Source organism: Marinifilum caeruleilacunae (genome assembly GCF_013141825.1).
GTDB lineage: Bacteria > Bacteroidota > Bacteroidia > Bacteroidales > Marinifilaceae > Marinifilum > Marinifilum caeruleilacunae.
In genome coordinates, this window is sequence record NZ_RZNH01000011.1 from 1 (window position 1) to 115,343 (window position 115,343).

The 115,343-nt window shown below is 38.0% G+C and carries 99 protein-coding genes (1 of these 99 running past the window's edge); 75 read left to right on the forward strand and 24 right to left on the reverse strand.

Annotation, left to right across the window (positions count from 1 at the left end):
- Nucleotides 1-410: 410 nt before the first annotated feature.
- The 16 genes from ELS83_RS08325 (at nt 411) to uvrC (ending at nt 21,255) form a co-directional block, all read left to right on the forward strand.
- A complete protein-coding gene (locus ELS83_RS08325; RefSeq protein WP_171595086.1) occupies nt 411-1,709 on the forward strand; it encodes an HlyD family secretion protein in 1,299 nt (432 codons plus the stop codon).
- Nucleotides 1,710-1,739: 30 nt separating this feature from the next.
- On the forward strand, nt 1,740-2,690 hold the full coding sequence (locus ELS83_RS08330) for an ROK family protein (RefSeq protein ID WP_171595087.1): 951 nt from the start codon (nt 1,740-1,742) through the stop codon (nt 2,688-2,690).
- 49 nt (nt 2,691-2,739) lie between these two features.
- The gene (locus ELS83_RS08335; RefSeq protein WP_171595088.1) at nt 2,740-3,726 is read left to right on the forward strand and encodes a DUF3187 family protein; all 987 of its coding nucleotides are present in this window, start codon (nt 2,740-2,742) and stop codon (nt 3,724-3,726) included.
- Between the two features lie 10 nt (nt 3,727-3,736).
- The gene (locus ELS83_RS08340; protein WP_171595089.1) at nt 3,737-4,105 is read left to right on the forward strand and encodes a YccF domain-containing protein; all 369 of its coding nucleotides are present in this window, start codon (nt 3,737-3,739) and stop codon (nt 4,103-4,105) included.
- Between the two features lie 380 nt (nt 4,106-4,485).
- Nucleotides 4,486-5,967: an oligosaccharide flippase family protein gene (locus ELS83_RS08345; RefSeq protein ID WP_171595090.1), complete on the forward strand. Its 1,482-nt coding sequence runs from the start codon at nt 4,486-4,488 to the stop codon at nt 5,965-5,967.
- 102 nt (nt 5,968-6,069) lie between these two features.
- Nucleotides 6,070-6,504 carry a dUTP diphosphatase gene (gene dut / locus ELS83_RS08350; RefSeq protein ID WP_171595091.1) on the forward strand — a complete coding sequence of 145 codons (435 nt, stop codon included), beginning with the start codon at nt 6,070-6,072 and terminating at the stop codon, nt 6,502-6,504.
- 99 nt (nt 6,505-6,603) lie between these two features.
- A complete protein-coding gene (locus ELS83_RS08355) occupies nt 6,604-7,608 on the forward strand; it encodes a sugar phosphate nucleotidyltransferase (protein WP_171595092.1) in 1,005 nt (334 codons plus the stop codon).
- Nucleotides 7,609-7,616: 8 nt separating this feature from the next.
- Nucleotides 7,617-9,389: a tetratricopeptide repeat protein gene (locus ELS83_RS08360; RefSeq protein ID WP_171595093.1), complete on the forward strand. Its 1,773-nt coding sequence runs from the start codon at nt 7,617-7,619 to the stop codon at nt 9,387-9,389.
- Nucleotides 9,379-10,245 (forward strand): lipoprotein insertase outer membrane protein LolB1, encoded by an 867-nt coding sequence (gene lolB1, locus ELS83_RS08365; protein WP_171595094.1) that lies wholly within the window; start codon nt 9,379-9,381, stop codon nt 10,243-10,245. The genes ELS83_RS08360 and lolB1 overlap by 11 nt, the downstream gene beginning before the upstream one ends.
- Before the next feature lie 5 nt (nt 10,246-10,250).
- Entirely contained in the window at nt 10,251-11,480 is a 1,230-nt protein-coding gene (locus tag ELS83_RS08370) for a murein hydrolase activator EnvC family protein (protein WP_171595095.1), read from the forward strand.
- Between the two features lie 22 nt (nt 11,481-11,502).
- Nucleotides 11,503-14,799 carry a coiled-coil domain-containing protein gene (locus tag ELS83_RS08375; protein WP_171595096.1) on the forward strand — a complete coding sequence of 1,099 codons (3,297 nt, stop codon included), beginning with the start codon at nt 11,503-11,505 and terminating at the stop codon, nt 14,797-14,799.
- A complete protein-coding gene (locus ELS83_RS08380) occupies nt 14,792-15,199 on the forward strand; it encodes an ATP-binding protein (protein WP_171595097.1) in 408 nt (135 codons plus the stop codon). The genes ELS83_RS08375 and ELS83_RS08380 overlap by 8 nt, the downstream gene beginning before the upstream one ends.
- Nucleotides 15,200-15,625: an rRNA maturation RNase YbeY gene (gene ybeY / locus ELS83_RS08385; protein WP_171595098.1), complete on the forward strand. Its 426-nt coding sequence runs from the start codon at nt 15,200-15,202 to the stop codon at nt 15,623-15,625. It begins immediately after the preceding gene.
- A 150-nt stretch (nt 15,626-15,775) separates the two neighbouring features.
- Nucleotides 15,776-17,653, forward strand: coding sequence for a tRNA uridine-5-carboxymethylaminomethyl(34) synthesis enzyme MnmG (gene mnmG, locus ELS83_RS08390; RefSeq protein ID WP_171595099.1), 1,878 nt, complete (start codon nt 15,776-15,778; stop codon nt 17,651-17,653).
- A 134-nt stretch (nt 17,654-17,787) separates the two neighbouring features.
- The gene (gene ade / locus ELS83_RS08395; RefSeq protein WP_171595100.1) at nt 17,788-19,431 is read left to right on the forward strand and encodes an adenine deaminase; all 1,644 of its coding nucleotides are present in this window, start codon (nt 17,788-17,790) and stop codon (nt 19,429-19,431) included.
- A gap of 21 nt (nt 19,432-19,452) precedes the next feature.
- Complete coding sequence (gene uvrC / locus ELS83_RS08400; protein WP_171595101.1) at nt 19,453-21,255, forward strand: excinuclease ABC subunit UvrC; 1,803 nt, start codon at nt 19,453-19,455, stop codon at nt 21,253-21,255.
- A 70-nt stretch (nt 21,256-21,325) separates the two neighbouring features.
- Here the strand turns inward: uvrC and lplA are convergent, their stop codons facing one another.
- Nucleotides 21,326-22,309 (reverse strand): lipoate--protein ligase, encoded by a 984-nt coding sequence (gene lplA / locus ELS83_RS08405; protein ID WP_171595102.1) that lies wholly within the window; start codon nt 22,307-22,309, stop codon nt 21,326-21,328.
- A gap of 195 nt (nt 22,310-22,504) precedes the next feature.
- On the opposite strand from lplA, the gene dtd reads away from it, so the two are divergent.
- The 4 genes from dtd (at nt 22,505) to ELS83_RS08425 (ending at nt 26,387) form a co-directional block, all read left to right on the forward strand.
- Nucleotides 22,505-22,957, forward strand: a complete 453-nt coding sequence (dtd, locus tag ELS83_RS08410) for a D-aminoacyl-tRNA deacylase (RefSeq protein ID WP_171595103.1) — start codon at nt 22,505-22,507, stop codon at nt 22,955-22,957.
- On the forward strand, nt 22,958-23,299 hold the full coding sequence (locus ELS83_RS08415) for a nucleotide pyrophosphohydrolase (RefSeq protein WP_171595104.1): 342 nt from the start codon (nt 22,958-22,960) through the stop codon (nt 23,297-23,299). It begins immediately after the preceding gene.
- A gap of 152 nt (nt 23,300-23,451) precedes the next feature.
- Nucleotides 23,452-24,351: a deoxyribose-phosphate aldolase gene (gene deoC / locus ELS83_RS08420; RefSeq protein ID WP_171595105.1), complete on the forward strand. Its 900-nt coding sequence runs from the start codon at nt 23,452-23,454 to the stop codon at nt 24,349-24,351.
- Nucleotides 24,352-24,476: 125 nt separating this feature from the next.
- Nucleotides 24,477-26,387 (forward strand): PAS domain-containing protein, encoded by a 1,911-nt coding sequence (locus tag ELS83_RS08425; RefSeq protein WP_171595106.1) that lies wholly within the window; start codon nt 24,477-24,479, stop codon nt 26,385-26,387.
- On the opposite strand, the gene ELS83_RS08430 is transcribed toward ELS83_RS08425, so the two are convergent.
- Complete coding sequence (locus ELS83_RS08430; protein WP_171595107.1) at nt 26,388-27,374, reverse strand: polyprenyl synthetase family protein; 987 nt, start codon at nt 27,372-27,374, stop codon at nt 26,388-26,390. It lies immediately after the preceding gene.
- Nucleotides 27,375-27,577: 203 nt separating this feature from the next.
- On the opposite strand from ELS83_RS08430, the gene ELS83_RS08435 reads away from it, so the two are divergent.
- The 6 genes from ELS83_RS08435 to ELS83_RS08460 all read left to right on the forward strand — a co-directional run bounded on the left by ELS83_RS08435 (nt 27,578) and on the right by ELS83_RS08460 (nt 33,467).
- The gene (locus ELS83_RS08435) at nt 27,578-27,877 is read left to right on the forward strand and encodes an ArsR/SmtB family transcription factor (protein WP_120238039.1); all 300 of its coding nucleotides are present in this window, start codon (nt 27,578-27,580) and stop codon (nt 27,875-27,877) included.
- 43 nt (nt 27,878-27,920) lie between these two features.
- Nucleotides 27,921-28,370 carry a 6-pyruvoyl trahydropterin synthase family protein gene (locus ELS83_RS08440; RefSeq protein ID WP_171595108.1) on the forward strand — a complete coding sequence of 150 codons (450 nt, stop codon included), beginning with the start codon at nt 27,921-27,923 and terminating at the stop codon, nt 28,368-28,370.
- A gap of 150 nt (nt 28,371-28,520) precedes the next feature.
- On the forward strand, nt 28,521-31,295 hold the full coding sequence (polA, locus tag ELS83_RS08445; RefSeq protein ID WP_171595109.1) for a DNA polymerase I: 2,775 nt from the start codon (nt 28,521-28,523) through the stop codon (nt 31,293-31,295).
- Nucleotides 31,296-31,304: 9 nt separating this feature from the next.
- On the forward strand, nt 31,305-31,745 hold the full coding sequence (locus ELS83_RS08450; protein WP_171595110.1) for a GNAT family N-acetyltransferase: 441 nt from the start codon (nt 31,305-31,307) through the stop codon (nt 31,743-31,745).
- Between the two features lie 266 nt (nt 31,746-32,011).
- Nucleotides 32,012-32,794, forward strand: a complete 783-nt coding sequence (locus tag ELS83_RS08455; protein ID WP_171595111.1) for a GNAT family N-acetyltransferase — start codon at nt 32,012-32,014, stop codon at nt 32,792-32,794.
- 10 nt (nt 32,795-32,804) lie between these two features.
- Nucleotides 32,805-33,467, forward strand: a complete 663-nt coding sequence (locus ELS83_RS08460) for a 3-keto-alpha-glucoside-1,2-lyase-like domain-containing protein (RefSeq protein WP_171595112.1) — start codon at nt 32,805-32,807, stop codon at nt 33,465-33,467.
- A 108-nt stretch (nt 33,468-33,575) separates the two neighbouring features.
- Here ELS83_RS08460 and ELS83_RS08465 read toward each other — a convergent pair whose 3' ends face one another.
- The 6 genes from ELS83_RS08465 to ELS83_RS08490 form a co-directional block, all read right to left on the reverse strand.
- Nucleotides 33,576-35,264, reverse strand: a complete 1,689-nt coding sequence (locus ELS83_RS08465) for a S41 family peptidase (protein ID WP_171595113.1) — start codon at nt 35,262-35,264, stop codon at nt 33,576-33,578.
- Between the two features lie 246 nt (nt 35,265-35,510).
- Nucleotides 35,511-35,753 (reverse strand): membrane protein insertion efficiency factor YidD, encoded by a 243-nt coding sequence (gene yidD / locus ELS83_RS08470; RefSeq protein ID WP_171595114.1) that lies wholly within the window; start codon nt 35,751-35,753, stop codon nt 35,511-35,513.
- A complete protein-coding gene (rnpA, locus tag ELS83_RS08475; RefSeq protein ID WP_171595115.1) occupies nt 35,692-36,138 on the reverse strand; it encodes a ribonuclease P protein component in 447 nt (148 codons plus the stop codon). The genes yidD and rnpA overlap by 62 nt, the downstream gene beginning before the upstream one ends.
- 81 nt (nt 36,139-36,219) lie before the next feature.
- Complete coding sequence (locus ELS83_RS08480; protein ID WP_171595116.1) at nt 36,220-36,978, reverse strand: uroporphyrinogen-III synthase; 759 nt, start codon at nt 36,976-36,978, stop codon at nt 36,220-36,222.
- Nucleotides 36,979-37,015: 37 nt separating this feature from the next.
- Nucleotides 37,016-38,014 (reverse strand): DUF4271 domain-containing protein, encoded by a 999-nt coding sequence (locus tag ELS83_RS08485; RefSeq protein ID WP_171595117.1) that lies wholly within the window; start codon nt 38,012-38,014, stop codon nt 37,016-37,018.
- Between the two features lie 121 nt (nt 38,015-38,135).
- Nucleotides 38,136-38,942: a 5'-nucleotidase, lipoprotein e(P4) family gene (locus ELS83_RS08490; RefSeq protein WP_171595118.1), complete on the reverse strand. Its 807-nt coding sequence runs from the start codon at nt 38,940-38,942 to the stop codon at nt 38,136-38,138.
- 228 nt (nt 38,943-39,170) lie between these two features.
- Between ELS83_RS08490 and ELS83_RS08495 the strand changes: the two genes are divergently transcribed.
- From ELS83_RS08495 to ELS83_RS08520, 6 genes are all read left to right on the forward strand, one after another.
- Nucleotides 39,171-39,656 carry an RNA polymerase sigma factor gene (locus tag ELS83_RS08495; RefSeq protein WP_171595119.1) on the forward strand — a complete coding sequence of 162 codons (486 nt, stop codon included), beginning with the start codon at nt 39,171-39,173 and terminating at the stop codon, nt 39,654-39,656.
- Nucleotides 39,657-39,667: 11 nt separating this feature from the next.
- Nucleotides 39,668-40,774 carry an anti-sigma factor gene (locus ELS83_RS08500; protein WP_171595120.1) on the forward strand — a complete coding sequence of 369 codons (1,107 nt, stop codon included), beginning with the start codon at nt 39,668-39,670 and terminating at the stop codon, nt 40,772-40,774.
- Between the two features lie 64 nt (nt 40,775-40,838).
- Nucleotides 40,839-41,900, forward strand: coding sequence for an outer membrane beta-barrel protein (locus ELS83_RS08505; protein WP_171595121.1), 1,062 nt, complete (start codon nt 40,839-40,841; stop codon nt 41,898-41,900).
- Nucleotides 41,901-42,019: 119 nt separating this feature from the next.
- Nucleotides 42,020-44,023 carry a tetratricopeptide repeat-containing sensor histidine kinase gene (locus tag ELS83_RS08510; RefSeq protein WP_171595122.1) on the forward strand — a complete coding sequence of 668 codons (2,004 nt, stop codon included), beginning with the start codon at nt 42,020-42,022 and terminating at the stop codon, nt 44,021-44,023.
- Between the two features lie 45 nt (nt 44,024-44,068).
- Nucleotides 44,069-44,779 carry a dipeptidase PepE gene (pepE, locus tag ELS83_RS08515; RefSeq protein ID WP_171595123.1) on the forward strand — a complete coding sequence of 237 codons (711 nt, stop codon included), beginning with the start codon at nt 44,069-44,071 and terminating at the stop codon, nt 44,777-44,779.
- Between the two features lie 168 nt (nt 44,780-44,947).
- Nucleotides 44,948-46,534: an aspartate:alanine exchanger family transporter gene (locus ELS83_RS08520; protein WP_171595124.1), complete on the forward strand. Its 1,587-nt coding sequence runs from the start codon at nt 44,948-44,950 to the stop codon at nt 46,532-46,534.
- A 35-nt stretch (nt 46,535-46,569) separates the two neighbouring features.
- On the opposite strand, the gene ELS83_RS08525 is transcribed toward ELS83_RS08520, so the two are convergent.
- A complete protein-coding gene (locus tag ELS83_RS08525) occupies nt 46,570-47,337 on the reverse strand; it encodes an exodeoxyribonuclease III (RefSeq protein WP_171595125.1) in 768 nt (255 codons plus the stop codon).
- Between the two features lie 202 nt (nt 47,338-47,539).
- On the opposite strand from ELS83_RS08525, the gene rsgA reads away from it, so the two are divergent.
- Together rsgA and mnmH are read left to right on the forward strand one after the other, a co-directional pair.
- Entirely contained in the window at nt 47,540-48,487 is a 948-nt protein-coding gene (rsgA, locus tag ELS83_RS08530; protein ID WP_249414427.1) for a ribosome small subunit-dependent GTPase A, read from the forward strand.
- A gap of 88 nt (nt 48,488-48,575) precedes the next feature.
- Entirely contained in the window at nt 48,576-49,607 is a 1,032-nt protein-coding gene (mnmH, locus tag ELS83_RS08535; protein WP_171595126.1) for a tRNA 2-selenouridine(34) synthase MnmH, read from the forward strand.
- A 1-nt stretch (nt 49,608) separates the two neighbouring features.
- Here mnmH and ELS83_RS08540 read toward each other — a convergent pair whose 3' ends face one another.
- Nucleotides 49,609-50,133: a YceI family protein gene (locus tag ELS83_RS08540; RefSeq protein WP_171595127.1), complete on the reverse strand. Its 525-nt coding sequence runs from the start codon at nt 50,131-50,133 to the stop codon at nt 49,609-49,611.
- A 217-nt stretch (nt 50,134-50,350) separates the two neighbouring features.
- Here ELS83_RS08540 and ELS83_RS08545 point away from each other — a divergent pair, with 217 nt between their 5' ends.
- The 21 genes from ELS83_RS08545 to ELS83_RS08645 all read left to right on the forward strand — a co-directional run bounded on the left by ELS83_RS08545 (nt 50,351) and on the right by ELS83_RS08645 (nt 75,952).
- Complete coding sequence (locus tag ELS83_RS08545; RefSeq protein WP_171595128.1) at nt 50,351-51,496, forward strand: sensor histidine kinase; 1,146 nt, start codon at nt 50,351-50,353, stop codon at nt 51,494-51,496.
- 199 nt (nt 51,497-51,695) lie between these two features.
- Nucleotides 51,696-52,223 carry a YceD family protein gene (locus ELS83_RS08550; RefSeq protein ID WP_171595129.1) on the forward strand — a complete coding sequence of 176 codons (528 nt, stop codon included), beginning with the start codon at nt 51,696-51,698 and terminating at the stop codon, nt 52,221-52,223.
- A gap of 16 nt (nt 52,224-52,239) precedes the next feature.
- A complete protein-coding gene (gene rpmF / locus ELS83_RS08555; protein WP_083464500.1) occupies nt 52,240-52,425 on the forward strand; it encodes a 50S ribosomal protein L32 in 186 nt (61 codons plus the stop codon).
- 216 nt (nt 52,426-52,641) lie between these two features.
- Entirely contained in the window at nt 52,642-53,640 is a 999-nt protein-coding gene (locus ELS83_RS08560) for a beta-ketoacyl-ACP synthase III (RefSeq protein ID WP_171595130.1), read from the forward strand.
- A gap of 394 nt (nt 53,641-54,034) precedes the next feature.
- Nucleotides 54,035-54,406 (forward strand): bactofilin family protein, encoded by a 372-nt coding sequence (locus ELS83_RS08565; RefSeq protein ID WP_171595131.1) that lies wholly within the window; start codon nt 54,035-54,037, stop codon nt 54,404-54,406.
- A complete protein-coding gene (locus ELS83_RS08570; RefSeq protein WP_171595132.1) occupies nt 54,390-54,626 on the forward strand; it encodes an AtpZ/AtpI family protein in 237 nt (78 codons plus the stop codon). The genes ELS83_RS08565 and ELS83_RS08570 overlap by 17 nt, the downstream gene beginning before the upstream one ends.
- 9 nt (nt 54,627-54,635) lie before the next feature.
- Complete coding sequence (locus ELS83_RS08575; protein WP_171595133.1) at nt 54,636-55,028, forward strand: hypothetical protein; 393 nt, start codon at nt 54,636-54,638, stop codon at nt 55,026-55,028.
- Nucleotides 55,029-55,198: 170 nt separating this feature from the next.
- On the forward strand, nt 55,199-56,281 hold the full coding sequence (atpB, locus tag ELS83_RS08580) for a F0F1 ATP synthase subunit A (protein ID WP_171595134.1): 1,083 nt from the start codon (nt 55,199-55,201) through the stop codon (nt 56,279-56,281).
- Between the two features lie 60 nt (nt 56,282-56,341).
- Nucleotides 56,342-56,596: an ATP synthase F0 subunit C gene (gene atpE, locus ELS83_RS08585; RefSeq protein ID WP_249414428.1), complete on the forward strand. Its 255-nt coding sequence runs from the start codon at nt 56,342-56,344 to the stop codon at nt 56,594-56,596.
- A 108-nt stretch (nt 56,597-56,704) separates the two neighbouring features.
- Entirely contained in the window at nt 56,705-57,199 is a 495-nt protein-coding gene (locus ELS83_RS08590; protein WP_171595135.1) for a F0F1 ATP synthase subunit B, read from the forward strand.
- A gap of 81 nt (nt 57,200-57,280) precedes the next feature.
- Entirely contained in the window at nt 57,281-57,829 is a 549-nt protein-coding gene (gene atpH, locus ELS83_RS08595; protein ID WP_171595136.1) for an ATP synthase F1 subunit delta, read from the forward strand.
- A 61-nt stretch (nt 57,830-57,890) separates the two neighbouring features.
- The gene (gene atpA, locus ELS83_RS08600; RefSeq protein WP_171595137.1) at nt 57,891-59,492 is read left to right on the forward strand and encodes a F0F1 ATP synthase subunit alpha; all 1,602 of its coding nucleotides are present in this window, start codon (nt 57,891-57,893) and stop codon (nt 59,490-59,492) included.
- A gap of 79 nt (nt 59,493-59,571) precedes the next feature.
- Nucleotides 59,572-60,441 (forward strand): ATP synthase F1 subunit gamma, encoded by an 870-nt coding sequence (atpG, locus tag ELS83_RS08605; protein WP_171595138.1) that lies wholly within the window; start codon nt 59,572-59,574, stop codon nt 60,439-60,441.
- Nucleotides 60,442-60,637: 196 nt separating this feature from the next.
- Nucleotides 60,638-61,366 carry a GntR family transcriptional regulator gene (locus ELS83_RS08610; RefSeq protein ID WP_171595139.1) on the forward strand — a complete coding sequence of 243 codons (729 nt, stop codon included), beginning with the start codon at nt 60,638-60,640 and terminating at the stop codon, nt 61,364-61,366.
- Nucleotides 61,367-61,376: 10 nt separating this feature from the next.
- On the forward strand, nt 61,377-62,315 hold the full coding sequence (locus tag ELS83_RS08615; protein WP_171595140.1) for an ROK family protein: 939 nt from the start codon (nt 61,377-61,379) through the stop codon (nt 62,313-62,315).
- 31 nt (nt 62,316-62,346) lie between these two features.
- Nucleotides 62,347-64,704 carry a GH92 family glycosyl hydrolase gene (locus ELS83_RS08620; RefSeq protein ID WP_171595141.1) on the forward strand — a complete coding sequence of 786 codons (2,358 nt, stop codon included), beginning with the start codon at nt 62,347-62,349 and terminating at the stop codon, nt 64,702-64,704.
- Nucleotides 64,705-64,715: 11 nt separating this feature from the next.
- Entirely contained in the window at nt 64,716-66,008 is a 1,293-nt protein-coding gene (locus ELS83_RS08625; protein WP_171595142.1) for a glucosidase family protein, read from the forward strand.
- Nucleotides 65,992-67,776: a class I mannose-6-phosphate isomerase gene (locus tag ELS83_RS08630; RefSeq protein ID WP_171595143.1), complete on the forward strand. Its 1,785-nt coding sequence runs from the start codon at nt 65,992-65,994 to the stop codon at nt 67,774-67,776. The genes ELS83_RS08625 and ELS83_RS08630 overlap by 17 nt, the downstream gene beginning before the upstream one ends.
- Nucleotides 67,777-67,800: 24 nt before the next feature.
- Nucleotides 67,801-70,932: a GH92 family glycosyl hydrolase gene (locus tag ELS83_RS08635; RefSeq protein ID WP_171595144.1), complete on the forward strand. Its 3,132-nt coding sequence runs from the start codon at nt 67,801-67,803 to the stop codon at nt 70,930-70,932.
- A gap of 15 nt (nt 70,933-70,947) precedes the next feature.
- Nucleotides 70,948-73,116: an MGH1-like glycoside hydrolase domain-containing protein gene (locus ELS83_RS08640; protein WP_171595145.1), complete on the forward strand. Its 2,169-nt coding sequence runs from the start codon at nt 70,948-70,950 to the stop codon at nt 73,114-73,116.
- Nucleotides 73,117-73,294: 178 nt separating this feature from the next.
- On the forward strand, nt 73,295-75,952 hold the full coding sequence (locus ELS83_RS08645; RefSeq protein ID WP_171595146.1) for a glycoside hydrolase family 3 N-terminal domain-containing protein: 2,658 nt from the start codon (nt 73,295-73,297) through the stop codon (nt 75,950-75,952).
- Nucleotides 75,953-76,016: 64 nt separating this feature from the next.
- On the opposite strand, the gene ELS83_RS08650 is transcribed toward ELS83_RS08645, so the two are convergent.
- Both ELS83_RS08650 and ELS83_RS08655 read right to left on the reverse strand, forming a co-directional pair.
- Nucleotides 76,017-76,859 (reverse strand): class I SAM-dependent methyltransferase, encoded by an 843-nt coding sequence (locus ELS83_RS08650; protein ID WP_171595147.1) that lies wholly within the window; start codon nt 76,857-76,859, stop codon nt 76,017-76,019.
- 299 nt (nt 76,860-77,158) lie between these two features.
- Complete coding sequence (locus tag ELS83_RS08655) at nt 77,159-78,853, reverse strand: Na/Pi cotransporter family protein (protein ID WP_171595148.1); 1,695 nt, start codon at nt 78,851-78,853, stop codon at nt 77,159-77,161.
- A gap of 438 nt (nt 78,854-79,291) precedes the next feature.
- On the opposite strand from ELS83_RS08655, the gene ELS83_RS08660 reads away from it, so the two are divergent.
- From ELS83_RS08660 to ELS83_RS08685, 6 genes are all read left to right on the forward strand, one after another.
- Nucleotides 79,292-81,715 (forward strand): efflux RND transporter permease subunit, encoded by a 2,424-nt coding sequence (locus ELS83_RS08660; protein WP_171595149.1) that lies wholly within the window; start codon nt 79,292-79,294, stop codon nt 81,713-81,715.
- 52 nt (nt 81,716-81,767) lie between these two features.
- The gene (locus tag ELS83_RS08665; protein ID WP_171595150.1) at nt 81,768-82,742 is read left to right on the forward strand and encodes a polyprenyl synthetase family protein; all 975 of its coding nucleotides are present in this window, start codon (nt 81,768-81,770) and stop codon (nt 82,740-82,742) included.
- Nucleotides 82,743-82,836: 94 nt separating this feature from the next.
- The gene (atpD, locus tag ELS83_RS08670; protein ID WP_171595151.1) at nt 82,837-84,348 is read left to right on the forward strand and encodes a F0F1 ATP synthase subunit beta; all 1,512 of its coding nucleotides are present in this window, start codon (nt 82,837-82,839) and stop codon (nt 84,346-84,348) included.
- Between the two features lie 60 nt (nt 84,349-84,408).
- A complete protein-coding gene (atpC, locus tag ELS83_RS08675) occupies nt 84,409-84,648 on the forward strand; it encodes an ATP synthase F1 subunit epsilon (protein WP_171595152.1) in 240 nt (79 codons plus the stop codon).
- 190 nt (nt 84,649-84,838) lie between these two features.
- The gene (locus ELS83_RS08680; RefSeq protein WP_171595153.1) at nt 84,839-85,876 is read left to right on the forward strand and encodes a glycosyltransferase family 9 protein; all 1,038 of its coding nucleotides are present in this window, start codon (nt 84,839-84,841) and stop codon (nt 85,874-85,876) included.
- Nucleotides 85,877-85,956: 80 nt separating this feature from the next.
- Nucleotides 85,957-86,622: a glutathione peroxidase gene (locus ELS83_RS08685; protein WP_171595154.1), complete on the forward strand. Its 666-nt coding sequence runs from the start codon at nt 85,957-85,959 to the stop codon at nt 86,620-86,622.
- 144 nt (nt 86,623-86,766) lie between these two features.
- Here the strand turns inward: ELS83_RS08685 and ELS83_RS08690 are convergent, their stop codons facing one another.
- The 7 genes from ELS83_RS08690 to ELS83_RS08720 all read right to left on the reverse strand — a co-directional run bounded on the left by ELS83_RS08690 (nt 86,767) and on the right by ELS83_RS08720 (nt 94,025).
- Nucleotides 86,767-87,762 carry a GDP-mannose 4,6-dehydratase gene (locus tag ELS83_RS08690; RefSeq protein ID WP_171595155.1) on the reverse strand — a complete coding sequence of 332 codons (996 nt, stop codon included), beginning with the start codon at nt 87,760-87,762 and terminating at the stop codon, nt 86,767-86,769.
- Complete coding sequence (locus tag ELS83_RS08695; protein WP_171595156.1) at nt 87,746-89,485, reverse strand: ArnT family glycosyltransferase; 1,740 nt, start codon at nt 89,483-89,485, stop codon at nt 87,746-87,748. The genes ELS83_RS08690 and ELS83_RS08695 overlap by 17 nt, the downstream gene beginning before the upstream one ends.
- Before the next feature lie 5 nt (nt 89,486-89,490).
- Entirely contained in the window at nt 89,491-90,132 is a 642-nt protein-coding gene (locus ELS83_RS08700; RefSeq protein ID WP_171595157.1) for a lipid-A-disaccharide synthase N-terminal domain-containing protein, read from the reverse strand.
- Complete coding sequence (locus tag ELS83_RS08705) at nt 90,132-90,917, reverse strand: glycosyltransferase (RefSeq protein ID WP_346728152.1); 786 nt, start codon at nt 90,915-90,917, stop codon at nt 90,132-90,134. The genes ELS83_RS08700 and ELS83_RS08705 overlap by 1 nt, the downstream gene beginning before the upstream one ends.
- 15 nt (nt 90,918-90,932) lie before the next feature.
- Entirely contained in the window at nt 90,933-92,189 is a 1,257-nt protein-coding gene (locus ELS83_RS08710; RefSeq protein ID WP_171595158.1) for a sensor histidine kinase, read from the reverse strand.
- A gap of 3 nt (nt 92,190-92,192) precedes the next feature.
- Entirely contained in the window at nt 92,193-92,876 is a 684-nt protein-coding gene (locus ELS83_RS08715; RefSeq protein WP_171595159.1) for a response regulator transcription factor, read from the reverse strand.
- A gap of 66 nt (nt 92,877-92,942) precedes the next feature.
- A complete protein-coding gene (locus tag ELS83_RS08720) occupies nt 92,943-94,025 on the reverse strand; it encodes a serine hydrolase domain-containing protein (RefSeq protein WP_171595160.1) in 1,083 nt (360 codons plus the stop codon).
- 144 nt (nt 94,026-94,169) lie between these two features.
- Between ELS83_RS08720 and ELS83_RS08725 the strand changes: the two genes are divergently transcribed.
- The 7 genes from ELS83_RS08725 to ELS83_RS08755 all read left to right on the forward strand — a co-directional run bounded on the left by ELS83_RS08725 (nt 94,170) and on the right by ELS83_RS08755 (nt 100,993).
- Nucleotides 94,170-95,507, forward strand: coding sequence for a YihY/virulence factor BrkB family protein (locus ELS83_RS08725; RefSeq protein WP_171595161.1), 1,338 nt, complete (start codon nt 94,170-94,172; stop codon nt 95,505-95,507).
- 50 nt (nt 95,508-95,557) lie between these two features.
- Complete coding sequence (locus ELS83_RS08730) at nt 95,558-95,791, forward strand: zinc-ribbon domain-containing protein (protein WP_171595162.1); 234 nt, start codon at nt 95,558-95,560, stop codon at nt 95,789-95,791.
- A gap of 229 nt (nt 95,792-96,020) precedes the next feature.
- A complete protein-coding gene (locus tag ELS83_RS08735) occupies nt 96,021-97,580 on the forward strand; it encodes a M81 family metallopeptidase (RefSeq protein ID WP_171595163.1) in 1,560 nt (519 codons plus the stop codon).
- Between the two features lie 166 nt (nt 97,581-97,746).
- Nucleotides 97,747-98,940 carry an outer membrane protein assembly factor BamB family protein gene (locus tag ELS83_RS08740; protein WP_171595164.1) on the forward strand — a complete coding sequence of 398 codons (1,194 nt, stop codon included), beginning with the start codon at nt 97,747-97,749 and terminating at the stop codon, nt 98,938-98,940.
- 65 nt (nt 98,941-99,005) lie between these two features.
- On the forward strand, nt 99,006-99,800 hold the full coding sequence (locus ELS83_RS08745) for an alpha/beta fold hydrolase domain-containing protein (RefSeq protein ID WP_171595165.1): 795 nt from the start codon (nt 99,006-99,008) through the stop codon (nt 99,798-99,800).
- A gap of 163 nt (nt 99,801-99,963) precedes the next feature.
- Nucleotides 99,964-100,425 carry an RDD family protein gene (locus tag ELS83_RS08750; protein WP_249414431.1) on the forward strand — a complete coding sequence of 154 codons (462 nt, stop codon included), beginning with the start codon at nt 99,964-99,966 and terminating at the stop codon, nt 100,423-100,425.
- A 70-nt stretch (nt 100,426-100,495) separates the two neighbouring features.
- Nucleotides 100,496-100,993: a TlpA family protein disulfide reductase gene (locus ELS83_RS08755; RefSeq protein WP_171595167.1), complete on the forward strand. Its 498-nt coding sequence runs from the start codon at nt 100,496-100,498 to the stop codon at nt 100,991-100,993.
- 126 nt (nt 100,994-101,119) lie between these two features.
- On the opposite strand, the gene ELS83_RS08760 is transcribed toward ELS83_RS08755, so the two are convergent.
- Nucleotides 101,120-102,397 carry a KamA family radical SAM protein gene (locus ELS83_RS08760; protein ID WP_171595168.1) on the reverse strand — a complete coding sequence of 426 codons (1,278 nt, stop codon included), beginning with the start codon at nt 102,395-102,397 and terminating at the stop codon, nt 101,120-101,122.
- Nucleotides 102,398-102,880: 483 nt separating this feature from the next.
- Between ELS83_RS08760 and ELS83_RS08765 the strand changes: the two genes are divergently transcribed.
- The 4 genes from ELS83_RS08765 to ELS83_RS08780 all read left to right on the forward strand — a co-directional run bounded on the left by ELS83_RS08765 (nt 102,881) and on the right by ELS83_RS08780 (nt 106,612).
- Nucleotides 102,881-104,137 (forward strand): peptidase U32 family protein, encoded by a 1,257-nt coding sequence (locus ELS83_RS08765; protein ID WP_171595169.1) that lies wholly within the window; start codon nt 102,881-102,883, stop codon nt 104,135-104,137.
- Nucleotides 104,138-104,183: 46 nt separating this feature from the next.
- Entirely contained in the window at nt 104,184-104,687 is a 504-nt protein-coding gene (locus ELS83_RS08770) for a TlpA family protein disulfide reductase (RefSeq protein ID WP_171595170.1), read from the forward strand.
- Between the two features lie 3 nt (nt 104,688-104,690).
- Nucleotides 104,691-105,485 carry a DUF2797 domain-containing protein gene (locus tag ELS83_RS08775; RefSeq protein ID WP_171595171.1) on the forward strand — a complete coding sequence of 265 codons (795 nt, stop codon included), beginning with the start codon at nt 104,691-104,693 and terminating at the stop codon, nt 105,483-105,485.
- An 89-nt stretch (nt 105,486-105,574) separates the two neighbouring features.
- Nucleotides 105,575-106,612: a branched-chain amino acid aminotransferase gene (locus tag ELS83_RS08780; protein WP_346728153.1), complete on the forward strand. Its 1,038-nt coding sequence runs from the start codon at nt 105,575-105,577 to the stop codon at nt 106,610-106,612.
- Between the two features lie 225 nt (nt 106,613-106,837).
- On the opposite strand, the gene ahpF is transcribed toward ELS83_RS08780, so the two are convergent.
- From ahpF to ELS83_RS08800, 4 genes are all read right to left on the reverse strand, one after another.
- Nucleotides 106,838-108,397, reverse strand: a complete 1,560-nt coding sequence (ahpF, locus tag ELS83_RS08785; protein WP_171595173.1) for an alkyl hydroperoxide reductase subunit F — start codon at nt 108,395-108,397, stop codon at nt 106,838-106,840.
- Between the two features lie 101 nt (nt 108,398-108,498).
- Nucleotides 108,499-109,062, reverse strand: coding sequence for an alkyl hydroperoxide reductase subunit C (gene ahpC, locus ELS83_RS08790; RefSeq protein WP_171595174.1), 564 nt, complete (start codon nt 109,060-109,062; stop codon nt 108,499-108,501).
- A 289-nt stretch (nt 109,063-109,351) separates the two neighbouring features.
- A complete protein-coding gene (locus ELS83_RS08795; protein WP_171595175.1) occupies nt 109,352-110,575 on the reverse strand; it encodes an aminotransferase-like domain-containing protein in 1,224 nt (407 codons plus the stop codon).
- Between the two features lie 166 nt (nt 110,576-110,741).
- Nucleotides 110,742-112,247, reverse strand: a complete 1,506-nt coding sequence (locus ELS83_RS08800) for an adenylate/guanylate cyclase domain-containing protein (protein WP_171595176.1) — start codon at nt 112,245-112,247, stop codon at nt 110,742-110,744.
- A 344-nt stretch (nt 112,248-112,591) separates the two neighbouring features.
- On the opposite strand from ELS83_RS08800, the gene ELS83_RS08805 reads away from it, so the two are divergent.
- From ELS83_RS08805 to porZ, 3 genes are all read left to right on the forward strand, one after another.
- A complete protein-coding gene (locus ELS83_RS08805) occupies nt 112,592-113,419 on the forward strand; it encodes a universal stress protein (protein WP_171595177.1) in 828 nt (275 codons plus the stop codon).
- A gap of 139 nt (nt 113,420-113,558) precedes the next feature.
- Nucleotides 113,559-114,137 carry a non-canonical purine NTP diphosphatase gene (locus ELS83_RS08810; protein WP_171595178.1) on the forward strand — a complete coding sequence of 193 codons (579 nt, stop codon included), beginning with the start codon at nt 113,559-113,561 and terminating at the stop codon, nt 114,135-114,137.
- Between the two features lie 12 nt (nt 114,138-114,149).
- Nucleotides 114,150-115,343, forward strand: the 5' portion of a protein-coding gene (porZ, locus tag ELS83_RS08815) for a type IX secretion system anionic LPS delivery protein PorZ (protein WP_171595179.1). It continues 1,062 nt past the right edge of the window; only the first 1,194 of its 2,256 coding nucleotides appear in the window; its start codon is at nt 114,150-114,152; its stop codon lies beyond the right edge, outside the window.

Consider the following 115,343-nt stretch of genomic DNA (forward strand, 5'->3'; position numbering starts at 1 on the left):
GGGAGCTTACTTAAAGATTAATTGAAGCTTTCTTAATTTAAAATATATAGGTTTATTACGATGATTGTATTGTAGGAGATTTCTAAGARWGGTCATTCGAATRACAACGTAGAAATCATATTTAATCATTAAAAATCCTAAAAATCAGTGTCTAAAAKATGGAAATTGATCAGGRCACAGATTGTATATGATGTGTTTGATTGTTTATGATTTTGAAGTAGAGGTATYAGGTATAATTATAAACATTGKGAGCTTACTTAAAGATTAATTGAAGCTTTCTTAATTTAAAATATATAGGTTTATTACGATGATTGTATTGTAGGAGATTTCTAAGAAAGGTCATTCGAATRACAACGTAGAAATCATATTTAATCATTAAAAATCCTAAAAATCAGAATCAGCGTCTAAAAATGGAAAAAGATAAAAATATAGAATTGCGATCGGACGAAGTTAAAGAGATATTGGGAAGAGTTCCAAACTGGATTATTCGCAGTGGAACCACCCTGTTTTTTGTAATTATTATCGCAATTATTTTTGGGTCCTACTTTTTCAGGTATCCTGATATTATCAATTCACGATTGGTTTTAACTACACTAAATCCTCCGGCAGAATTGGTTGCACGCTCGAACGGAAAAATACAAGAACTCTACATCAAGGATAACCAGGAAGTAAAAGAAGGTAGTTTGTTGGCTATTATTGAAAATCCGGCCTTTAACGAGGATATATTTGAACTAAAAGACAAATTGGAGTCCTTTCAAGGGCATATTACCGGTGCTCAAAATGTCGATGCTCAAGTTATCGAAGGAACTTTCCGATTGGGTGAGGTGCAATCTTACTACAATATTTTCCTAAAATCATGTGTCGACTATCAACGATTTTTTGAGCTGGAGTACTATGACAAAAAGATAGAATCCTATCGAAAACAGATCAGGCAGTACAACATGTTTTACGATCGTCAGTACCAGCAAAAGAAAATTCTGGAAAGTGAATTGGCCATTTCAAAAACACAATACAATCGTGACTCTTCACTTTATCAGAGAGGTGTAATTGCCCAGCAAAACTTTCAGAACTCCAAGAAAAAGTACCTGGAGAGTTCCTACGCTTTTCATGGGGCTCGATCGGCTTTGGCTAATACGCAAATCAACATTTCAAATGTAGAACAACAAATTATCGATCTTGAATTGAAGAAGGAGAGCGAAAGAAAAGACCTGCAAAATTTAATGATTCAATCTTTCGATCAGCTCAAAGCACAAATTGATATCTGGGAACAGAAATACCTGATAAAGACTCCGATTGACGGCAAAGTAACCTTCAATAAATTTTGGAGCTCAAATCAGAATGTAAAAAGTGGTGAAAGGGTTTTTACGGTTCTTCCGATGGATTCTACAAAAATCATCGCAAGAGTAGAGCTGGGAATGAGAGATGCCGGTAAAGTTAAAGTCGGTCAACGAGTGAATATAAAACTCGATAATTATTCTTATCTTGAATATGGGATGCTGGAAGGAAGAGTACAATCGATCTCTAAAGTACCGGAAAATCAGAAGTATGCTCTGGATGTTGACCTATCTAACGGACTGGTAACCAACATCGGAACCGAGTTAAATTTCGCACAGGATAGTGAAGGTGATGCCGAAATTATTACCGAAGATCTAAGATTACTACAAAGAATTTTTAATCCAATTCGTGCTCTGCTAAAAGAAAGATTGTAAGTTCCACGCCCGAAATAAAAAATTCGGAAGATGAAAGAACTTGCAGTAGGTATTGATATAGGTGGCACGCACACGGTTTTCGGACTGGTAGATCAGTCGGGAAATTGCTTGGTGCAGGATAAAATCTACACCAAAGAATTCGATACCTTTTCGGATTTTTTAATCACCCTATCGGATCAGATTAAAAAACTTCAACTTCCCAATAAAGAGAGTTTTAAACTTAGTGGAATAGGTGTTGGTGCACCCAACGCCAACTACATGAATGGAACCATAGAAAATGCTTCCAATTTAATTTGGGAGGGTGTTCTTCCTCTTGGCAATCTTCTTCAAAGAAATTTTAATCTTCCTGTTAAAATAACCAACGATGCCAATGCCTCGGCAATGGCCGAAATGCTTTATGGAGGAGCCAAAGGGATGAAAAATTTTATTGTTTTAACCCTCGGAACCGGTTTAGGCAGTGGCATTGTTGTGGATAGTAAAGTGGTGTATGGACACTCTGGTTTTGCCGGAGAATTGGGACATATTATTGCCAGGCCGGAAGGCCGACAATGCGGATGTGGCCGCTACGGTTGTTTAGAGACCTATGTATCGGCTACGGGAATTAAAAGAACTGTGAGCAAGCTGTTGGCCAAATACTCTTTTAAAAGTGATCTTAGAGGCATTCCTTTTAATCGAATGAGTGCAAAAAAATTGGCAGATGCCGCTTATCGAGGTGATGAAATTGCTATTGAATCTTTCGAATATACCGGCAAAATTTTAGGCATAGCATTGGCCAATGTTGTTGCCATAAATAATCCCCAGGCAATTTTCCTTGCAGGTGGATTATCAAAGGCAGGCGATCTCATTCTAAAACCCACACAACACCACATGGAAGAAAACCTTCTGTCGGTTTACAAAGGCAAAACAATTTTATCGATTAGTAAGGTGAAGGGAAATTCGGGAATTTTAGGTTCTGCTGCCATGATATGGAATCTTATCTAATAATTTGTAGCTTTGGCCTTTACATATGAACCAAGCTATTGTGTATTAAATGCGTATAAGATTAGTAGTTATTTTTTTATTTGTTGGAATATCAGTGGGTTACGCACAAAATCATATTGAGCCTTTTCATACTCGTAACCTCAGTCCATTGATTCATTTTTTTGGTATCCCTAATCAAAATGGGGGAGAAGTCTTACAAAAGAAAGACTTTGTTTTTGGCAATTATTTGAACATTGCGAACAATGCAACGCTTTCCCGTTTACAGGAAGAAACAGTGTATCTCGATGGAGAAATGTACCGTAACGATATTATTTTGCGTTATGGATTGTTCGATAAATTGGAAGTCGAATTAAGTGTACCATTGGTGAGACATTCGAGTGGCTTAATGGATCCATTTATTACGGGCTGGCACAATACTTTTGGTTTGCCTGCAAAGGGTAGAGATGAGATGGAAAACTATAAGCTTACCTATCTTTACCAGGAGAACGAGACTACCTATGTGCTCATGAATGAAGGAAAGTTAGACATTGGTGATATTGCCCTTCGACTGACCACACCTCTGCTTCAAAACGACAAGCATCTGCTTTCGCTCTCGACATTTGTAAAGTTTTCGACAGGTGAGAAGAGTCAGCTTATTGGCAGTGGAACCAACGACCTAGGATTCAATCTTTCGGGAAGACTTTTAAATGATAGAGCCGATAGAGGTTTTACCTGGTTTTATTCAGGTGGATATATGCGCATTGGATCGGGAGCGGTTTTAGACGATTTCCTAAGTCGTGATATTTTATTTGGAAGCCTGGGTTCAGCCTATCGCATCAATCAGAAATGGATTCCGAAAGTACAACTCGATTTTCATTCAGGCTTTTACAAAGAATCTGCCACAAGGCAATTGGGAAAAGAGTCGATACAGTTGATTATTGGAACCGACTACTATATCTCAAAGAAATTGAATTTGTCTGCTTCCTTTTCGGAAGACCTCATTGTAAACACAGCGCCCGATTTCGTTTTGCAATTCGGCGTTTCATATAAACTTTAACTACCTAAACATGAGCATTATTGGAAATATTATTTGGATTATTTTTGGGGGAATATTCATTTTCTTCGAATACCTTATTGCCGGATTATTAATGTGTTTCACCATTGTAGGCATTCCTTTTGGAATTAAAATTATGCAACTTTCGGTATTGGGATTGGCTCCTTTCGGACAAAAAGTAGAATACAACGAACATGCAGGTGGCTGCCTGAGTATCATTTTAAATGTAATTTGGATATTTATTGGTGGAATTTGGATTGCCTTAACTCATGTTCTGTTTGCCCTGCTATTTGCCATTACAATTATTGGAATTCCTTTTGCAACTCAGCATATCAAACTGGCAGGATTTGCATTAACACCATTCGGAAAAAGTATTCGATAGCATAAAAACCAAACTGCTATAAAAAGAAATATCCCGGCCGGAGAGGCACGGGATTTTCACAAAATACTTAAACAACAAACACTAACATAAACGTTCCTTAACGCGTATGGAGAGCAAATGTGAGAAAAATATTTTGGAAATGAAAATCCTTCAAGACTTATAATGTCAAAAATATCAAATACTTACACCGAAAACGTTTGAATAGACCTTATTTATTTTCAATTTAAATACCAAAGAGTCTTTTTTTGATTCGAAAAAGCAAATTGCTCCACGTGGAACATTCGTTTTTTCATTTTTATTTCATTTTCAGATAGTTTGCAAAAACAACACCTTTGCCTTTTTCTCATATCTTTGCATTTTGAACACAAAACTGCACAAATTTGAATCCTCTTAAGAAACTTGCTGGTGAAACAGCTATTTACGGCGTAAGCTCCATTGTGGGTCGATTTTTAAATTGGTTACTGGTACCTTTGTACACTTATATTTTTCACCCGGCAGAGTTTGGAATTGTTGCCTATTTGCTGTCATATGTGGCCTTGTTCCTGGTCTTACTCACCTTTGGAATGGAAACTGGCTACTTCCGTTTTGCCAACAAAGAAGGCAAAGCCGATATCACCTTTACAACAGGATTCCTAAGCTTAATTGCATCAAGCCTTATTTTTTGGATTCTTGTCTTGATCTTTCTGAATCCTTTGTCGGCCCATATGAACATATCGGATCACAAGGAATATATACTACTATTGGCAGCAACACTTGGTCTGGATGCCATAACAGCCTTGCCTTTTGCCAAACTACGATTGCAAAACAGGGCATTTCGTTATGCAGGCTTAAAGCTGATTAATATCTTCACCAATCTGGGAATCAACCTATTTTTCCTGGTGTTGTGTCCTTGGATTCATAAAAACTTTCCAGGAGTACCTATTGAAAAAATCTGGAATCCTAATATTGGAGTTGGATACATTTTTATCGCTTTTTGCGCAGCATCTGTTGTAAATTTTGTATTGTTACTGCCCGATTTTAAATCGGTAAAATTCAGGATGGATTGGTCTCTGCTTAAAGAAATTTTATCCTATTCATGGCCAATACTCATTGTAAGCATCTGTGGTCAAATCAATTTGAATTTAGATAAAATGCTGATGCCTGATTTAATTCCCGCATCGAAAGATCCTATGTATCAGACCGGGATATATGCAGCCAATTACAAGTTGGCCGTGATCATGACACTTTTTATCCAGGCATTCAGGTATGCATTCGAGCCCTTCTTTTTCTCACAGGCCAAGCAGGAAAATTCAAAACAGGTTTATGCCGATGTGCTCAAGTACTTCACCCTTTTTTGTTTGTTGATTTTCCTTGGCGTGATGTTTTATATAGACATTGTTAAGCTCCTGATCAAATCGAACTATCACGAAGGTTTAAGTATTGTTCCTTATGTACTGCTTGCCAACCTGTTCTTTGGGGTATTCTTTTCACTTTCTTTGTGGTATAAGTTAAGCGATAAAACAAGATACGGAGCTATAATGGCAATCATTGGCTCAGTCATCACAATCATTCTCAACATTATTTTGGTTCCACGAATTGGATACCAGGGAGCAGCATATGCGGTTTTCATCTGCTTTGCTATCATGATGATTGTATCCTATCTATTGGGGCAAAAGTACTACCCTGTGCCTTACGACATCAAGCGCATCCTGTTCTATTTTGTTTTCGCAATGTTTCTTTTTGCAATTGCCACACAAATTAAAATCGAAAACCAATGGTTAAAAATGCTTGCAAAAACTCCTTTATTGCTTGCTTTTATTGGTCTTGTAATTCAGCAGGAGAAATTATGGGAACCCATTAAAAGAACACTTAAACTGAAATAATTTCGAGCAGGCTTAATCCCGAAATTACCTTTCATAAGAGAGATGAAAAATGTATCTTAGCGAATCGTTAAAATAGTGCATAAAACCTCTAAATATTAACAAATGAAAGTTAAGATCGTTAATAAATCGAATCACGATTTACCAAAATACAGCACCGAGTTATCGGCAGGAATGGACCTAAGAGCCAACCTAAAAGAGCCTGTTTTTCTAAAATCATTGGAAAGAAAATTAATTCCAACGGGTTTGTTTATTGAATTGCCAGCAGGTTATGAAGCCCAAATTCGTCCACGTAGTGGTATGGCTCTAAAGGAAGGAATCTCAGTATTGAATACGCCGGGAACAATCGATGCAGACTACCGTGGAGAAATAGGTGTAATTTTGGTTAACCTTTCGAACCAGGTGGTTGAAATTAAGAATGGTGACAGAATTTGCCAAATGGTGATTGCCGCTCATGAAACTGTGCAGTGGGATGCTGTTGAAGAGTTGGAAGTTTCGGAAAGAGGAGCAGGTGGTTTTGGTCACACAGGCAAAGCCTAATCGTTAAAAAACATTAATTCGGATTGATTATCAAGCCTAAATCTTAATTTTGATCCGAATTTTATTTAATTTAAACATTACTACTACAGATTATCAGCAATGAAAATTATTGTACCTATGGCAGGTATGGGGAAGCGTATGCGCCCTCACACCTTAACGGTGCCTAAACCGTTAATTCCTATTGCAGGAAAACCTATTGTTCAACGTTTGGTTGAAGAAATTGCGAAAGTATCGAATGAAAGCATTGAAGAAATAGCTTTTATTATTGGTGATTTTGGCAAGGAAGTTGAGAACCAGTTGTGCGAAATTGCTACCAATATTGGTGCAAAATCGAGCATTTATTATCAGGATGAAGCATTGGGAACTGCGCATGCAATTCACTGTGCAGCAGAATCACTTTCTGGTCGTGTAGTTGTTGCTTTCGCAGATACTTTATTTAAAGCCGATTTTGTGCTGGATGCCGAAGCTGATAGTGTAATTTGGGTACAGAAAGTAGAAGATCCATCGGCATTTGGTGTGGTAAAGCTGGATGCAGAGAATAGAATTACCGATTTTGTTGAAAAGCCTCAGGAATTTGTTTCTGATTTGGCCATTATCGGAATTTATTACTTTAAAGATGGTGAAAACTTAAGAAGTGAATTAGAGTATTTGTTAGACAATAAAATCGTTGTTAACGGAGAATACCAGTTAACCGATGCATTGGAAAACATGAAAAATAAAGGCTTGGTATTTAAACCAGGTCAGGTAATTGAATGGATGGATTGTGGTAACAAAGACGCAACAGTTCACACCAATCAAAGAATTTTGGAATATCACAAAGAAGATGAGTTGGTTTGCGATTCATCAATTATCGAAAATTCCATTGTAATTCCTCCATGTTATATCGGAGAGAATGTAAAAATTGAAAACTCTATTGTTGGTCCTCACGTATCAGTAGGATCGGGTACAATAGTTAGTAATACATTGGTTCGCAACACCATTGTTCAGCGAAATTCAAACCTGGAACACCTAAACCTTGAAAACTCAATGATTGGAAATCATGTTGACATTCAGGGAGATGTTTCGGAACTAAACGTTGGCGATTTTGCGAGCTTTTCAAAATAGTTAAAAGGATGAAGGCGGGAAGAAAATTATTATTGGCAATGATGCTTGGAACTTCCATTATGTGTGGAATTCCTTCTCATGCAAAGAATTTAAAATCAACGAAGAAAGACAAACTTCAGAAAGAAGTAAAGCTTACTGAAGAACAAAAACTAAAATTCGATTTTGCTTTTGCGGAGGCAACCAAAGCCATTTTGCTTGGCGAAATTGAGAAGGGGATTTCTTTGTATCATTCCTGCCTTAAACTTGATCCTACAAGTGCTGTTGTAAGGTACGAATTGGCAAATATTTATTTGAGCAAGGAGAACTACAACAGCGCACTTGAATTGTCTCGTGGTGCTGTAGCCCAGCAACCTCGTAACCTTTGGTATCAGATTCAATTGGCCAACATTTACCAGAAAAAAGGCATGATCGATCATGCCTGCAAGGTATATGAAGAGTTGATAGAAATGTACCCTGACAGAAACGATTTCTTTTACCTGCAAGCAGCTTTGTACGCTTCGGTTGAAAAGTTTGAAGAAGCCGTAGAGGTGTATGATCGTTTAGAGAAAAAGGAAGGAATACAAGAAGGTGTTTCTCTCGAAAAAGAGAGACTTTTTATTCAAATGGGAGATAAAAAATCGGCTTATGCCGAAATTCAGAAGTTGATTAAAAAATTCCCATACCGTGCCGATTTTTACGGAATGTTGGCCGATTTGTACCTGGCCGATAACGAAGAAGAAAAAGCCTTTAAACAGTACCAGGAAATATTAAAAATAGACCCTGACAATGGATTGGTTCATTTTTACCTGGCCGATTTTTACAGGAAAAAAGGCGAGACTGAAAAGGCAAATGAATCATTGGCAAAAGCTTTTGCACAAGAAGAAATACAAGCCGATCAGAAAATCCAATACCTGATTGCCATGCTTATGGCTCCGGATCAACCCGAATTATCCGACGACTATTTAAAATCTTTATTGGACACTTTGGTAGATATTCATCCTGGACATGTTCGTGTTCATGCGTTGTATGCCGATTTCTTAAGAAAGAGAAAAGACAACGAAGGTGCAAAATACCATTTGGAAAGAGTACTCGAAGATGATAAATCGAACTACGTAGTTTGGGAAGAACTCTTACTGATTCATAATGAATTGTTGGATTTTGAAGGGATGCTAAAAGTAAGTTCTGAAGCCTTAACTTACTTTCCAAGTCAACCTTTGCTGTACATTTTTAAGGGTGTTGCAGCAGCTCAAAAGAACGATTTTAAAACAGCGATCAATGCTTTCGAAAACGGAATGATCTATGTTGGCGATAATATTCGATTAAAAATTCAGTTCAGAACCTATATGGGCGATGCTTATTATCAGAAAGGCGATGCCGAAAAAGCATTCAAATCATATGATGAAGTTTTGTTGTATGAACCGAATAATGTGATTGTTCTTAACAACTACAGTTACTACCTTTCGGTGAGAGGAGAGCAACTTGAAAAAGCCAAAGAAATGAGCTCGAAATGCATCGAATTAGAAGCTGAAAATCCGACCTACCTTGATACGCATGCATGGGTGCTTTATCGTTTAGGCGAGTACAAAGAGGCCCGAACTACAATGGAAAAAGCACTTCAGTTTGGAGGCGACGACTCAGCAGTTCAGGTAGAACATTACGGTGATATCTTGTACAGATTGGGCGAAGGAGAGAAGGCTTTAGAAGAATGGAAAAAAGCATTGGAATTGGGTGAAGGCTCAGAATACCTTGCCGAAAAGGTTAAAACAGGAACAATTCCTGAAGAAAAGAAAGATGAAGAGTAAATTAAATTCAAAATTATACCTGGGAGCCATGGTTTTAATCATGGCTTTTATTCAGTTTTCGTGTAAAACAAGCTACGAACTTGGCGTGATAAAGGCCAAACCAATGTCTGATGCAAAACTCTATCGACATATGATAGACAGTAGCCTGCATTATAATACATTGTTCGTAAAAAAATTCTCTGCCAACTATTCGGTTGAAGGGGTAAAAAAGAGTTTCAAAGGTGCAATCAAGATTCAAAAAGATAGCCTGATTTGGATTTCTATTACCGCTCCGGTTGGGGGTTTAGAAGTTGCTAGATTAATGATTAGTCAGGATTCGGTAAAGATGATTGACCGAATGAAAAAGACCTACTTTGTTGATGATTACGACTTTTTTAGGGAAAAATTGAATGTAGATCTTAATTTTGAATCACTGCAGGCCATCCTTACCAACTCAGTTTTCCAGGCCACAAATGGTGAAAAGGAAAAATCATTTATTCGTGGATTTAATGGGAGAATCGTTGATAACATGTATGTATTTACCTCCGAAAAATCGCGAAAAGTAGATCGTAAACTTAGAAAAGACAAACTTAAAAAGCTTACGCGATTTGGTTATCAGAGAGTTGAAATTGATCCTTCATTAATGCGAATTACCGATGTTTTAGTAAGAGATTTCGACGACGCCCGGGATGTGAGTGTAAAGTATCGCGATTTTAAAATGTTCGAAGATAGAAAGTTTCCACAGCGATTGAGTTTCGAGGTGGTTGATCCGAAACATTTATTATCTTGTAGTGTTAAATTTAATAAGATTGCTTTCGACGAAAAACTGAAATTTTCCTTTAAAATTTCCAGCAAGTACGAAAGAATATATCCGTAAACGAAATGATAGGCGTTTCCAAAAAAAGATTTTCTGTTATCACTCTGTATGTATTGGTTTTACTGATCAGTTTATCGGTAGATGCTTTTTCGCAGACCAGTATGTCAACACTTAAAAAAAGAAAAGAGCAGAACGAAAAAGACATCGCCTACACCAATACGCTCATTAATAACACGGTAAAAAATAAGAAAGTGAGTTTGGGACGATTGAATTTGTTGAATCAAAGAATTCGATCGAGGCAAGCTCTCATTAATTCCATTGAAGCAGAAATCTCCCATATCGGAAGTCAAATTCGACAAAAACAAAACGATATTTCAAAGCTCGAAGATGAGCTGGATAAATTAAAGAAGCAGTATGCCAAGGTGATTGTTTATGCGCATAAGCAAAAAAATTCCTACGAAAAATTAATGTTTTTGCTATCGTCAAAAGATTTTAACCAGGCATATAAACGATACAAATACCTACAGCAATTTTCAGAATACAGCCGAAAACAAGGCAAAACCATTGGTGAAAAGAAAGATTCACTAGCAGCTAAAATTGTAGAACTAAACAAAGTTAAAGGCGAGAAGGAAGAACTGTTGGCCCAAAAAACCGACGAAAACAAAAAATTATCGGCAGAAAAGTCACAACAGTCGGCATTGGTTCAAAACCTTAAGAAGCGTGAAAAACAATTGCGCGATGATTTAAGAAAACAGAAAAGGTACGCTCAAAAGCTGCAAAAAGAAATTCAAAAAATTATTGAACGCCAGGCTCGATTGGCTAAAAAATCAAGCAAATCTGCAGGCAAATATGCGATAACCCCAGAGGATAAAACACTCTCTTTATCATTCGATAAAAACAAAGGAAAATTACCTTGGCCTACTAAAACAGGATTTATTTCGGAAAAATTTGGAGAACATCCACATCCGGTTTTGAAACATGTTACCGTTCGTAACGATGGAGTAAATATCACAACAGACTCAAAATCGGATTGCCGATCGGTTTTTAAAGGAGAGGTAACACACATTCTTTCCATGCCTGGATTAAACAATGTTGTGATTATTCGCCATGGAGAGTTTTTCTCAGTATATTCTAACCTGGCTACAGTAAATGTAAAGAAAGGCGATCTAGTTCAATCGAAAGAAAAGATTGGAGTAGTATATACTGATAGTTCTCAAGATCAGACAGTTCTTAAGTTTCAATTGTGGAAAGGTAGCACCAAATTGAATCCTGCTCAGTGGTTGTATCGTAACTAATTTAATTACGTACAGGTAAGAAATGGAAAATAATCGGGATATTTTTATTGCGAAACTCGATCGTTTTATTCGCAAATATTATCAGAATTTACTCTTGCGTGGAGTTCTGTTGTGTCTCGTATTGTTCTTGTCTTACTTTTTTCTCATTTCTTTTTCCGAATACAATTTATACCTTTCGGTTAAGGTTCGAACAATCCTTGTTATCTTTTCGATAATTTTTATTCTATTCCTGGGATATCAATTTTTAATACGCCCAATAGTTGGCTTGTTAAAAATTGGCCAGCGAATTTCTTACCGACAAGCCATTCAAATTATATCTGAACATTTTCCGGAACTTCAGGATAAATTAATTAATACGCTTGAATTAACCGAGCAGGCTTCGGAATTAAAAGACAAAGAAAATTCATTGCTTCTTGCAAGCATCAATCAAAGAATCGATTCGGTAAAATTAGTTCCTTTTCGAAGAGCAGTTTCTTTTAAGACCAATTACAAGTATTTGAAATACCTGGTCGCGGTTTTTGGTTTACTGATTTTGGTTCACTTTTTAATTCCCGATATGTACTCCAACAGTACGGAAAGACTCGTGAATTTTAATACCAAATATGCTCCTCCTGCCGATTTTTCATTCCATTTGGACGATTGGTCGGGCAGAGCGGTTAAAGGCTCTGATTTCTCCTTAAAAGTGCATACCGAAGGAAAATACATTCCGAAGGAAGTTTACCTGATAACTGATAATTCAAGGTTTTTACTGAAGAAGGAAAAATCTGGAAAATTCAGCTACTTGTTTAGAAATATCAATTCGAACATTTCATTTCGACTGCAATCGGGAAAGGTAATTTCAGAAAATTTTCAAATAAAGGTAATTTCCAAGCCAGGCATTAAAAATTTTTCTATTTCGATCAAATCGCCACCTTATACGAAATTGCCCTTACAGGTCGAAAAAAACATCGGAGATGTCAGTGTGCCAGCGGGTTCCGATTTAGAGTGGAAGTTTGAAACAGAGCTCTCAAGTGCAGGAGAATTGATTTTTTCTGATTCTCTGAATCCTACACCAGTAATTTTAGAAGGAAATGTGCTGAAATTTTCGCGGAAAATCAGTGAAAAGAATTCTTATAGAGTATTTCTAACAAACGACGAATTTGATAGAGAATCTTATGCCCAATATCATATTGATGTGATTCCTGATTTGTACCCTCAAATTAAAATTGCAAGCATTCAGGATTCAATTATTGAATCGGGATATTATTTTCGAGGACAAATAAAAGATGATTACGGATTCTCAAAATTGAGATTTGTGTACCAGGCCGAAAATTTATCACCAACCTATATTCCGATTTCGGTAAATCAAAATTTAAGTTCACAGGAGTTTTTCTTTTCATTTGATTTTTCTTCAGAAAATTTTCAGGAGGGAAGCAATGTCAAATATCATTTCGAAGTTTTCGATAACGATGCAATTAATGGCGCCAAAAAAGCAAGCTCGCAACAATTCAATTATTACATTCCCGATTCAAAACAACTTTACGATTTAAACGCAGCTGTACAGGATAGCATCGGAAGTAAAATCAGTAAAGGAATTCAGTTGAGTGAATCCATACAAGAGGATATTTTGCGGATGCAAAAAAATGCGTTGGACGGATCGGCCGAAAAATGGCAACAAGAGCAGCTTCTAAATCAAATAGGAGATAAGAAGAAGCAACTGGACGAATTGTTGCAAGAAGTAATGCAGGAGAACCAACGAAAGAATCGGTTGATGAACTCTTCGGGAATGGATGATCCTGTGCTGATGGACAAGCAAAAGCAGATTGAAGAATTGCTTGAAAAAGTAATGGATCCTGAACTTCAGAAATTGTTTGAAGAGTTCAATAAACTGGCTGATGATATGAAATCTGAGGACATCAACAAGCTTGGAAATCAATTAAAAATGTCGATGAATGATTTTCAAAAACAGTTGGATAGAAACTTACAACTTCTGGAAAGGTATGAAATAGAAGTTCGCGTACAACAGCTAAGCGACAGAATACAGAAACTGGCCGATGAACAGGAAAATGCTGCAGATAACAAACGCAGAGATAGTGAAAAATTAAAAGAAATTCAGCAGAGCGGAAAGGAAAAATGGGATGAGCTTACACAAGATTTAAAAGATGTTTTAGATCAAAACTCAGCCATTCAAAAACCTTATGATTTCGATGAAGATATCAGTGATCAGCAAAAGGAAATTAATGATCTGATTAAAGAATCGACAGACTTAATTCAAAACAGCAAGACAGGAAAAGGCGCAAAGAATATGAAAAAAACCTCTGCGAAACAGCGGAAGTTGGCGCAAAAATTAAATGATAACATCTCTAATAGCACTGCGGCTCAAATTACCGAAGACATTGGTAATTTGATCCGACTGATGAACAATTTGATCGAATTCTCATTCCAGCAGGAAGATGTGTTAAATGCTTTTAAAAGAATTGGATATTTGAACCCAATTTATGCCGAAATGATAGAAGAACAGGGCGAGTTGAAAGAAGAGTATAAGCTCATTCAGGATTCATTGCTTGCCTTATCATCCAGATCGCCGCAAGTGGCATCGTTGGTGGGAAATAGAATATTTAACATCGAAAATGAACTGGAAAATGTGATTACGGAAGCCAGTGAAAGAAGAAAAGTTCAGGCCGCAACAGGGCAACAAAAAGTATTGACCGACGTTAATGAATTAAGCGTATTTCTATCAGAAGCCTTAAATCAGATGATGGAGCAAATGGCAAATGCAATGCCAGGCGATCAGTTGGGAGACAAGAAAAATGGCCAAGCTTCCTTTCCCGGACTAAAATCTCAGCAACAATCTCTAAAAAAGATGTTGGAAGAATTAATTTCTGATATGAAAAATGGAAATGTAGAAAATGGTTCAAAAGAGAAGTTAGGAAAGTTTTTGCAAAGACAGGAAATGTATCGTCAAAATTTGAACGAAATGCTTCAAAAAGGTGGTTTGGGGAACGAAAGTGAAAAAATCTTACGTGAAGTAACCAAAATGCTTGACCAAATGGAGTCGGACATTTCTAATTTTTCGATAAATTCGTCAATGATATTTCGCCAAAATCGTATTTTTTCAAAATTATTAGAGGCCGAAAATGCCCATAGAGAAAAAGATTTTGATAAGAAACGTGAAAGTAAATCAGGAAATATTATAAAATTGAGTAACCCTAGAGAAATATTTGAGTATAAAAGAGTACGAAGCGATTTTGAAGGAGTATTTTATGACTCAAATGTCAAAATGTTCGACTATTATAATAAGTTGTACTTAGATTATATGATAAAACTAAATAATGACTAAATCTGATAACTTGTTGGTATTTCCATCTGAACTAGAAAACATAAGTAGGGTTGAAAGATTGATAGACGATATTTCATCTTCCTACAATTTAAGCTCTGAAATTTATGGTAAAATTTCGGTAGCAATCATTGAGGCTGTAAACAATGCTATTCTGCATGGTAATCGATTAGATGTTTCTAAAAATGTCAAAGTCGAGTTCAATATCGATGAAGAAGCTATTCAGTTTATTATTGAAGATGAAGGATCTGGCTTTGATTACGAAAATATTCCTGATCCAACCTTACCTGAGAACATCGAAAAAACTCATGGTAGAGGAATTTTCTTAATGAATCACCTTGCTGATGATATTGAATTTTGCGAAAATGGCGCCTTGGTTGATATGAAATTTAGATTTGCTTAAATGTTGATTACATATAATTCGTGTGAAACAGAAATTCCCGCGATTGATCAAAAACGCATAAGCGATTGGGTCAATCGCGTTGTCGTAAATAATGGTGGAGAAATAGGGGAGATTAACTACTATTTCTGTTCCGATGATTACTTACTGGAAATGAATCGTGAACACCTAAACCACGATTATTACACAGATATTATCACCTTCGATTACACAGTTGCCAATATCATTTCCGGTGACCTTTTTATTAGTGTTGATACGGTTCGTGACAACGCTACCGAATACAAATGCGAATATTTAGAAGAACTTCATCGTGTCATTATACATGGTGTACTTCATTTGTTGGGAATCGACGATAAAACAGATGAAGATCAGGCCATCATGACACAAAAGGAGGATGAATCATTAGCATTACTTTCCAAGATTGATTAAATTTGTGAAATTTTTTAATTTATTTTGCTGAATAACAAGCAATTAGAAATGTTTTTAGTTTTCTAGTGTTTTGATATTCAGTAGATTAGTGTAAAATATTTATCTTTGTAGATAAATAAGGAATAAAGAATACAAATATCTGATTATAGTATGTTGCCTAAGTATGATGTAATAGTAGTAGGAGCCGGTCACGCAGGATGTGAAGCAGCTACAGCCGCTGCAAATCTTGGTTCATCTGTTCTTTTAATCACAATGGACATGAACAAGATTGCTCAAATGTCGTGTAACCCGGCAATTGGGGGAATTGCGAAAGGTCAAATTGTTCGTGAATTGGATGCATTAGGCGGATATACCGGGATCGTTACCGATCGATCTTCCATTCAATTTCGAATGTTGAATCGTTCAAAAGGTCCGGCAATGTGGAGCCCGAGAGCCCAATGCGATAGAATGATTTTCTCTGCAGAATGGAGAAAAATTGTTGAAAATACCGATAACCTGGACATGTGGCAGGATGCTGTAGTTGCAATTATTGTAGAAGATGGCATTGTAAAAGGGGTAAAAACCAAACTTGGAATTGATATATTAGCTGAAACCGTAGTTCTAACCAATGGAACTTTCCTTAACGGATTAATGCACATTGGTAGAAAACAGGAAACCGGTGGCCGATCGGCCGAACCAGCATCTTTTGGTATCAGCGAACAATTAAAATCATTTGGCTTCGAAGTAGGACGAATGAAAACCGGTACACCTGCTCGATTAGATGGAAGAACCATCGATTTTTCTGTAATGAGAGAACAGGGTGGTGAAGAAGGTTTCTACCAGTTTTCATACTTAAAAGATCATGTAGACAAAACACTTCGCCAGCGACCATGTTATATTACCTATACCAATCCGGAAGTACACGATAATTTGCGTGAAGGATTTGAAGATTCGCCAATGTACAATGGAACCATTCAGAGTACAGGTCCAAGATATTGTCCGAGTATTGAATCCAAACTTTCAACATTTGCAGAAAAGAACGAACATTTATTATTCCTGGAACCCGAAGGGGAACATACCCACGAATATTACATCAATGGATTCTCATCAAGTTTGCCTTGGGATGTTCAGTTAAAAGCTTTGCAAAAAGTTCCTGGTTTGGAAAATGTGAAAATGTACCGACCTGGATATGCAATCGAGTATGATTATTTTGATCCAACTCAATTGTATCACACACTGGAAACCAAAATTATTTCCAAACTGTATTTTGCAGGTCAGATTAACGGAACAACAGGTTACGAAGAAGCTGGCGCTCAAGGAATGATTGCCGGAATAAATGCAGCTTTATCGGTACAGGGAAAATCAGAATTTACCCTTAAACGAGATGAAGCATATATTGGTGTATTAATCGACGACCTTGTAACAAAAGGAGTAGATGAACCATATCGTATGTTTACCTCTCGAGCCGAATATAGAATTTTGCTACGCCAGGATGATGCAGATGTGAGATTAACACCTAAAGCATTTGAGTTGGGATTGGCTGAACAGGAGAGAATGGATCTTCTCGAAGAGAAGATTTTCTACAGAGATAAACTATACAATTTCTGTAAAGAGTTTAGTTGTAAACCAAAATTCTTAAATCCTGTTTTGGAAAAATTGGGAACAAGTCCACTTAAACAAGGTGTAAAATTATATGATATTATTTTACGTCCTCAAGTAGGCATTCACGATTTGATCGAGGATGTTACTCCTTTAAAAGAGGTGATCGAAGAGATCCCAAACAGAAGAGATGAAATTATAGAAGCAGCTGAGGTCCTAATTAAATACAGCGGTTATATCGATCGTGAAAAATTGATAGCCGATAAGCTAACGCGTTTGGAAAATATCGATATAAAAGGTAGATTTGATTATATGACTTTACAGTCCTTATCGACCGAAGCCAGACAGAAGTTGGATAAGATTCAACCCCAGACAATAGGGCAGGCATCACGAATTTCTGGTGTGTCGCCAAGTGATATAAACGTTCTTTTGGTACTTATGGGACGATAATGTTCCACGTGGAACCAAGGAGTATTTTTCAAAAGTTTACTCCTTAAAACGCCCGAAATCGATCTCCTTGTTTCAAACAAAGCGATAGTTTCGGGCCTTTTTGTAAGTGTATTTGTACTCTTAAATTCTCTAACATGAAAGATCAAAATTTTAAAATATCGGGTAAAATTGTAGATGTTATTTCACGAGAAATCGTTTCGGGTGAAATTAAAGTGGTTGACGGAAGAATAGATTCCATACTGCCAAAAGAAGATGTTCCCAACCGATATATTTTGCCTGGACTGGTCGATTCACATATGCATATCGAAAGTTCATTGTTAATTCCAAGTCGATTTGCGGCCGAAGCGGTAAAGTGTGGAACTCTGGGTTTGGTGACCGATCCTCATGAAATTGCAAATGTGCTGGGCGAAATTGGCGTGGACTTCATGATTAATGATGCAAAGAAGGTTCCATTGGAAATCAAGTTTGGAGTGCCTTCTTGTGTGCCAGCAACAGAACATGAAACTTCCGGTTTTGTTTTGGATAGTAATATTGTTGAAAGTTTGCTCAAGAGAGAAGAGGTAGTTTGCCTGGCAGAGGTAATGGATTTTGTGGGCGTGGTAGAGGAAGATTTAGAAGTGCTCAAAAAAATTGTTGCCTGTAAAAAATTAGGAAAAAAGATAGATGGTCATGCACCAGGATTAAAGGGTGCAGATTTGAAAAAATATGTTGCAGCTGGCATTTCTGCCGATCATGAGTGTTCAACTTTAGAAGAGGCCTTAGATAAGATTGCTTTGGGCATGATGATCCAAATTAGAGAAGGAAGCGCTGCTCGGGATTTTGATGCACTGAGTTCCTTACTCGAAACACATCCTGAAAAAGTGATGCTGTGTACCGACGATTTGCATCCTGATGATATGGCCGAGGATGGTCATATCGATTACCTAATTAAAAAAGGATTGGCAAAAGGATATGATCTATTTAATTTATTACGAGCTGCCAGTTACAATCCAATTCATCATTACGGATTGGATTTGGGTTTGCTTCAAAAAGGGGATTCTGCGGATTTTATTCTTGTAGACAATTTGGATTCATTTGATGTTATCGAGTCGTATCGAAAAGGAGAGTGTATCTATAAAAATGGCAAAGCATCATTCGAAGTTCACAACGAAATTTTATTGAATAATTTTAGTCGTAAGGCAATCTGCTTGTCAGACTTAAAAGTCCAACCAAAGAATGGTAAGATTAAAGTTATGGTGGCAAAGGATGGTGATCTGATTACCGACTCCATTTTATGCGATCCAAAAATTGAAGATTCAAATTTGGTTGCTGACGTTGACAATGATCTATTAAAAATGGTTGTGATGAGTCGTTACGATAATGGCAAACCGGTGGTAGGTTTTGTAAAAGGCTTTGGATTTAAGAAAGGAGCCATTGCAGAAAGTATTGCCCACGACAGTCATAATATTATTGCCATTGGTACGAGCGATGAAGAATTGATTCATGCAATAAATACCCTGATTGATTTAAAAGGTGGAATTGTTGCTGTGAATAATGGAGATTCAAAATTTGTAAAACTCGAAGTAGCCGGATTGATGTCTAATAAAACAGGAGAGGAGTTGATTCAGGATTATTCAGAGCTTAGGGATTTTGCTTCGGCACTTGGATCCGATTTTGAATCGCCATTCATGACACTTGCATTTATGTCTCTCCTGGTGATTCCAAAATTAAAATTATCTGATAAGGGATTGTTCGATGTAGACCAATTTAAAGTAGTAGATTTATTCGCCAACGATTAGTAATTCTCTGTACAAGTATCGATGATTAAAAACAAAAACATTGACCATTTAAAATCTCTGATTTCAGCCTTGCCTGAAGAACCTGGTGTATACCAATTTTTCGACGAGAACAATACCATTATTTATGTGGGTAAGGCGAAAAGATTAAAGCGTAGGGTAGCTTCATATTTTAACAAGGTGCATGATAATGCAAAGACCAATATCATGGTTCGGAAAATATCTGAAATCAGGCATATTGTTGTAAATACAGAAGAAGATGCATTGCTTTTGGAAAATAATCTGATAAAAAAGCATCAACCACGGTACAATGTTTTATTAAAAGATGATAAATCTTTTCCATGGATTTGCATCAAGAAAGAAAATTTTCCACGTGTCTTTGTTACCCGTAACCTTGTAAAAGATGGTTCTGAATATTTTGGTCCGTACACAAGTGTTAAAATGGTAAAGACACTAATGGATATGATTCGTTCCTTATATAAATTGAGAACTTGTAATCTAAACTTAAACCAGGAGGCAATATTGAATGGTAAATTTAAAGTGTGCCTGGAATATCATATTGGAAATTGTAAGGCACCTTGTGTTGGAAAAATCAGTCAGGAGGAGTACAATGAAACCATACAGGCAATTCGAAATATCCTGAAAGGGAATATTCGTATGGTGACTTCTCATCTTAAAAGTAAAATGACAGATTTGGCTGAAGAATTTAAGTTTGAAGAGGCGCATATCATTAAAGAGAAGCTTGAACTACTGGATAAATATCAAAGCAAATCTACCATTGTAAATCCATCGATTAACAATATAGATGTATACTCAATTCTTGAAGATGAAGAGTCAGCATATGTCAATTTTTTAAAGGTTGTAAATGGCGCCATTATACAGGCGCATACAATTGAGCTAAAAAAGAAAATAGAAGAGAGCAAGGAAGATTTACTACTTCTCGCAATAACAGAAATCAGACAGAAAATTTTTAGTACTGCAAAAGAAATCCTGGTTCCTTTCGATATCGATTTGCCATATAGTGGTGTAAAATGCTTGGTTCCTCAACGTGGCGACAAGCGAAAATTACTGGACCTGTCGCTTCGTAATGTCAAATATTACCGTCTCGAGAAGTTAAAGCAGGGGGAAAAATCGAGAAAGCAATCTCATTCTGATAGAATTCTGGAACGAATGAAAAATGATTTGCGATTGAAAGACCTACCGGTTCATATTGAATGTTTCGATAATTCGAATATACAAGGAACAAATCCTGTTGCGTCTTGTGTTGTATTTAGAAATGCCCGACCTTATAAAAAAGATTATCGACATTTTAATATAAAAACAGTAGTTGGGGCAAACGACTTTGCCTCTATGGAAGAAATTATATATCGTAGGTACAAAAGATTATTGGAGGAAAATCAAACACTGCCGCAATTAATTGTAATTGATGGAGGGAAAGGACAGTTAGGTGCTGCTTTAAATAGTTTGGGGAAATTAGATTTACGCGGGAAAATATCAGTAATTGGTATTGCAAAGAAATTAGAGGAGATTTATTTTCCTGGTGATCCTTATCCTTTGTATCTGGATAAGAATTCGGAGACATTGAAAACCATACAGCATTTAAGAAATGAATCGCATAGATTTGCCATTACATTTCATCGACAAAAGCGTTCGAAAGCTTTTGTTGGTTCTGAATTGGATCGGATCGAAGGAATTGGTCCTAAATCCGTTCAAAAGTTAATTCAAAGGTTTAAGTCGGTTGATAATGTGAAGAAGGCCACAATAAATGAAATTTCTGCTGAAATTGGAAATTCTAAAGCATTAAGTGTCTGGAAATATTTTCATTAAGAATGTTTATCTAAATAGAATTACAGCCTGTAATTTACTCCTTATCAAACAGTTATCAGCATAAATAATTTTAAAAAAATAACTGATATAGCTCTTTAGAGCTTATATTATTAAAGTATAAGTCTAAATTAATTGAGTTAATATTGTTGTAGATCAATGTGTTAATGTGGTTTGTACCTTTTATTGTATTTAGGAAGTCTTCAAATTGGTCATTTTTAATGCAATTGCCTGTTATGTCCAGCTCTGTAATCAAGCCTTTCTCTACTCTCATTTCAATTTCAAGAATTTTACCGGAAGGGTAAGTACAAAGTTTTTCAAAATTGTAATTGGGCGAATACCCATAGTTCCATTCCCAGGTGAGAAATTTCTCTGACCTTATTTTTTCAATAGCATTTATATCTTCTTGCGAAAAAGTGAATGGTTTTGAGTTTGGATAAGTGTTTTCAAATTCCTTGATCACCAGCTCGGCGAAATTTGAAATTGTAATGGAGGAGGACAGGTAATCTGTAATATTGGTTACGCGGCTTCTAATGGATCTTACGCCTCTGTCTTTAAACTTTAAAGGATTCACCTTTAAAAGTTGATTTAAGCGCTTTAAATCGCTCGAAAATAGCATTGTGCCATGCTGCATTACTTTGTTCTTGTATACATGGGATGCATTGCCCGAAAACTTTTTTCCATCAATGGTCAAATCGCTTTTTCCCTCGAATTTTGCGTTTACATTAAGTTTTTGCAGGGCATTAATTATGGGCTGACTATAAGCTTTAAAATCAACCAATTTTCCCTTTTCGCCTTTTTTAATCAGGCAGTAGTTCAGGTTTCCAAAATCATGATAAACTGTTCCGCCACCCGATAGCCTGCGAACCACCGGAATATTTTCAGCATTTACCCGATCAAGATTAATTTCGGCCAGGGTGTTTTGATGTTTTCCCACCACCAGAGAATCCTGATTGATGTACAGAAAAAAGAAATCTTCATCGTAATTTTTCAGAAGGTATTCTTCGCAGGCTAAATTAAAATAAGGATCGTTGGAATTGCTGATGAAATAATTCATGATTTTGATTTTGTTTTCTAATCACAAATATCATTATTATTTATGAAAGATATTAATTTAGACTTAATTTTGACAAGCTGATTTTATTGAACATGTCATCGATTTCATCAATGAATCTCAAGCAGACTGGCTTATCTTTAAAATCTGATAGAAGGAACTCACCTTAAATATAAACATCTTAATAAATATTTAGTTATGCGAGTTGTAATACAACGAGTAAGTAAAGCCTCTGTAACAGTTGAAAATGAAATTGTTGGACAAATTGGCGAAGGCCTGATGATTCTGGTAGGAATTGAAAATGAAGATACGAAGGAAGACGCAAACTGGTTGAGCAAGAAGATCTGTAATCTTAGAATTTTTGATGATGAAGATGGAGTCATGAACAAATCCTTGCTTGATGTAAAGGGAAATATACTAACTGTTAGTCAGTTTACCTTACATGCCAAAACCAAAAAGGGCAACCGACCATCCTATATTGCCGCGGCAAAGCCTGATATTTCGGTTCCTTTGTACGAATATTTTGTGAAAGAATTAGAACGCGAATCGGGTACAAAAGTGCAAACCGGAAAATTTGGTGCTCATATGGAAGTAGCCCTTGTGAACGATGGACCGGTAACCATTATTATCGATACCAAAAACAAAGAATAAATGGAAGACTTAACGATAAAACAAGCCCAAAAAAAGGTAGACGATTGGATTAAAAAATATGGAGTTCGATATTTCAACGAACTTACCAATATGGCAATTCTAACCGAAGAGGTGGGAGAGGTTGCCCGTATCATCTCCAGAAAGTATGGCGAACAATCCTTCAAAGAAAAGGATAAGGATGTTGATTTAGCCGATGAAATGGCAGATGTACTTTGGGTTTTGATTTGCCTGGCCAATCAGACTGGGGTCGATTTAAATGAGGCCCTGGTCAAAAATCTCGAAAAGAAAACAAATCGCGACTCGAATCGCCACAAACAAAACACGAAACTTTCTACTGATTAATGAAATAAGATCAAAAACGGGCACAAAAAACTGTTTTTTTATATAGTTTTGTGACTTTACGAAGAGTACTGAAAAGTACGAAATGGAAAAATCAGCGAAGAAATTCGCAACCGGTTAAAAATTAATTAATTACATTTTTGAAACTTCAAAAAATGAAGAAAAACATTTTAGAGATCTTGAAAACGTACAATCTTGAATTGAACGATCAGGAAGTAGCAAATCAGGTTAAAGAGATTATTGCTTCTGATTTTGATTCATTGTACAGTGTAGAGAATTTAAAGAAAAACTTTTCGTTAATCGATCTAACAACTTTAAATTCTACAGATACACACGAAAGAGCCAAAAGTTTTGCAGATAATGTAAACAACTTCCGGAATGATTTTGACATGCCAAATGTTGCTGCCATCTGTGTATACCCATACCAGGTGCCAACATTAAATGAAAACTTAAAAGCAGAAGGAGTAAATATTGCTTCTGTGGCCGGTGTTTTCCCATCTTCACAATCATACATTGAAGTTAAGGCATTAGAATGTAAAATGGCTGTAGAAAAAGGAGCCGACGAAATTGATATCGTGATTTCGATAGGAGCTTTCCTGGCTGGCGATTATCAAACTGTATTCGATGAGATTGTAGCTCAGAAAGAAGCATGTGGAAAAGGGCACCTGAAAGTGATTTTGGAAACAGGCGAGTTGAAAACTGCAACTAACATCAGAACCGCGTCGATTTTGGCGATGGAAGCTGGAGCAGATTTTATTAAAACATCAACAGGTAAGGTTCCTGTTAATGCGACGCTTGAAGCAGCTCATATCATGACTCAGGCAATTGCCGAGTATCATGAGAAAACAGGTCGTATGGTTGGTTTCAAACCAGCAGGAGGAATCTCTACTGCGAAAGATGCAATTGAGTTCTATTCCATCTCGAATCGCAACCTTGGTGAGAAATGGTTGAACAATGAGTACCTAAGAATAGGTGCTTCGAGTTTGGCAAACAACCTGCTTAGCGAAATTCACAAAATTGAAACAGGAGAAGAAAAAACCATCACATATTTTTAATAATGTGAATATTATTTATCAAAAAGTCGGAAAAAGTTTCCGACTTTTTGCGTTAAATACAATCAAAATTATTTAACTTCACAATATTATTGATAATTAAAGCATACTACTTTCAATTTACATAGATGTATAAAGAAAGCTCAGAACATCTTCGAATACGAATTAAAGAATTGGAGGCCGAATTAAAGAGTGTAAAACAATCATTTGGCGCCAAGTCTGGTTTGGTGAAGCATTTACTAAGAAATGCAAAAAGCCAGACTCAGGAATACCTATCTGTAATTGATACTAATTTTACTGTTGTAGAGGTAAACAGGAACCGATTGAATCAAATTGGTAAAAAGAGAAGCGAGATTATAGGAGAAAAATGTCATAAAGTATTTTATGATTTAGATGATGTTTGTGAAGAATGTGTTGTTAAGGAAGTTATTAAGGCTAAAAAATCGGATCGATTCCTAAAATCATTTGAATTTAACAATACAATTAAATTTGAGGAAAAAACCATTAGTCCGATTGTAAACGAAGAGGGACTTGTTGAAAGACTTGTAATTGAAAGTAAAGATATCACCGGGTATTATCAGCTGGTTGACAAGGTAGGACAGAGAGAAGAGTTCTTTAAAAATATATTTGAATCGGCAGGAGATGCATTCTTAATTCACGATTCAAAGGGTAATATCCTCGATTTTGGCTCAAAATTACCAGTTCTTCTAGGTTACAATGAGTTGGAATTTAGAAATTTATCGGTTCACGAGATTGATGATCCTGAAAAGTCGATGGAATTTAGCATCAGGCAACAGCAAATGAAAGATAAAGATCATCTTTTATTCGAAACCGAATTAATAAAAAAAACAGGCGAGAGAATACCGGTTGAAGTAAGTGCAACACTAATTCCATTGCACGGGCAAAGAATCTTCTTTGTCTCGATTCGTAACCTGGAGAAAAGAAAAAAGGCCGAAGAAAACCTAAAAGTAAGCGAGAAGCGATTTAGAACTTTGGTTGAAAATGCTCCTGATCTGATCATGCGATTCGACAAGGAATACAAACACTTGTTTGTGAACTCGGCAACCAAACCTTTGCTAAATATTGAACCAGAGGAATTTATAGGGAAAACCCACGAGGATCTTGGCTTTCCGGAACACATGTGTAAGTTTTGGGAAGAGGAGATGAACAAGGTTTTTGAAACTTCCGAATTAAGCGTTGTGGAATTCTCCTTTCATATCGATGGGGAAGAGAAGTATTTCGATTGGCAGCTTATTCCAGAGTTCGATGAAAATGGAAATACCGAAACCATAATGGCTGTTGCCAGGGATATTACAGCTCGTAAATTGAATGAAAAAGCCCTTGAAGAGGCCGTCAAAACCAAGGATAAATTCTTTTCAATCATTGCCCACGATTTAAAAAATCCGTTTAATGCAATGCTGCCAATCGTGCATATCTTAAAGGAGAATCATGCCGATATGCAGCGTGAACAGCTCACCGAAATGATTAATCTGATCGATTCTTCGGTGAAGCAGGAGTACAGTTTGTTAAAAAATTTATTGGAATGGGCGCGTGCCCAAACGGGAGGATTAAAACTTAAACCCGAAAAAATAAAAGTTCGCGAATTGGTCGATTCTAATCTCTTACTTCACAGGGCAAAAGCTGAAAGTAAAAGAATTGAAGTAAAAGTTCAGGAATCGACACAGATAGATGTGCTTGCAGACAAATACATGACCGAAACAGTGATCAGAAACCTGCTTTCGAATGCTTTGAAATTTACCAATATCGGAGGTATCATCAATGTAAACATTGCCGAGATGAATGGCGATATTTATTGTAGTATCCAGGATAATGGCATTGGAATCAGTATTGAAAATCAGGAAAAGTTATTCCGCATCGATACCAATTACAATCGACTGGGAACACAGGATGAAACCGGAACTGGCCTGGGTTTGATACTCTGCAAGGAATTTGTCGAAAAAAATGGCGGAACAATTGCCGTTGAAAGCGAAGTAGGAGTAGGGAGCAACTTTACCTTTAGCTTGCCAAAAGCTCCATAATTACTTCGTTCTCGAAATGGTATATTCTACCAATTCCTGTAAAGATTTATTGGTCTCAGATTCAGGGAATTCTGATAGAATTTCTAAAGATTTTTGTTTGTACTCAAGCATTTTATCGCGAGTGTAATCAATGCCACCTTTCTCTTTCACAAACTGAATCAGTTCATTTACCTTATCAGAATTTTTGTTGTGCTTTCTAATAATTTTTAAAGCCCATTTTCTCTCCTTTTCGGATACATTACGCAGTACATAAATCAGCGGAAGCGTTAGCTTTTTTTCTTTGATATCATTACCGGTAGGTTTGCCAATATTACCCTGCTTTTCGTAATCAAACAGGTCATCTTTCATTTGAAAAGCTACGCCAAGGTACTCTCCAAACTTTTTTAATTTTTCTTGTTGTTCCAGATTCGCACCAACCGATAAAGCACCCAGTTGAGTACAGGAAGCAATTAAACTCGCCGTTTTTTTATAGATAATATCAAAGTATACCTCTTCGGTAATATCAAGCTTACGCGATTTTTCTAGCTGTAGAAGCTCTCCTTCACTCATTTCTCTAACAGCATCTGAAACCACCTGTAGTTGCTCATACTCCTTATTTTCGAGTGCAACCAGCAACCCTTTCGACAAAAGAAAATCGCCAACCAAAACGGCTGCTTTCGACTTCCACAAAGCATTGATCGAAAAAAAGCCTCTTCTTTCGTAGGCTTCGTCAACAACATCGTCGTGTATTAAGGTGGCAGTATGCAATAATTGAGTTAAGGCAGCAGCAGTATAGGTCGATTCTTGAATTTCGCCCAGCAATTTGGCACTTAAAAAAGTAAGAATAGGCCTTACCTCTTTTCCTTTTCGCTTGATAATGTAATTATTAATAATGTCTAATAACCTTACCTTCGTCTTCATCGATTCCTTAAAGTAGGAATCAAACTGCTTCATTTCCTTCTCGATAGGAGATTTTATAATGCTAATACTGCTTCTTTTCAAACTCATAGAAACCAAAGTTAACAATTTAAACTACTCATGAAACTGTCTTTGTATCTAAAATTTTCGGATACGAATATCCCGTTTTTATTAAGACTACAAATAAATTATCTACAAAACGAGAAATTTAAATATTTCGATATGATTATAGCATTCATTCACGAATATATTTATATATTTGCATTTGATAATTTACGTGATAATCTTAGTGTATGAAAATTAAAGAATTAGAACCTGAAAAACTGGAACAGGCGGCCAATATGCTAAAGGCAATCGCCCATCCAATGAGAATTGCAATTTTAGGTTATCTGGAAGATGGCAAGAAGCTGACGGTGACTGAAATTCATGAATTATTAAAAATAGAACAATCTACAACTTCTCATCATTTGGGAATTTTAAAGGATAAAGGTGTTCTTTCATCAAAACGAGAAGGAAAAAACACTTATTATTTCCTAAAGCACTGTAGTTTGAGTAATATTGTTGATTGTATCAGCAATTGCACACATGGATAAGAAATAAAAACCGGCTCAAACCGGTTTTTTTATTATATAAACAATGACAAAGATTAGATTAACAAAAGAGTTCCATTTTGAGATGGCACACGCCCTGTGGAACTATGATGGATTGTGTAAAAACATTCATGGTCATTCTTACATTTTATTTGTAACCGTAATTGGGGAACCCATTAGCGACAAAACAAATCCAAAATTGGGAATGGTAATGGATTTTGGAGATTTGAAAGCGATTGTAGCAGAGGAGATTGTTGATCAACTGGATCATGCTTTGGTACTTAGTAAGGATACCCCAAATATCGATCAACTGAATATTCCACAAATGTTCGATCGTTTTTTTGTGATGGATTACCAGCCAACCTGCGAAAATATGATTGCCGATTTTGCAGAAAGAATTAAGAAAAGACTTCCAAAGGGAGTGGAACTTCATTCGTTAAAACTGCACGAAACCGCAACTTCTTTTGCAGAGTGGTATGCCTCAGACAATCAATAGTTAAAGAAGATATCATTTGAACCCGGAAATATATCCGGGTTTTTTTATGCTCAAAATTTAAGAATGAATTGATTCCTATCTCATATCTTGTATTTTTGTGTAACGGATAGCTTCACTATTCACATGTTAAACAAAAACAGTTCTTATCTTATGCACTCATCAGCAAGTAATTCCGGCAAAAAACTATTCTTATTAGATGCTTTTGCCTTGATATACCGATCATACTACGCATTTATTAAAAATCCAAGATTTACCTCTACAGGGATTAATTCTTCGGCCATGCTGGGCTTTACCAATACGCTTTTAGAGGTTCTCGAAAAGGAAAAACCTTCGCATATTGCGGTCGTATTCGATCCTGCCGGACCAACATTCCGACACGAGATGTTCAAGGAATACAAGGCACAACGTCCGCCAATGCCTGAAGATCTTCGCAAGTCTATTCCATACATCAAGCGTATTATACAGGGGTTTAATATTCCCGAGCTGGATGTGGAAGGATTCGAAGCCGACGATGTGATAGGAACCCTGGCAAAAAAGGCCGAAAAAGAGGGATTTACCACATACATGATGACGCCCGATAAGGATTACGCCCAATTGGTGAGCGAAAATATTTTCATGTACAAACCAAAACGATCGGGCAAAGAAGTTGAGGTATGGGGAATTCCTGAAGTGAAAGAAAACTTTGGTGTGGATCATCCCGATCAAATTATCGACTATCTGGGTTTAATGGGCGATTCGGCCGATAACATTCCAGGTTGTCCGGGTATTGGTCCAAAGACTGCACAGAAATTGATCGGATTGTATAAATCCATAGATGGTCTCTATGAGAATACCGATCAGTTAAAAGGAAAACAGAAAGAAAAAATTGTAGCCTCAGAAGAGCAGGTTCGTTTTTCGAGAGAGCTGGCAAAAATTGCATTGAATGCTCCAATAGATTTCGACGAAGAAAAATTTAAACTGATAGATTTCGATGAAGCTAACTTGAGAGCCGTTTTTAAGGAATTGGAATTTTTCACCCTTGCCGAACGTGTCTTCAAAAATCAGGGCGATCTTTTCACTGCTCAGACTGAAAAATCTACGGACAGTGATTCGACAGAAGAAAAAGAAGTGATTCTCAGAGACATAAACACTTTAAGTTCTAAGTTTTTTGTGCTTGATAATGAGGAGGTAAGGGCCGATTTGAAAGCAGAATTGTGTATTCAGAAAGAGTTTGCTTTTAGAACAATTTTATCCGATTCCGATCCAAACACCTCAAAATTAAGAGGAATGTGCTTCTCATTTCAGAGTGACAAGTCTTTTTTTGTTCCCTTTCCGGAAAATTTGGAAGAAGCCAAAAAAGTTGCCCAGGAATTCAAATACATTTTCGAAGATGAGAAAATTGTAAAAATAGGGCACGATTGTAAAAAAGACATTTTGGCACTTGCATGGTTGGGTTGTGAAGTGAAAGCTCCAATTTTTGATACCATGATTGCCCATTACCTGATTCAGCCGGAATTGAAACACGAATTTTCATTCGTTGCCCATTCTGTTTTGAATTACAATGTGATCCAGGAAGAGGAGAAGGGGAAAGGCAAAAAAGCTCAATTGAGTCTGATGTTGGAAGAAGAACCCGTAAAGCACGATCAGTATTGCGAAGAGGTTGTATTGGCTTTAGAGCTGAAATCGGAGCTTGAAAAGCAAATGGAGACCAATGGGCTGGCCAAGTTGTTTAATGAGGTGGAAATGCCTCTTATGAGCCTTCTGGCCGATATGGAATTCAATGGTGTATCATTAGATGTTCCAACCTTACATGATTACGCAAAAGTACTCAACGAAGAGGTGAATGGAATCGAGGCCGAAATTAAGGAAATGGCTGATGCAGAGTTCAATGTTGCTTCACCAAAACAGTTGGGTGAGATCCTGTTCGAGAAAATGGAACTGGACAGCAAGGCGAAGAAAACCAAATCGGGCCAATACTCAACTTCAGAGGCCGTATTAACAAAACTTAAGGGCAAACACGAAATCATTCAAAAGATTTTGGATTTCAGATCTTTGAAAAAGTTGATATCAACTTATGTAGAAGCTTTGCCAACCTATATCAATAAGGCATCAGGTAAAATTCATACCTCCTTTAATCAGGCGGAAGCCGCAACCGGACGATTGAGTTCTACAAATCCAAACTTACAGAACATCCCAATTCGAACAGAGCAGGGAAGATACATTCGTAAAGCATTTATTCCTTCGACAGAAGAGCATGTTTTCCTTTCTGCCGATTACTCGCAGGTTGAGTTGCGATTAATGGCACACATGAGTAAGGATCAGAACATGATTGATGCCTTTAATCACGCAGCCGATTTCCACCAGGCAACGGCCGCAAAAATATACAAATTGCCAATCGAAGAGGTGAGTAAGGATATGAGATCTCGTGCAAAAACTGCAAACTTTGGGATCATTTATGGTATTTCAGCCTGGGGATTGGCCGAACGTCTTGACATTTCGAGAAAAGAAGGAAAAGAGCTAAAAGATGGATATTTTGAGTCTTATCCTGAAGTAAAAACTTTTATGGATGCCAGCATTGAGAAAGCACGTGAGGACGAGTTTGTCGAAACACTAATGGGGCGACGCAGGTATTTGAAAGATATCAACTCGAGCAATGCCATTGTACGCGGTGTAGCAGAAAGAAATGCCATTAATGCACCAATTCAGGGCTCGGCTGCCGATGTTATTAAAATTGCCATGATCAACATCGACAAGCGCATGAAAAAGGAGGGAATGAAATCGAAAATGATCATTCAGGTGCATGATGAATTGAACTTCGATTGTCTGAAATCGGAACTGGAGCAGATGAAAGTCATTCTTCGCGAAGAGATGGAAAATGCAGTACAACTTTCCGTACCACTTACCGTGGATATGGGAGTAGGAGAGAACTGGTTGGAAGCACATTAATCTTAGATCATGTTTGATAGAATCGAGAAGGTGCAAAAGTCAGATTATCAGGAAATTGCAAGGCTTTGGGAAGCATCGGTTCGTGCAACACATCATTTTCTGAAAGAGGAAGATATCGCCTACTTTAAACCCTTAATTCTGAATGTATATTTGGATGCGGTCGAATTGCGATGCCTAAAAAATGAAAGCAAGGAAATTATTGGTTTTCTGGGTGTGGCTGAGCAAAATCTGGAAATGTTGTTCATTCATCCCGATGCCAGGGGAAAAGGAGTGGGAAAGGAGCTTTTGCACTATTCCATTAAAAATTTGGATGTACGTAAAGTAGATGTAAATGAGGACAATGAACAAGCCATAGGTTTTTACGAAAAATTTGGTTTTGAAACCTACAAAAGATCTGAACTTGATGCTTCTGGAAAACCATATCCCATCTTGCATATGAAATTGAAATAAATAGCAATCATACACAGAAAAAGCTCATTCTTCCATCGAAAGAATGAGCTTTTTTTAGTATCAATTATCGCCATGTAACTGATTGATTAAAAAATTAAATTTGATCTAAGAGGTCCCAATATCTAATACTGAAACCCTATATCTATTCTCTTAATCTATTTTTGACTACTGGCAAAGGCTTATGATAGAATGTATAGCTGCCAATTGCATATGAACAGTAAAGTATTCTTAAAAATCGCGTACCTTAGAATGTAAAAATACCGCCCATGAACAAAGACTTTCAAATCATAAACCTTACACCCGAAAATATAGCTGAATATGGTGTTTGCGGATACAAGGATGTAAAAAAGCACAAAGAATTAAGAAATAAAATTGATTGGTTTAAAGAGTATTACCCCAAAGGATTGAGAATTAAAGCATTGATATTGGAAGATGGCTCGTACCAGGGAATGTTGGAATATATTCCGGGAGAATTTGCTCACAGACCAGTAAATGCAAAAAACTACCAATTTATTCACTGTGTTTTTGTAGGATTTAAAAAGGAATTCAAACAAAAAGGATATGCTTCAGCCTTACTAAAAGAATGTATCGAGGAAGCAAAAGCGAGCAGCATGAAAGGAGTTGCAGTTGTGAGCAGAAAAGGCTCTTTTATGTGCGATAATAAAATATTCCTGAAACATGGGTTTGAAGTAGTAGATAAGGCTATGCCTGATTTTCAGCTTTTGGCTCTTCGTTTTAACGAAAGATCAAGCCTCCCAAGCTTTAAAAATCATATTTCCGATCTCGCACCAATAAAAGAAGAAGGTTTAATTATTATGCGATCAGTGCAATGTCCTTATACCGAAAAAAATGTGAATGCAATTCTAAAAACTGCCAAACAAAAGTATAATTTATCAGCTCAGCTGATCGATTTAAAAGATTCTGTAGCAGTTCAGAAATCACCTTGTGCTTTTGGATCATTTTGCATTCTCTATAATGGTGAAATAATCACTCATCATCCAATCAGTAACAAACGATTCGAAAATATTATGAACAAAATTATCAATTAAATTGAAACTTATGAAAGCGATTGTAATAGTATTGTGTTTAGTAACACTTGGAGTTTCGGGCTATGCCCAAAAAGTTGATTTATTGGCCTCTGATACTCAAATGGAAGAAGTAAATGCAAATTACAAAAAGTCCGATTACAAAGGAATTAAATCATTACGAGTTGAACCTTCGGCTGCAAAAACCGAAGCAAGGTTTATTGCACTGAAATCAGTTGATTTTAAAGATGGCATTATTGAAGTGGATGTAGTTGGCAAGCGTGCTGAAAGTGCTGGAGCCATGGCCAGAGGTTTTGTTGGTGTGGCATTTCATGTGAACGAGGACAACTCAAAATTTGAATGTTTTTACATTCGTCCAACCAATGGGAGAGCCAAGGATCAAATGCGTCGTAATCATTCGGTACAATACATTAGTTACCCCGATTACCCTTGGCATAAATTAAGAAAAGAAACGCCCGGAAAGTATGAAACTTATGCCGATTTGCAGGAAGGAGTTTGGACTAAATTAAAAATTAAGGTTAAGGGCAGTAAAGCAGTTTTGTATGTAAATGGGGTAGAGCAAGCTACTTTAATTGTTAATGACCTAAAACATGGAGAAAAGGCTGGTAAAATTGGCTTGTGGGTAGGACCAGGAACGGAGGCTTACTTTGCGAATTTAAAACTTACGAATCAATAATTTGTGAATGCCATTCTCAGGCAGAATAATTTCAAATTCTACCAAAGAAAAAGCTCATTCTTCCATCGAAAGAATGAGCTTTTTTAATATCAATTATAAGCTATGAGCTTACTTATTTATTGCATGTAATCCTATGCTGCCGTCTAAAATACCAGCATATTCGTTATTGCTTTCAAGAACTTCGATGGCACGAAGCAAAGTTTTATCTTCGCGCAAGCCAAATTCAATACCCCCTTTTTGGTAATGATATCTTTTCACGATTTCGTGAGCCAGGAGCTCTTTTAATTCATCTTTGAATCTCTCGATATCTCGATCTAAATTAGGAGCTAATTTCGCCTCTAAGGCGGCAAATTCATCGGTAGAGATGCTAAAGTTCTTCTCTTCTTTTGCTGATTTTTTCAACGCCTTAATAATCTCAGTGCTTTCCGATTTGTAGGTAAAATCCTCTTTCGATTTCACATAGGCAACAAATTCTTTAAACAACTCATCGCTCACTTCAAACTCTTTTGCTGAAGCAATGCTTTCGTTAGTATTTGCATAAAGGGTTGCAAAATCGAAGAACATGAAATTGCGGATCAGGTTTACACTTAAAACGCTATAGGTTTCAGGTTTAATTTTAATATCAGGAAGAATTCCACCGCCATCGTACACCAAACGACCATTTTTAGTCTGATATTCAGTAATTAATGAGTCAGCAATTTTACCAACGCTGCCGTCATCATTTCTGTTGCTGTAATCCAATGCCTGAATGCATCGTCCACTTGGAATGTAATATTTGGCCGTAGTTACCTTTAATTTGGTGTTGTAGGTAAGGTTTCTTGTCGTTTGAACCAATCCTTTACCAAAAGTTCTGTTTCCAAGCACAACGCCTCTGTCAAGGTCTTGAATGGCGCCCGAAACAATTTCCGAAGCCGAAGCCGAACCTCTGTTCACCAATACGGCAATTGGAATTTCAGCATCAACAGGCGACTTGGTAGCTTTGTAACTTTTGTCCCATTTCGAAACTTTTCCTTTGGTACTCACAATTTCTTCACCTTTATCTACAAAAAGGTTGGTAATGTCGATAGCCTGATCCAGTAAACCACCCGGATTTCCTCTTAAATCCAGCACAATAGACTTGGCATTTTGTTCTTTTAATGCTTTCAATGCTTCTTTTACTTCTCCTGCCGATTTGTTGGTGAACTGATTCAAGTGAATGTATCCAATAGAGTCGGTTACCATTCCGTAGTAAGGAACCGATTTCAGCTGAATTTTCTCACGAACCAGCTTTTTCTCCATTGTTTTTTTCACACCCGGTCGTTTAATTTTGATGGTAAGCGGAACATTTGGCTGCCCTTTCAGAAGGTTACTAACATCGTCAGTACTTTTGCCTTTTGTCGATGTACCGTTGATTTCCAACATTACATCTCCAGCTCTTAAACCGGCTTTATAAGCAGGAAAACCTTCGTAAGGCTCTGCAATTATAACTTCATCCTTGCGTTTGCTGATAAGAGCTCCAATTCCGGCATACTCACCGGTGGTCATCAATTTAAAGTCTTCAATTTCCGATTCTGAAATGTAGGTTGTGTAAGGATCAAGAGTTTTTAGCATCGCATCCATACTCTTTTTCACCAAATCACCCGGATCGATTTCGTCTACATAAAACAAGTTCAGCTCTCTGAACATGGTGTAGTAAATATTCAGGTTTTTACTAATTTCAAAATTTCTCTCGTCCCTGCTGAACCCGAAGAATGCGGCACTACAAAACAGTAGAATCGCCAACATCCATATGGCTCCTCTTTTTCCTTGAAGCTTCATATATTTCTTTTTTAATTGATATTTTTAATTAACCCTTGCGGAGATATTCCAATCACAAACGAATCGCTTTGTCGTTTAAATTTTATTAGTAGGTAATAACAAATATAAGTAATCCCTTTGGAAATATAGTGCCTTTAACATTTGTTAACCCTATTGCCTTGAATTACAATGATTGTGCCACTACGATTTCTTACATCAATACGCTCTATACTTAAAAATGTTCAGAAAGAAGAATGTGAAATGCAATTATGGCACCGGATCGTGACCATGACCACCCCAGGGATGACAAGAAAAAATTCGCTTGATGGCAAGATAAGAGCCTTTAAATGGTCCGTGTTTTTTTAAAGCTTGAATGGCATAGGAAGAACAGGTAGGAGTGTACCTGCAAGCAGAGGGTGTAAGGGGAGAAATAAAATACTGATAAAACTTAATTGGCAGAATCATGATGAACAGAGCCGCCTGTTTCAGTAGGTTTAGAATGTTTTTCATATTCTCTTGGAATGCGTTCGATCGCTCTTTTTAGTTGCTCTTCCATTTCTTTGCTTTCCAGTATTTTTTTAGGAAGATAAACAATCATAAAGGCAAGCTGAACATTTTTTTTCTCTAATTCTTCGTATAGCTTGTGCTTATTTAAACGGTAAATTTCCCGAATTCGTCGCTTTAAAAGATTCCTTTTTACCGCGTGTTTAAAATTTCGTTTCGATACAGTTATGGCAACCTGTGCCGGGTAATCTGAGTGAAGCTCGGCAGCTTTCCAAACCACTCGAAACGGATAACAGGTAAATCCGTTTCCTTCGGAAAATAGTTTGCCAATAAGAATCTTATGGGTAAGTCTTTCAGCTTTTTCAAAAGTAAAACGTGTTTTACGTGTCATTCTGTTTGGGATTATACTACAAAAATCGACAAAAAAAGGGGAAATCAAATTCCCCTTCCTCATTTTTTATGTTCTTACAGACTACTTGTCTTTATTGTCTTTGTTAAATTTCTTGATGAATTGATCCAAAGCCATGGTCATTGAAGGAGCCTGAGGCATTGGAGCTTGAATATCAAGTCTCAATTTAGCATCGTTCACTGCTTTTGATGTAGCAGGACCAAATGCTGCAATAATTGTATTGTTCTGTTCAAAATCTGGGAAGTTTTGTAACAATGAAGCAATACCTGAAGGGCTATAGAAAGCCAAAATATCGTAGTTTACATCTGCCAAATCAGACAAATCGCTACTTACCGTACGATACAAAATTGCTTTCGTATACTTGATTTTGCTTTTATCAAGTAGAGCAGGGATTGACTGCTTATGAATATCTGAAAGTGGAATCAGGAATTTTTCTGATTTGTGCTTTACGATGATATCCATTAATTCTTCGAAACGCTTTTCACCAAAAAAGATCTTACGTTTTCTGTAAACAATGTACTTTTGAAGATAGAATGCAGTCGACTCAGAAATACAAAAATACTTCATGTCATCAGGAACAGTAATTCTTAATTCCTCACAAACTCTGAAGAAGTGATCGATGGCTGTACGACTAGTGAAAATAACAGCTGTATGATCCAGAATATTGATTCTTTCCTGTCTAAATTCCTTGGTTGAAACACCTTCTACTTGAATAAAAGGGCGAAAATCAATCTTTAAATTGTATTTTTCAGCCAAATCAAAATAAGGGGACTTTTCAGTTTGGGGCTTAGGTTGTGATACCAGTATAGTCTTGATTCTCAAAACACTAGAGTTTAGTTCAACAATTCATTACACCGCCTTATACCAATGATATTAACAGTTTGTAAATCACAAGTAAGGGCAAAATTTCCAAGGCACAAAGGTACAAAATCATATAAAATATTGAAACATGTTTGCGAAATAATATTTTAATCCCTCGAAAGAGGCGCAATAAATAAAATATTATGCCAAGAACTAAACCCGTGTTTAGCAGGAAATATGCGGCATATTCGGCAATGAAAGGAACACTTAATGTAACTGGTAAAAGAAAAATTCCAAGGTTCTTGTTGTAGATGAAAACAGTATGCAAATACTCTTTTCCTTCTTTTACTCCATCAAAAATATAGGCAATGGTTCTAAGTACGATAAATTTTCCCAGGTAAATTAAGAGTAATCCTGCCAGGGCGATTAAAAAGCTTAGAATACTGGTTTCAACACCGGTATCGGAATAGATAAATTTGTAGTAAAGAACTGCAAAAAAGGAAATGTTGATAAAAAACAGACCGTTTAGAAAAATACTTCCTCGAAGGTTTCTCATGTTTTTTTCCAAAAACAGATTGTTGGAAACCTGGTAATTTAAAATTGAATCGATCAATCTTTGCAGGTATTTGCTGAAAGAAAATCGAATTACTGCCATCAAAATCACGATAAACAAGCTAACGCCTACCATCCAATCGCTCTGGCTTCTTGCAATTAATTTTCCTTCATTGCTCAGAGGTCTTGGTACAATGCTGTCTGCAGATTGTAAAACAGTAGTATCAGCAGCAATAGAATCCTGTAATACGAATTGACCTGAGTTTACTGTATCAAGTAATACAGTATCAGATACTTGATTGTTTGCAGTCAGGAGTAGGGGTCGACTGACCTTTTTTTCTGCATTTCTTTTTAGGTATACCTTAGATATGGAACGAATAGCACCGCTTTGGTCAACTGTAATTTTCCCATTATTTAAGCTTTTGAACTTAAAATTAATTTGTAGAGGAGAAATCTGAAATGCCGTTGTATCAACGGAAGAGATTGATGAGTTGATGAAAGCCATTATAATTCGTGTACCATTACCACTAGTACAAAGATAATTTTATTTTTTGGAGCGCTTACAAGATGCATAAGAAAGCCCGTAAAATTATTACGGGCTCTTTTTATTTTTTATTTGCAAAGTCTTATAAATCCTCGTATCCAATTAAACGCTTCTTTCGAAGTGTTTCTTTTTCAGTAGCATTCAGTTTTGTATCACTTCTCAGAACCTCTTTTTCCCATGATCCATACATTGGGTTAGGAAGAACGATAAATTTTCCCCCGAACTCATCCTTCATTGCATCTACTTTAGCGAAGCCATAGTTTTCCGATCTGTCTTCAAGAATTTCATCGAAATCGCCAATATTATCACCTGCTAGAATTAGAATTTCATGTGTTTCACTCACTTTATTTCTTCTCTCGGTTTTAATGCTTGTATTGCTTTTAAGTAGGATATGGTCTTTATCGGCGAAAGGAAAGCCAAGTTCCTTCAGGTTTTGTAAAGTTTTTTTTGTGGCCGAAGTATCACGATTCGAAATGTAAAAAGTTTCGACTCCTTTCGATTCGGCATATTTTAAAAATTCCAACGAACCGGGAGTTGCCTGTGCTTTTGCCATATCGGTCCACTCTTTCCATGCTTTGGGTGTAAATGTTTTTCCTGTTCTGATGGAATTTGTTTCGAACGGACTGTTATCCAATACCGTTTCATCAATATCAACCACAACAGCTTTTGCCTTGCTGCCCGAGTAGCTTTCCAATTGCTTGTCTAAGGATAATTTGGCAGCATTAAATGCCTGGTAGTATAAAGCTCTGCATTCAGAAGCTCTTTGGTACCAAAGGGTAGCCATAACCAGGTGTTCATTCGGATTTGTTACTTCCTTTTTGGTTTGTGTGCTGTTTTGACAGGATATCAAGCTAGATAGAATCACTAGCGAAAAAAAGATTTTTCTCATCTGATTTTGTGTTATAATTTTACTTCTTCACCCTGGAAGGAGTGAATTTGAAATATCCGGAAAGGAAAAATAAATGGTTACAAGCGCTATTTACAATTGTTTTTCAGGATTTTTTTTGGATAAAAAACCTAAGGATAAACTCTAAATAGATTCTTAAATTCGAAGATAATAAAAAATAGCTGTAACATTTCGAATATGTTGTGCGTCCTAGAAATGAAACTGGCCTAAATGAACACTGTAGAGTACAATACAAGCGTAGACAAGTATGCCGATGGCATGTTTCGCTTTATCCTCAAAAACATTAAAGATGAGGATAAAGCGCGAGATATTGTACAAGATAGTTTCGAGAAATTGTGGAGAAATATCGACAATGTAAATTATCAGAAAGTAAAGTCGTATTTGTTCACAACTGCTTATCATACCATGATTGATTTGATAAGAAGAGAGAAAAGAAAAGAAGATTTTGAGAATGTTAATGTAAAAGAATATTCACATTCCGAACAGTACAGCGATTTAAAAGAGGTATTGAATATTGCCCTCGAAAAACTGTCTGATATACAACGTTCGGTTATACTACTTCGCGATTACGAAGGTTATTCTTATGCAGAAATTGCCAAGATTACAGATTTAACTGAATCGCAGGTGAAAGTATACATTTACAGGGCAAGAAAAAATCTTAAAAATTTTATAGGAAGTATAGAAACATTGGTGTAGCTAGATTGAAGATGAGAATAATAGACAGATACAATTACGAAGAATTCTTTCTTGATTATTTGGAAGGGAACCTAAGTGATTCAGAAGTAAAAAACCTGGAGCGCTTCCTTTCTGATCATCCTGATTTAAAGGAGGAATTGGACGAAATGCGTCTGGTTGTAGTAGAGGAGGAGGCGATTGAATTCGATAAATCTGCATTGAAACAAATTCCTTTCGAAAATGATTTTGATGAGTTTTGTGTGGCCAAATTAGAGGGCGACCTTGAAAAAGAAGAAGAGCTGGCCTTTAGCAATTATTTAAACAGCAATTTAATTGAAAAAGCACAATACCAGCTATACGAAAAAACAAAGCTTAGCGCCGATTTGGAGATTCTTTATCCCGATAAGGAGGAGCTGAGAAGAAAAGACCGTAAGATCATTCCATACTGGTTGCTTTCGGGAGTTGGAATCGCAGCTTCAGTTCTGGTTTTATTTACGGTGTGGAACACATCAATTTCCGATAAAGATGCAGAACAATTATCAGGCAATAAAGTGGCCTATATCGATACGGTAAAAAAGATCGAAATAAAGCCATCGGATGAGGCGAAAAGATTGGAAGAACTGGTGAAAAATACCGGAACAAAACCTGCAGAGGCAAACAGCACAAATTTGGACAAGGCTGAACCTGAAACTGCAGCTGTTAAAACCCCGGTAAAAGTGGTTCAAGCAGAAAATCCAATTGTAGCTGAAAAGCCTGCAGAACAAATTGCAGAAAACTCTAAATCAGAGCCAGAAAAAATTAGTCTTCCGGAAGTGACCCAAACTACAGCACTTGAAATATTGGCCAATGCTGAAATTGCAGAACACCAGATTGAAAGTTCGGAACAGGAAGAAGAAATGGCTGAAGTTGTTGCCAGCAACAGTGGATTAAACAATTTGGGCATGTCTTGGAAATCGAGTGTAAAGGAAAAAAAGAAAAACAATTCATTACTATATGCAGTGGCTAAAGCAGGAGTTGATAAACTTGGAGCCATTGCCGGAAAGAAAGTTCAATTAGAAAAACAATACGATTCGGAGACAGAAAAAACGCGCGTTAACTTCAATACCAAAGGGATAGGCTTTTCTACATCAATAAAATAAATTTTTGCTGTAACAAATAAGCCACTGAATCGTCATACCCATAGAATTACCTAAAAACATTGTTATGAAGAAATTACTTTTACTGTATTTTGCACTGGCTATAGGTTTCGGTGCATACGCTCAGAATACGATCGATACTTTAAAAACAGATACTCTTAAGAAGAAAAAAGTTTTGATTAAGGACAGTTGGTCGGATAAAAAAGAAAAAGAGAAGGTTAAAACCAAAGATACACACACGTGGCAAAGAACTGTAAGTAAGGATACGATGAAAGTTCAGTTCATGAACAAAGATGTTGTAAAAGCCGTTGAGGTTGATGGAGGCGCAAAAATAAAGGTGGGTAAAATTGGAAAATTTGCTTACCAGGAAGATCGAGATACGACCAAAATTAGAATCGGCGGCAAGCAGATTAACATTATTGATGGTTGGCACGGAACCAGGGTAAAAATCGAAAGAGTTCACCCTTGGGATCCCGATCAGGATAAATTCTTTATGGAAAAAGAGCCTGATTTTAGAGGACACTGGGCCGGTTTCGAAATGGGTGTAAACGGTTTTTCAAATGAGGATTATTCCATGTATACTTACGATTTTATGGAACTGGATATGGCCAAATCAATCGCTGTAAACCTGAATTTCCTTCAGTACGATATCAGTTTACAAAAAGAAAGAAATACCATTGGTTTGGTAACGGGTTTGGGATTGGAATGGAACAACTATCGTTTCGATAATGATATTACCCTGCAAAAAGTGAATGGAGTAATTCAACCATTGGATCTGGATCCAAACTGGAGAGTGAAAAAAACAAAACTGACAACTCTTTACCTTACCGTTCCTTTGTTAATGGAGTTTCAGATTCCTGTGAAGTACAAGAGAAGAAGAGTGCACATGTCGGCCGGTGTAATTGGAGGTTTGCGCCTGGGTTCACATACCAAAATTAAGCACAGTGGCGATAAGGTAAAAGATCATGATGACTTTAAACTAAAGACTTTACGTTATGCTGCCCATGCAAGAATTGGTTATCGTTCCTTAAACTTTTTTGCCACTTATGGCCTTACAGAACTGTTTGAAAGTAACAAAGGACCAGATTTAACACCATTTACAGTTGGGATCACATTGATTAGTTTTTAAAACTTAATTGAAGATATGATTAAACAGCCAGATTTTTAGGAATCTGGCTGTTTTTATATTGTTTCGATTCCATTTTGACCAATATTGATTTTTTTAGCATAAAATAGTATATTTGATGCATGAAAAAATTCCCCCTTACTATATTACTATCACTTTGTTTCATCTTTTCGGGCTTTGCAAACCTCGAAACTCAAATGAGTCTGGATAGTTTGCAAAAGCGATACGGAGCAACCGCCGGTCAAGAAAAGTTGGAAACCCTCTTAATGCTTAGTAAAACCTATTGGAATATCGATCCTGCCCAGGGAATCGACCTGGCAAAACATGCACTAGGAGTGGCTCAAACTCTCGAAAACGAAGAGAACATGTTAAAAGCAATGTACTATTTAGGGATTGCTTACCATATCGATAACCAATTGGATAACTCCTTGGACTATTTGTTGCAGGCACATCATTATGCTCAAACTCACGATTTTTTAAAAGAGTTGGCCGATATTTCGGTTGAGCTTGCAACGGTTTATAACGAGACAAATCGTTTAAACAAATCCTATTCACACACCATACAGGCTTCGGGCATTTATGAAGAGTTAAAAGATGTTGAAGGAATTGCAAACTGTCAGAATTTACTAGGGCTTTATTACAAGGCAATTAAAGAATACAATCAGGCTGGAATCCACTTCGAGAATGCGTTGAAAGCAGCGAAGCAACTCGAGAAAAAATCCTTAATCAATTCAGTATTGAATGATTTGGGTTCCATGTATGCCGAAATTGGAGATACCGAAAAGGCCATTGCTACCTACCAGGAAGCTCCTTTTCACAAATCGCGGGAAGCAAACTACAAAAGTGGATCGTTTGAGCTGCAATTGGCAAACTTATACATACAGGAAGGGGAGTTGTCGAGTGCAAAAAAACATCTCGATAACGGTAATTCTATAGCCTTACAACTAAAATCAAAAAGGTTGTACAGGGACTACTACCGTACATTGGCCGATTACCAGTTAAAAAAAGGAAACCAGACCGAATCGGTTCTTGCTTTTCAAAAACTATTGCAATACCAGGATTCTATTGCCGACGAAAAGTTGAGCAATAAGATAGAGGAGTTGGATTCTCGCCATGCTATGAGCATAAAAAACCAGGAAAACCAGGTGTTAAGAGATGAAAACCAGGAACAACAATTGAAAATTACCCGTCAGTATATAGTGGGACTTTTGATTTTAATGGTGTTTATCCTGGCCATTTTTATCCTGATTATCAGGTATAGAAATAATTTGAAAGACAATGAATTGCTTCACCTTAAAAACAGTTTGGTTCATCAGCACCAGGAGGAGTTGATTGAGGCCATGAAGCGAATTAAAATCAGTGAAGATAAACTTCGCGTGGCCAACGATACCAAAGATAAAATGTTCTCGCTAATTGCCCACGATTTACGCGGCGCAATAGGGAATATCAGCAACGGTTTAAGAATGTACCTTGGTGAAGAAGATTTAAACCTAACAGATCAGGACAAAGAGGAGTTCTTGCAGGCCTTGTTCCATTCATCGGATAATGCCTATGAGCTTTTGGAAAACCTTCTTTTCTGGGCCAAAAATCAAACTTCAACCCTTTCGGCAAACAAACAGATGGTTGATGCTTGCTCCATTATCAATTCCAATATCGGATTACTGAGCGATTTGGCTAAGATCAAATCCATTAACCTGTTTACCTCAGAAAACCCAAGTATAGAGGTTTTTGTGGATTGGAACATGATTAATACAGTGTTGCGAAACCTGATTTCCAATGCGATTAAATTCACCAATAAAGGCGGAAATGTAGAGATCAAATCTGAAATAGGTCAGTACTTTATAAAAATATCGGTAATTGATGATGGTATTGGGATGTTGCCAGACCAGATCGATAATATTTACGATGGCAAAACAACCGATGGAACAGCTGCCGAAAAAGGAACTGGTTTGGGACTTACCTTGTGCCGCGATTTCCTGATTAAAAATCATGGTAAAATGATTGTAAGCAGTGTAATAGATAAAGGAAGTACATTCGCATTTATTATTCCAAGGCGACCAATGAACCAGGAAAAATATTTGGAATTAGTCGAAAAAGAACCACTTCTTTTCTTGATTAATAATTAAATTTAGAGCTGAAATACACATAGCTTAAACTAAATTTAGATACTAATGAGATTATTACTGATCAGTAATTCAACAAATCCTGGTGAAGAATACCTGGATTATCCAAAGCACAATATCAAAGAGTTTTTAGGAGAAAAACCAGTAAAAGCATTGTTTATTCCTTATGCTGGGGTAACTGTTTCTTTCGATGATTATGAAGCAAAAGTAAAGGAAAGATTCAACGAAGTAGGACACGATGTGGTTTCTATTCATCGTTTCGAAAATCCAGTTAAGGCAGTTGAAGAAGCCGAAGCAATTGTTGTTGGTGGCGGTAGCACCTGGAACCTGCTTCATTTAATTCACAAATACAACCTTACCGAGCCAATTCGCAATAAGGTGATTAACGAGAAAGCGCCATATATTGGTTGGAGTGCAGGATCAAATTTAACTTGTCCTACCATTAAAACCACCAATGATATGCCTATAATCGATCCAATGGGATTCGATGCATTAAACCTGATTCCTTTCCAGATTAATCCTCATTACCTTGATAAAAATCCGGAAGGACATGGGGGAGAAACCCGCGAAGATCGTATCAATGAATTCATGGTCTTGAACCCTGATGTGTATATTGCAGGATTGCGCGAAGCAACCATGTTCCTGGTTGAGGACAACAAGATAAAACTGATAGGTGACAGACAATGCCGTATTTTTAAGAATGGTATTGAAACCTATGAGTTAAGTGCTAATGACGATTTTAACTTCTTATTGAAGTAAAAAAATAAACAGTTTACAAGAAGCGGGTGGTTCAAAATCATCCGCTTTTTTTATAGCCTAAACCCTGAAGATTCCCGAATTTCGGATCACAAACTGCGCTAAATGGAAAATCACAATATTTTATTTCTACCTTTGTGGCCGAAATAAAAGCAAAACTTACAAAAACTCATGGACTTACTCTCTTCGGCTTATTTTGTTCTTTTCCTGATTGTTGCAATCGGATTTATTGTTGGTAACATCAAAATCAAAGGCATTTCTTTAGATGTATCGGCAGTTATTTTCGTAGCCCTGGTGTTTGGCCATTATGGGGTAAGCATTCCTGCAGATATTCAAAAAATTGGTTTAACGCTCTTCATTTTTACCATAGGAATTCAGGCCGGACCAGGTTTTTTCGAATCCTTTAAGAAAAATGGGAGGGAGCTTATTGTTTTGGCCTTTATTTTGGTAGGTAGCGCCTCTGTTTTAACCATTACTTTGGCACTGATTTTTAAGGTTGATACCGCTATTGCCATTGGTTTGCTTACCGGATCTTTAACCAGTACACCAGGTCTGGCAGCAGCCATTGAATCAACTCAATCGCCAATGGCCTCAATTGGTTATGGTATCGCTTATCCTTTTGGTGTAATTGGTGTCATCCTTTTTGTAAGGATGTATCCAAAGATTTTTAAAGTTGATATCAATCAGGAAGCGAAAAAACTGGAAGATGAGGCTCAGCAAAATTTCCCCGAGCTATTCAATAAGAATTTTCTGGTGGAAAATGAGAATATTATCGGCAGAAGCATTAAAGAATTAAAGATTAGATCCTTCACCCAAGCCAATATTTCCCGAATTATGCACAGGGGAGAAACCATTGTTCCATCGCCTGAAACCATACTCGAAAAAGGAGATATCGTAAAATTAATTGGAACCGAACAAGCTTTGGAACGAGCCAAAATGCTGATTGGGGAAGAGACCGAAGAGAAGATTCCTTTGAGTCGCGATTATGTAGTAGAATCGGTTCTCGTGACCAACAAACAGGTGGTAAATAAAACCATTGGACAATTGAATGTATTGGCCAATTACAATGCCAGAATCACACGAATCAGAAGGGCGGGAATTGATATGGTGGCCAGCTCGAAATCTGAAATCCGCTTTGGCGATAAATTGGTGGTAGCTTGCGGAACGGGTAACATCAAAAATGTGCGCCACCTGTTTGGAAACGACAGCAAGAAACTATCCGATACCGACTTTTTCCCAATTGCAACAGGAATTGTGTTGGGGGTATTGGTAGGGAAACTCAAAATTTCCTTTTCAGATGATTTTACCTTTAGCCTTGGCCTAACTGGTGGTGTGTTAATGGTTGCCCTGATTTTAAGTAGAATTGGTAAAACAGGACCCATTTTATGGACCATGTCTGGATCATCGAATCAATTGCTGCGCCAGTTGGGATTACTGATGTTTTTGGCCGTGGTTGGAACCAGTGCAGGTGCTCATTTGGTGCAGACATTCCAGGAATCAGGCTTGACCTTATTTGCTATAGGTGTTGGAATTACGCTGTTTCCTATGGTTATCACCACCATAATTGGTCATTTTGTTTTAAAAATGAACATTCTAAACTTGCTGGGTGCCTTAACCGGAAGTATGACCAGTACGCCAGGTTTGGCAGCTGTCGATGGCATGTCTGATTCCAGTGCCCAATCCATTGCCTATGCAACTGTATATCCCATTGCAATGGTATTTTTAATTGTTTGTGTTCAGATTTTAAGTTTGATATAAAAAAATCCGTCAGTAAATGACGGATTTCCTATATTTTAAAAGTCTACTTCAACAACAATTGGACAGTGGTCGGAGTGAACAACATTGGCAAGAATTGAGGCTCCTTTTAGCTTCTCCTGCAAGCTTTCACTAATCATGTGATAATCGATTCTCCATCCCAGGTTTTTGCCCCTGGAGCCAGCTCTGTAACTCCACCAACTGTATTTGTCGGGCGATTGATCGAAAACACGGAAGGTATCGATAAAACCACTATCGATAAAATTGCCAATCCACTCTCTCTCTTCCGGTAAGAAACCCGAAACACCTTTTTTCTTTTCTGGTTTACTGATATCAATTTCTTTGTGGCAAATGTTATAATCACCGCCAATAATTAGGTTTGGACGTTCCTTTTTCAACTCATTGATATAGTCCTGAAAATAAGCCAACCATTCCATTTTATAATCCTGTCTTGGACCTCCGGCCGTTCCGGATGGATGATAGGTGCTAAAAACCGAAATGTCTCCAAAATCGGCTCTTATTGCTCTACCTTCAATATCGTATTTTTCGTTGTTTACCCCAGTAACAATAGCATCTGGTTTTTCTTTGCTTAAAATGCCAACACCGCTATAGCCTTTCTTTTCGGCCGAGAACCAATAGCAGTGATATCCCAATTCCTCGAACAAGTGACTTTCGATCTGCTCAGGCTGGGCTTTGGTTTCCTGAATCAAAAGAATATCAGGATTTTCCTCTTTTAACCAACCAATAAGGTCTTTTCCCAATGCGGCACGTATGCCATTTACATTGTAGCTAATTATTTTTTTCATATTGATATCGTGAGTTTGTGTATTTGTAAGAGTGTAATTTCGAATTGTAATTTTAGGATTTTAGACAATTGTGGCAAAACGATCATATTTCCTTAAAACGGATTTTGCAATGATGAATTACAAATCTACAAAATTACAAATACACAAATTTACAAAATAACACTTTCTCAAAATGTGCTCTTTTACTTAAAATCAACTATTTTTGTACAAAAACACAGATACATTGAAAGAAGGACTGGTAATAAAATCGACAGGAAGTTGGTATACTGTTAAGACCAACGACGGAGAAGTGCACAATTGCCGTATTAAAGGGCGATTTAGGATGGAGGGAATCAGAACCACCAATCCAATTGCAGTGGGCGATAGAGTAGATTTCGAAGAGGATAAAGAATCGAAAGTGGTTGTGAATATTCACGATCGTAAGAATTACATCATCAGAAAATCTTCTAATCTTTCCAAGCACAGCCAGATCATTGCTTCCAATGTAGACCATGCTTATTTAATTGTAACGGTAAATTATCCGCTTACCACCACCACTTTTATCGATAGATTTTTAGCAGCAGCCGAAGCCTATCGAATTCCGGTAAGCTTAATTTTTAATAAGATTGACCGATATCGTCCCAATGATATGGACCGATTGAATGAACTCAAAGGCATTTACGAAAAGATTGGTTACAAATGCTATGAGATATCAGCCAAAAATGGAACTCACTTGGATATCATAAAAGATGCTTTGAAAGATCATATCAATCTTCTTTCGGGGCATTCTGGTGTGGGAAAATCAACACTGATTAATGCAATTCAGCCAGGTTTGGACCTAAAAACCGGGGAAATTTCTGAGGCACACTCGCAAGGAAAGCACACCACCACTTTTTCGGAAATGTTCGAGCTCGATTTTGGAGGTTACATTATCGATACGCCGGGAATTAGAGGCTTTGGAACCATCGATATGGAAAAAGAGGAAATGTCGCACTTTTTCCCTGAAATTTTTGAAACATCCCAAAACTGCCAGTTCAACAACTGCAGTCACATCCATGAGCCAAAATGCGCAGTAAAAGCTGCGGTAGAAGCTGGTGAAATTAGCATTACCCGTTACGAAAGTTACCTGGGCATGATCATGGAAGATGAGGATAGTAAATACAGAATTTAAGTAATTTACTTTTAAGAAAAGAATAGCATTCAGCACGTATCGATTACGTGCTTTTTTCATAAGGCAATCGCCGATAAGAACCACAAAAATGGCAAAAGTACTGAAGCCGGAAGAATTCCTTAAGTTGGGAAAAACACTTCCAATGATAGATGTAAGAACACCTGCAGAGTTTGAGGAAGGACACATTCCAGGCGCACTAAATATTCCAATTTTTACAAATGCCGAAAGGGTTTTGGTGGGAACCAAGTACAAACGTGCCAGTAAAGATTCAGCAGTGCTTTTGGGACTGGAATTGGTGGGCCCAAAGCTGGCAAAGTTTGTAAGGATGGCGAAGAAATTTGCACCACAGAAGGAGATTATGGTGCATTGCTGGCGTGGAGGAATGCGCAGTGGCAGTATGGCCTGGTTATTCGAAACAGCAGGTTTTAAAGTGCATTTGCTAGAAGGTGGATACAAAGCCTATAGAAGATACATTCGTCAGCAATTCACCGAAAGGTCGGAATTGGTTGTACTTGGTGGGATGACCGGAAGTGGAAAAACCGAGGTGCTGCACGAGATGAAGAAGCAAGGTGCACAAATCCTCGATTTGGAAGGTATTGCCCATCATAAAGGATCTGTATTTGGTTCATTGGGACAAACCGATCAGCCTAATAATGAGAATTTTGAAAATCTTCTGGCTAAGGTGTGGCTGGATTTGGATCCGAATCGTCCAATTTGGGTCGAAGATGAAAGCAAATCAATCGGTTCGGTATGGATCAATGATGCTTTGTATCATCGCATGCGCCAAACTGATGTCATCAAAATACTACTTCCAAAATCCGAAAGGATAAAAAGATTGGTACAGGAATATGCCTGTTTTGACGCTGATGTTTTGGCCCACATGATCTCGAAAATAGGGAAGAGATTGGGCGGTTTAAATGTAAAATTAGCTTCTGAAAGCCTTGAGAAGGGTGATTATGCAACGGTAGCCGATATTACTTTGAATTATTACGATAAGGCCTATAAACACGGATTATCGAAGCGAGAAGGTCAAACCATCCATATTTTAGAATTGGAAAAAGACAATCCGACAGAAAATGCCAGAAAGGTACTTGCCTACTACAATTCGTTAAAAAAATAGACTACTCAATCACACAAGTAATGGTGATATCAACTTGTTTGCCAACCAACACACCACTGGAAGGCCCAAGTTTGTAATCCTGGCGGTTTACTTTTAGTTTTCCGGTAAAGGTTTTACGCGAGTAATTGAAAATAATTTCAGCCTCCTGTCTCTCTCCATGCATGCTAAGAGTGCCAGTTACCTTGTAGCTCATACCAGTACTTGTTACCGATTTTGATCGAAAACAAATTTCAGGATAGGTCTCCACATCAAAATACTTGGGACCTTTCAGCACAGCATCCCTCTTTTTCATCCGCGTGTCCAATGTTGCAGCGTCGATACAAACATCAAAACTGGCTGCTGAAATGTTTTTAGGATCGAAATTTACACTGCCGGTCATTCCGCTAAAATTGCCTTTTACTTTATTGGCACCCAGGTTGGCCACACGAAATTCGATATTGGATTTATCGCTGATAATATTCTGTGATGAGCATAAAAATTGAAACGCACCCATCAAAACCGCTAAGAACATCAATCTCTTCATCATATTTTATGCTTTTATGGAGTTCGTAAATGGAAAAAGCTTAAGGCTTTCACTTATAAACAAATATACTCCATAATCCTTGATCAATACAAAACTAATTTTTGCTTTTGTAAAATAGACGACACTTGGCTTTTGAAGGAGGAGATATATTTTTTCGCCTGACTGATAAGATTTATTTCGATTTGTCGTTACCTTTATCAGAAACCATTCTGAAATTACATTGGACTTTTACCTTAAAAACCGAAACTGGAAATACCATTTTTTAATTGTAGCAGTTCTAATTATTGCTGTTTCAATTCTGTACACCAATAGTTTGGTAGAGAAATTGGCACACGAAGAGGCCAAAAAGGTGGAATTGTGGGCGTTTGGATTGCAAAAATTGGAGCTAAATACTGATCAGGATGTAGAACTCATTAATCGCTTACTAGAGCAGAATGAAACCATTCCTGTCATCCTTACCGATGAAGAGGAGAATATTATTGACTACAGGCACATTACAGTAAACCCGGATCGGGAAGAAGAAATACTTAGGAATTATATTACAGAACTAAAAGATGAAGGGAACTTCATAGAAATTCAACTGGTTAATAGTAAGAATTACATCTATTACGACAGTTCTAACATTCTAAAACGTTTGGCCTGGTATCCATTTGTGCAATTGGGAGCCATAGTTACCTTTATCATTATTGCATTTCTGGCCTTTTCTTATTCGAAATCGGCCGAACAAAACAGGGTTTGGGTAGGTATGTCGAAAGAAACTGCCCACCAGTTGGGAACGCCAATAAGCTCCTTAATGGCATGGATGGAGTTAATGAAATCTGGAAATCCAAATCCAGCCATGGTAGAAGAGATGTCGAAAGATGTGACTCGACTGGAGGTGATTGCCGAACGATTCTCGAAAATTGGATCGAAACCCATTCTAAAAAATCAGGATGTAAGAGAGATTTTAGAAAGTAGTATCGAATACCTGAAGAAGAGAACATCTGGTAAAATTGATTTTATTTTTACAAGTACTGATCTCAAATCTGTCAAACTTCCTTTAAATAAAGAATTGTTTTCCTGGGTAATCGAAAATCTAACAAAAAATGCAGTTGATGCAATGGAAGGCAGAGGAGAATTGCGTTTTTCGTTAAGCGCAGGCAAAGAAAAAATGGTTTTGGATATTAAAGATACCGGGAAAGGCATTGCCAAAAGTCAGTTTAAAACCGTGTTTAAACCTGGCTATACCTCAAAGAAGAGAGGTTGGGGACTGGGCTTGTCATTGGCCAAAAGAATTATAGAAAATTACCACGACGGAAAAATATTTGTAGCCAGTTCTGAATTGGGAAAAGGAACTGTTTTTAGAATTATTTTACCCCTAAAGTGAAATATCTGGTTTTCAAATCTTCCGAAAAGTTTTGAAACCAAAAAAGATCTCCTTATTTTTGCAGCCCGTTTTTAGGCGGTATGGCAGTTTGTTTGCCTGTTTGGCATCAGTAATTGCTTGAAATTGACAAAAAAGATGTATTTTTTTGTGAATTCGTAAGATTAATTTTTATACTTTTGCAAAGTTTTATTTGAATATTTTGGAATATCCAACAAAATATACGATTCCTTTTAAGGGTTTAAAGGATGGTTTACATGAATTTGATTTCAAAGTAAATCAGGAGTTCTTTACCTATTTTCAGGAAGAAGATGTTTACCAGGGCGAGGCTGATGTGAAAGTCAGTTTCAATAAAAAAACTTTGGTAACCACTCTGAAATTTGAATTGAAAGGAAAGTTAAACGCAGCCTGCGACAGATGTTTGGAAGAGCTGGAAATTGAAGTTGAGGGTGAAAATTCTCTTCATTTGAAATTTGGCGAAGAACACGAAGAGCTGGCAGATGATGTAATTGTTCTTGCAGAATCGGAAAACGAGATCAATGTAGCTCAATACATCTACGAGCTGTTTACACTAAGCTTACCATTAAGCTTTGTGCATCCTGATGATGAGGATGGAAACAGCACTTGTAATGAAAAAATGATTCAAAAATTGAATGACCTCTCGGTGAATGAGGAAGAGAAGATTGACCCGAGATGGAATGATTTAAGAAAATTGATTGATAATAACTAGTTAAATAGGTTGAAAAATGGCACATCCAAAACACAGAACGTCGAAGCAGAGAAGAAATAAGAGAAGAAGTCATCTTAGAACAACTCCTGCTACTTTAGCATCTTGCTCAAATTGCGGAGCAACTGTTAAATATCACACTGTTTGCCCTGAGTGCGGTTATTACAGAGGCAAATTAGCTATTGAAAAAGAAGTTACAGCATAACCTGAGTACAATTAATCAGGTTTGAAGCTATATTAATTTGCTCCTCAGAATATTCTCAGGGGCAAATTTGCGTTATGCATGATTCTTCTTGCTATTACCCAACTTGTTGAGTTTGCTGTTTTGAGATTAAGCAGCAAATTCAGTGTTTAGATAGAGAAAAATCTGTATACTTGTAAGCTGAATTATCTGATGAAGAACACTAAGTAAGCTTAAACAATGTCAAAAATTAATGCAGTTATAACAGGAGTTGGGGCTTATGTTCCCGACTACATTCTTACCAACGAGGAGTTGAGTACCATGGTTGATACAACCGATGAGTGGATCATGACTCGTATTGGTATTAAAGAGAGAAGAATTCTAAAAGGTGAAGAGCAAGGATCTTCAGAATTAGGAGTAAGAGCTGTTAAGCAGTTGCTTGAAAAAACAGGAACTTCTCCTGAAGAAGTTGACTTGGTGATTTGTGCAACAGTAACTCCTGATATGCAATTCCCTGCTACAGCAAACATTATTAGCGATAAAGTTGGAATTAATAATGCATTTAGTTTTGATTTGAATGCAGGTTGTTCAGGATTCCTTTATGCTTTAGCTACAGGAACTAAGTATGTTCAATCAGGAATGTATAAGAAGGTTGTAATTATTGGAGCAGAGAAAATGTCTTCAATTGTGGATTACACAGACCGTCAGACTTGTGCAATTTTTGGGGATGGTTCTGCAGCAGTTCTTTTGGAACCAACTACCGAAAATGTAGGTGTTATGGACGAAATTCTTCGCACGCAAGGATTTGGTCGCAAGCATTTGCACCAAAAAGCAGGTGGTTCTTGCAAACCAGCAACACACGAAACTGTTGACGCTCGCGAGCACTTCATCTATCAGGAAGGAAATCACGTATTCAAACATGCTGTTTCTAATATGGCTGATGTTTCTGTTGAAATGATGGAAAAACACAACATGACAGCTGACGACCTTGCATGGTTGGTACCACACCAGGCAAATAACCGTATTATCGAAGCTACAGCAAAAAGAATGGGCTTGGCTAAGGAAAAGGTGATGATTAACATCGAAAAATACGGAAACACAACTTCTGCTACTATTCCATTGTGTTTATGGGAGTGGGAGGATCAATTGAAAAAAGGAGATAATATTATTCTATCAGGATTTGGAGCAGGTTTTACCTGGGGCTCTATTCTATTGAAATGGGGTTACGATCCAAAATAGAAAAGATATTATTACATGATATTAAAAAAGGCTTCCAAAACGGGAGCCTTTTTTTGGTTTCAAACATGTGTTTTAAATGGGATTTCTGCCTCAAATTTTTATATTTGTATGGTCCACGAACATAGGTGCTGTAGAATGGAAAATAAAACCAGCTTATTCTGATTAAAAATATGTAAACAGTTTCAATGATTTGGGTAAAAAAATCGTGAAAACTGATGTTCTGTTTTAGATATTTTTAATGGAAGCAAGCTTTAAGGAATGTTCGTATACTTTTTTAATAAAAATTGAGTTGATATAAGATGTTAACTCAGGACAAGCAAAACTTTGAATTCAATAATTTGAAATGTTTGTCCCTATCAATACGATTTCAAACATGTTTAGTAAAAAAGATAAAATGAGCAGAAACAACGACGTACAACAAACAGGACACAACATGATAAATGAGGGCACATCCATTACAGGAGATGTTAAGGCATCAAGAGATATTCGAATTGATGGTTTATTGAATGGAAAAATGGAAGTGAATGGAAAAGTCGTGATTGGAAACTCCGGTAAGATTGAAGGTGACGTAAATTGTAAAACCATTGATGTATCGGGTAGAGTAGAAGGTAATATTATCGCATCGGAGATGGTAAACCTAAAATCCACCGCTTTAATCCTTGGTAACATTACTACTGATAAGATTTCGGTTGAACCAGGTGCAAAATTCACAGGTTCATGTAAAATGGGTGAAGCAGCACCTACAAAGGATGAAAAGAAAAAATAATCCTGAAAAAGATAAAAAAAAGAAACAGCTAAGCTCTGCAATTAAATATTCGGGCTTAGCCTTTCAAATGATTGTAGTGATTCTGGTGGTTTTATACGCAGGTATAAAACTGGACGAATACCTACAAAAAGAATTCCCCTTATTTACATTTATAGGAGCAATACTTGGTGTTTTTCTGGCATTGTATTTTGCAGTTAAGGATTTCATCAAGATGAAGTAAAACAATTTTATGGATAAAAAATACAGATCATACATTTATAAGTTAGGTTTCATTTCTGTGATTCTTTTAATAGGGTCGCTTGCTTTGTTTTTAACAGTGCTAAAAACATGGTTCAATTACTTTTTTCCTTTCGTGATTTTGTATTTTTTCCTCTTCAATTCCATTCAGCATTATAAATTGTTAAAGGTTTCGAAGAGTGATCCAAGGGTTTTCCATACAAATTACATGGCCTGGTTTGGAATAAAAATGTTCCTTAACTTAAGCTTTGTAATCGTTTACGCCTTATTGAACAAGGCGCAGGCAGTGGGTTTTATATTGTTTTTTGCTTTTTGCTATGTGGTATATACCACCTTCGAAGTAATTGCACTTTCTAAGACTTTGAGGTCTGATAATATTAAATAGACCAAAAAAGTTTTCTGGAGAACTTTTTTTATTAAATTTGAGGGACAAAAATCAAGCATGGTGAATTTTTTACAATACCAGGCTGATAAAAATAGTCTATTGACAATTTAAATAACAGATTGAATAGTTCTGATTTTTGAAAAGATCTATTCTTTGCAAGTGATGTAAGTATGAAAAACATTCATCGATTACTACTAATCGTCTTCTTTATTGCCAGCGCCGCTACCGCGTTTGCTTCTGATGAACATGACAAGCATGCTCACCACGATACTCACAAAAAAGAAAAATTTCAAGCAGGAGAATTTATTATGGATCACATTGCCGATGCTTACGATTGGCATATTTTTTCCATAGGTGATTTCCATGCATCAATTCCGCTGCCTGTAATACTTGTTTCGGAGCAATCAGGATTTAACATGTTCATGTCAAGTAAATTTTATCATGGACACAGCGCTTATAAAGGATTCTATATTGCGCAGGAAGGCGAATTTAAAGGAAAAGTTGTCGAAAAAATCAATGGTCAGGAAGTACGTCCATTCGATATCTCTATGACAAAGAATGTTGTTGCAATGCTTATAAGTATGATGATCCTGCTATGGATTTTCATTTCGGTTGCAAAAGCTTATACAAGAAGAAAAGGTCAGGCTCCAAAAGGTCTTCAATCGGTGATGGAACCAATCATCATCTTTGTTCGCGACGAGATTGCAAAACCTGCCATTGGCGAGAAAAATTATGAGAGATTTATGCCATTCCTATTAACCATTTTCTTCTTTATCTGGTTGAACAATTTAATGGGCTTGGTACCACTCTTCCCAGGAGGAGCGAATGTAACCGGTAATATCACCGTTACAATGGTATTGGCTTTGTTTACGTTTATTATAACAACTTTTAGTGGCAACAAGAATTACTGGGTTCATATTTTTAATACACCTGGAGTACCATGGTGGTTAAAGTTTCCGGTACCTTTAATGCCAGTTGTAGAGTTTATGGGGATGATTACAAAGCCGATTGTACTGATGGTCCGTTTGTTTGCCAACATCACGGCAGGTCACATGATTGTGCTGGCATTTGTTAGTTTGATCTTTATTTTTGGAGAAAAAGGAGCAGCTGCAGGCTTTGGAACATCTGTATTCTCAGTCGCCTTTATTGTCTTCATGGATATATTGGAATTGCTTGTTGCCTTAATTCAAGCATTTGTATTTACGCTTCTTTCTGCGCTTTACTTCGGTATGGCCACAGAAGAACATCATTAAGAATTTTCAACTCCTTAAAAGGAGCTATTTATAGTTTTTTAATCATTAAATAAAAACACTATGATTACATTATCAATTCTTCTTCAGGCTGCAGCTACTATGGGTGTTGCTAAAATGGGTGCTGCATTAGGAGCTGGTTTGGCTGCTATCGGTGCTGGTCTAGGTATCGGTAAAATTGGGGGTTCTGCTCTTGAGAGTATTGCTCGTCAGCCAGAAGCATCTGGAGATATTCGTACAAACATGATTGTAGCTGCTGCACTTATTGAAGGTGCTGCTTTCTTTGCGATCATCATTTGTTTGTTAATCGTATTGTAAGAACTTTACGAAACTAATCCACAATTTGCCAAGAAGGGATTGCCTGAGGCAAATTGTGGTAACAATTGATTATTAAAATCCACCGGAAGGTGAAAAAAATAGAATAATATGGGTTTATTATCATTTGAATTAGGAACTTTTATATGGATGTTTTTGGCCTTTGCCATTGTACTTTTTATCCTTAAAAAGTTTGCCTGGAAACCGATATTGAATGCCTTAAAAGAGCGTGAAGAATCGATTGAAGATGCATTACGTTCTGCTGATCGTGCCAAAGAAGAAATGGCTGAATTGCAAGCCGACAACGAAAGAATTCTTCAGGAGGCAAGAAAAGAGCGCGAAGCAATGCTTAAAGAGGCAAAAGAAATGAGTTCTAAGATCGTAAATGAAGCAAAGCAAAAAGCAAGTCAGGAAGCTGATAAGCTGGTTGAATCAGCAAGAGCGAACATTGAAAGCGAAAAAGCTGCTGCATTAAACGAAATTAAAGCTCAGGTTGCTAACCTGTCGGTAGAAATAGCCGAGAAGGTTCTTCGTCAGCAATTTGCAGAAGATCAGCAACAAAAAGATTACTTCAAGAAATTAATGGACGAAGTAAAATTGAATTAGTAACCCGAAATTCCCGATACTTATCGGAACGGGAGAGTTAATGAGATTCAAATCTCACATCTCTTATCTAACAAAAACAATATGAACGAAAGTAAAATCTCGGTTCGATATGCCAAAGCTTTTTTCGAATTAGGAAAAGAGAAAAACATGATCGAAACTTTTATTTCAGATATTAAAATTGTTGATGATCTGATTAAGGAAAGTTCTGATTTTTGGTTGATGATTGAAAGTCCTGTAGTGAAAACTCTTCAAAAAAGAGAGGCAGTGAAGCAGATATTTTCTGGTAAAATTGATGCGATGACACTGAATTTCCTTGATTTGGTTTTGCAAAACAGAAGAGAGATCTACATCAAAGATATTTCCAGAAATTTCCTTGCCCTTTGCAGAAAAGACATGGGAATTTTGTCGGCAATTCTGACATCGACAACAAAGGTTGAAGAGGCCAACAAGCAGAAAATATCTGATCTACTTGAAAAATCTTTCAAATCTAAAATTGAATTAACGGAAGTTATCGATGAAGATATCATTGGAGGTTTCGTGATTCGCGTGGAAGATCAGCAATTGGATGCCTCGGTGGCAAATCAATTGAATCAAATCAAACGAGAATTACTAACAAATAGAATTAGCTAAAGGCAAAAGCCAGTAGCTAAAAACTTATTGAGAATATAAATCAGTCTAATAAGAATTAAATATGGCTAGCATTAAACCTGCAGAAGTTTCGGAAATTCTAAAGCAGCAATTAGAAGGATTAAAAACCGAAGCAGAACTGGAAGAAGTCGGTACCGTATTGCAAGTGGGTGATGGTATCGCCCGCATTTACGGATTATCGCATGTTGAATCAAACGAATTGATCGAATTCCAAAATGGTGTATTGGGTATTGTTTTAAACCTTGAGGAAGACAATATTGGTGCAGTACTTTTGGGAGAATCACAAGGTATTAAAGAAGGCGACGTAGTAAAACGTACCAAGCGTATTGCCTCAATCAATGTTGGTGAAGGCATGTTGGGTCGTGTGATCAATACCATTGGTGAACCGATCGATGGTAAAGGTGAAATTACAGGAACTACTTACGAAATGCCATTGGAACGTAAAGCTCCAGGGGTAATTTATCGTCAGCCTGTAAACGAACCTCTACAAACCGGTATTAAAGCAATCGATGCAATGATTCCTATTGGTCGTGGTCAGCGTGAGTTAATCATTGGTGACCGTCAGACTGGTAAAACTGCAATTGCAATTGATACCATTATCAATCAGAAAGAATTTTACGACAAAGGTGAGCCTGTATACTGTATTTATGTTGCAGTAGGACAAAAAGGTTCAACCGTTGCGAATATTGCCAGAACTCTTGAAGAAAACGGAGCGATGGCTTATACTACAATTGTATCTGCAACCGCATCAGATCCGGCTGCATTGCAATTCTACGCTCCATTTGCAGGAGCATCTATTGGTGAGTTCTTCCGTGATACAGGTCGTCCTGCATTGATCATTTATGATGATTTATCGAAGCAGGCTGTATCTTATCGTGAAGTATCACTATTGCTTCGTCGTCCACCAGGACGTGAGGCTTATCCAGGAGACGTATTCTACCTTCACTCAAGATTATTGGAGCGTGCCGCTAAGGTGATCAATTCTGATGAAATTGCTCGTCAGATGAATGATCTTCCTGAGAGTTTGAAGAACGCTAAGGATGAAAATGGAGAATCAATTATTAAAGGTGGTGGTTCATTAACTGCACTTCCAATTATTGAGACCCAGGCGGGTGACGTTTCTGCATATATCCCAACCAACGTAATTTCGATTACCGATGGTCAGATTTTCCTGGAATCAGACTTATTCAACGCTGGTATTCGTCCTGCAATTAACGTAGGTATTTCGGTATCGCGTGTGGGTGGTTCGGCTCAGATTAAATCGATGAAGAAAGTTGCCGGTACCTTGAAACTTGACCAGGCACAGTATCGTGAATTGGAGGCATTTGCCAAGTTTGGTTCTGATATGGATGCTGCAACTCTTGCTGTACTGAACAAAGGTGCGAAGAACGTTGAAATCCTGAAGCAGGGACAATACTCACCATTCACTGTAGATAAGCAGGTTGCGATTCTATATTGTGGAACACAGGGATTATTGAGAAATGTACCTGTTGAGAAGGTGAAAGAATTTGAGAATGATTTCCTTCAGTTCATGGAGTTGAAACACAAAGAAGTGTTGAACGAACTTGGAACAGGTAAATATACCAAAGAAGCTCAGGATATCATGCGCAAAGTAGCTGAAGAAGTAGCTGCAAAGTATAAATAATTATCAATTAACAATTATCAATTCGTAGTATGCATGGCTTTATTACGAATTGTTAATTTCTAATTACTAATTGAATCAGATGGCTAATTTAAAAGAAATTCGTACACGTATTTCGTCGGTTCAGAAAACCAAACAGGTGACTGCAGCGATGAAAATGGTTTCTGCTGCTAAATTGAAAAAAGCACAGGATGCCATTGTACAAATTCGTCCCTATGCCGATAAATTGCATGAGATTCTTTCGAATCTTACAGGAAGCTTAAATCCTGATGACAATTTGTATGGTGTAGAACGAAGAGCCGATAGAATATTATTGATCGCAATTACTTCGAACAAAGGACTTTGTGGTGCTTTTAATTCAAATGTAATTAAGCAGGTAAATGTTCTGACCGAAGGAATTTATGCCGATCAAAATGAGAAAGGACATGTTGATGTACTTTGTATTGGTAAGCAGGCGAACGAAATATTAAAGAAGACTCATAAGGTAATTGGCGAACGCAACAGTTTGTACGATGATTTGAGCTTTTTAAATGTTGCGAAACTTGCTGAATCAATCATGGCTGAATTCGTAGAAGGCAAATACGATAAAGTAGAATTGGTGTATAACCAATTTAAAAATGCCGGAGTTCAGATCCTTACAACAGAACAATTCTTGCCTGTTCAACAAGAAGAGGAAGAGAATCATGTTCAGGCAGAGTACATTTTCGAGCCAAATAAAGAAGAGATTGTTCAGGATTTGATTCCTAAATCGCTTAAAACGCAATTCTTTAAAGCAATGTTGGATTCTTTTGCTTCGGAGCACGGTGCTCGTATGACTGCGATGCATAAAGCAACCGATAATGCATCTGACTTGCTGCAAGATTTGAACCTGACATACAACAAAGCTCGTCAGGCTGCAATTACCAACGAAATTTTGGAGATTGTATCGGGAGCGAATGCTCTCGCTCAGTAAAGCCAAAAAAGTGGCTTAAAACTGATAAAAAGACCATATTTAAAAGATTTATATTGCTGCAAAGCCTCATCCATTTTGATGAGGCTTTTTTTATGCTTGAAATGATCAATGCAATCTACCAGTAAATATTTTATTTCATCTCTAATTCAATCTTCTTATTTTTTTACTAGATTTGCATGTTCAAACATATGTACAAATGGAATTAAAAATAGATCATAAAAGCCCCATACCTTTACATGCACAAGTGGAAATATTGCTTCGTAAGCTGATTGAAATGCCAGAATATCAGAAAGGTGGATTACTACCAAAAGAAGTTGATTTGGCCAAGAAACTTGGAATTTCGAGAAACACATTGCGCCAGGCAACGAATAAACTGGAATACGAAGGATTGCTAATTCGTAAAAAAGGAATTGGAACCAAGGTGGCCGAAAAGAGGATTACCACCAATTTGGATAATTGGTTGAGTTTTACCCAGGAGATGTCGGAAAAAGGTGTTGGTTTTAAGAACTATGCTGTCGAGGTAAAATGGGTTAAGGCAGATGAAAAACTAGCCAATTTCTTTGAGGTGGAATTGGGTACTGAAGTCTTATCTCTTTGCAGATTAAGAGGTGCTGCCGATGGTCCATTTGTCTACTTCGAAAGTTATTTTCATCCACGAATCCAAATGACAGGCAATGAGGATTTCTCGCGACCATTGTACGAAATTTTGGAGAACGATTACCATATTATTCCAACAACATCCAAAGAAAACCTAAAGGCAAGATCGGCATCTGCCATTACTGCAGAACGATTGGCCATCAAAAAAGGAGAGCCTGTTATGGTGCGTGAAAGATTTGTTTCCGATCCGGGAGGAAGGCCCATAGAATACAATATTGGTTTCTACAATGCCGAGAAGTTTACCTATTCAATCACCATTACCCGTTAAATGATACCTTATGGACACGAAACAATATGCAATAGGTGTAGATGTAGGTGGAAGCCATATCAGTTCTAAAAGCTATGATTTGACTGAAAAAATATTGTTGGATAATTCATTTCGAAGCATCAAAATTGACCATTCGGGAAGCAAAGTGGAAATTCTAAATCGGATGGTAGAACTTCTGAGTCCGGCTTTAAAGGATATCGAAAGGGAAAATCTGGCAGGAATTGGTTTTGCCATGCCTGGTCCATTTGACTATGTGAATGGAATAGCCTTATTTTCAGGCGAAAATGCCAAGTTTGTTCATTTGAACGAGGTAAATATCCGAAAAGAATTAAGTGAGAGACTTGAGATTGAAGAAGAAAAAATTCGATTTATTAACGATGCAACTGCTTTTGCAATAGGAGAGTACTTTAACGGAGGCTTGCAAAATACTGCAAAAAGCCTGGCCATTACATTGGGCACTGGCTTTGGGTCGGCATTTCTTTCCAATGGCATTCCGGTAATTACAGAAGATACTGTTCCAAAAGAAGGTTGCTTGTGGCACTTGCCTTTCGAAACTGGCATTGCCGACGATTACTTTTCGACCAGAGGTCTGGTAAACCGATTCGAGGCCATTGCAAAACAAAAGGTGGAAGGAGTAAAGCAAATTGCTGATATGGCAAGCACTCATTCATTGGCTCAGGATTTATTTAATGATTTTGGAATGAAACTGGCCCAGTTTTTAAGCCCCTGGATCAGAAGTTTTGAGGTAGAATCTGTGGTGATTGGTGGAAACATTTCCAAAGCCTTCCCTTTGTTTCAGAATTCGCTGCAGGATGAATTCCAAAAGCAAGGCGTTCAGCTAAAAACAGGATCATCTCAACTTCTGGAAGATGCTGCATTTATTGGATCTGCAATGCTGTTGAATGAAGAATTTTATTCCTCTGTTAAAGCTCAGTTGAAATACATGTAAAGCCTAATTTTTAGAAAATAAAGAGACTGTGATGATCAATTTTTTGCGCACGAACATATGTTCAAACATATCAACAAATAAAATTAAAGTTTTCCTGATATCAGGTTTAATGATATTGACTCTATCCTGTGAGAGCCAGATTGAGCCAATCGAACTTGTGAATCCCAATATTGGAACAGCACACAGCAGGTGGTTTTTCTATACCCCGGCAGCATTGCCATTTGGAATGGCAAAACCGGCACCAAGTACCAATGGTCATTATGGAAATAAATGGGGCTGGGAAGCTGTAGGATATGATGACAGACATACTTCTATCGAAGGATTTGTGAATGCTCACGAGTTTCAAATTGGTGGAATTTCGCTAATGCCAACATGTGGGGTGTTGAAAACCATTCCCGGAAAACTAGACAATCCTGAAGAGGGCTATCGTTCCCGTTTTAGCAAAGAAAATGAAATTGCCAAACCCGGCTACTACAGTGTTGTGCTCGATGATTACCAGGTGAAAGTGGAGCTTACTGCATCGAAACGGGTAGCTTTTCACCGGTATACTTTTCCCGAAAAAACCGATGCCCATCTTATTTTTGATATTGGCAGACGACAAGGCGAGAGTGGCGCTGTAATTGACGCAATGGTGAATTGGACTTCTGCCAATACCATTGAAGGATGGGTGAGAACAGAACCCGAATATGTAAAGAAATATCAAAAAGGAGCCTACATTGACATCTTCTTCTCAGCAAAAATCAACAAAGAAATTAAAGATCATGGTGTTTTTAGAAATGATTCAATTATGGTCAATGCAAACCAGCTTTCAGGAATTGGATCTGGTGCATATGCCTCTTTTAAAACAAAAGAATCGGAAGTTGTCGAAGTACAAGTAGCTCTTTCCTACACTTCCATCGATAATGCCAGGGAGAGCCTGGAGGCCGAATCAACTTCTTTTGATAAAGCAAGAAAATCGGCCGAGGAAATCTGGAATCATGAATTGAGCAAAATACAGGTTCGTGGTGGTTCTCATCAGGATCAGATCAAATTCTATACTGGCCTGTATCATGCTTTACTGGGAAGAGGATTGGCCAGTGATGCAAACGGTGCTTACCCTAAAAATGATGGTTCGATTGGTCAGATTCCTTTGGATAAAGACGGAAAACCACAATTCAACTTTTACAATACAGATGCGGTTTGGGGCGCATTTTGGAACCTGAGTCAATTGTGGACCCTGGCTTGGCCCGAATATTACAACGACTTTGTGCAATCTCATCTGCTGGTTTATCAGGATACAGGTTGGCTGGGCGATGGTTTGGCCAATAGTCGATATGTTTCCGGGGTGGGGACCAATTTTGTGGGTTTGATTATCGCTTCGGCATACAATTGCGGAATTCGAAACCATGATATTGATTTGGCTTTCGAAGCGGCACTTAAGAATGAGCTGGAGTGGAACAACCGACCTTATGGAGCCGGAAAACTGGATGTGAAAAGCTTTGTTGAACTGGGTTTCATTCCCCACCAGGAGGAGTGGGCAGATATTCCCGAAGCCAATGCATTTTCGGCATCTCATGTGCTGGAATATTCGTTTAGTGCACATGCGGTGGCCAATTTTGCCAAAGCACTTGGTAAAGAGAGTGAACACAAGCAATTGGAACAGCTTTCGCATGGATGGAAAAAGATTTTTAATCCGGCAACAGGATTTATCCACCCCAAAGATGCAGGGGGAAAGTTCATTTCCAATTTTGATCCAATGCAAGCTTGGAGAGGATTCCAGGAAGGAAATTCATGGCAGTACAGTTTCTATGTACCACATGATATTGAAGAGTTGGTTGAAAAAATTGGAGAAATAGAATTCAACCAACGCCTGGATTCCATATTTCTTTCGTCGAGAGAAATGGCTTTTGGAGGAGGAAAGGAAATTGATGCCTTTGCCGGAGTTGAAACTTTGTACAATCATGGCAATCAGCCTAGTTTGCATATTCCCTGGTTGTACAATTTTTCGGGTCAGCCAGAGAAAAGCCAATACTGGACACGCATGATTTGCAATGAGTTCTATGGAACGGATCCAATTCATGGATATGGTTATGGACAAGATGAAGATCAGGGTCAATTGGGAGCCTGGTTTGTGATGGCTTCTATTGGTTTGTTCGACGTGGCAGGCCTGACTCATGAAAATCCAAGCATGCAAATTGGAAGTCCTGCCTTCGATGAAATTAACATTCACTTAAATCAGGATTATTACCCTGGCAAGAAAATCCAAATCAGGCAAACGAATCATTCGGCTGAAAACCTGTTGGTGGAATCGGTAAAATTAAATGGAAAACCATTCAGCAAGCTATCAATTCCTTTTCAGGATTTGGTGAAGGGAGCAAGTCTGGAAATCAGGAAAAAATCAAAAAAATAATTGATATCAACATGAAAAGTAGGATAATGTTACTATGGCTTGCCATTGCAACAATGGCTTGTACGCAGCAAACGAAAGTGAGCAAGGAATTGAAACAATCCATTCAAAAAAATGAGAGCTTCGAATATGTGAAGAAAAGAGCATTGGAGGTTGTAAAAACAGGCTTTAATGCTGGAGATGGTTATGGTGAAGTGTGGATTCGCGATTACAATACATTCATTGAACTCTCAGCCGAAGTGTATGCACAAGAGGAACTAAAGGAAAACTTGCGTGTATTTTTCCGTTTGCAAGGTGATGATGGAAATATCATAGACGGATTTATTCCCAAAGAAAAAGCGGTTGATGTTGATGGTGGATACACCTATATCTACAACGATTTGGAACCTACCTATTGCGGACATAAAAACACGGTAGAAACCGATCATGAAGCCTCTTTGATTCAGGCTGTTTACAAGTATGTTCAGAAAACAGGCGACAAGGCATTTTTGCTTGAAAAAATTGGAGACAAAAGTGTTATTGATCGATTGGAATGGTCATTGGAGTTTTTACGAAATCACCGCTGGAGCAAAGAGCATGGAATGATTTTCGGAGCCACAACTTCCGATTGGGGAGATGTTCAACATTGTCATCCCTGGGGAGTATACATTACAGAAGATACCAAGTATTGTGTGGATATTTACGACAATGCCATGTTCCTAATTGCCATTGATAATTTAATGGATCTGGATCCTTCCAAATCCGAGAAGTGGCAAGAAAGAAGAGACCAATTGGCTAAAAACACAATGAAACATTTATGGGATGAGGAAAACCAGAAATTCATTCCTCATGTCTATCTCGATGGTTCCCCATTTCCTGAAAACTTTAAGGAAAATGAGATCTACTACCATGGAGGAACAGCCATTGCCATTGAAGCTGGTTTACTGTCAAAAGATCAAATTAAAACCGCTCTGGAGAAAATGATTTCCAACGTAAAAGCCTCAGGTGCTGGTTCCATTGGTCTAACCATGTATCCGCCATATCCGGAAGGGTATTTTGAGAACAAAGGAATGTATCCTTACGGATATCAAAACGGAGGCGACTGGACCTGGTTTGGAGGCAGGATGATTCAACAACTGGTGCACTATGGTTTCTACCAGGAAGCCTACGAAAACTTACTTCCAATGACTGATAGAGTGATGCAGAATAAAGGCTTTTACGAATGGTACACGGTAAAAAATGAGCCAACTGGTTCGGGCACCTTTCGTGGATCGGCAGGAGTGCTCTACAAAGCAATTGAAATGTTAGAAGATGCAGTTGAAAAATAGAACGGTAATGGAGAAAAGAAAATCAGAGCAATATCTGCTTCCTCTTCAAAGGAAAGAGACTGAAAAAGGAAAATACGATTTGTATCCATCTCTTAAAATAGAAGATGGGAAAATTGAAGTGGGATACAAGAAGCTGGTTCAGGAGTTAAAGCACGAAAAGTGCATCATTATCGATGGATATGTTGGTGTTTTCTATTATGAAATGAAAGATCAAATCAACACTGAATTCGAAAAGCTGGGCAAAAAAGTACAGTGGACCGATGTGTCTGAGTGCATGAAACCCGAATCGAAGATTGATGAGCTGATTGAGCCATTTTTAGGTGGCGATAATCCAATTTTTGGAACAAGGGCAAGCATTTCACTTCATGATTTTTTCGATCAGCGAAAGCTGAATTCTACAGCTGAGAATTTGAATGCCGATGTGAATATTATTTACGGTCCTGGAGCTTCTTTGTGCAATTGGAAAGGCAAATTGATCTATATTGATTTGCCAAAGAATGAGCTGCAATTTAGAGCTCGTGCGCAAAGCATTTGCAATTTAGGAGCAAGTGTTCCATTCGAGATCAAACCCATGTACAAACGCTTCTATTTTGTCGATTGGATTGTTCTGAATGAACACAAACAAAAACTACTTCCTGAAATTGATTTTGTAATTGATGAACAACGCCTGGATGTAATCACCTGGATGAGGGGAGTTGATTTGAGAGATGGATTACAAAATATGGCAAACAATATCTTTCGCGTTCGCCCCTGGTTCGAGCCGGGTGCGTGGGGAGGACAATGGGCCATGAATAAAATAGATGGACTGAACAAAGAGGTGGTAAACTATGCATGGTCCTTCGAACTGATTGTTCCCGAAAATGGCCTGCTTTTCGAAAGTGGAGGAAACTTGCTTGAGATATCCTTCGATTGCATCATGTATCAGGAAAGCGAAGCAGTTATGGGAAAACACTCAAAGCAGTTCGGATATGAGTTCCCAATCCGATTCGACTTTCTGGATACTTTTGATGGAGGGAACCTCTCCATCCAATGTCACCCGCAAACAGAATATATCCAAAAACATTTTGGCGAGAGCTTTACACAGGAAGAAACCTATTATATACTCGATGCGGGGAAAGATGCAAAATGTTACCTGGGTTTTCAGGAAGATATTGATCCTAAAAAATTTGAGGCCGATTTACAATTCAGCTTCGAAAACAAAAAGGCAATTGATATCACCAAACATGTACAAATCCATGACTCCAGGAAGCATGATTTGTTCCTGATTCCTCCAGGAACCATACATGGGTCGGGAATCGATAACCTGGTACTTGAAATCAGCACAACACCATACATCTTCACCTTTAAAATGTACGATTGGCTGCGCGTGGATTTCGATGGGAAACCTCGTCCGATAAATGTTGAAAGAGGCATGGAAAACCTTTGTTTCGATCGCAAAGGAGAGTATGTACAAGAGAAGTTGATCTCTCATCCTTATCTTCTGAATGAAGGCTTGGATTGGAAGCAATATCACCTACCAACACATGAAAAACATACTTACGATGTACACAGGTATCATTTGCTTACAGAAGTAGAAATTGATACCGAAAACCGCTGTAATGTTCTTTCGCTTGTAGAAGGCCAGAGCATTGTGGTTGAAAGCAAAAATGGAATGCGCCAACGCTTCAACTATGCTGAAACCTTTGTAATTCCTGCTGCAGCTGGCTCTTATAAAATCATTAACGAGTCGGAAGAAGAAATCATGCTGGTAAAAGCTTTTATGAAATAATTATTTGCCCAAAATAGATCTAAAATGAAGAAACTTAGCTTAATAATAACCTTGGCTAGCCTGATAATATCATCCTGTACTTCCCCTCAAAAAACCATATGGAAGATTGGTGAGAATGACAATTCAGGTGCCGAGTTTGCCTTATCCAATCATGGGTATAAGGATTATATTGCAAACGATTTTGGTTGGGAAGACAAATATTTCCTGGTTGGAAAATCGGAAGAAAAGAAAGATTGGCCATACATCATTCCGGGAATTAGCGATACCTGGGGAGGAACCTACGGAACATCAGGCTGGAGATCCAGCACTTTAAATATTCTGTTTGGTATCGATAAATTACCAAAATCGGGAGAGTGGAAACTAACTGTTGACGTGCTGGATTGTAACTCTGAAGATTTGCCGCTTTTTAAGATTACTGTAAATGGTAAATCGTGGAAATATCGTTTGCCAGCAATGAATAAAAATTCCAAAATTGATGTTTCACCAATAGATTCATCGGAATATCTGATTGAAATTCCTTTGTCGAATGAAATTATGAAAGAAGGGGGAAATGAAATTTCTCTAAGTACGATTGAAGGTTCATGGATCAAGTTCGATCAAATTAAATTGGAAGGACCAGGAAAGGCAGAACTTCGTCAGGCAAATTCAATTCACTTGCGTGATGTTTCGGCTGCAGATTATGAACTGGAATTAGATGGAAAATCGTACCAGGCATTGCTTGTTGATCTTGAACATTTATCGGGCAAACCAGAGCTGAAAGTGTTCTTGGATGGAGAAGAAATCTTTACTGAATTTGTTGAAAAAGGAAGATATCAGTTTGAAGCTCCAATGCCATCGGTTCAAAGCAAAATGAAAAGCAAGTATAGCATTTATGTAGATGAAAAGGAGGTTGAATCTGGCGAAATAGATCGAATGCCTTGCGACACGATAACACCTGCAGAATATGTTGATACAAAAATGGGAGCGGGGCATTCTCGCTGGATGATTGCACCCGGACCTTGGATGCCCTTTAGTATGGTGAAATTGAGTCCGGATAATCAAAACGCCGCCTGGCAGGGAGGATATGAACCAAATTTTGAATCGATTGGTTGCTTTAGCCACATTCATGAATGGACCATTGCCGGCTTGGGAATGATGCCAACTAATGGGCCACTGCAAATTAAGGTGGGAGATCAGATGGATCCGGATAGTGGATATCGATCAAGAATCGATAAATCGACAGAAGAAGCTCCTTTGGGCTATTATCGTGTGGATTTGAGCGATTATAACATTACGGCAGAACTTACTTCTACAACCCGATGTGGATTCCAGAGATATACTTTCCCGGATTCTTTGGAAAACAGAATCTTAATCGATTTGCAAATTCCTTGTGAATATACTTACCAGAATAAGGAAGTTGAACTGAAACAGGTGAATGAATATCGAATTGAAGGCTTTTCGCACCAGTTAACCGAAAATACCTGGGCTGGCGGAATCGATCAGGAATACACCATTTACTTTGTGATTGAGTTCGATCAGCCAATTCATAAAATGGGAACATGGATTAATGATATAGTGTCAGATTCAAAATCCATCCGAGCAAAAGAGGTAAAAGATACAGGTTGTTTTGTTGAGTTTGATACTAATGCACAAAAGCAGGTACAAGTTCGAACCGGAATTTCATATGTGAGCATAAAAAATGCTGGAGAAAACCTTAAAAAGGAGATCAGTGATCCGTTCGGTTGGAGTTTTGAAGCTGTTCGAAATTACCATGTATCGGAATGGAACAAACTGATGGGGCGAGTGAAGATTTCGACCCATGACAGAACTGAGAAAAAGCGTTTTTACAATGCCACGTATCGTTCCATTTGTAGCCGAAATATTTTCTCGGATGTAAACGGAGAATGGCGCGATGCCGATGAGAAAATCAGGAGAATGAAAGATCCTTCTTCACCAGCACTGGGTTGCGATGCATTCTGGAACACCTTCTGGAATTTAAATCAGTTTTGGAACCTTATTACACCAGAATGGAGCAACCGTTGGGTAAAATCGCAACTGGCCATGTACGATGCTAATGGCTGGTTGGCCAAAGGACCTGCAGGAATGGAGTATGTTCCGGTAATGGTAGCTGAGCACGAAATTCCTCTAATTGTTGGTGCTTACCAAATGGGAATTCGCGATTATGATGTTGAGAAAGCATACCAGGCGGTAAGAAAGATGCAAACTACTCCGGCCCGAAAAGTGGGTGGCGGATTTGCAGGCAACCGTGATTTAGTCACTTATCTGAAGCATGGATATGTGCCTTATGATGAAGGCCGTTTCTCCAATTCACTGGAATACTCATACGATGATTGGACGGTGTCGCAATTTGCAAAAGCGCTTGGCAAAACATCCGATTATCAAATGTTTTTAAAGCGAGGATATAACTGGCGAAATGTAATTGATAAAGACATGGGATATGCCAGAATGAAGGATGCTAAAGGCAATTGGAAAGAAGATTTTGATCCGTATCAATCGGGTGCAAACCACCATTACGTGGAAGGGAATTCCTGGCAGTTGACCTATTTTGTGCCCCAGGATGTTCCTGCACTGGCTAAAGCCATTGGAAAAGAGCGATTTATAAAACGATTGGATTGGGGATTTACCGAGAGTGATAAAACCCGTTTCAACGGAATGAATGATCAGTATTGGAACTATCCGGTGATGCAGGGAAATCAACAATCCATGCACTTTGCATTCTTATTTAATTGGGTTGGAAAACCATGGTTAACGCAAAAGTGGAGCCGTGCAATCATCGATAGATATTACGGAATAGGCGTTTCCAATGCTTATTTGGGCGATGAGGATCAGGGACAAATGAGTGGCTGGTTGGTGATGGCCTCTTTAGGATTGTTCCAAACCGATGGAGGTTGTAGTACAGAACCCGTTTATGAAATTGCAAGTCCGCTTTACGAAAAGGTAGAAATAGATTTGGGCCGCCAATTCGGAAGAGGCGAAAAGTTTGTGATTGAAGCGAAAAATGCCTCACGACTCAACAAATACGTGCAATCTGCAAACTTAAATGGCGAGACTTTACAAGACTTTAAATTTCCTGCAAGGGAACTGTTAAAAGGAGGGAAGTTGGAGTTAGAAATGGGGCCTGAGCCGAATAAGAATTGGGGAGTTATTGAACAATAAAAAAACATTAACGAGATGAAAAGGATAAAAATTCTAATTGTAAGTTTGCTAATAAGCTTAACAGGAATTACTCAGCATAAAATTACACCTGCCAGTCCTGAATATTATGCAATGGATCGGGAAGATATCCATTTTGATGATCAACAGGTGCTTTTGGTCAACTATCGTGGTTTTGTATCGCCTCAGCAGTATAGTGTTACCCAGTTTACCAATGTGCAGTTTGAACCCATAGAGGCACACAAATATCAATTTAACTTGAATTTTTATGATAAGGACACAAAACGTCTAATCGAGGATGATGTACCGACCAAATGGAAATCGTGGATTGATGATGGTAAAAGTTACGATCCATTAGGTTCTAATTTTCGACCCAATTCACCATCCATTATGGTAACACAAGATGAAAAATGGCAACCTAACCAATATTATCGTTCGGCCACATTTCATAAAGAATATAACAACACTTGGGTGAGTTTTGGAGCAAAAAGCTGGACCAGTGTAGCCAATAATGATGATGAGGTTTTTATCAAATTGCAATTGAGCAACAGGAATTCAAAGAATCTTGAGATGACCCTGATTCCAAACCAGATTGCTGAACACCTGTATTGCTCTTTTAGAGAAGGCAATACAACGGCAAAACAAATAGATGCTTTTACCATTGGAAGTGAAGTGGCTCATGCAAGAGTTTCTTCATCCATCAAGGAAATTAGTGATAAAGGTTTTGAGATATCGATACCAGCTGGAAAAACGAAAACCTACTTTTTTGCCATTAAATTTTACCAGCCGGATCAATCAGAACCTGCAATTGTTCAAAATGATATCAAAGAACGAATGGAGGTGGCTGATCAAAAAACAAGAGAGATGCTTGCCTGGGCTTACAATCAATTACCTCAACTCTCTTCTGCAAACCAGGAATTGGTGGAGTATTACTACCGATGCATGTTATCAGTAATGATGTGTCGATATGAAAACCCAAACTACATTACAGACGTGTTTTGGGCAGTTGGTACCTGGCCATTTACCATTAGTTGGGATAATTCATATTCTTCAGATGTACTTGCAATGCTCGAACCGGAAAGCCTGAAAGGAGCAATTTTAACCGATTTTGAACATGTAAAAATGAAACGTACCTATGTGGGCTGGAACGGCGCTTTTTGGGATAATTTATACATACAGGAGCCTTTTGCCTTGCAGGTGATGATCGAGGCTTATTTGCGTCATACAAATGACTATTCATTATTTACAACAAAAGCCTCTGGAAAATCTGTTTGGGAATGGATGCAAGGATGGGTGAATGAACTTGAAAACAATTATACCAACGATTTGGGCTTAATTGATGTAGGATATAACACCGAAAAAATCATTGAAATCAGAACTGATGGATACAATCATGTTGTTCCCATTACGAATACTTTAACCATTGATTTGTTGTATACAATGGCAGAATGGGCTGAGAGACTTGGCGATAAAAAGCTACAAGCAAAGTATTTTAAGAATGCAAAAAAACTGGAAACTTTGGTCGATAAACATCTTTGGAATCAAGAATTAGCCTGGTTTGATAATCTTTATCCTGATGGCTCAAAAACAAGCATCTGGACCTACCATTTGTTTGATATGTTGGGAGCAGATTACCTGTCTGATCAGCAATCCTATGGATTGGTTAGTCATTTGCAGGAAGGTGAGTTTCTTGGGAAATTTGGCGTTTATTCTATTGCCCGCCGCGATTCTGTCCACTGGGATTTAATTGATTCAGATTGGGGTGGAGGCGGACAATATGCCGGAATGCCTGGAAGAATATCCCGCAACTTGTATCAAAAAGGCTTCGCGGGAAAAGGTTGGGATGTGCTAAAACGCAACATCAGGTATATTGAGTATTTTCCTTACCTGCCACAAAATCCACGTATCGATACTCCGGAACAAGATCGTTCTTCAATGCCTGTACAAATAGCAGCTGGGGCAGGAATGGAGGCCGTTATTTTTGGAACATTTGGTATAAACATAGAAGGCGATACTCTTAGTATTAAACCATTTAATCACGAAGATATTGGAGAAGCTATACTTAGCAATATCAAGTTTAAGGGGAGAACCTTTGGAATTCAGTTAAACAGAAAAACATTCTTGGTATATGAGAATGATAAACTGATTGCCACCAAATTCTATGGAGAATCATTTCTGATAAAATAAAGTGTGAGCAAAATAAGGAGGTGTGATAGTTTACAGTGGATCTTCACATCTAATAATTACAAGATTAATAAATCGAATTGCCTTGTTAATCTTCTTTTAACCCAAAACTAAGCATGTTCAACTAATCTTGAAGAAAAATTAGAACATGAAGTATAACCAACCCAAATATTTAATCATAATGAATCGATTCTATTTTTTGCTTATCGCCACTTTCTTACTCTTTGGATTCACGAAAAAAGAGAAACTTCCAGCATATAAAAATGCTAAACTCGATATTGAAACACGCGTTGCCGATTTGCTGTCGCGAATGACACTTGAAGAAAAAGTGATGCAGCTGGATATGTATTCGGCTGGCGACCTGGTAATTGATGGTAGAGTAGAGCCTGTTAGAGCTGCAAAGGCATTAAATGGAATGAGTATAGGCTCGGTGCACGATTATTATCCGGAAACGGCGGTACATGCAAACGAGCTTCAAAAATACATTGTAGAAAACACGCGCTTGGGAATTCCAGCTTTGTTTATTGAAGAGGCACTACACGGTTATCAAGGTAAAAAGTCGACGGCTTTTCCTGTGCCTATCGGACTGGGAAGTATGTGGGATGTTGATTTAATGCAAAAAATAGGCAAGGTGATAGGTGCAGAAACCCGTTCGGTTGGTGTGCACATGGTATTATCGCCAGTTTTGGGCATTGGCAGGGAACCACGTTGGGGACGAGTGCAGGAAACTTATGGCGAAGATGCATATTTAGCAGCTCGAAATGGGGTAGCTATAATCAAAGGAATGCAGGGCGAAGATTTAACTGCAAATAATACAGTTGTTGCAGAACCGAAACATTTTGGGATTCATAGTATTCCGACAAAAGGATTAAATACAGGAACTGTCTATATTGGTGAACGCGAAGCTCGCAGTCACTTTTTATATGTATTCGAGAAAGCATTCAAGGAAGCAGGAGCGCTTGGTGCTATGGCCGCTTATCACGAGTGGGATGGTGTTCCTGCAGCTGGCGATCCCTGGTTGTTAAAAGAATTATTGCGCGATGAGTGGGGCTTTAAAGGATTTGTTTTGTCCGATCTTGGTGCCATAGCAAAACAGCACAACTCGCACCATACCTCTCCAACAGCCGAAGATGCGATTTTAACCTCAATTCGTTCGGGTTTGGATATGCAATTCTACGATTATACTCACGATAAATTTCAGAATACGATTATTGAAGCAGTAAAGAACGGAAGTCTTGATATGAAAGATGTTGATCGTGCCGTATCAAGCGTGTTATATGTAAAATTCCGTTTGGGATTATTCGAAAATCCATATGTAGATCCAAAACTTCAAGCCGAAAGATACCACTGCCAGGCACATCAGGATTTGGCCTTGGAATCAGCTCAAAAATCAATTACTCTATTGCAAAACAATAACAACATTTTGCCTTTTGGCGATGATGTTAAGAAAGTAACAATTGTTGGCGATATGGCCGATAAGGTATTGTTGGGTGGCTACTCTCCAAAAGAAGTGGAAGGAACCTCAATTGTTGATGCTTTTCAAGATGCTGAATATGAGGTAAATTTTGTGGATGTTGGAGTCCCAACGAACACAGCTGAGCAAATTGACTCGAAATATTTACTTAGTGAAAATGGAGAAGAAGGCCTGTTGGCAGAATATTTTAATAATTCTGATTGTGCTGGAAAGCCAGTTTTTTCAAAAGTTGAAACAAGTTTGGCGAGATATTGGCACAATTTGAGTCCCGAAGCCGGAGTTGTTGATGATAACTTCTCTGTGCGTTGGTCGGGTTACATTGTTCCACCAATAGATGGAACTTACGAGTTTTCATTAATTGCTGATGATATTGCAAGATTTTCTATCAATGGTGAGCAACTGATTGATAACTGGGACAAAGAACTAAAAAACAAGTGGACGAAGCGGAAAATTCGTTTGGAGAAAGGAAAGAAATATCCAATTGTTCTAGACTTCGCTGAATTTGATGCTTATGCAGCAGTTTTTCTTCATTGGAAAATACAACCTGAAGTATCGAATAAAGTTAGCATGTTCGAGAAAACAGTTGCAGCTGCAAAAGATGCTGATGTTGTAGTATTGGTTCTTGGCGAAAAGGAAGAGGAATGTGGGGAAGGAAAAGACCGTCAAAGCCTGGAATTGAATACCTACAGCAAACGATTATTGAATGAGCTTACAAGTGCTGGAAAACCTGTTATTTTGGTGCTTCAAAATGGTAGACCTTTGGTATTAACAGAGGAACATAAAAAGGTGGATGCCATTTTGGAAACCTGGTATGCTGGTGAGTTAAGTGGACGAGCAACAGTTGATATCCTTACCGGTAAGGTGAACCCTTCTGGTAAACTGCCAATTACCTTTCCACGCAGCGAAGGACAATTGCCAGTATTCTATAATCATCAACCTTCGGCAAATCATGATTATGTGGATGGAACGAGTAAGCCATTGTTTGCCTTTGGTCATGGATTAAATTACAGCAAGTTTGAGTATTCTGACTTGAAAATCATGAAACCAGAAATCGAGAAAACAGAAAACCAAATTGTTACAATTAAGGTGAAAAATACATCAGATAGAGATGGAACAGAAGTGGTTCAACTTTATATTACAGATACCTATAGCTCGGTGGCTACACCTGTTATGCAGTTAAGAGGATTTCAACGAGTTGATCTAAAAGCAGGCGAAGAAAAAGAGATTAGTTTTAGGCTGCTTCCCGACGATTTGGCATTGTGGAACAGAAAGATGAGACGTGTGGTTGAACCAGGTGAATTTAAAGTGAAAATAGGAGCTGCATCAGACGATATTCGTTTGGAATCGAAGTTTAGAGTGAAGTAGGCAGGAAATCCAATTGTAAGCAAAAGGAAATGGGATGTCAAATTGATCTTGACATCCCATTTTTTTATTCTTTACAGCTTGCAATGATAAAAGTGATATTTTCTCCTAACCAACAATCTCCAGCAGGCAATACCTTGTCTGAGCTTTGAAGGATTTGATACCCATTTTCATGAAGCTTATTTTCAATGTCTGCCATGTCAAAATAATGAGTCCAGAAACGATATACTTTTGGCTTGCTATCATTTTGAATCACAATGTGCTGAAACATAAGAACTTTATTTTCTGAATAATGAAAGGGTTCAGACAAACACAAGTATGGTTCAGGGCTCCAAAATCCTGTTTGGGCAGCTTCCCAGTTTTTTGTACCAATTTTTTGATCCAGGTTTCGCTCGTTGTTTACATCGAAAGCAAACACTCCACCTGGTTTCAAAGCTCTCTTAATTTTCATAAGTAGCAGCTCTTGTTCTTCGGGCAAAAGAATGCAAAAATCAGTATAGATCAATATGACCAGGTCAAACTGATTTTCAAAGTCCATTTCCAAATAATTCAAACAAATGTAACTAATGTCAAAACCTTTTACTTCTGCTTGTTCTTTGGCATAACGAATAGAATTTTCAGAAAAATCTACCCCAGTAACCTGATGACCTCGTTTTGTTAATTCCTCGGCATAAAGTCCGGGGCCACAACCCAAATCAAGAATGTGTAAATTTGAATCATTTTTGTACTCAAGTATCCAATTTAAACTTGCCTGGATTGAATCAGGTTTCCTGCTAGCTAAGTTGATCTCAGGATTTAGGTGTACTTCTAATAAATTCTTCGAAATATATGGATCGGTCCACATTTGATCTGTTCCTTTTTCATATATTTTTGGTCGATTGCTTACAGCTATAATCTTATTAACGTTCATATCTTTTACGTTTGAATGCAACAATTCCATTGCATTAAATTCTTAAATAATATAAAATTTTTGATTGAATATTGGGGTACGCAACAATAGGTACACCAATACCAATTGGTGTCTCCCCAATTCACTTTTCAGGATGAAAAGCTTTTTGATATGATACTAAAGAGCCATAAGTGGCACAAAACTAAGTATTTTATCTGTCTGCTACAAATTTGCATGAATTTTCTTTGGCACAAAAAAATCCCCACCGCAAGGTGAGGATCTTTCTACCTAATACTAACGAGCTTTTGCCCGTAGCTAATCTATTCTTTTATTTCATTAATTGCTTCACTTACGTTGATACAGTAATCGCCAATCTTTTCGCATTCCGAGAACATATCGTTGTAAATGATACCTGCCTGGTACTTGTATTTCTTCTCCTCCACATTGGCAAGGTGTTCTGTTTTTAGAGCAGTACGGTAATCGTTGATTTCACGCTCAATTTCCCATGCCTTCTTAATTCTTACTTCCGAAAACTCATTTTTCGTGTTCTCAAGCATCATGTCCAAAGCATTGTCTACCAATTCGAACATTTTATTGATATTATCGCGCAATTCCTGTGGGAACCAGGCTTTTTGCTCGCGTTTACGTTTCATCGCCTTGGCAATGTTTAAAGCAGAATCTCCAACACTCTCGATATCACTTACCATTTTAAAGTAGGCACGCACTCGTTCCGAATTTTCTTTGCTCAGGCGAGTTTCCGAAACAGAGGTCAGGAAGTTTGCAATTTCCACTTCCATATCATCACTCTCATCTTCGCGTTGAGAAATTTTATCGAAAAGCTTATTAAACGATTTATCATTGGTTTCGTTGAATGCATCTTTCGTATACCCAAACATTTTCTTGGTACTTTTTGCATACATTGAGATTTCCTTTTTGGCAAGGAAAAGTGACGCTTCAGGAGTTGATAGAGTACCAGTTTTGATGTGTTGTAGTTTGAATTCCTCTTCCACATCTTCGCGCACAGGAACCAAGGTAGTAACCACTTTCACAATGAATTTGGCAAACCATATCATAAGCAAAACATTCAGGATATTAAAACCTGTGTGGAACAAAGATAAGGTTACTGGCACAGCTGCAGCTTCGGTAAATGCATTGCCTTGTCCGAAGAAATTCTGACTTACCCAGGAAACAGACTCTAAGAAATATGGCAGTACCAATAACATCCAAATCACCCCAATCGAGTTAAAAATAAGGTGAGCACGTGCTGCACGTTTCGCCGAAGTATTGGCAATCATTGCAGCCAGGTTGGCAGTAATGGTTGTACCGATATTTTCACCCAATACCATAGCAGCTGCAATTTCGAAGCTGATCCATCCCGAATTACACATTACCAGTGTAAGTGCCATGGTTGCCGATGAGGATTGAATCAATATTGTTAGCAAAGTACCAATACCCATAAACAATAGGGTAGAAGCAAAGCCCATATCGGTATAGTTTGCTAAGAAGTTTAGGATCTCAGGATTGCTCTTGATATCAGGCATTGATGTTTTCAAAAACTGTAGGCCGATAAACAGAAGTGCAAAACCCATAATCAGCTCGCCCCAATTCTTTTTACCACGATTTTGCGAAAACAGGAATGGCAAGCCAAGACCAATTAATGGCAAGGAAATAGCACTCATACTCACTTTAAAACCCAGAATAGAGATTAACCAGGCAGTAACAGTAGTACCAATATTTGCACCCATAATCACACCTACCGATTCAACCAATGAAAGCAATCCGGCATTTACAAAACTAACTACCATTACAGTAGTTGCGGATGATGATTGAATTAAAGCAGTGATTAATACTCCAGTGAATACACCTTTTACTCGATTAGATGTCATTGCTGCGAGAATAGATCTCATTTTATCTCCAGCAACCTTTTGAAGAGCCTCGCTCATTAGTTTCATTCCGTAAAGGAATAATCCAAGAGAACCAATAAGCCTTAAAATATCGGCTATTCCATAATCCATAATAGACTAATTTTGTTTGTTTTTCAATTTGTTAGTTTGATAAGGTCGGCAAAAATAGGATATTTTGAATGTAAAGCAAATGTTAAGAAAAAGAAAAGTTAATGTTAAGAGACTAATTAGATTGGTTCGATTTAAGGATTTTTAACGATGTGATATTGTTCAGAAAATCAGCACACTATGAATATTGAAAATCGTTTTGAACCATAGGGTTGTAATTGTATTTAACGATAAATGCCCAGGAAGAAGTCGATAACAATAATGTTTTATAATTAATTGATTAAATGTCAGAAGGTTTGGTGCTTTTTGCTTAATTTTATGTCATTGCCCAAAAAGATAAAGTTCGAGATTGATATAACAGATTGTACATCTTTTGAAAAAATGATTTTAAGTCGTATTTTCGCCGAACTCTAAAGGAAACAGGGAAATAAATATTTAAGTATGTGGAATAGGATTGCAGGAATAATTCTAAGGAATAGAATTTTACTTTTGGTTGTTGTTGGGCTGGTTACTTCATTTATGGCGTACAAGGCACAGTTTGTGGAGATGTCCTATACGTATGCTGCTCTGCTTCCCGAAGACGATCCTGCATCGGTAGAATATGAGCGCTTCAAAAACACTTTCGGACAAGAAGGGAACATGATGTTCTTTGCTGTTCAGGATCCAGATTTTTATGAGCTTGAAAAATTCAACGACTGGATTGCCCTAGGTGATCGCCTGGGATCTTTAGATGGAATCGATGCAGTAGTTTCCATTGCTCACACCTGGAATATCAATAAAAACAAGGAGAAAAAGCGTTTCGAGTTTGGAACCATTTTTCCAAAACAAGTTAAAACACAGGCCGAACTCGATAGCCTGGCTGCCATTGCCGAAGCTCTTCCATTTTATCAGGGTAGCCTAATCAATAAGGAAAGCAATACCTACCTGATGGGGATTACGGTGAATGCAAAAATTATCAATTCCAAGGCACGCGAACCAATGGTTGCACAAGTTCGCGAAATTACAGATGAATTTACGGAAAAGTACGGACTGAATATGAAATATTCGGGCTTGCCATACATTCGTGTGGTTACAGCCCAAATGATTAAAGGCGAGATGAACATGTTCATTTACCTTTCGCTTTTGGTAACAGCAATTATCCTTTTCATGTTCTTCCGCTCGTTCAAGGTAGTGTTCTTCTGTATGTTGGTGGTAGGACTAAGTGTGATTTGGGCTGTTGGCTCAATGGTACTATTCGATTACAAAATTACTTTGCTTACCGCGATGCTTCCTCCACTCCTGGTGGTTATTGGAATTCCAAACTCAGTCTTCCTCATTAACAAATATCATGGCGAATACATTCGTCACAGGAATAAAATCAAGGCATTGCAAAGGGTAGTAGCAAAAATTGGGAATGCTACTTTCCTAACTAACCTGACTACAGCATCGGGTTTTGCTACTTTTATCGTGACTTCAAGTCAGATTTTAAAAGAGTTCGGTGTAATTGCCGCATTAAATATCATGGTAGTTTTCGTACTATCCTTATTACTGATTCCTATCATTTTTAGTTTCTTGGCTCCACCAGATCAGAAAGCAACCAAACACCTTGATAATAAATTAACCGTTTGGTTTGTAGGGAGATTGGAGAAGATTGTACTGAACCATAGGAGTTTGGTTTATGTTGTTGCCATTACCCTATTGGTTTTGGGAGGATTTGGAATCAGTAAAATGAAGAGTACAGGTTATATGGTTGACGACCTTCCACACGATAACGAAATTTACCAGGATCTGAAATTCTTCGAAAAGAACATGGATGGAATCATGCCTCTGGAGGTGATGATCGAAACCAAAAAGAAAGCAGGAGTTTTAAAAACTTCAACGCTGAAACGCTTGAACAAATTAAACGATTCTCTGAGAGCTTACCCGGAAATATCAGGCTCTGTCTCAATTGTTGAGGCTGCAAAATTTGCGAACCAGGCTTATTTCAACGGAAAAGAAAAATATTACAAACTGCCAAGCAATCAAACCAAAGATATTATACTGTCATACCTGGCAAAAGCCGAAACGGGAGCCGATTCCAAGGTGTTGGAAACTTTCGTAGATTCTACCCAATCTATAACCCGAATGAGTTTTAGAATGAAGGATATTGGTACCACACGCATGGCAGAAATGGAACAGAAAATTCTGGGTCATGTGAACGAGATCTTCTCCAAAGAAAAATACAATGTACATGTAACAGGATCGAGTATTGTATTCTTCAAAGGAACCCAATACCTGATTCGAAACCTGTTTTTAAGCCTTGCATTGGCCATATTCCTGATTGCCTCATTCATGGCATGGATGTTCTCATCCAAACGAATGGTGATGGTAGCCTTAATTCCAAACCTGTTGCCACTAATTGTAACGGCTGCCTTAATGGGCTATTTCGGTATACCGATAAAGGCTTCAACCATATTGGTATTTAGTATTGCCTTTGGGATTTCTGTAGATGATACCATTCACTACCTGGCCAAATATCGTCAGGAGTTAAAGGCAACCAATTGGAGCATTCGTTCTTCTGTGGTTCTGGCCCTTCGCGAAACAGGTCAGAGCATGATGTATACTTCAATTATTCTCTTCTTCGGATTTAGCATATTTGCCATGTCTGAGTTTGGTGGAACCGTTTCATTGGGCGTATTGGTGTCCATTACATTGCTTTCGGCCATGTTGTCCAACCTGGTATTGCTGCCATCATTACTACTAACGCTCGAAAAAGCAATTACCAACCGATCATTTAAAGAACCATTACTTCAAATTTTCGATGAAGAAGAAGATATCGAACTGGATGATTTGCGAATTGCCGTAATCGAAAATAAAGAAGAAGAAAAAGAAACCGCTGCTAGCTAATTTTTTATATTTTAGTGAGCTGTAAAAAATACACACTAAACTTATAGCTCACATGTATAGTTTCAAAGAACTCCAGGATAAAGTGCAGAAAGAAATTGATGGACTGGAGTTTTCAACACCACCGGAAGGTTTATTCGAACCCATGAAATACATTCTTGGGATTGGAGGAAAACGCCTTCGTCCAATATTGGTATTGCTAAGTGCCAACCTGTTTAAAGAAGACCTGACAAAAGTTTATCTGCCGGCCATTGGAATTGAGGTATTCCACAATTTTACATTGTTACACGACGATGTAATGGATAATGCTCCAATTCGTCGAAGCAAAGCTACCGTGCACGAAAAGTGGAACAGCAATGTTGCCATTCTTTCTGGCGATGCCATGTCAATTAAAGCATATCAGTACATTGTAAGTTGCGAAGATCGACACTTGCGTGATGTACTTACCGTATTTAATCAAACAGCACTTGAAGTGTGTGAAGGGCAGCAATTCGATATGGAATTCGAGGACCGAAGAGATGTTCAGATCGATGAATACTTGAATATGATTCGTCTGAAAACTGCAGTTTTACTCGGAGGAAGTTTAAAAATGGGTGCCATCATGGGAGATGCAGATCCTAAGGATGCAGAACTCTTGTATCATTTTGGTGTGAACCTGGGTATGGCTTTCCAGTTACAGGATGATTACCTTGATGTATTTGGAGATGAAGAGGTATTTGGTAAAAAGATCGGGGGAGATATTCTTTGCAATAAGAAAACCTTTTTGCTGATCAAAGCATACGAAATGGCCACAGGCGAAATAAAAAGTGAATTGGAATCCTGGATTTCTGCAAAAGATTTTAATCCGAAAGAAAAAATTAATTCGGTCAGATCCATCTACGAAAAATTAGAGGTGAAAGATCAGTCGCAAGCTAAGATCGATGAGTATTTTAGCCTTTGTTTGGAGTATCTGGATAAAGTGAATATTCCGGCTGAAAAGAAATCAGAATTATACACTTTGGTGAAAAAATTGGTAAATCGTTCCGTTTAAGTGTGTTAAAATTTAAGATAAGATTCTCCTTTATTCGTAAAAAATTTTAAATTTGTCATCACGCGATATTAATGATCCAAAAATTTAATAGTAAATGTCACAAAATACAGGCAAAATTGTACAGGTAATCGGACCTGTAATCGATGTAAGTTTTGAGAAGGAAGGCGCTAAGCTTCCTGAGATTTACGATTCTCTTGAGGTCGTGATGGAAAACGGTAAAAATTTGGTAGTTGAGTGTCAACAGCACATTGGTGAAAATACTGTGCGCGCAATTGCCATGGATTCTACAGATGGTTTACGTCGTGGAATGGAAGTAATTGCAACAGGTTCTCCTATAATTATGCCTGCCGGTGATAAAATCAAAGGTAGACTTTTGAATGTTGTTGGTGAAACCATCGACGGTATTGATGCAGTAGATAAAGAAGGTGGATATCCTATTCACAGAACTCCTCCTGCTTTTGATGAGCTAAGTACCGAATCAGAAGTTTTCTACACAGGTATTAAGGTAATCGACTTGATTGAGCCATATGCAAAAGGTGGTAAAATTGGATTATTCGGTGGAGCCGGTGTAGGTAAAACCGTATTGATTCAGGAGTTGATTAATAATATTGCAATTGGACAAGATGGTTTGTCTGTATTTGCAGGAGTAGGTGAGCGTACTCGTGAGGGTAACGATTTGCTTCGAGAAATGATTGAATCGAAAGTAATCCGTTACGGTGATGAGTTCGAGGAAGACATGGAAAAAGGTGGTTGGGATCTTTCTAAAGTAGATAAAGATGCTTTGGATAAATCACAGGTATCACTGGTATTCGGTCAGATGAACGAGCCTCCTGGAGCACGTGCTCGTGTTGCATTGTCAGGACTAACAGTAGCAGAAAGTTTACGTGATGGTGATGAAAAATCAGGCGGTCGCGATATTCTTTTCTTCGTTGATAATATTTTCCGTTTTACCCAAGCAGGTTCTGAGGTATCAGCACTTTTAGGTCGTATGCCATCAGCAGTAGGTTACCAGCCAACACTTTCAACCGAAATGGGTATCATGCAGGAGCGTATTACTTCTACCAAGCGTGGATCCATTACATCGGTACAGGCAGTTTACGTACCAGCGGATGACTTGACTGACCCTGCGCCAGCAACAACATTTGCTCACCTTGATGCTACAACAGTATTGAATCGTAAGATTGCCGAGCTGGGTATTTACCCTGCGGTAGATCCATTGGATTCTACCTCTCGAATTCTTACTCCTGAAGTAGTAGGTGATGCTCACTATTCATGTGCACAGAAAGTAAAAGAGATTCTTCAGCGTTACAAAGAACTTCAGGATATCATTGCGATTCTGGGTATGGAAGAACTTTCGGAAGACGATAAGTTGGTGGTACACCGTGCGCGTCGTGTTCAGAGATTCTTGTCTCAACCATTCCACGTTGCAGAACAGTTTACTGGTCTAAAAGGATGTTTGGTATCAATCGAAGACACAATCAAAGGTTTCAACATGATTATGGATGGTGAAGTGGATCAATATCCTGAAGCAGCATTCAACCTTGTTGGTACAATTGAAGAAGCCATTGAAAAAGGTGAGAAACTACTTGCCGAAGCAGAAGCTTAATTTATTAATTATTAATGATTATTGTCTTGAAACATTGATCATTAAGCATTAAACATTAATATGCATTTAGAAATAGTAACACCGGAAAAAAGTCTTTATTCAGGCGAAGTTGTTTTGGTTCAGCTTCCTGGTAAGGATGGATCTTTCGAGATACTGAAAAATCACGCTCCAATTGTTTCTACCCTTGAAAAAGGAACCATTAAACTGAGACCTTTGGAAGGAGATGATATCTTCTTCGAAATTGGTGGAGGAGTTGTAGAATGCAAGAAAAATGTAATTTCAGTATTGGCTGATAATTAAGATGAAAACTTAATTGTAAATGATATATGAAGCCCGGATTTAATCCGGGCTTTTTTATTGGATTTATATTCATCTTTGGAATCATTGCAGGAATTGAGTAAATCGATCTGCAAAGTCTCTCGAATTGTTTATTTTTGTACCCCATAGAAGCGAAATTTTGTTGTACCTAACATCTCACATCTAGTAAAATATGCCTAAAAAATTCCTGATTATCCGCTTTAGCTCCATTGGAGATATCATTCAATGTATGACTGCCGTCGATGGAATCTTAAATCATTATCCTGATGCCGAAATACATTGGATCGCAAGAAAGGACATGTCCTCTTTTCTGGCCATGGATCAACGAATTCATAAGGTGTGGGGATTCGATCGTGAAAAGGGATTTAAAGGCCTCTTGCAGCAAGCAAAACAGCTTAAACAGGAACAATTCGATTATGTGTACGATGCGCATTCAAATATTCGCTCAATTGTTTTAAAAACCGTTTTGGTTCCACGCTGGAAACGCTGGTTTGGCATAGGTCCAAAATTTACCATGAGAAGTAAGGACAGAATCAAAAGAATTTTGCTTTTCAAATTTAGAATCGATCGCTTTCCAATGCCATTTAGAGGCATGCTCTCATTCCGAAAACCGCTCGAAAAATGGGGAATAAACGATTATTCGAAGGTGAATGAAGCTTGGCATTTCCCAGCTGAACTGAAAGAAAAAATGAATGAGCAGGTAATGGGCAAACTGAAAGGAGAGAAGGATAAACTCGTTACCCTGGTACCATCGGCTGCCTGGCAAATGAAACGCTGGCCGGTTTCTCACTGGCAAAAACTGGTGGATCTTCTGCCTGATTATCATTTTATGATTCTTGCCGGACCGGCAGATGTTTTCTGTAAAGAGATTGAAGAAGTTGCTCCGGAACGAGTACTTAACCTAAGTGGAAAAACCAACCTGTTGGAATCCTGTTACCTGGTTCAAAAATCCAATTTGGTGATATCGGGCGATACCGGATTTCTGCATGCAGCAGATAAGTTCAAAATACCTGCTCTTTCCTTAATGGGTCCAACTGCATTTGGATTTACCACTGGCGATCATATCAAAACCCTCGAAGTTGATATGAAATGTCGCCCTTGTACCAAGGATGGATCAGGCAAGTGCAAAATGAAAATTTACCAACAATGTATGGTAGATATTAGCCCAAACTGGCTTGCCGATGAGGTGAAAATGTTAATGGAATCTTAAATCAGACACAAAAGTATTTTATTTCTTCCGACTTCGTGAATTTTATGATATCTTAGATATCCAAATCAAAACAAAAATTCATGAAAAAATTAGCATTACTACTTATCGTATTGGTAGGAGTTTATACCAGTGAGACCATTGCCCAGGAAAAAGAAAAAAAAGAGTGTAAGAATGAGTGTTGCTCTAAAAAGAAGTGCGACAGCAAAAGCTTATACAGCTATAAAATGAACTCTCTGCAAGGCGAAGAGGTGAATCTGGACAAATACAAAGGAAAATTAGTTTTAGTGGTGAATACGGCAAGCAAATGCGGTTTAACTCCACAATACAAAGGTTTGGAAGCCATGTACCAAAAATACAAAGATCAAGGATTGGTAATTTTAGGTTTCCCTTGTAACCAATTTTTAGGACAGGAGCCCGGATCGGCCAAAGAAATTGGAGAGTTTTGTCAGAAAAACTATGGTGTAAGCTTCCCAATGTTCGAAAAGATTGAAGTTCGTGGCGAGAATGCCCATCCTTTATACCAAATGTTGGTGTCCGAAAAGTCCTTCAAAGGCTTTGATGATTCAGAATCCGGACAAAAATTCAAAGGCTTTTTAAGTCAGAAATTTCCTGAAATTTACGAAGGTGATGGCGTAAAATGGAACTTTACAAAATTCCTGATCGACAGAGAAGGGAAAGTAGTTCAGCGAATTGAACCCAATATCACTCCTGAGAGTATGGAAGAAGATGTGAAGAAATTATTATAAAAGAGAAGAGCTCCAAAAGGAGCTCTTTTTTATTTAAAAATGCTTGAGATCGGACCCTTTCATAACAATCCCAAGTGAGATATAATCAATAGAAAAACTATCCATTTTCGTGAATCAGTTTGACTGTTTTTTCAATCGGCTATCTTATGCAACAATTTCTTTGATATGAATTCTTTTAAACCACTCCACAAAAAGTTTCATTCCCTCTTCGAAGCTAAACTTTGGGTCGTATCCAATTAGATCTTGTGCTTTTCGAATGTTTGCAAAAGTTTGATTTACATCGCCAGCTTGCATTGGCATCCGATTGATGATGGGCCTAATGCCCGAAGTTTTTGCAATACTTTCTATCATTTCGCTCAAGCGAATTGGATAACTGTTTCCCAGGTTAATGGTTTCGAATACATTTTTATTTGCAAACAAGTATTCGCAGGTTTTCAGAATCCCATCCACAGTATCTTCTACATAGGTATAGTCGCGGGCGGTGCTGCCTTCGCCAAATACAGGAATGGCTTCTTCTTTCATCATCAGGTTTAGGAATTTATGAATGGCCAAATCGGGGCGCTGACGCGGACCAAATACGGTAAAAAACCTCATGTTTACAATATCCAAATTGTACAAGTGGTGATAAGAGTGATTTAAAAGTTCACATGCTTTTTTCGAGAAGGCATAGGGAGAAATTACATGATCCACATTCTGATCTTCGGTAAATGGAACGAGTTTATTGTTTCCGTAAACCGATGAGGAGGAGGCAAAGGCTAGTTTCTTAATGCCTCGTTTGTTCATAAAATCCAGAATGTTCCGTGTTGCACTGATATTACTGTCGATATAGCCTTGCGGATCTTCAATTGATGGTCGTACACCAGCTTTGCCTGCCAGGTGTACAATTAGGGAAACATCTTCCTGAACTCTTTGTAAAGTAGCACCCTGGCAAAGGTCCAGCTGGTAAAAGGAAAAAGCTTTGTGTCTTTTAAAGCCCTCCATATTTTCCATTTTTTGATCGATGGAGTAAAAAGGGTCGAAATTATCGATACCAACCACAGGATAGCCCACTTGTAATAATCTTTCACACAAATGAGAACCGATAAATCCGGCACAACCAGTTACAAGAATTTTCTGTTTCCTTTTATTTTCCTGTTTCATTTTCATAGATATTTTCTGAATTTCCTTCTACGATTTCTGTTTTTCCAACTGCCGAAATGGGCGTGATCAAACTCACATACTTTTTGAAATGTTCCTTGTTTCGTCTCTTTCCCGGACGCTGTTTGTTGTTGTCGAAATAATCGAGAACCTCCAGTTTGAATTTTGCCTTTTGCTGACTGGTAAACAAGTCATTCGGATGTTCGGACGACAGCACAACAAAAGGCTGTGTTTCAGGAAGAGAGTTTTGGGATTGGATCTTCCATTCTTTTACCTCTTTCCCAATTTCATATACCAATTCAATTCTGAAGTCGTGCTTTCCAATTCTGTAATAGTTGTATTTGTTGATTTCAGGCTGATTGCGAAGTGCGGCAATACTTTTAAAATTCGGATTCTGATTGAGAAGATCATCGGTAGATGGAATGATAAAAATGATGACCACAAGCATGAGTCCGACCGCATTAAGTAGCATTGCTCTCACATTTTTATTGTGCCAGCAAATGATAAGGCTAATGCATATCAACTCTGAAAGAATTGTAAACAGAACAAAGGCAGGAAGCGATATCAGCTTTGCTTTTAAAAAGATGATAAAAACACCGGCTGGAGCTGCAAATGCCGCCAAAATCAATATCCAAATGTTCATTCCAAAAAGGATTCGATCCATTTTTTTGTGCGTGTGATTTTTAAATACCAGGTAAAAATGATGAAACAACTGTCCGGCCAGCATTGCAGAAGGTATTAAAACCGGTAAAAGGTATCGATCTTTTTTCTCCGGAATAAAGGACAGGAGAATGACCGAAGAGAGTGTCCATATCAATGCAAATTTGTATTCTTTTTTTGCCTTAAAATTTTTGAGGGCATAAGGAACAAGCAAACTAGAAAAAATGGCAACTGTCCAAATTCCCGATTGAATGGGGAAGTTCCAATAGTAATAAAAAGGGCGAACATGGCGATTGATCCACGATCCTGATTCCAATTTGGCAACAGCCGCTGCCTCCTGGGCATGTGCTATTGAAATGTAAACCGGCCACCAAAAACTGATGATTGCAAAAATGATGAGACAAAGAACAACAGGTTTTACATTTTGCCTTAGTTTTTTAGGCTTGTAAATTGTAAAATAAGCAATTAGAAAGGGCAAAAGGAGAGCAAAAAATGCCACCGGACCTTTACTTAAAAAGGATAATCCTAACAAAACGCCTGCGAACGAAAACTTAATCCATAAACCTTTACTGTTATGATTATTAAAGGCGCTATGCAGAAGCCAGATGGCACCCAACATGAAACTGTGACAATAAATATCCCAGGTTCCTGTTCTGCTCATATAAAGTACATAAAAGCTGGTAATCAGCACGATGCTGTTGTTTAAAGCTTTTAGTTTATTTCCACTTAATTTTAGGCTGAACCGATACATGAAAAAGACCATCAGTGTGCCCATTATGCCTGCTGGAAATCTTAGCATGGCCAAATTTTCCATACCAAACAGGCTACCAAAAATTGCGGTAATCCAGGTGGGAAAGGGAGGCTTGGCCAATCGCAATTCCCCATTCATGGTTGGTACAAGCCAATTGCCTTTTTCAATCATTTCGCGGGCGGTAACAAAGTTTCTTGCTTCCATGATATTCACAAAGAACTCATCGTTGAAAAGAAAGAAGCTTATATAGCAGACAATGGCAAGTAAAAAGGCATGTCCATACCTGTTTTGGTCTAATCTGTTTTCAAAATTCATTGATCTTATTTTTCAGATGATAGTAAGACGTTATTTTTCCTGATTAGGATGATGTTGCGAGCGTAAACAATCATGCCAAATCCTTGTCCGATAAAAAGTACAGGATCTGTTCGATAGATTGCATAGGATAAAATCATGCATGAACCGATCATGCTAATGAGCCAGAATCCCAGGGGCAAACACGATTTTCCTTTGTGTTCGGAGTAGATCCACTGGTAAACGAATCGGAAAGTGAATATGATTTGTCCTGCCACGCCCCAAAGCAGAAGCAGAAAAGGAATTTCTTCGTTTTTGAACAGGAGAGCATAGTTCATGTCCCAGTTTTGTAAAATGCTGGCTATGGCAATTACAGGAGTCGCAAGAGCTAAAATCCTGGTAATAAAAGGCAGTGCTTTCCAGCGATTTTGTAGCTGAAGATTGCGAATGTAAATCGTATAGGCAATCATTTGTCCAAGGATAATGGCAAAATCGTTGCGCAATAATCCATACAAAAACAAGAGCCAGGAAGCCAGGATGCTTAACTGCCAGAATATGGCCGGCGAAAGCGATTTTCCGGCTTTTTCGGACTTTATCCACTGCACCAGCAAACGAGCTGAGAAAAGAGCCTGGGCTAAAAATCCTACCGAATAAAGCAAGACACTTTCCATTAGCCTTGATTCGAGATTTCGTAATTGATGTATCGTTTTTTCATCCAGCGGTAAGCAAAACAATCTTTAAAAGGACCTACCAATCGGTTGAACAAATGGTATTTTGCTTCTCCCGCAATTCGTGGGAAGTGATTCACGGGAACTTGTTTCATTTCTCCATTTTGTAGCATGATTAATGCTGGTATAAAGCGATGCATGCCTGTAAAAAATGGAATTTTCTGAGCATATTTTGTTTGCATCACTTTTAACGGACAACCTGTATCAATGGCTTTGTCTTTGGTCATGAATCGGCGAAAGCCATTGGCTATGGTCGAACTCATATTTTTCACAAAGCTATCTTGCCTGTTTCGTCGATAACCGGTAACCAGGGCATAATCATGGCGATATTCCATCAGGAAATCAAAATCGAAAGGAGAGGTTTGCAAATCAGAATCAATATAGCCTACAAACTCGGTGTCGGCATGGTCTATTCCGGCTTTAAGCGCCGCGCTTAATCCCATGTTTCTGCTTAGTTCAAGGTATTGATATCGGTCGGAACTTTTGCAAATGTTCTCAATCATCATCTGACTGTAGTCCGACGATCCATCGTTCACAAACAATACTTTGGAACGATAAGGAGATGTGGAAAAGTAAGAGTTGAATTCTTCTTTTAGCCTTACCAGGTTATCTTCCTCATTGTAAACCGGAACTACAATGGTAAGTTCAAATTTTGGATGCGATAAATTCATGATATGATCTGTTAATTCTTCTGTTCCCATTAAAAACATGGAACAAAAGTCTGTCACAGATCTAACAAAAATCTAACAGGCAGGAAATTCAAATGTGAAAGTATGTTTAAAATCCTTAAAGGAGTATTTGATATTCATTTGATAATGGTCGGCAATTTTCTTTACAATGGCCAGGCCAATTCCCGATGATTCCTTGCCCCGGTTTTCTTTGTAAAATCGATTAAAAATCTGCTCGGGTTGCTGAATGGCTTCGTCGCCAAAGTTGCTGACAGATAGTTTGTTTCCATTCAAAATGATATCCAGCTCTTTGCTTTTTGGAGAGTTTTTAATGGCATTTACCAAAATATTCTGAACCCACAAAATGGCCAAACGTTTGTCCATAAATAGCATACAGTCATTTACAGTACTCAGATTGATTTTCAGATCATATTCCTCAATTACCTCGGCATAAAAATCCAGCTTTTCCCGAATAATTTCTGTCATGCAGATTTTTTCCTCTTCGTTGAACTGTCCATGATCTATTTTAGCCAGAAGCAACAAGGCTTTCGTAATGCCAGATAAGCGGTCTGTTTCTTTATAGATATCATGAATGGAATGGATGGCAGATTCTTTTACATCACTCTCGGAAAGAAGATCCTCGCATTTGTTTCTGATAATGGCCAAAGGGGTTTGCAGTTCGTGGGCTGCATTGGCCGAAAATTCTTTGGAAGCCAGGTAATCTCTGCTCAGGCGGTCCGACATTTTTTCCAGTACCTGGTTTAAACCATCAAATTCATCGATATTGGTTTTTTCCAATACCAACCGATCAGGCGAAGCAAATGAGTATTTATTCAGAAGTTCTGAATTACGTTCGAAAACTCCCCATATTTGCCTGCTCATAATTCGAGTATAGAAAAGCAATGCCAAAAATATAATCAGCAACAAGCCGGTAATCACCAAAGTAACCTGTAAAAAGAGTTGTGGATAGGTAAAAGTTCTATGGCGATGTGTAATCAAGTAATTTGTACCATTTATCACCGAAGAAAAACGATATTCCAGGAAGTCATCCATGTGTTGATCTTCCGGATCAAACATGATTGTATCTTTGAATACCCCTTCAACCACGATGTCAGAATCAATTTCTTCAACCGTGTATATGGGAGGGATATTTGGAAAGTGGCCATGATATTTAATTACATCTACAACCTCTGTTGCGCCAATTCTTAATTCGTGCAAAGTTTCCTTACGATCTAAATAAGAAACCAGTAGTATTACGATAAGATCTATCGCAAGAAATAAGATACTGCCATACTTTAAGTAATTGCGATTAATTTTTGTAAGTAGCTTCATGTTTTATTGATTTTGCAACTTGTATCCGATTCCATGCACGGTTTTGATATAATTTTTCCCGGTATGCTTTTTAATTTTCCTTCTCAATCGGTTGATATGAGTATATATAAAATCGGAATTATCCATAAAAACAGAGTTTTCTCCCCAAACATGCTCATACAAATTCTCTTTTGTGAGCACACGGTTTTTATTCTCAAAAAAGTAGAGCAGCAAATCGAACTCTTTTCTACTAAACTCGACTGGAATTCCCGAAATTTTAATGCTGTTTAAGTAGGTATCGATTTCGATTTCTTCAAACGAAAGTGTACTCTTGTCGAAATGAGGATTCCTTCTCAGAATTACATTGATTCTTGCATTTAATTCCGACAAGTGAAAAGGTTTCACCAGGTAGTCATCAGCACCAAGATTCAATCCATCCACGCGATCTTCCAGCTTGTCGCGAGCCGAAATGATAATTACACCTGTTTGGTCCCAAATGGATTTGATAAAAGGAATGCAATCCAGACCATCCCCATCGGGCAAGCCCAAATCAAGCAAAACAATGGGATAAAACTTTTTATCGAACAAGAGTTTTCCCTCAGCAATACTGGCGGCACATACACAAGTAAAGCCCGAGGAATTCAAATAGTCGGCAACGGTTTTTTGCAGACTCAAATCATCTTCAATCAATAAAATCTCTTTATTCATGTGGCTTGCATTTAAGAAGTGGGATTCTTAGTTTGCAAATAAACGAGAATTTGCTTCAAATCTTGCCTATTTCATAAACAGATTGGCAATATCGTGACTAAAACTCCTGAATCTTACCCTCGATAAGTTGGTTAAAACCACTACACAAACCTCTTCTTTAGGGTAAACAATCATGTGTGTGGTTGCTCCAATTGAACCACCGGAATGACCATAGTAGTAGTGCCCATTATTGTCGGTACCACTGGCCCAGCCAATGCCGTATTCGGTAATAGTTCCATTTGTAGTTTTTTGCGAACGGGTCAGTTCATCAATCTGTTTCTGGTTTAGGTAACCGGCTTTGCTATGCGCTACTGCAAATCGCATAACATCTTCCGAGGTAGATAAAAATCCGCCACCGGCCCATTTAATGCTATTGTCAACATAGGCGCCGTTTACAATTTTGTTGTTCTCAATTCTCTGGTAAAACCCAGTTCTGTTCGGAATAATGCTGTCGGTATGATCGGCTATGGTATTGTGCATTTCCAACGGATCGAAAACATGCTTTTGCATATAGGCAAGAAAGTCTTCGCCCGAAGCTTTTTCAACAATTCGACTCAATAAATTCCATCCATAGCTTGAATAATGGTACTCCCTGCCGGGATATGAAATCAGCGGATCATTCTCAAAAATTTCCAGCGCATCGTTGATGCTATTGTAGTGTTTTGCACTTAAAAACTCGTTACCATTGTAATGACGAATTCCGGCCAAATGCCCAGCTACCATTCTGCTGGTAATTTTTGCCTGTTTTTTCGGAAAATCAGGAAGGTAATACTGTATGGAAGAGTCAAGCTGAAGTTTGTTTTGATCCCACAGTTGAATTAAAGCATCGGCACTTACAGGTTTCGAGATACTGCCAATTCGGAACCTTGTTTTGGCCGGATCAACTTTGGTTTGAGCTTCCAGGTTTCCATATCCGAAACCTTTGGAAAGTACATTTTTACCCTTTACCGATACGGTAATAGCAAGTCCGGGAATATTATTTTTTGCGATAAACTCATGGGTCAGTTCAATGGCTTGTTTTACCTCTGTGCTTGCTTCCTTTTTTTTACTTTGGCAGGATAAGGCTGCTAGAACAAAGACGAATGTCAGGGAAAGTTTTAAGAATTTCATAAGTATTGTTTTGGTGGATGATGACTTAAAATTATAAAAATATTCAGACATGAGTATTGCAATGATGTGACCTGTGCTATTTGTCAAATCATATCCTTTTGATTAATTTGCGAACTATAAGATCTATTATAAAAACCACAATTAATGAGTAAAATTCGCGAATATTTCGATCTGACAATGAACTTTTTGAGCCGTGGAGTTTGGAACATGCGTTTGAAAGATTTATCGGGACACCGGTATTTTTTAATCAGGCAATTGCGAATTTACCTCCTGGCAGTGAAAGGCTTTTACGAAGACAAATGCCAGTTAAGGGCATCGGCTTTGACTTTTTATTCCTTGTTATCGGTGGTTCCTGTATTGGCCATGGCATTTGGAATTGCAAAAGGTTTTGACCTGGAAGGAAAACTGGAAACGGAATTGAAAGCCAACCTGGCTGGCCAACAAGAGGTTTTAACCTGGCTGATAGAGTTTGCCAATAAAATGTTGGAAAATACCAAGGGATCCTTAATAGCTGGTTTGGGATTCGTGATTTTGTTCTGGTCTGTAATTAAGGTTTTGAGCAATATCGAGGAATCGTTTAACGATGTTTGGCGAATTAAAAAGCCCAGGTCGTGGGGAAGAAAATTCAGCGATTATACCGCTCTGATGATTTTTGCACCAATTCTATTGATTGGTTCCAGTGGTGCAACCGTAGTGCTGAAAACCATGATCGAGGAAATTACCCAGGGAAGTGGACTGATGGAAACTGTAGGGCCGGTTCTTACTTTTTTAATTCAGTTGGCACCTTTCTTTCTGGTTTGGATCTTGTTTACCTTGCTCTATACTTTCATGCCCAATACCCATGTGAAATTCAAATCGGGCTTAATTGCCGGTATCATTGCCGGAACCATTTACCAACTGTTCCAGGTGCTGTATATCGAGTTCCAGAGAATGGTAACCACTTACAATGCTGTATATGGTAGTTTTGCTGCCTTGCCGCTCTTCCTAATGTGGCTACAACTGAGTTGGCTAGTGGTGCTTTTTGGCGCAGAAATCTCTTTTGCCGAGCAGAATGTCGAAAATTACGAGTACGAAGCCGAAACTACCGAAATATCATACGATTACAAGCGATTGTTGAGCCTCTATGTTTTGAATTTAATCGTGCAGAATTTCAAACAAGATAAAAAGCCATTGTGCTCGCAGGAGATATCGCACGAATTGGAAATGCCAATCAGGTTGGTTCGGGAAATTCTGTTTAATCTCAATAATTCAGGATTGATATCGGAACTGACCACCGAAAAAGACAAACAAATGGCCTATCAGCCTGCTTTCGATATCAACGAAATGACGGTAAGTAAGGTAATTGATTTGCTTGAAAAAACAGGATCAGATAACATTCCTGTGCTGGAAACAGAAGTCTACGCCGATTTAAAGTTGATCATTGCCGAATATCGAAAATCTTTCTCGGTAGAAGGAAGAGAGATCTTGCTAAAAGACATTTAAACAATGAATAATGGTCAATTCTTAATTTGATATTAAAACCTTTATAACCTATGATCTTCATCTTCGGAGCCAACGATAAGGTGATCGAACAGCGCCAATCCTATCAGCAGGAACACTGCTACAATTGCAACAATACAACTCACTGGACTTTGGAAAAAAATGCTACCTATGCCAGCCTGTTTTTCATTTCGGTTTTTCCGATTAAAACCAGGTATATCTACTATTGTCCAATATGCAGGAATGGCAGGCAAATGGAAAAGGAAGAATATGAGAGGATGAGGTGAGATCAGTTAACAAGGAACAATTCAATCTAAAACTTACATCAAAAGACAAGTAGAGAGGTGAAGCAAGATATCTGCAGATCAAAATCATAATTGATCATATAGAATCGTAATAATCTGTGTCGAGAATATCGTTGTCTTGAAAAGAACTGCATTAATCATTATTTTTACCAGCATATAGAGATATTAAAGTATCCCAAAAGCCAAATCTGAATACCTAAATTTCAAATTGATGAACAACAAATCTGTTATCGCGATTTTTGTTTTGTGCATGCTGATGATTTCATCCTGTGCAAAAAAAGAGAAGAAAGAACTGCCTAAAATTGCCATTGCAGGATTCTGGATTGAATCCAGCACTTTTTCGCCTGCAAGGAGCGATGTGAGTGCCTTTAAGCAATTAAGAGGTGATGAAATATTCGATTACTATCCATTTTTTGGAGTGGATTCAATCCTTCGAAAGCAAGCTGATTGGGTACCAACCCTAAGAGCACGTGCCATTCCTGGCGGAATTGTTACCCGCGAAACTTACGAATCATTCGCTAAAGAGATCGTAGATAAACTAAAGGCAAACGGACCATTTGATGCCATGTTCCTGGATATTCACGGAGCAAGCAGCGTGGAAGGAATAGATGATCCGGAAGGAGATCTGATTACAAGGATTAGAGAAGTAGTTGGAACTGATTGTATGATTTCTACAAGCATGGATTTGCATGGAAATGTTACGCCTGAACTGGTAAAACATTCCGACTTGATTACCTGTTTCCGTTTGGCACCGCACGAAGATGCCATGGAGACCAGGAGAAGGGCTGTAACAAACCTTCTGGAGCGCCTGGAAAGCGGAAAAGGCAAGCCTAAATACAAAGCCTGGATTCCGGTTCCGGTTCTTTTACCGGGCGAAAAAACAAGTACCCGAATTGAACCAGGAAAAAGCTTGTATTCCAAAATCGATCCGCTAACCCAAAAAGAAGGCGTGATTGATGCTGCCATTTGGGTAGGTTATGCCTGGGGCGATGCACCAAGAAATACAGCAACCGTTACTGCTTATGGCGATAGCAAAGAAGAAGTAGCAAAAGCGGCCGAATACCTGGCCAAAAGCTTTTGGGAGGTAAGAAAAGACTTCGAATTTGTTGCTCCGGTTGCTTCACTCGATGAGAGTTTGAATAAAGCAATAAAGAGCGATAAAAAGCCATTTATCATTAGCGATATGGGTGATAACCCAACAGCCGGTGGAGCAGGTGATGTAACCTGGACACTTGCTGAGCTCTTAAAAAGACCAGAGTTTAAGAAGGCTGATGGACCTTCCTTGATTTACGCCTCGATTCCAGGGCCAAAATTCGTTGAGAAAGCGGTAAAATTGGGAGAAGGCGCAACAATTGAAGCCGAAGCAGGAGCTAATGTGGATGCTCGTTATTCAGGACCGGTTATGCTGAAAGGAAAGATTGAAAAAATCAGACATGGTGATAAACATGCCGAAACCGAAGTGGTTGTTAAGGTGGGAAGTATGTATGTAATTGTGACCAAAATCCGTAAGCCATATCATTACGAAAAAGATTTTACCAATTTGGGATTAGATCCGCGCAAGACGGATATTGTGATGGTGAAAATTGGCTATTTGGTGCCAGAACTGTACAACATGCGTGGCGATTGGCTAATGGCACTAACGCCGGGAGGAGTAGACCAGGATTTGATACGCCTGGGACACAAACGAATTAAACGTCCAATGTTCCCATTCGATGCAGATATGGAGAATCCGGATCTGTCGGCACGAATGATTCCTTTGGCGGATCAATAGAATGTAAATTTGAAAAGAAATATCTATAAATGGCAGTGCAAGTTTTTGTACTGCCTTTTTTTATGCAGATAAATCACGAAAAGGAAGTCACAAAAATAAAATTCATTTTGGTGCAGGGTATTCTTAATTTTAATCATCATATAGATATATCTAAAAACAAGATGCCATGAAACTGATACACAAGCTTCTTCTAGTTACTCTATTCTTTTCTTTTTTCTCTTTCGAACTGTATGGCCAGAGCCAATTGCTTTGGGATTTCTCTAGCAAAGCTGGTATTTATTCAACTCCTGCAATAGATGAAAGCACAGTTTACATTGGAAGCAAGGACTCATGTTTGTATGCTTTAAACAAGGAAAATGGTCGCTTAGAATGGAAATTTAAAAGCAAAGGAGAAATAAAATCTAAGGCATTGCTGTACAAAGCTTCGGTGATTTTTAATAGTAGCGATGGATTGGTGTATTCTCTTGACCAGAAAAGCGGAAAGAAGCAATGGACTTTTCAAACTGAAGGTGAAAAAAGACTGGATATGTGGGACTATTACCTGTCATCGCCTGTATATGCAAATGACAAGCTTTTTGTGGGCAGTGGCGATGGACATGTTTATGCCCTAAATCCAGCCAATGGTGAATTACTATGGAAATATAAAACAGGTGGAATTGTGCATGCAAGCCCCTTGGTGCATAAAGAAAAGGTGTATGTGGGTAGTTTTGATGGATTCTTTTATGCCTTAGATTCTAATAATGGAGAATTGGTTTGGAAATTTAATACCGTTGGCGATACTTATTTTCCCAAAGGTGAAATTCAGCGAGGAGCTGCCATCTACCAAAACTCAGTAATTTTCGGAAGCAGGGATTACAATGTTTATTCACTAAACCTGGAAACCGGCACAGGCATGTGGAATATGAAAGAGAAAGGAAGCTGGGTGATAGCACCTCCACTTGTTGTTGATGATTTGGTGTATTTTGGAACTTCTGATTCCCATAGGTTCTTTGCTTTGTCGGCTAAAAGCGGGCATGAAAAACTCTCTTTTCCTGTTAACATGCGGGTTTATGGCAGGGCATTATCCTTCGAAAATGAGATTTATTTTGGCTGTTTCAATGGGAAATTATACAAACTCGATCAGTCGAAACAGAAATTAGAAGAGGTTTTTCAGACGCATGGAAGCAAGAAGAATTACCGTAAGGTTTACAACGAAAAAGATGAGTTTCGAAGCGATTTTAAACTGTATGGAGAAGACATTATAGGTTCTGAGAAAACAATTCTTGGATTGGGAGCCATTCTTTCGACGCCAATTATAGAAAATGGAATCGTATATTTTGGTGATGCAAATGGCGTATTTTATGCCTACAAATTAAAATAAATTTATTTTCTGATAGGGTATTCTTACATTTAATCATCTTACTAATACACACTAAATTATAAATGATGAAAAAACTTCCTATAATTGCCTTGTTACTGGCTGTAATCCTATTTTCGTGTCAGCAAAAAGCCCCAAAAGCAGATGCTACAACTAAAGCAGTAAAAACGGAGAAATTGCAACAATCTCCAAAAGTATTGGAATTTCCTTCTTTAGACTCACTTACCATTACAGCACATCTGTATCAGATTGATGAAACATCGCCATTTATTTTGCTTTGTCACCAGGCAAGATTCAATAAGTTCGAATATTCGGGCATTGCCGAGAGGTTGAACCAAATGGGTTTCAATTGTATGGCTATCGATCAACGTTCAGGAGGACCAATTGGAAAAACTCAGAACGAAACCTACCTAAGAGCTGTTGAAAAGGGATTGGCAATAGAATATGTAGACGCAGAACCTGATATTCGTGCGGCAATTCAATATGTAAGTAAGAATTTTTCAGATAAAATGATCCTTTGGGGATCATCCTATTCTTCGACCCTGGCACTCTATTTAGGTGTTGAAATGGAAGAAGTTTCGGCTGTAATATCATTTAGTCCTGGTAATTATTTGGCTGACAAAAAAGGTTCTTTAATTGACAAATTAGAAGGCTTTGAAAAACCAATGTTCCTGACCAGTTCGAATCGGGAAGCTCAGTACGTAGAAGCACTTTTGGAAAAACACAAACTTGGTGAAAAACAAGTGCAATTTGTGCCAGAAGGAGCAGGGCATCATGGTTCGCGTGCCTTGTGGACAAATCAGCAGGGTGGGGAAGAATACTGGAATGCAATTACAGAATTTTTAAAAGAAATTAAGAATTAGTTATGGTTAGAAAAACCGCAGATTGGTAAAGTTACAATTGCGGGATAAGTTAAGATTCACAGACTTGGTAAGGGAAGGGTATTTTGTGCTCTTCCCTTTATTTTTATGGCATGATGTATGATTTATAAAATATATTATTTTTACAAAAAAATGAATTTTGAAAATGGAATCGATCACGAAAATAGAAATAAAGACAAAAGCCAATTTGGGAAAACGAATAAGCGCAGCTTTTATTGATTACTCAATTGTGCTAACTTTTATAAGTGTCATGTTCTATTTTTATGCTGAGCCAATAGAAAATGGATATTTATTATCAGGACTTCCGTTTTGGGTAATTATTGTGTTCTGGGGATTTATGACGATTGGAATGGAACAAGTTCTTGGAGCAACATTAGGGAATTACCTGTCAGATTTAAAACCTGTCTCCATTCAATCTTTCGAAAATCAAAAACTAAGTTTTGGACAGTCAGTAAAGAGGCATATTCCTGATTTAATTGATTTATTCATGTTCGGATTAATTGGATTTTTGTTCATCGCAAATACGAGATATCATCAACGTCTTGGTGATATTTGGGGCCATACAATTGTAATAGATACGACCGATAAAGAACAAGGAATTCAGTAGATATTCCAATCCTTAAAAATTCATCAATTCAGATACAAGTTGTAACTTAAAGTATCTTAACTGCATTATCATGAGATACTTATTTCTAAGCATATTTTTGACCTTCTGCTTTTCTTGCACCAATCCTATTGATGAGAAAAGGCTTATTGATATGAATCAATTTGAAGAGCTTGTTTCCCAAAAAGACAAAACATTGGTGTACATCTGGACCACCTGGTGCAGTGGTTGTCGCAAAAGTTTGGAGTATAGCTTACCAAAATTGATGAAGGATCTCAATCAGGATGAATATCAATTGATATTAATTGCAGCAAGTAAAAACAAGGAAGAGGTAGACTCATTGGTTACGGCCAGTGGTTTGGAGAATGCATCCTACTTTCTCGATTTTTTAGGGCCCGACAAAGGCAAATTCCAAGCTGTTGGCATCAGGCAATTTATGTCGGCAAATTTTAAAGGGGAAGAAATATATACTGGCGGTATTCCCGTGTTTTTCCTGGTAAATCGTGAAATGAAGGTATTGCATAAAAAACTGCCTCACACCTACGATGAGGCCATAGAATTACTCCAATAAATTCGCCAAACCCAAACTTCCAGACTCTTCGACCTTTAGACTTTTCGACTCTTGAACTTTTCGACTTTCCCAAAAAAAAGACCCATCAGAAAACTGACAGGTCTTGAATAAAAATATCTTGATAGCTTAAGCCTCTTCGTAGAAAAATTGATCAGCGAAAGCTGGTTTCAAATCATCTAACCAAAGAGCTTTAGGATCGTATTTTGCAAAGAAAGGACGTCCAACCCAGTCGGAATTTCTTCCCTGGATAAAGTTCAGAACGTAAACCTTTTCGCCATTGATTTCGGTTACACCCGATACTTGCACCTTACCAGGATTAGCCGACATACTTGGTCCGCGAACTGTACGACATACACCACTAACCTGTGCATATGCCTTACGGAAGATATCCCATGCTTCTTCAAGTGTTACTGCGAAATATTCCTGAGCTCCAGTTTCGCGAGCAATAAACATGTAGTAAGGAATCATTCCCCAATCTACCTGCTTTCTCCACATGCGAGCCCACATATCTGCATCAGCATTTAGATTTTTCATGATTGGCGACTGTGTGCGAATAACAGCACCTGTTGCACGAATATTCTTCACAGCCTGTTCTACTGCTTCTGTGCTCATTTCGTTAATGTGGTTGAAGTGAGCCATAATCGAAAGATTCAAGCCATTGTCATGGATCTTTTTGAATACATCCAATAGTTGCTGTGCATCATCATCGCTTGTGTAACGATATGGCCAGTAACCTAATGTTTTGGTACCAATTCTAATGGTTTTTAGGTTTGGTATATCGGCAGCAATAATTGCATCGATGTATTGTTCGAATACCTTCGATTTCATAACCATCGGATCACCACCTGTAAACAACAAATCGGTAATGGAAGGATTCTGACGCAAGTATTCAATAATCAAATCAACCTGTTTCATGGCAAACTTTAGTTCATCGATACCGGTGAACTGTGGCCAACGGAAACAGAAAGTACAGTATGCATGACATGTTTGACCCTGAGATGGGAAAAACAACATGGTTTCGTCGTATTTATGCTGGATACCAACCAATTTTTCGCCGTTTAATTCAGGAACATTGTGAACCTGACCAGCCGGATTTGGATTCAACTCCATTCTAATTTGGTTGGCAGCTTTGGTGATTTCGGGTCTCGAAGCACCACTTCTTACTAATTCGGCCATTCTGTTGTAGTGTTCGGCCGAAAGCATATCTTTTTGAGGAAAGGTTAGAATAAAAATCGGATCGTTCTCGAAATTATCCCAATCGATCAACTCATCAACTACATAATTGTTTGCTTTAAATGGAAGGACCTCTCCAACAACTTCAATATCAAAAATCTGCTCCTCGCTCAGTTTACTAATCTGAGGAATTTTCTTAAAGGTCTTCAGTGTGTAAGCTCTATACTTCATAGGCTAATATCTGGTTTTGATGTTTTAACAAGTAAGCGCGTGTGAACACGATTACTCCCCCTGGTTGTAATTATTTACTCAAAAACAAGCTATTAGGATATGGTAGCGCAGATGTACGTGTGAAACTCTTCAGAGTTATAGGCTACAAATGAGATTCCCCATAGTTCAAGTTAGGGAAAAATTGGGACATTTTCCACATAAACTGTTCATTGTCAGCTGTAAAGGAAGACTAATGTCCCAGCGTATCAAATAGCTGTGGCACAAATGTATAATATTTAAAATTTTTAAACAAGCATGTTTGCGAGTTAAGTGTTTGTAATCCTGTTAGATTTAACTTTTTAAGGAGCACTTATTTATATTGCAGGAATGGGCGATAAAGATTACTTTTGCTGAGGATCAGGAGGAAGGCTTTCAAAAGCTAAAGGCTTAATTTAACAGCTAATATCCCTGTTCTAAATTAATATTTTTGTTTATCTGGAATTAATGAAAAGAAGTGATATAGAGTTAATGGCACCAGTAGGATCATATGAATCCCTAATGGCTGCCATACAAGGAGGAGCCAATTCGATATACTTTGGTATTGAGCAATTAAACATGCGATCGAGATCGGCCAATAACTTTGGTTTCGAGGATCTTAAAAAAATTGCAAGCACCTGTAAAGAAAACAATGTAAAATCATATCTCACCGTAAATACGGTATTGTTCGATCACGATATCAAATTAATGTATAAAATTGTTGATGCAGCAAAGGAAAGTGGCGTTACCGCGATTATTGCTTCCGATGTGTCGGCCATTATGTATGCTCGATCGATTGATGTTGAGGTTCATATCTCAACTCAATGTAATATCACCAATATCGAGGCGGTAAAATTCTACGCCCAATTTGCCGATGTGGTGGTGCTGGCTCGCGAATTGGATCTGAACCAGGTGAAAGCCATTTACGATCAGATTGTAGCGCAGGATATTCGTGGTCCGAAAGGCGAATTGGTGCAAATCGAGATGTTTGCCCACGGTGCGTTGTGCATGGCGGTGTCGGGAAAATGTTACCTGAGTTTGCACGAGAAAAACTCTTCGGCCAATCGTGGCGCTTGTATGCAAACCTGCAGAAAAGCCTATACGGTAACCGAAAAAGAATCGGGTAACGAATTGGAAATCGATAATGAATACATCATGTCGCCAAAAGATTTGTGTACCATCGGATTTCTGAATAAAATGCTTGACGCAGGTGTTCGTGTTCTTAAATTTGAAGGTCGTGCACGTTCCCCGGAATATGTAAAAACAGTGGTAAGCTGCTATAACGAAGCTGTGGATTCCTACCTGGATGAATCGTACAATAAAGAAAAAATCGATGCCTGGATGGAACGCTTGTCAACCGTCTTTAATCGTGGATTTTGGGATGGTTATTACCTGGGACAAAAATTGGGAGAGTGGAGCAACGAATATGGAAACCGTGCTACCAAACGTAAGATGTTGGTGGGCAAAGGAACCAATTACTTTACGAAGATTCAGGTTGCCGAATTCCTTTTGGAATCGAACGAACTTGCAGTGGGTGATCATATCCTGATTACAGGGCCAACAACCGGTGTTGTGGAAACCACCATAAAAGAGATTCGTGTAGATCTGAAACCAGTTGAAAAAGCAGTAAAAGGCGACAGTTTCTCCATTGCATTGGATACTATGATTCGCAGATCGGACAAATTGTACAAGATTGTAGAAGTAACCAACGATTTAATTCAATAATACAAATCAAGAAGCACAAATTAGTGCCTTGCTAAACCAACAAAGCATGAAAAAATTACTCCTTACCTTTATCGCAATTGTTGCGGTATCTGCCTTGTTTGCAGACAATCACCAGGGATCCTTACTAAAAACCGGAGAGCAGGTTCCTGAATTTTCGGTAACTACACTGGATGGAAAAGAAATTGCCATTACTGAACTAAAAGGAAAAGTGGTTTTAATCAACTTTTTTGCTACCTGGTGCGGACCATGTATGAAAGAACTGCCAGAGGTTCAAAAACAATTGTGGCCAAAATTCAAGGATGAAAATTTTGTGATGGTTTCCATTGGGCGAGAGCATACCAAAGAGGAGTTGAGCAAGTGGAACAAAAAGAAAGGCTTTACATTTCCAATTGCTCCCGATTCTAAACGAGAAGTATATTCAAAATTTGCCAGTCAGTACATTCCTCGTAACTTTATTGTCGATAAATCAGGAAAAATCATTTGGCAAGGCGTTGGATTCGACCAGAAAGAGCTGGATGAAATGATGAAAACCATTCAAGAAAACTTATAGTTCATGCAAGGAAATATCAGGAAAATGCGCACCGAATTGGGTGAAACGGTTCAGTATCATTTGCCTATTGGCGATGATCTTACAGCCATGAATCAGCTAATTGGGAAAGAGATCAGTTTGCAGTTTTTGGATCAGATTAACTGTATTCACTGTGGTAAAAAAACAAAAACATCCTTTTCGCAAGGATATTGTTATTCCTGTTTTACCACCCTGCCACAAACCGATCCAAGCATTGTTCGCCCGGAGTTGGATTTATCATATCTGGGCATTTCCCGCGATATGGAATGGGCAAAAGAGAATTCCTTGCGCCCACACTATGTATATTTGGCCTATTCGGGCAATTTAAAAGTGGGTGTAACCCGCGAAAGCCAGGTTCCTACCCGTTGGATCGATCAGGGTGCAAGCAAAGCCATCAAACTTGCCAAAACCCCAAACCGACATATTGCCGGGGTGATTGAAGTTGCTTTGAAAGAGCATTTTTCCGATAAAACCAATTGGAGAGAAATGCTGAAGCAAGATGGATCGACAGATATTGATCTTTTGGAAGAGAAGCAAAAAGCAGCAGAGAAACTACATCCGGAATTGAAACAGTACCTTTGTGGGGAAGATGAGGTTTGGGATATCAACTACCCGGTTGAAGAGCTTCCTCAAAAAGTAACAAGCTTTGGTTTTGACAAAACGAAAGAGTTTACAGGAGTTTTAAAAGGAATCAAAGGACAGTACCTGATTTTTGAAGGAGGAAAAGTTATAAATATTCGTAAACACAACGGATATCTTATCGAATTGAAAGTAAAATAAGAAAAAAAGTGTGAATTTGTAGTTAAAATCAGCAAATTTCTTAATACATTTGTCTACAGTATTTTAAAAACAATAAGCAAAAAACACTAATCGATAAATTCAAATCTGAAATGGAAAACATTAACTGGAAAGAATTTGGTTTTGGATATACTAAAACTGATTACAACGTTCGTTGTCACTACCGTGATGGAAAATGGGGAGAATTAGAAGTTTCATCTTCTGATCAAATCAATGTTCACATTGCATCTACAGGTTTGCACTACGGACAACAAGCATTCGAAGGCTTAAAAGCATTTAAAGGTCCTGATGGAAAAGTAAGAGTTTTCCGTATCGACGAAAATGGCAAACGTCTTCAGAGCTCTTCTCACGGTATCATGATGGCTGAAATGCCTTTGGATCTGTTCCGCGAGGCTGTAATCAAAGCGATTAAACTGAACGAAAGATGGATTCCTCCATATGAATCAGGTGCATCTCTTTACATTCGTCCGGTACTATTTGGAAACGGAGCACAGGTAGGAGTGAAGGCTTCTGAGGAATACACATTTGCAGTATTTGTAATGCCTGTAGGACCTTATTTCAAAGAAGGATTCAAACCAACCGATTATGTAATTTATCGTGAGTACGACCGTGCAGCTCCACAAGGAACCGGTATTTACAAAGTAGGTGGTAACTATGCAGCTTCCTTAAGAGGCGGTAACAGAGCACACGCCGAAGGTTTTTCTGCAGTATTGTTCTTAGATGCTAAAGAAAAGAAATACATCGATGAGTGTGGTCCAGCTAACTTCTTCGGAATTAAGAACAACACTTACGTAACACCAAAGTCTAATACCATTCTTCCTTCGATCACAAACAAGAGTTTGTGTCAGATTGCTGAAGATTTGGGAATGAACGTTGAGCGTCGTCCAATTACTGTTGATGAGTTGGCAGACTTCTCTGAAGCAGGAGCATGTGGTACAGCGGCTGTAATTTCTCCAATTCGCAAGATTGTTGATGCAGATAACAATATCGACTACAAGTATGGCGATGAGGCAGGAGAGATTAGCTTCAAGCTATATGAAACCCTTCGTGGCATTCAATATGGTACTGTTGAAGACAAACACAACTGGAATACAATTATTGAATTTTAATCAATAATTAATGATATAAAAAAAGAGCATCTGGAATATCCGGATGCTTTTTTTTTGACACAGATTCTTATGAAATTAATGATTTACGCTGATTTTATGGAGTTATTAGTTTTCAGCTATAATTAGTTTTCTTGATCTAGTCAGCGATGGCTATCGGGATTTTGCTTACTTTTTCATCAATGGAAAAAGTGAGAATCAATACAAGCTGATAAGATTAGTGATATTTTAATTTGCAAGTAGCAAACCTTTTATCTTATCGTCAAAGGCCGAAAGAGCAGCTTTAGAGCCTTCTCCCATGGCAATCACAATTTGCTTGTAAGGAACGATTGAAACGTCTCCTGCAGCGTAAATTCCGGCCTGATTGGTTCTACAATGCGAATCAATTTCAATTTCTCCAATTTTATTGGTCTTAACAGTATCGGCAAATACTTTACTATTGGCATTTAATCCAATTTGCACAAATACACCATCGGTGCTAAGTACTTCTTCTTTATTGGAGCTTCTGTCTTTGTATTTTAAGGCATTTACCTTCTTTCCATCACCATCAATACTTGTGGTTTGGGCATTGGTGGTAACGCTTACATTCGGTAATTCTTTAATCTTGTCCTGCAAAACCTGGTCGCCTTTTAGCTCATCCATAAATTCGAGTACATGAACCTCCGAAGCAATGGCCGATAAATCGATGGCAGCTTCAAGTCCAGAGTTTCCTCCACCAACTACCACAACTTTTTTGCCTTTGTAAAAGGGTCCGTCACAATGTGTACAGAATGCAACGCCAGATCCGATGTAATCGCTTTCGCCCTGTACATTCAGCTTTCGCCAACTTGCACCAGTAGCAATAATCAAAGCCGGGGCACTAAGTGTTTCGTTTAAAGATGTTTTGATGTTTTTTACACCATCCACCACTTCCAGCTTTTCAATCACACGATTATCCAGAATATCGATAGGATAATCGTTCAAATGTTTCATCAGGTTGCCCGATAATTCTGTACCGCTGGTTTTTGGAACCGAAATCATATTTTCGATAGATACGGTTTCAGTTACCTGTCCGCCAATTTTTTCGGCAACAATGGCTACCGAAAAGCCTTTTCGAGCCGAATAAACTGCTGCCGAAACGCCCGCAGGTCCACCACCGGCTATAATTACATCATACTCCTTCTTTTGTTCTTCAGATGGCTTAAATGCAGATCCAGTTTGTTCTTCAATTTTGCTTAGTAGTTCGCCCAGCGACGATCGTCCCACATGCAGTTGTTTGTCGTTGGCATAAATCGTTGGAACCGCCTGAACATTTAATCGTTCAGCTTCTTCCACATTAATGGCTCCATCAATAATCTCATGCGAAATGTTCGGATTTAAAAAAGCCATGATATTTAAAGCTTGAACAACGTCAGGACAATTGGTACAGGATAGAGAAATAAAACTTTTTAGCTCTACTTTTGTTGATATTGCTTTGATTCTCTGCGAAAATATCTCATCTGGCAAGTTTTTACCAATTCCATCGAGGTTGAGCACTGCCAAAAGCAAGCTAGTAAATTCGTGGCCGTTTGGTACAGCTTTAAAAATTACATTAGTCGATTCTCCGTTTTTAAGGATCTCAAAAGACAAAGCATCGCCTTCAGTAACTTCGAGTTTTACTTGATCGCTACATGAAGCAACATCCTTTAAAAGAGATATTAATTCTTGCTTGCTTTTGTGAGTAGATGATACCTGTACCTGAAAAGTATATTGATTTTTTAAGGATTTAAATAAATCAATAACCTGATTTTTTATTTGTTGTTCCAGCATTGTTTTTTTTGATTTTTGGGGAGAATCTGCCCCCATGCAGCCAAACTTTAATCGGATATTAAAAAACTACATCGAGACAGACTCAGGTATTTTTGTTTGAATTAAATCTTACCAACAAGGTCGATACTTGGTTGAAGGGTTTCTGCACCCTCTTCCCATTTGGCAGGACAAACTTCCGATGGATTTTGAGCTACAAATTGTAATGCTTTCAGTCTTCTTAATAGTTCTTCGGCATTTCTACCTACATTGCCGGCAACCACTTCGTAGGCTACAATTTCTCCTTCTGGATTTACAATGAAAGTACCTCGCTCTGCCAATCCTACTTCCTCAATCATTACATCAAATCCGCGCGATAAAACTCCTGTTGGATCTGCCAGCATTGGATACTGAATTTTTCTAATTGTATCCGAAGTATCGTGCCATGCTTTGTGAACAAAGTGTGTATCGGTTGATACCGAGTAAATTTCACAATCTACTGCTTTAAATTCAGGGTACAGATTGGCAAGATCTTCCAACTCGGTTGGACAAACAAAGGTGAAATCGGCAGGGTAAAAGAAAAATACCGACCATTTGCCTAATAAATCTGATTTTTTTACGCTTTTAAAATCGTTGTTTGCGAATGCTTGAACTTCAAAATCTACTACTTGTTTTCCAATTTGTGACATCTTGTGTGTTTTTAATATGAATATTTATTGTTTTATTTTTTTCTCTGATGCAAAACTAGAATACCAGACCATATAAATCAAATAGATAATAATTAAAAAGCGATAGAAAAAGTCAATAAAGGTGCGTCAAAATGCAGAAACAAAGGTGTTTGTGTTTATATTGTTTGCGCGATTTATTGAAAAAAATAAACGAGCACAACCGGAATTGTGCTCGTTTTTCTCATTGTAAGGTGAGAATTAGGATTTATAATTATAAAAAATGTGTTTGGTTCAAAAAGAACGCAAACGGTTAAATTTCAACTTTCTTATTCATTAGTGCTTTTATCGATTCGGCTAATCGTTGAACACCAATTCTGTTTTGCTCTTCATCCATAAAAGAGAAATTGATTCTCATGGTGTTTTTTCCACTTCCATCGCAATGGAATACCGATCCCAATACAAACGCAACATTCTTTTCAATGGCAATCTTAAACAGATCTTCTGCATCCATTTCTTCGGGCAGACTCAGGAATAAAAACAATCCACCTTCCGGTTTTGTCCAGCTCACACCTTCGGGCATAAAATCTTCGAAAGCCTGTAGCATTACATCTCTTTTTCGATGGTACATATCGATAATCTTCTTCAAGTTTTTATCGAATAGACCTTCCTCAAGATACTTAGCTGCAATCTTTTGAACAAAAGGAGCTGTGCATAAGTCTGTTGACTGCTTTGCCTTTACAAATTTATCAATTATTGCGTCATGTGCAAGTATCCAGCCAATTCTGAAGCCTGGAACAAAGATTTTCGAGAAAGTTCCCAGGCTTAATACTTGACCTGTGTTGTCCAGTTCATACATCATTCTTTGTGCTTCTCCTTCGAATCGGAGTTCACGATACGGACTGTCCTCAATAATCAGAATATTGTATTTTCGTGCAATTTCGATAATTTCCATTCTTCGGAACTCGGGCATGGTAATTCCTGCAGGATTTTGAAAATCGGGAATTACATAAATGAATTTTGGCATTTCGCCTTCGCTCTGCATTTTATACAGCGTTTCTTCAAGCAAATCGGAACGCATACCATGCTCATCAAACTTAATCCCAACAGGAACTCCACCATAGCTCGAAAAAGCTCCTAAACCGCCCAGATAGCTTGGCAATCCGCATATGTATTTATCGCCACGGTTTAAGAATATTTTCCCTGCCAAATCCAATCCTTGCTGCGATGAGGTAAGAATTACAAGGTTCTCGGTAGTAATTTGCAGACCTTGATCCTGGTATCTTTTGGTCAGAATTTCACGAAGTTTCATGTCTCCTTCGGTTGCACCATACTGAAGAGCAGAACTCCCTTCCTGGTCAAGAATTTTGCATGATATCTTTTTTAGATCATCAATCGGAAATGAACTTGGTGCTGGCAAACCTCCGGCAAAAGAAATGATGTCATCGCGCTGGGTTAGTTTTAACAATTCTCTAATCACCGAACGCTTCATTCCCTTAGCGCTATCGGAAAGAATGTTTTCTAAGTTTGTAATCATTGTAATCCCCCTTTTTGTTTAGTTTTTTTTGATGATTTTGGTGAAAATCAGGATTTTCGCCACTAATAAATTTACGTTTTTATAGTGGTAAAACCATAGAATTATAAACAAATGGGATTTCAGAATGACAATTTATAATAAATATGCGTTAAAAAGTTTAAAACAATCAAATTAGCTCTCTTAGCTTTTCAAGCTGTTTGTTTTTGTTTACATTTCGCATATTTCGAGCAGTTTTTGTAAAATATTGGTGGTTTTCGATGAACTTAATTTGAAGTCTGTTCCACTCATCAATACTCTTAATTCTGCCATACTCTTTTAGTTCGCGATACAGGTTTCCTGAAACGGGAATAAAATCGGTTCGACCCAGATAATCCAAATCGGCATCGCACATGATCATCTCCAAAAGAGATTGAGGCTGTGGTGGATGCTTGGTATGCATGATCAAGTTGGTTACATCCTCAATTTGTTTTTCGCTGTACTTGTATTGCGGAAGAATGTGTTTTGCCAATTTCACACTAAACTCTTCATGATCGTTGTAAGACAGAATAAATCCTGTATCGTGGAAAAGGGCAGCAGTCTTTATAATTAGCATTTCGGCCTCGGTAATCCCCTCTTTTCGGCCAATAATTTCCACTTCCGTAATCACATCAATGGTGTGTTTCAGATTATGGTAGTATAAGTTCTTAGGTAATTCATTCTCCATCTTGGTTAGAATGGTTTCTTCCAGGTCGTCGTACCTGAGCATTTGGAAGCTGGTCAGGAAATAATCGTTGGGCACCAACCCTTTCAAATCGGCCGACATGTTTGGCAAAAATCCTTTCACAAAATACATGTCGATATTTCCTTTGTATTTCACCGGCATTCTTCCTCTGTATTCGCAAATAAAGAAATCTTTCACCAGCATATAGGTCATTCCTGATATATTGATTTCATTTACTGCCCCCGACGATTCCATTCTACTTGCCGTATTTACGGTATCGCCCCAAATGTCGTAACTGATTTTTTTTGTGCCAACCACCCCGGCAATTACCGGACCTGTATGAATTCCAATCCTTAATCCCCAAATGGCTTTTTTGCCATCTCTCGAATTGATTTTCATGTTGTTCATGTATTGCTGTATCTCTAATGCGGCCAGAATCACCTCGATTGGATTGGTTCTGTTCTTGTTCGGAATTCCACCTGCACACATGTATGCATCACCAACAGTTTTAATTTTTTCGATATTGTATTTTTCTACTACCGTATCAAAATGCATGAAAAACTTGTCGAGCTCATCAATCAGATCTTCAGGATTCATTTGTTCTACAATCTTGGTAAATCCATGAATATCAGAAAAAAGAACCGTTACCATTCTAAAACGCCTGGAGCTTACTTTTCCTTTCGATTGTAACTCTTCAGCAGTCTGTTTTGGCAACAAATTGGACAGCAGTTTTTCAGCTTTCTCTTTCTTAAAAATCAACTCTTGATTTTTATTGTAAAATTCTCTTTCAATTTCGCTTCTTTGTCTTCTCAGCTCCACCCGGAACCATAAAAAGAGAAATACCACAATAATGGGAAGCAGCATTCCAAATAGGATTAAATTCTGAGAAAATAGTCCGAACTCTACCTGCACCAACACCGGGATTGTGAAAAATGTTCTGAAAACAAGTAATAAGAGAGTAAATTGTGTCATTACGGATCTGTTATTTACCAAAGATAAGCGATGACACTAAAAATAGGGAAGAATTTTTAATTATCGGACTTAAACAGAAAATAATACCGATTAGAAATTAAAAGGAGCCTTCGATTCACGAACTCCCAAAGCCTCTTTATTTTTATATCCACATTAACTATCGAAATGGAAAGGAGATAAGCGATTGCATTATCTTTGATTGTCAACATCTCAATAGGATATCCCTTAAAATAAAAAGCAAGCTCTAACTGGTGGAATAAATTTGTTGTTCTAGCAAAAAATACCTAAATTGATCTCCAGTTATGTTAATACAGATATTTACTGTTCCCCTTTTAAACTAAACTATGGAAAGTACAAAAAGATCTTTACTTGTAGCTTGGGATTTTTCAAATGTTGCAGAATATGCATTCGATCATGCATCTATTTTTGCCGAAAATGTTGACGCTGAGGTGATATTGGTGCACATTGTAAAAAAAGAGTCTCAGATCGAAGAAGCCAAAGGCAAAATGGCTGAGGCAGTTGAAGGAATCTACAAGGAGAAGAATGTTCGACCTGAATTTATTGTTCGCGACGGAAGTATTTTTACCACAATAAACGATGTTGCAAAAGAAATGAATGCCATGTTGGTTCTTATGGGAACGCACGGTATTAAAGGAATGCAGAAACTAACTGGAAGTTGGGCACTAAAAGTAATCGTGGGCTCAAGGGTACCTTTTGTGGTAGTTCAGGCTCCTCCGGTTCAGAAAAAGTATTCATCGGTAGTTCTTCCTGTCGACTTTAAGAAGGAGAATAAAGAGAAGTTGAGCTGGGCCGAATTTCTGGGTAAATTCTTTAAGGCAAAAATGCGAATTATTACGCCAAAAATGCCTGATGGACAAATGTTGCAAAGAACAAAGGCCAATCTTGTATTTGCCAAGAAATATCTGGAAAACAGGGGAATCGATTACGAAATTGATACCGCCGACGGTGGCAATGATTTTGCCATGGAAACAGTTGATTTTGCTAAGAAAATTGATGCAGATATCATCCTGATTATGACCACAAAGAATATTTCTTTCCAGGATTACATGTTGGGTGCACATGAGCAGTTTGTCATTGCCAATTCCGCACATATACCTGTAATGTGTGTCAACCCAAGAACAGATTTATCCAAATACGGAAGTTTTTACTAAAGCATATTTTATTAATCTCTATATTTGAACAACGGTTTTTCAGCCGTTGTTTTTTGTTGGATTGAATCGATCGGGAAAGATTTCTACTCTCCATGATCTTCATGTTTAATACAATGCTTTAAAAATAAATTATCATCATATGAAATTAGTTTTTGCTACCAATAACCAAAACAAATTAAAAGAGTTACAGCACTTACTTGGCGAAAAAGTTGAATTGCTTAGTTTGGCTGATATTAATTGTACCGACGAAATTCCGGAGGATCATGATACACTGGAAGAGAATGCGACCCAAAAAGCAGAATACATTTACAAAAAATACAATGTAAATTGTTTTGCTGATGATACGGGCTTGGAGATTAGTGCTTTGAACGGAGAGCCTGGTGTATACTCTGCACGTTACGCTGGTGTAGACAAAGATGCAAAAGCCAATATGAAAAAGGTGCTGGCAAAAATGGATGGTAAGCAGGATAGAAGTTCAAGGTTCAGAACCGTAATTTCTTTAATTTTAGATGATAAAGAATACCAGTTCGAAGGCATTGTGAATGGAAATATTCTGGAAGCAGAAAGAGGCAAGGATGGATTTGGTTACGATCCGATTTTTGAACCAAAAGGTTATTCCGTGTCCTTTGCAGAAATGGAAATGAGCGAGAAAAACAAAATTAGCCACAGGGGTTTGGCAGTGCAGAAACTTGTTCAGTTTTTATTGGGGTATAAATAAGGGTAATAGATTATGAAACAGGTTGCTATTGTAGTTTTATTGACGTTTTACTTGATGTCATCCTATGCCCAGAACTTTGTGGGATGGAACGAACATTTGCCATATCGAAAGGCGACACAATTGCTAGCCTCTTCTGATCGAATCTATTGTCTTACCGAATCGGGTGTATTTTATTATTCTCTAAATGACAATGAAATAAGACCATTTAGTAAAACAAATACTTTATCAGACTCTGATGTATCAGCCATAAGTTGGTCTGCCGATCAAAACCTATTAATTGTTGGCTATCGAAATGGAAATATCGATCTGATATCTGAGAATTCAGTTTTTAATATATCAGATATAAAAAACTTTGCAGGATTTGGCAATAAAGAGGTGAATTCGATTCATTCAAGAGGCGATATCGCCTATCTTTCAACAAGTTTTGGAATTGTTGTTCTTAACCTGGAAAAGCAGGAGATAGCAGATACTTATTTGATTGGTGCCAATGGTTCGCAATTGCAAGTAAATGAAATTATTACCAGTGATTCTGAAATTTGGGCTGCAACAGAGAATGGCATTTATCAGGCGGACTTAAACTCATCTAATCTGGCCGATTTTAACAATTGGCAATTTGTGAGTGAGATTCCAAACAGTACAAGAGCTTGCGTGGATCTTGAACTGATAGGCACCGATTTATTTGTAATGCGAAATGTTACATCAACTGCAAGTGAAATATATAAACTAAGCAATCAAAACTGGAGTGAATTTTTGACAGAATCGAATTTAATTCATTCAATTAAAAGTTCTAATAGTGGATTGTATGTTGTTTTAAATGAGTTGATAAAAGAATACAATGCTTCTGGAAATAAACTGAGCGATATTGCAAACTTCCCATCTTATTCTTTCAGGGATGTTGTAAGCATTTCAAATCGCATATTCATTGCCGATTTTGAAAAATCACTTCTTGAGTTGGAAGGAAATGATTTTACACAAATCAAACCGGATGGACCATTACGTTCAGAAATATCGGCTGTTTATTCAGCAGGAGACCAAACCTGGGCAGCTGCGGGTATTGCTAACGCAGATTTACCAGCCGAGTTGTATTTGTTGAGCGATTCGGAATGGAAGAATTTTACAGCTGATGAAGTTCCCGAATTTGTTGGAAAAACAGATATCAATAACATCAGCGGGAACAAAAGGAATGAAGCTCGAATTTATGCAGGT

Bases quoted from the DNA above. Each gene is read 5' to 3' on its own strand.
- ELS83_RS08325 (WP_171595086.1), top strand. From the start codon at position 411: ATGGAAAAAGATAAAAATATAGAATTGCGATCGGACGAAGTTAAAGAG.
- ELS83_RS08330 (WP_171595087.1), top strand. From the start codon at position 1,740: ATGAAAGAACTTGCAGTAGGTATTGATATAGGTGGCACGCACACGGTT.
- ELS83_RS08335 (WP_171595088.1), top strand. From the start codon at position 2,740: ATGCGTATAAGATTAGTAGTTATTTTTTTATTTGTTGGAATATCAGTG.
- ELS83_RS08340 (WP_171595089.1), top strand. From the start codon at position 3,737: ATGAGCATTATTGGAAATATTATTTGGATTATTTTTGGGGGAATATTC.
- dut (WP_171595091.1), top strand. From the start codon at position 6,070: ATGAAAGTTAAGATCGTTAATAAATCGAATCACGATTTACCAAAATAC.
- ELS83_RS08355 (WP_171595092.1), top strand. From the start codon at position 6,604: ATGAAAATTATTGTACCTATGGCAGGTATGGGGAAGCGTATGCGCCCT.
- ELS83_RS08360 (WP_171595093.1), top strand. From the start codon at position 7,617: ATGAAGGCGGGAAGAAAATTATTATTGGCAATGATGCTTGGAACTTCC.
- lolB1 (WP_171595094.1), top strand. From the start codon at position 9,379: ATGAAGAGTAAATTAAATTCAAAATTATACCTGGGAGCCATGGTTTTA.
- ELS83_RS08370 (WP_171595095.1), top strand. From the start codon at position 10,251: ATGATAGGCGTTTCCAAAAAAAGATTTTCTGTTATCACTCTGTATGTA.
- ELS83_RS08375 (WP_171595096.1), top strand. From the start codon at position 11,503: ATGGAAAATAATCGGGATATTTTTATTGCGAAACTCGATCGTTTTATT.
- ELS83_RS08380 (WP_171595097.1), top strand. From the start codon at position 14,792: ATGACTAAATCTGATAACTTGTTGGTATTTCCATCTGAACTAGAAAAC.
- ybeY (WP_171595098.1), top strand. From the start codon at position 15,200: ATGTTGATTACATATAATTCGTGTGAAACAGAAATTCCCGCGATTGAT.
- mnmG (WP_171595099.1), top strand. From the start codon at position 15,776: ATGTTGCCTAAGTATGATGTAATAGTAGTAGGAGCCGGTCACGCAGGA.
- ade (WP_171595100.1), top strand. From the start codon at position 17,788: ATGAAAGATCAAAATTTTAAAATATCGGGTAAAATTGTAGATGTTATT.
- uvrC (WP_171595101.1), top strand. From the start codon at position 19,453: ATGATTAAAAACAAAAACATTGACCATTTAAAATCTCTGATTTCAGCC.
- lplA (WP_171595102.1), bottom strand. From the start codon at position 22,309: ATGAATTATTTCATCAGCAATTCCAACGATCCTTATTTTAATTTAGCC.
- dtd (WP_171595103.1), top strand. From the start codon at position 22,505: ATGCGAGTTGTAATACAACGAGTAAGTAAAGCCTCTGTAACAGTTGAA.
- ELS83_RS08415 (WP_171595104.1), top strand. From the start codon at position 22,958: ATGGAAGACTTAACGATAAAACAAGCCCAAAAAAAGGTAGACGATTGG.
- deoC (WP_171595105.1), top strand. From the start codon at position 23,452: ATGAAGAAAAACATTTTAGAGATCTTGAAAACGTACAATCTTGAATTG.
- ELS83_RS08425 (WP_171595106.1), top strand. From the start codon at position 24,477: ATGTATAAAGAAAGCTCAGAACATCTTCGAATACGAATTAAAGAATTG.
- ELS83_RS08430 (WP_171595107.1), bottom strand. From the start codon at position 27,374: ATGAGTTTGAAAAGAAGCAGTATTAGCATTATAAAATCTCCTATCGAG.
- ELS83_RS08435 (WP_120238039.1), top strand. From the start codon at position 27,578: ATGAAAATTAAAGAATTAGAACCTGAAAAACTGGAACAGGCGGCCAAT.
- ELS83_RS08440 (WP_171595108.1), top strand. From the start codon at position 27,921: ATGACAAAGATTAGATTAACAAAAGAGTTCCATTTTGAGATGGCACAC.
- polA (WP_171595109.1), top strand. From the start codon at position 28,521: ATGCACTCATCAGCAAGTAATTCCGGCAAAAAACTATTCTTATTAGAT.
- ELS83_RS08450 (WP_171595110.1), top strand. From the start codon at position 31,305: ATGTTTGATAGAATCGAGAAGGTGCAAAAGTCAGATTATCAGGAAATT.
- ELS83_RS08455 (WP_171595111.1), top strand. From the start codon at position 32,012: ATGAACAAAGACTTTCAAATCATAAACCTTACACCCGAAAATATAGCT.
- ELS83_RS08460 (WP_171595112.1), top strand. From the start codon at position 32,805: ATGAAAGCGATTGTAATAGTATTGTGTTTAGTAACACTTGGAGTTTCG.
- ELS83_RS08465 (WP_171595113.1), bottom strand. From the start codon at position 35,264: ATGAAGCTTCAAGGAAAAAGAGGAGCCATATGGATGTTGGCGATTCTA.
- yidD (WP_171595114.1), bottom strand. From the start codon at position 35,753: ATGAAAAACATTCTAAACCTACTGAAACAGGCGGCTCTGTTCATCATG.
- rnpA (WP_171595115.1), bottom strand. From the start codon at position 36,138: ATGACACGTAAAACACGTTTTACTTTTGAAAAAGCTGAAAGACTTACC.
- ELS83_RS08485 (WP_171595117.1), bottom strand. From the start codon at position 38,014: ATGGCTTTCATCAACTCATCAATCTCTTCCGTTGATACAACGGCATTT.
- ELS83_RS08490 (WP_171595118.1), bottom strand. From the start codon at position 38,942: ATGAGAAAAATCTTTTTTTCGCTAGTGATTCTATCTAGCTTGATATCC.
- ELS83_RS08495 (WP_171595119.1), top strand. From the start codon at position 39,171: ATGAACACTGTAGAGTACAATACAAGCGTAGACAAGTATGCCGATGGC.
- ELS83_RS08500 (WP_171595120.1), top strand. From the start codon at position 39,668: ATGAGAATAATAGACAGATACAATTACGAAGAATTCTTTCTTGATTAT.
- ELS83_RS08505 (WP_171595121.1), top strand. From the start codon at position 40,839: ATGAAGAAATTACTTTTACTGTATTTTGCACTGGCTATAGGTTTCGGT.
- ELS83_RS08510 (WP_171595122.1), top strand. From the start codon at position 42,020: ATGAAAAAATTCCCCCTTACTATATTACTATCACTTTGTTTCATCTTT.
- pepE (WP_171595123.1), top strand. From the start codon at position 44,069: ATGAGATTATTACTGATCAGTAATTCAACAAATCCTGGTGAAGAATAC.
- ELS83_RS08520 (WP_171595124.1), top strand. From the start codon at position 44,948: ATGGACTTACTCTCTTCGGCTTATTTTGTTCTTTTCCTGATTGTTGCA.
- ELS83_RS08525 (WP_171595125.1), bottom strand. From the start codon at position 47,337: ATGAAAAAAATAATTAGCTACAATGTAAATGGCATACGTGCCGCATTG.
- mnmH (WP_171595126.1), top strand. From the start codon at position 48,576: ATGGCAAAAGTACTGAAGCCGGAAGAATTCCTTAAGTTGGGAAAAACA.
- ELS83_RS08540 (WP_171595127.1), bottom strand. From the start codon at position 50,133: ATGATGAAGAGATTGATGTTCTTAGCGGTTTTGATGGGTGCGTTTCAA.
- rpmF (WP_083464500.1), top strand. From the start codon at position 52,240: ATGGCACATCCAAAACACAGAACGTCGAAGCAGAGAAGAAATAAGAGA.
- ELS83_RS08560 (WP_171595130.1), top strand. From the start codon at position 52,642: ATGTCAAAAATTAATGCAGTTATAACAGGAGTTGGGGCTTATGTTCCC.
- ELS83_RS08565 (WP_171595131.1), top strand. From the start codon at position 54,035: ATGAGCAGAAACAACGACGTACAACAAACAGGACACAACATGATAAAT.
- ELS83_RS08570 (WP_171595132.1), top strand. From the start codon at position 54,390: ATGAAAAGAAAAAATAATCCTGAAAAAGATAAAAAAAAGAAACAGCTA.
- ELS83_RS08575 (WP_171595133.1), top strand. From the start codon at position 54,636: ATGGATAAAAAATACAGATCATACATTTATAAGTTAGGTTTCATTTCT.
- atpB (WP_171595134.1), top strand. From the start codon at position 55,199: ATGAAAAACATTCATCGATTACTACTAATCGTCTTCTTTATTGCCAGC.
- atpE (WP_249414428.1), top strand. From the start codon at position 56,342: ATGATTACATTATCAATTCTTCTTCAGGCTGCAGCTACTATGGGTGTT.
- ELS83_RS08590 (WP_171595135.1), top strand. From the start codon at position 56,705: ATGGGTTTATTATCATTTGAATTAGGAACTTTTATATGGATGTTTTTG.
- atpH (WP_171595136.1), top strand. From the start codon at position 57,281: ATGAACGAAAGTAAAATCTCGGTTCGATATGCCAAAGCTTTTTTCGAA.
- atpA (WP_171595137.1), top strand. From the start codon at position 57,891: ATGGCTAGCATTAAACCTGCAGAAGTTTCGGAAATTCTAAAGCAGCAA.
- atpG (WP_171595138.1), top strand. From the start codon at position 59,572: ATGGCTAATTTAAAAGAAATTCGTACACGTATTTCGTCGGTTCAGAAA.
- ELS83_RS08610 (WP_171595139.1), top strand. From the start codon at position 60,638: ATGGAATTAAAAATAGATCATAAAAGCCCCATACCTTTACATGCACAA.
- ELS83_RS08615 (WP_171595140.1), top strand. From the start codon at position 61,377: ATGGACACGAAACAATATGCAATAGGTGTAGATGTAGGTGGAAGCCAT.
- ELS83_RS08620 (WP_171595141.1), top strand. From the start codon at position 62,347: ATGATCAATTTTTTGCGCACGAACATATGTTCAAACATATCAACAAAT.
- ELS83_RS08625 (WP_171595142.1), top strand. From the start codon at position 64,716: ATGAAAAGTAGGATAATGTTACTATGGCTTGCCATTGCAACAATGGCT.
- ELS83_RS08630 (WP_171595143.1), top strand. From the start codon at position 65,992: ATGCAGTTGAAAAATAGAACGGTAATGGAGAAAAGAAAATCAGAGCAA.
- ELS83_RS08635 (WP_171595144.1), top strand. From the start codon at position 67,801: ATGAAGAAACTTAGCTTAATAATAACCTTGGCTAGCCTGATAATATCA.
- ELS83_RS08640 (WP_171595145.1), top strand. From the start codon at position 70,948: ATGAAAAGGATAAAAATTCTAATTGTAAGTTTGCTAATAAGCTTAACA.
- ELS83_RS08645 (WP_171595146.1), top strand. From the start codon at position 73,295: ATGAATCGATTCTATTTTTTGCTTATCGCCACTTTCTTACTCTTTGGA.
- ELS83_RS08650 (WP_171595147.1), bottom strand. From the start codon at position 76,859: ATGAACGTTAATAAGATTATAGCTGTAAGCAATCGACCAAAAATATAT.
- ELS83_RS08655 (WP_171595148.1), bottom strand. From the start codon at position 78,853: ATGGATTATGGAATAGCCGATATTTTAAGGCTTATTGGTTCTCTTGGA.
- ELS83_RS08660 (WP_171595149.1), top strand. From the start codon at position 79,292: ATGTGGAATAGGATTGCAGGAATAATTCTAAGGAATAGAATTTTACTT.
- ELS83_RS08665 (WP_171595150.1), top strand. From the start codon at position 81,768: ATGTATAGTTTCAAAGAACTCCAGGATAAAGTGCAGAAAGAAATTGAT.
- atpD (WP_171595151.1), top strand. From the start codon at position 82,837: ATGTCACAAAATACAGGCAAAATTGTACAGGTAATCGGACCTGTAATC.
- atpC (WP_171595152.1), top strand. From the start codon at position 84,409: ATGCATTTAGAAATAGTAACACCGGAAAAAAGTCTTTATTCAGGCGAA.
- ELS83_RS08680 (WP_171595153.1), top strand. From the start codon at position 84,839: ATGCCTAAAAAATTCCTGATTATCCGCTTTAGCTCCATTGGAGATATC.
- ELS83_RS08685 (WP_171595154.1), top strand. From the start codon at position 85,957: ATGAAAAAATTAGCATTACTACTTATCGTATTGGTAGGAGTTTATACC.
- ELS83_RS08690 (WP_171595155.1), bottom strand. From the start codon at position 87,762: ATGAAACAGGAAAATAAAAGGAAACAGAAAATTCTTGTAACTGGTTGT.
- ELS83_RS08695 (WP_171595156.1), bottom strand. From the start codon at position 89,485: ATGAATTTTGAAAACAGATTAGACCAAAACAGGTATGGACATGCCTTT.
- ELS83_RS08700 (WP_171595157.1), bottom strand. From the start codon at position 90,132: ATGGAAAGTGTCTTGCTTTATTCGGTAGGATTTTTAGCCCAGGCTCTT.
- ELS83_RS08710 (WP_171595158.1), bottom strand. From the start codon at position 92,189: ATGAAGCTACTTACAAAAATTAATCGCAATTACTTAAAGTATGGCAGT.
- ELS83_RS08715 (WP_171595159.1), bottom strand. From the start codon at position 92,876: ATGAATAAAGAGATTTTATTGATTGAAGATGATTTGAGTCTGCAAAAA.
- ELS83_RS08720 (WP_171595160.1), bottom strand. From the start codon at position 94,025: ATGAAATTCTTAAAACTTTCCCTGACATTCGTCTTTGTTCTAGCAGCC.
- ELS83_RS08725 (WP_171595161.1), top strand. From the start codon at position 94,170: ATGAGTAAAATTCGCGAATATTTCGATCTGACAATGAACTTTTTGAGC.
- ELS83_RS08730 (WP_171595162.1), top strand. From the start codon at position 95,558: ATGATCTTCATCTTCGGAGCCAACGATAAGGTGATCGAACAGCGCCAA.
- ELS83_RS08735 (WP_171595163.1), top strand. From the start codon at position 96,021: ATGAACAACAAATCTGTTATCGCGATTTTTGTTTTGTGCATGCTGATG.
- ELS83_RS08740 (WP_171595164.1), top strand. From the start codon at position 97,747: ATGAAACTGATACACAAGCTTCTTCTAGTTACTCTATTCTTTTCTTTT.
- ELS83_RS08745 (WP_171595165.1), top strand. From the start codon at position 99,006: ATGAAAAAACTTCCTATAATTGCCTTGTTACTGGCTGTAATCCTATTT.
- ELS83_RS08750 (WP_249414431.1), top strand. From the start codon at position 99,964: ATGGAATCGATCACGAAAATAGAAATAAAGACAAAAGCCAATTTGGGA.
- ELS83_RS08755 (WP_171595167.1), top strand. From the start codon at position 100,496: ATGAGATACTTATTTCTAAGCATATTTTTGACCTTCTGCTTTTCTTGC.
- ELS83_RS08760 (WP_171595168.1), bottom strand. From the start codon at position 102,397: ATGAAGTATAGAGCTTACACACTGAAGACCTTTAAGAAAATTCCTCAG.
- ELS83_RS08765 (WP_171595169.1), top strand. From the start codon at position 102,881: ATGAAAAGAAGTGATATAGAGTTAATGGCACCAGTAGGATCATATGAA.
- ELS83_RS08770 (WP_171595170.1), top strand. From the start codon at position 104,184: ATGAAAAAATTACTCCTTACCTTTATCGCAATTGTTGCGGTATCTGCC.
- ELS83_RS08775 (WP_171595171.1), top strand. From the start codon at position 104,691: ATGCAAGGAAATATCAGGAAAATGCGCACCGAATTGGGTGAAACGGTT.
- ahpF (WP_171595173.1), bottom strand. From the start codon at position 108,397: ATGCTGGAACAACAAATAAAAAATCAGGTTATTGATTTATTTAAATCC.
- ahpC (WP_171595174.1), bottom strand. From the start codon at position 109,062: ATGTCACAAATTGGAAAACAAGTAGTAGATTTTGAAGTTCAAGCATTC.
- ELS83_RS08795 (WP_171595175.1), bottom strand. From the start codon at position 110,575: ATGATTACAAACTTAGAAAACATTCTTTCCGATAGCGCTAAGGGAATG.
- ELS83_RS08800 (WP_171595176.1), bottom strand. From the start codon at position 112,247: ATGACACAATTTACTCTCTTATTACTTGTTTTCAGAACATTTTTCACA.
- ELS83_RS08805 (WP_171595177.1), top strand. From the start codon at position 112,592: ATGGAAAGTACAAAAAGATCTTTACTTGTAGCTTGGGATTTTTCAAAT.
- ELS83_RS08810 (WP_171595178.1), top strand. From the start codon at position 113,559: ATGAAATTAGTTTTTGCTACCAATAACCAAAACAAATTAAAAGAGTTA.